A 115,343-nucleotide genomic window follows, 5' to 3' on the forward strand; every position below is an offset into this window, starting at 1 on the left:
AGGGCCGAAGCGTCAGCGGGGACCAATTCAGGGCGGCAAGCAATCGCGTGTCATTTTCCGTCACGCGATTTGCTTTCCTGTTTCGATACTATTCATCCAAGAGTAACGACTGCTTCAGCCGGCATCGGTCACAGCCACGACCGTCCCGCGTACAGTCAATGTAATTGTACCGAAACAAAAACCACACACTGTAAACATGAACAACTCATTATGTGAGATTTAGCGTTCAATTCGTCATAGATGTTATGAGACCTTCGAACTCGAAATGAGTCGTATCGATGGTAATACCCCTGTTTCGATCGAAACAACCCGATAGCCTTATTAAAATTCGACAGTAAGTACGATTGGTACTTTCCCAATGTACGACCTGACAGGATTCCAGCGTGATTTGCTCTACGTCATCGCTGGCGAGGAGGAGCCACACGGACTGGCGATCAAAGAGGAACTCGAACAGTACTACGAAAAGGAGATCCATCACGGCCGTCTCTATCCCAACCTCGATACCCTCGTCGACAAGGGACTCGTCGAGAAAGGCCGTCGGGACCGACGAACGAACTTCTACACGCTCACCCGTCGTGGCCGCCGTGAACTCGAGGCGCGCCGGGAATGGGAGGCACAGTACGTCGATCTGTAACGGACCGCAGCGATCAGATCCATACGGTTCCGCGACTATCGGTAGATACCTCGTCATTACTTCACTGTCACGGTTCTCTCACTCTCCGCTCTGCTCTGAAACACGATCAGTGATCGCTGCGCTTCCACTCCGGTTCGACACCACAGCAGTCGAACCGATTCTCTCGAGTGACGGCTTCCCTCTCGGCGGGTTGCTTATATGCCGTCGCGGTGAATCTGCTTGAGTGAACGAGGTTGTGCTGCAGGTCTCTGATGCGCCGCTCGATGAGACGGTCGTCCGTATGGCCCTGGCCGGCGCGCTGGGCATGTTCCTCGGACTCGAGCGCGAGTGGTCACAGAAGTCCGCCGGTATCCGGACGTTCTCGCTGATCAGCCTCCTCGCGTCCGTCTTCACCGTGTTGGTCACCGAATCTGAGACCGCGATCGGGGAGAGTCTGCTCGTGCTGGGCGGCGTCCTCGTAATCGTCCAGGGCGTGTTGCTCGCAGTGCAGGGACTGCTGAGCGAGGACGACACCGGCCTCTCGCTGACGACGTCCGTTTCGATGCTCGTCGCGTACGGCGTCGGTATTCTGGTCACCGTCGGCTTCATCCTCGAGGGGGTAACCGTCGCCGTCCTCTCGTCGCTGTTGCTCGTCCTGAAACGTGAACTCCACGAGTTCGCGTGGGGACTCACCCACAAGGAGATGCGATCGACGACGGAATTCGCCATCCTGGCGTTCGTGGTCTATCCGCTGTTGCCGGCCGAAACGACGGTCGAGTTCGCCGGGCTGGCGATCCCGCTCGAGCCGAAGGTGATCTGGCTGATGGTCGTCGCCGTCGCGGGAATTGGTATCGCGAACTACGCGATCGTTACGACGTACGGCGGTCGCGGTATCGCGATCACCGGCTTCTTCGGCGGGCTCGCCTCCTCGACGGCGGTCGTCGGGACGATGCTCGATCACGTGGACCAGCGGCCGGATGCGGCGTCCTACGCCGTTGCCGCCATCTTGCTTGCGAACGCCGCTATGGCCGCCCGGAACCTCGCGATCGCGGTCGGCTTCACCGCCGGCAGTAGCTCCGCCGTCCTCGTCGAGGCAATCATCCCGCTCGGTGCCGTCATCGTCATCGCGTTCGTCGTCGCCGCGCTCACGGCCGACTGGACCGAGTCCGGCCCGATGGAACTCGAGAGCCCGTTCTCGCTGACAAACGCCCTCGCGTTCGGAGCGGTCTTCCTCGTCGTCCTGGTCTTCGGGTCGCTGGCTGAAACGTGGTTCGGGACGCTCGGCTTCTACGCGACGGCGGTCGCCAGCGGCTTCGTCTCGAGTGCAGGTGCGACGACTTCGGCCGTCGTCCTCTATCGGGGCGGTCAACTCGGTCCGGCCGAGGCGACGATTGCCATCCTCCTCGCGACGGTTTCGAGCATCGTGGTGAAAGCCCTCCTCGCGGCGACGTCGACGGACGATGGCTTCAGGAATCGGGTCGCGGCGTACAGCACGATCCTCCTGGTTGGAGGCGCGCTGGCATCGTCGATCGTCGTCGTATAACAGACAGTAACTTTACCTGAGGCGATAGAAGTCCCCGTATGGACCGTGCTACGGCAGTTCCTAGTGTGGACTCGCTTCCGGGTGATCGCGCAGCCGAGTGGGCCGACTACCACCATCGGTTCGCCGCTCCGAGTACGTACGTATACGAATTCGTCTGGGACGCGACCGGCGAGGCGGTCGGCCCGTTCTGTACCGACGTCGACGGCAACGTGTTACTGGATTTCACGAGCCACGTCGCCGCTGCACCGCTTGGATACAACAACTCGGCCATCCTCGAGCGACTCCGCGCGTTCGGTGCCATCGATCCGCTAAAAATTGCGGGGCAGGACTTCTACGTCAGCGGGGGCGGGCCGCCCGCCGATTCCGAGTTCCCGGGTCCGACGCAACTGATGGAGCGTCTGGTCGCGATGACGGACCACTACGACATGGATCGGGTTTTCCTTTCGAATTCCGGCGCCGAAGCGATCGAAAACGCCATCAAAATCTGTTATGCGGCGGGCGGTCACCGCGCGTTCACCTTCGACGGCGCGTTCCACGGCCGGACGCTGGGCGCGCTCTCGCTCAATCGCTCCAAAACCGTCCATCGAAGCGGATTTCCTGAGATTCCGGGCGTCGTCAGTGTGCCGTACCCCACTACTGACCGGGAATACGAAACCCGTTGGCGAACCGACGGCCCCGGCGGCAACGTCGTCGCCGATGCGCTCGATCCCGACCGCGGCGTGATCGACCCCGAAGAAGTCGCATACCTGATCCTCGAGCCAATTCAGGGTGAAGGCGGCTATCGCGCCGCCCACCCTGAATTCGCTCGGGATATCGAGGCGCTGCGCGAGCGGTACGATCTCGCCGTCATCGCCGACGAGATCCAGTCGGGCCTCGGCCGTACGGGCGAACTGTGGGCCGTCGACCACCTCGATCTCACGCCGGATGTCATCGCGAGCGGCAAGGGCCTTCGCGTGGGCGCGACGATATCCAGATCCGACGTCTTCCCGACCGAACGTGGACGAATCTCTTCGACGTGGGGTGCCGGCGACCTCGTCGCCGCGATGCAGGGCGTGCTCACGATCGACGTCATCCACGAGGAGAATCTCCTCGCGAACGTCCGCGATCGAGGCGAACAGCTCCGAACGGGTCTCGAAGACGCCATCGCCGACGGCAACGCCCCCGGTGTGATCGACATCCGTGGACGTGGTCTCATGCTCGGTATCGAATTCGATACCAGACAGCGTCGGGATGCGGTCGTCGAGTCCGCGTTCCAGCGCGGTCTGTTGACCCTCGGCTGTGGGTACAAGACGCTTCGGTTGCTGCCGCCGCTCGACGTGACCGTCCGTGAGATCGATCTCGGGCTGGGGCTGTTGCTCGAGACGATCGACGACGTCGCGGCCGAAATCGCGTAACGTCCGCCCCACATTCGACGTCGACGGACGTCGGACCGCCGTCCTCATATCGCACTGAGTACCGCGACCGGACACGGCGCGTTCCGGACGACGTACTCGACCCGATGGCCGAGGAAGGCCCGCTGCGAGACCGACCGAACGTCGGACCCCATAATGATCACGTCGGCGCCGGTCCGCGCGGCCCGTTCGACGATTTCAACCTCGGGCGCGTTCGACGCGGTCACGGACGTCAAGACCCTGGATCCGAGCTGTCTGCCGAGCGTCGCTTCTCGGTCGACGATCTGTCCGCCGATCCCTCTCTGTCGCGAGAGATCCGGCTCGCCGGCGAACTTCTCGGCGGACTGTGGCTCGTCGATCACGTGAACGATTTCGACGAGCGCGTTTTCGCTGGCAGCGATCACAAACGCGAGTTCGGCCGCGTACCGACTCGACACCGTCCCGACGGTCGGAAGCAGTATCCGCTCGAGGGACTTGTCGGTCGCCTCGTCCGCGGCGGACTGCGTGCTGACGATCATCGCGGGACACGGAGCTTCCTGAATGACACGATCGACGGTTTCGCTAAACAGGGGTTCGTCGGGTTCACGTCCAATGCCGGTCTCTCCGAGGACGACCAGATCGTACCCGATCGAGACCTCGTCGAGGATCGTCCGGGAGACGCTCTCGTCGAATTCTCGTGTGAGGCGCCTCGGCGGTCGCGCCTGATCGCCCAGATTGCGCTCGACGGCGGCGAAGATCCGATCGACCGCGTCGGTCCCGACGGCGGTGTTCGACTCCCGGACGGTCGGCCGCAACCAGGCGGTCAGACCAGTGCGTATCCGCGTCGCCAACTCGGCGATCGCTCCACCGTCCTCCGTGGTGGGCTCACTGACGCAAAGGACGTCGAGTTCGATCTCCCGATTCCGGATCAGTGGGCCGAGCAGCCGCGCTGCGTACCGAGTATCGGCCCCGCCGCGGGTAGGGAGCAAGACTCGCGTGATATTCTCGACGAAACTCTCTCGAAGGTACGCCTCTCGTTCGATTCGCTCACGCTCCTCGTCGCTCATCCGGATCTTCGGAATCGACCACCGCATGATCGCCGGTGCCATCAGCGACGTGACGATGGCGATTGCGACGATGATGCTGTACATCTCGACCGTGAGGATGCCGGCCCCGAGTCCGATCGTCGCGACGATGATCTCCATCGCCCCGCGAGCGTTCATTCCGCCGCCGATCGTGACACCTTCCCACCGCGAGAGGCCAGCGAAGGGCGACACACCGAGGATTCCGGCGAACTTCCCGAAACAGGCGACGCCGAGTACAACGAGCCCGACGCCGAAGACGGTCGGATCGGCCAGCGAAGCGACGTCCATCCGGAGGCCCGCAATCGCGAAGAAGACCGGTGCGAAGATCGAGAGCGTGATCGCTTCGAACGCGCGCCGAAGGTCGTAATCGAACCGTTTCACCTGGCCGACGAGAACGCCGACGACGAACGCTCCAAGGATCGCCTCGAGACCCACGTACTGCGTGATCGCCCCCGCCGCGAGCGCGAGGATCATGAGGGTCGAAAGCAAGGCGACGTCGCTTCCCAGGGTGTTGTCGACCCAGCGAACGAGTTCGACGGTGAACCGACGGCCGATCGTGAACGCGACGCCGAGGAAGAGGACGACCGAGACGATCGTGGTGACGGCCGACCCGACGTCGAAGACGCCGGTTCGTGCCAATCCGGCGACGGTCGCCAGGAGGATCCACCCGATCGTGTCGTCGACCATGCCAGCCGCGAGGATCAACTGCCCGATATCGCGACGGACGACGTCGAGTTCGATGAGCACCTTCGCGATGACGGGAATCGCGGAGATGCTCATCGCAGTCGCGAGAAAGAGGCTGAAGACGACTCGCTGTCCGGGCGCGGCGATGAACGCCGTCGGGAGGACCCAGCCCAGCGCGAAGCCTGAAGCGAACGGAACGACGATCCCCCCGAGCGAGAGGACGACCGCCGTTCGACCCTTGTTGACGATGAGATCGATGTCCGTTTCGAGACCGGTGACGATCAACAGCATGAGCAGCCCGAGCCAGGAGACCACCTCGAGCAGGTGGAACTGTTCCTCCGAGACCAGGAACAACGTCTCGTACAGTCCGGGTGCGATCAGTCCGAGAACCGACGGTCCGAGCAGGACCCCCGCGAGGAGTTCGCCGACGACCGCCGGCTGGCCGATCGAGCGGAACACCTCGCCGAGCGTCCGCGCCACGAGCAGCAACACCGTCAACTGCACGATGACGAGCAACAGCTCGTGGTGACCGAGGGGATCGATTATGTCCATCGATGACATCTCCAGGCGGCGAGAACGCCGAATTCGGGTCCCCGAATCACTCTGCACCTCTCAAGTACTTCTTTCCACGGGGATGATACCTTCAGTGATGTTCATCAGATTCATCCGATGACGCAGACGGCCATTCCCGGCGCAGCGGAGACGTTATTTCGTGGCTCGCGACGTCGGGCCTGCAATCGATAGCGGATCGTCTCCCGTCCGCACTGAGGCCGTGCGTACAGATAATTTCGACAGGCCCAGTTCTCGAGCCGGTCGTCCGACAACCGCCACGGCCATACTCGGCACAGCCGGCGAGCCGACGGACGCAGGTGTCCGTCACGACGAGTCCGACGCGGGGACGGGGCGCGGCCGTCCCCAGCCGCGAAGCGACGACGGACTCCACCCGACGACCACGACGATCACAGCGAGGACCATCCCGACGTGGACGAACGGATACAGTTCGGGACTGAACCCTATCGTCTCACCCGTCAGGTTGCCGACGAAATGGAACGCGATCACGGGGAGGACGCTTCGCTGCGTATTGTTGGGGATCCACATACTGAGGATTGCAGTGAGGTGATACTCGGGAGCCACCACAGCGCCCAATCGAAGGTCGTCTCTTCGTAATGACTTCCTCCCCGGCGTGAACGCCGTGGGTTCCTCTCGCGTGATGCCAGGCGCTCCGACACCACCGGAGACACGATTCCCCCCGTACGGGTACTCCGGTTCGCACGCACGCCGTCAGGCCTCGTCTGAGGCGTGGTGTAGGTGTGTATCCGTATCCGCGTGGCCCATGCGGGCCAACGCGGTGCCATCCACCCAACTCGGACTCACGTTCGTGTCTGACTCGGGCAGGTTCGCGTTTGTGGGACCGGGTGAACGCCAACCCACACCCCCGTTTCCTGAGGTGATACCTTCCAGTACTCTCGTGGAATACCTGAATCCGAGGGATGCGGAGTGAACGTGGACGTGGACGCAATGTACGCCCGGTGAGCAAACTGACGGGTTGCGATGCCCAGCAGAACGCGTAATGAGTGACGGAAGTTATGGGCATAGACTGAGACGGGCGAGTGATGGGAGGAGACCGGCGAGGCGATCTTGTTCGTCATCTAAGTGAGCAGGAGTTGGATCGTCTGCTGGACGAAGCAGACGATCCAAAGATCATCAAGCGACTCACCTTTGTCAAACGTCTCTACAAGGGAGCAACGTACGAGGAAGCAGCCGACGACGTTGGCAAATCTGCGTCGACTGGAAGTCGCTGGGCGCGTCGATGGAACGATGGCGGACTTGGTCAGTTGACACCGAACTTCGGGGGCGGAAGGCCCCCGAAGCTCGGTGACGAGGAACAAGAGCGTCTGTTAGAACTTCTCCGGGAGGGGCAACCCTGGAAAGCACAGGAAGTTCATCAGCTCTTGGACGAAGAGTTCGGTGTAGAGTACCATCCGGATTATCTCGGTCGATTCCTCCGGAATCTCGGACTGTCCTACGCTAAACCACGTCCAAAGCGCCCCTCTCGGCCAGAAAACGCAGATGAAATCCTCGAAGAACGCGTCGCAGACGCGTTCGACGAGGAGACAGAGACGGCACATAACAAGCGTCCTGATGATGAGGACGAAGGATGGGTCCTCGACGACGATATTTGCACGGATGGGGAACTGTCGTCGGTTTTTGTGATGCTTCGCATCCACAACCATACGACAATTCGCATCGACTGTGGTACGTTGATGATCCGACACTGGAACGACCGCTGGTGAAGCTTGATGAACCAGCGGTCGGATGCTATACGCTCAACGGCGAAAGTGTCCTGACGTTCCCTGAAGATCAATCGAAAGAGAACATCTGTGCGCTATTGGAGCAAGTCCGCGAGCAGAATCCGGGAACGCGGATTCTGCTCGTCTTGGATAACTTCTCGTCTCACATCTGTGAACACACGCGCAAACGCGCACATCAACTCGGTATTGATCTCGTCTTTCTTCCGGTCGGCTCACCGCATCTCAACCCAATTGAACAGGTCTGGAAAGTCCTCAAACGCACTGCCTCGCCAATCGTGGTGGCGAGCGAGAGCGCGTTCCGAACTCTCGCTCGCCGTCTCTTCGACACCCTTACCGACCGACTCGGATTTGCCAAGTCCTGGATCGATCAATTCCTCAGTCCATATTTGCAAAAGTTATCTTGATCATTAAGCGTTCTGCGGACGCCGGACACGGGGAACTCTCTCGCTGTTACAGGGAGGACAGTTCGTGATTGTGGCCCTCAATCCCCAGACATCCGTCGCGAAACGGAAGGTGTTTCTCGATTCGATAACAGAAACGGTACTATGGTCATCGCGCTGAAAATGGGGTGGCGTCATCTCCTCTTCGAGAACTGGCCGGTCGATCCGGACGTGATCGAGGCACACCTCCCTCCAGCGCTCGAGGTCGACGAGTACGATGGTGCCGCGTGGCTCTCGGTGGTTCCGTTTACCAACGTTGCTGTTCGACCGAAGGGGACCCCCGAATGGGCCGGCGTTCCACTGCCAGAGATTAACGTCAGGACCTACGTGACCTACGATGGCGTTCCGAGCGTCTACTTCTTCAGCCTCGACGCGCAAGGAATCGCGAGCGTGATCGGCGCACGTTGTTTTCATCACTTACCGTACTATTACGCGCGTATCTCGCTCGAGGGGGTAGACGGGAAGGTGCGCTTCGACAGTCGGCGCCGTCATCCCGGTGCACGACCTGCGAGGTACGAGGCCACGTACTGGCCGACCGGCAACCCGTTTGCAGCACCCGAGGATCCGCTGGGAAAATTTCTCGTCGAGCGATACCGATTCTACACGGAGTCCCTCGACGGAGGGCTTCGATACACCGACGTCGAGCACGATCCGTGGACGCTGTATCCGGCCGCAGCCGAAATCGAGACGAATACGCTGCTACGTGCAGACGGTTTCGCACAGCCGACGGCTAACCCGGTTTACTATTACAGTCCGGGTCTCGATGTCGTCGCATTCCCGAGCCAGCGTCTCGCGGATGGGGCGTGATCGACTGCGGCTACGGCAGCGAGAACGGGCTATATAGGCCGCAAAAACGATTCGCTGGCCGCGACGAAATCGAGGGGCAGGCGGTGCGGTCGCCAGACGGTGGTGAACGCGGATGTGGAGGCGCGGTGATGATTCAGTACAGTTTTCCTTCTCGCCGAAGCCACACCAATCGGATACGGAAATGGATATCCGTAAACCCCTAATATAGGGTCCGATTTATAGTATACAAATGACCTACGAACACCTCGATACGGATCTGGTTAACGAACTGCTCCACGATGGTCGCGCCAGCCTTCGTAGCCTCGCCGAAGAACTGGACGTCTCCGTCACCACCGTTTCGAACCACCTCTCCGACCTCGAGGACGAGCACATCATCCAGGGATACACGCCGGTCGTCGACTACGATTCGCTCGGATACGACGTCACTGCCGTGATGCAACTCAAAGCCGAGGGCCACGCGCTTCCCGAGATTACCGAGACGCTGAAAGATCACCGCCAAATGATCTCGGTATACGAGGTTACAGGTGACTACGACGTGATCGCTATCGGCAAGTTCAAAGATACAGACGACATGAACGAGGAGATCAAGGCGATCATCACCGATCCCGATATCAATCAATCGAACACCAGCATCGTCCTCAACACCGTGGCCGAAAACGAACAGTTCGAACTCGATACCGACGGCGGCGATACCTGACGACGGCAATTCGAAACGCCGGTCGGATCGTCTCACGCCGCCGACTCGGGATTTGCCTTCGCAGTACCGCATCGAAACGCCGACTCGTCGCCACGCTCGAGTCTTGGATCGTTTCTCCCGGTATCAGGATACGCCAGAACAGACGACGAGCGATGTGTGAGATACCCATCGGGGAACGACGGAATCCGGAGGGCGGTCCGCCAGGGACGGGATACAGAACCCGCCGTCGCAACCACGTTATAGAGATGCGAGGAGAATATCCGCGCCTTTAGGCGCGGGATGAATTCGGCAACTCGGACGAAATCCACACTTCGATGACCAGTCCGAGATTTCTTTTCCATACGTTGAAGTGGGAAGTAACCCTCTGAGAGCGGAGGAATCCGGCAGGGAATAGAGTGATTCCCGCCAGTCCGACGATGGCGGCCTGCCCGCCCCAGGCAATCAGACAATAATCGGAACCAGTCGATGACCGCCCACCCCTCACAGGGGTGACGCGGAGTCGACTGCTGGAAGCACCACGGAACGTAACTCCGAGTCTGTCGAAGCCCACTCGAGCCTCGCCGGGCACAACCAACCACGAGGGTCGACCACGGTCGAGGATAGGAGTACCAGGGGCTTGGCACTCCCAGCAGTCCCACCCGCCACAGTCCGTGACCTCCGCACGGATTCCCACCGTGTCGGGGGTCGGTGGAACTGCACACCTGAAATCTCCACCGCTCAGGATTCCTCCGCGTGAACGCGGAGGAGGATGTCAACCTTGTCCAACCATTCCGTCTTCGTCTTCCCACTCCGTTTCACGGAGTTCGTACTTCTGGACCTTCCCCGTCGCCGTCTTCGGGAGGGTTTTGACGAATTCGACGCGGTGGACGATCTTGTACCCGGCAAGTCGCTCACGCGTGAAGTTCGTCAATTCTTCCTGGGAAACCGGCGGGTTTTTCGGATCGTCGTTCGTCGGTACGACGAACGCTTTCGGCGTTTCGCCCCATTTCTCGCTCGGCGACGGGATCACCGCCACATCCGAGACGGCCGGATGATCGAACAGGGTATCCTCGAGTTCGATGCTGGAAATGTTCTCACCTCCGGAGATGATGATATCCTTCTCGCGGTCCTGGATTGCGATCATGCCGTCCTCGTTGACGACTGCGAGGTCGCCGGTGTGGAACCAACCGTCGCGCTTCCCGTTGAATGCCTCCTCGGTCTCTTCGGGTTTCTCCCAGTAGCCCTCCATGACCTGATTGCCGCGAACGAGGATTTCGCCGATCGTCTTGTCGTCCCACGGGACTTCGATACCGTTCTCGTCGACGACTTCGACCTCGGTGGCGAGGGGTGCGATCCCCTGGCGTTTTTTCAGCGCGAATCGTCCATCGCTGTCCTCGTCGATCAACCGTCGGGTGGCGGAGGTGCCGATCAGCGGACCCGTCTCGGTCGCCCCGTAGAGCTGGCGGAAGTGCCAGCCGAATTCCTCTTCGACCAACTCGACGACGCTCTCGGGCGGCGCGGCCCCGGCTGCGGTGACGCGCATCGGGGCGTCGCCTTCCGTCGGAACGTCGTTCTCCTCCCGATATTCGCCGAGCATGCTGAGAACCGTCGGCGCACAACAGAGAAACGACACGTCCTCGTCAGTAATGGTCTGGAAAATTTCCCCTGCATCGACACCGCGCGTACAGACGTGCTTTGCACCCATCCCCGTGATGGCGTAGATGTGGCCCCAGCCATTGACGTGGAACATCGGCAGCGTCCACAGATAGACGTCGTCGTCTCGGATTTCGTGGTGGATCGTCACCAGTTGCGCGTGTAGCGATTCGGTACGGTGCGTCCGCATGACCCCTTTCGGATCGCCGGTCGTCCCGGAGGTGTAATTGATCGTGATGACCTCGTCCTCGCTCATCTCCGGGCGTTCGTACGTCAGTTTCGCGCCGTCGATGAGCGCTTCGAAGTCCTCCCAGTCCCCGTCTACGGCTGCCGCATCGTTCGTGATGAACGTCTCCACGGGGACCTCGTCTCGGATCGCCTCGATTTGCTCGGCGTATTGGTAGTCGGCGACAACCGCTTTCACGCCGGCGTCGTTGAGCATGTACTCGTAGTCGTCGGGCGTCAATCGGTAGTTGAGCGGCGTATGAATCGCCCCGAGTTGCATGATCCCGTAGGCCGACTCGAGGTGGTAGTGAGTGTTCGGATCGAGCACAGCCACGCGGTCTCCCTTTTCGATGCCACGTGCCTGAAGGACTGCGGACAGTCGATCGACTCGATCGCCAAATTCGTCGTACGTAAACCGGTCGCCCGTCGCGGCCACGATCGCCTCTTCGTCGCCGTAGTACTTGCGCGCCCGGTCGAGGAAATCAGTCACGAGAAGCGGGACTTCCATGTACGCAAGCCTTGCCGACTGTATATCATATTTGTTCCGGAATAATCGATCCGCTGGGAATTCATACGACAAATGATACTATCGTGTAACGAAAGCGACGTGCAGCGATCCCACTGGATCGTCGATGTCCGGTTCACGGTATTCGACCGACACGCGATTGCCATCTTCGGTGCCGTCTGTCACGACCGACTGCCACTCCGTTGCCATATTCAGGAGCCTATACGTGGCTGATTCGTGCGGTCAAATTAGTTGCGCGTGGCCGCCAATTTACGGAAAGGTTGGTCGGGTGCTGGTACACCCGACCCGTGTCCTCCACGTCTGAATGGTAATGTATATTCACCCACGCAGTTACGGAATTGTTTCGATAGCACCAGCTGAACGAACGACTGTCGCCTCCGGCCATCCAGCAGTCGGCACTGGAACTCGTTTTCGCGACAATCAGCCGCTCGAGACGCCGACCCTACCGGCGGACGATGCGTCTTCCAGTGACGTATCCACGGGGCTCAGTCGCACATGAACCCACGCGACGACTGTATCCGCGTGATCGCACTGCTCCTGTTCTCGCTTTAGATCATCGCGACCGGGGGCTAATTGTACTACGACGGTGTGCGGAACGGCCCCTCTCTCACTGCGCTGATCCGGAGAGTCACGGGAAACGGTCACCGTTGACCCACGAATCGGTTCCGGTGACGACAACCGTTTTGCTCCGACTCGAGACGTGCCCGAACAGGACTCGAGAGACGGGGGACGTGTTATACGGTCTGCTGTACCGATGTACCGGTGCAACCGCGACCGTCCTGCGGGTGCACCGGCAATGACGTACAGTAGTCCGTATTAGTCCGCGACGTGTGCGTGATCGCCGTGGCCGCCTTGTTCCTCGCGTGAACTCGATCGATGGAGCCAGTAGAGGAACAGGAACACGGCGGTTGCGAGCACGTTGAGGACTAGCTTGTAGTTCATCTCGATACCCACCTCGGCGATCTGAGCCGTCGACGGGTCCGGAATGAAGCCCAGTCCGAGGAACAGGAAATGAATGACGACCCCCGTGAGAACCGCCGAGATGAAGATCATCCCCGAGAGAATCGCCGCGAATTTCGAGCCGTAGTATTCGCGGTACGCGTCCATGATCGGTGGGACGATGAGGTCCGCGTAAATGTAAGAGAGCACCGACCCGAACGGGAGACCGTTCGTCCAGAGGACGGCTCCGAACGGGACGTTTCCCACCGAACAGACGAACGTGGCGACACCGATTATCGCACCGAGTGCTGCGGTCCAGGCGATGTACACGGGGAGTCCGAACGTGGGCTCGGAAAACACGGATGTCCAGACGGTTCGCGGGATGAATCCGGCGATGAGGCCCGCGAATATGAACCCGATCGCGATCTCGTCCCAGAGCATCCCCCACTCCTTCCACTGTTTGTCGGCCAGCCCTTTCCAGCCGGCGAGCGACGTCGCTTGTTCGCGAACAGTGGTCGGTGCCTCCTCCGGGTCGAAGCTGTCCTTACACGACTGCGAGCAGAAGTAGTAGGTCCGCCCGTCGTGTTCGATCGAGTAGTCGGCCGTTTCGGGATCGACCTCCATTCCGCAAACGGGATCTTGAACGGTTTGTGTGCCTTCCTCGCGAACGTTCTCTCGAGCCTGCTCGACGACGTCGTCCGGGACGAGATAGACGAAGCCAACCGCCATCAGCCCGATGAGGATGAACCCGCCGACGACGTCCGCCAGGAGGAACTGCCAGCCGAGCAGGATCCAGATGACGGCACCGATCTCGATGACGAGGTTCGTCGAGGCGAACATGAACGCGCCGAGAGTGGCTGCGGCGGACCCGCCTTTTTTGAACAGGTTCTTCGCCGTTGCGATGGCGCTGTACGAACACGACGAGGAGACGAACCCAAACAGCGAACCGTATCCGATTTCACGGGGTCCGTGTCCTTCTAGGAGATCCGAGACGGCCTCGTTCGATGTCCACGCCTCGACACCGCCTGCGATGGCGAATCCGAGGACCAGCGCCCACCACGTGATCCACGCCATCGCTGCAGTGGTCGTGACGAACTGTCGCGTGCTCTCGACGAAGAACACGCTCAGCGGTTTCGACGTCGTGAATACGCCGATTCCGACCGTCGCGAGCGCGATGATCGAGAGGATCGCGTATTCGGTTCTGTCCACAACCGTCATTCGGGAGCCGACCTTTTCGGGATTGTGCCTTGGACATCACGGACGTACCGGCCGCTCACGTTTTGAGCCGAAATTCCGCTGGTCCCGTTCGATTGCATCCGAAAGCAAACGACAGCAGTCGGGGTCCCTCGTTCGAGTCCTCCCGCGGTCGCTTCGAGATTCGGACCCGCCTTCTGCGAGTGTTCGGCGTCAGCCGGTCGGAAAACGAGCGTTCACGTTCCAAACTACCATTTGGTTGCCGACGATGAGTGCGATTTTCGCCGTAGAACAGTCACGACCACGCCGAGAAGGTCGGGGTCTCTGCTGTCTGCTTCAATCGTCACCCTCGAACGACTCGAAGGCCTCGATCGTAATCGCGATCGCATCAGCGCTTGGAACGTCGCGGACGGTGTAGGTGGTCGGATAGGTCCCCGCGCGGGCATATGTCTCGGGTTGCGCGATCGGTCGTCGGTCGATCCCAGTATGCGCTCGAAGGAACGCGCGAGTGATCATCGGTTCGACGAACGTGAGTTCGGCCGTTCCGCTTCCGTCGGGATCGTATGCCCCCCAGATGAGCGTGTTCGTAAACGTTCCGCCGTTCATCTCGGGAACGGTCGGATCGACCATGTGTTCGCCCATGTCCGTGATGACCCGTTCGTCGACGGCCGGACTGCGTGCAAAGCCGGCAGGAACGTATTCCCCCGATAATTCGTACCTTGGTGCCGCCGGTCCAGTGATCGTATCGACGGTCGCCATCGGAAGGGTGTGAAAGTGGATATCGAAATGCGGCGCCAACCAGACCGGCGGATGCCCGCTCGGATTCCAGTTCAACCCGACGAAAGTATACGGCGTGGCCGCTGTCTCCGGAAACGGAACGAAAAATTCCTGGGACCACCGGTGATGGATAGGGAGTGCCAGACCGTCGGGGCCGTACTTGTCGGAATAGCACGACCCGCTTGCGGCCTCGAGTTCCGCCGCCGACGGAAGGTCCACCAGGGCCGCCCGGTCTATGTACAGGCCGTGGCACTTCGGTCGTCCGGACGGGGTGACGGCGGTAAATGTCCGTGCGGTACCGTTTCCGAGCTGGACGGGCGGCCCCCACTCCGTACTACCGGCGGGCGGAAATCCGTTCCCGCGATCTGTATCGCCACGGGCACTACCGAGGTTGGTCGCTCCGAGACCCGTCCCGGCCACTGCAACTGCCTGGAGGAACCGCCGGCGAGTCGGCCGCTCGTCTGTTCCCTCGAGTGAAGGTGTGGTGTCGTGACGGTCAGACTGTTTCCCGCACGAATACTGTCGCCTGTTACTCATAAACAATAATTAATCTAACAAATTATAACAGTACCCATTTGTAACTCTACTGGAACCACTCGTCCCCCTCGTGAAGAGGATTGACTACGAAACGGGTCGTGCGGAACGGCAGCGTGGTCGATCGTGCGATATCGTGACCGTCGACGCGCAGTCGCGTTCGTCCAGTCGCTCCGGCGGTGTCGTGAGTTACCTACTCTCGACTCGCCGTCTCGACTGCTGTCCCCGAGAGATTGACCCACAGCATCCCTTCTGCCATCTCCTCGTAGTCGAACGAGGCGCCGATGACTGCGTCCGCGCCGAGGTCCCGGGCCTCCGCTCGAATGTCGGTGATCGCTTCCCTGCGGCCGGCCTCGATTTTCTTCTCGTACGACCCGCTGCGCCCCCCGACGACGTCTCGGATACCCGCAGCGATGTCGCTCACGACGTTTGCACCGATAACCGCCTCTCCCGAGACGATGCCACAGTACTTCGTTACCTCCTGACCGTCGAGACTGTCCGTCGTCGTGATAGTAAGTTCCGTCATACGAGTCTCCGTTCGACCGGGCGGACCATGAATTATCGGGAGCGATCGACAGGGTGTGGATTCTCCGAGTTGGACCACCGGGAACCCCGACGCGGACAGGTCCATCAGTCTAGGAACTCGAGCGGACCGTTGCCGCGCTCACGGCTGCTGGTCTCGTCTCGTTCGTTCCTCTGACCTGTGCGGCATTCGTCATCTGGACTACGCGAAAAGTGACCGCCGTGTTTACGGATCGAATCGCGCCAAACCGGCTCGGTCCGTTCGGGCTTCTCATCTCGGGGCCGACGTGGTCCAACTGTTCAGGAAGGAACTCATCGTTCTCGACGGGGTCGACCGACCCGCGTGCGACGTCGGTCCAATCCTCGTTCCGTTTTCGACTCTGGTCGAGTTCGCGGTTATTCTGATGGAATCGATCGCCGGCGTGACGCTACAGTTGGCTGACCCCGAGACGGGGCTCGCGTACGTCTTCGCGGCGGTGTCTCTCGCCACGATCGGCCTCTCGACGTGTGGCTACGCGTCGAACGAGAAATACTCGCTACTAGGCGGATTGCGTTGCGGTCACATAATCACTCGCCTCCGAGATACTGTTGATCGTGACCGCCGCCACCGCGGTCATCTTCACGGACCCCTCCGGATGATCGAATTCGGCGAGGCCGACCGAGGCCGAGAAACGTCCGAACGGGTTGTCAAACCGACCTGACGTCGATTCCGTGCGTTTCGGTTACCCGCTTAGGCCCGCGAAGACGAGCCACGGAACGATGAACAGGGCGAGTGTCAGCACTGCGAGGATCAGTAGGTACCCGATTCCCGTCCCCGCCGCGGTGAGCCACGACGGATGCTCGAATTCACCGAGATTGACTGCCATGTGCCACCAATCCCGTGACGAATGCATAAACGTACCGGAACGCCACTTCTCGACCGACCGCCGGCTCGGACCCGTCCTCGGATGCGAGCGCGGAAGACCGGTCTAGCGATAGACGTCCCCGTGCCGTTTACCGTACTCCCGGAGGGCGAGTCGGGCCCTGCGCCGCGAGGCGAAGCCAAATCCGACGGCGTCACACGCGTTGGCGTCGCACTTCCATCTGAACGTTCCGGAGTCGGCGTCTCTCGAGACCGAGGCGTCCGTCCCGCACAGCGGACAGGTCCACCCCCACTGCATATCACCAGCGTCGATATTGGGGCGATCCACGACAGGTCTTATCCGGGGATTAGCGCGATCACAGATATGGCCGTCCCTCCATCAGTTTGGTCTTTATCGGCGCAGTCGAGATTGGGTTCCGGACCGCTTTTACCGGGTGACCCGCTACGATTAGCCAATGACGAAGATCGTCGTGGTGGACAACCACGGACAGTTCACCCACCTGGAACGCCGGGCACTTCGCGACCTCGGCGTCGAGACGGAGTTGATCGATAACGACACACCCCCTGAAGCGGTCGATACCGACGGCGTCGTTCTCTCGGGCGGCCCCGACATGGATCGGATCGGCCGCTCCGCGGAATACCTCGAGGCGGACCTCCCGGTTCTCGGCATCTGTCTGGGAATGCAACTGATTGCGGAGGAACTCGGCGGCCGCGTCGGTGGCGGCGAGTACGGCGGCTACGCGGACGTGACCGTCGATATTGTCGACGATGACGATCCGCTGACTGGGTCGCTGTATCCGGAAACGCGCGTCTGGGCGAGCCACGCGGACGAGGTAAAGGAGCTGCCCGACGGGTTCGAACGTACGGGCAAAAGCGACGTCTGTGACATCGAAGCGATGAGTGACACCGATCGTAACCTCTACGGCGTCCAGTGGCACCCCGAAGTCGCCCACACCGAAGAGGGTGACGAGATATTCGAGAACTTTCTCGACATCTGTGAGTCGCGGTGACCTCTCCCAGCCTCCTCGCTCGCCTTCGCTGGGAGAAGAGGGAATGACGTCCTCCGCGCCGTAAACGGCGCGGTTTCCTCCGTGAGAGTCTCAGCCGGTCTCCGACTCGCCGGAGACGACAGTCCCGTCACGGTGGATGGTACTCGGGTTTGTACGCTGGTCGGTGGGACGGGGAGAACGTGGTGACTCCGATTAGTCGTGGTCGTCTCACTCGAACCGTGCTCGAAAACGCGACGCGTTTTCGCCATTCCGGAAATCGGTAATTTCCGAGGACACGGGCCGTGCCATCGGCCTGACTGCCTGTTCTGTCTGCCGCTATAAGAACGTCACTGAGGCCGTGAGGTCGGCGTGGTCCTCGCGCACGGACAGGTGAGCGTCTTCATCGAGAGAACACCGCCGTGTGCCCGCGCGTATCGATCAGTTCTGCGTTGATGCGGTCTGCGAGGTCGGCTGCCTTCTCGTCAGTCGAACTGCCCGCACGGGCAGCACGGAGGAACTTCACTTTTACAAGGGGACGACTCGAAAGCTGATCGTCGAGTTCGTCGACGACCGAGTCGATGCCACTCTTTCCGACCCAGACGGTTACATCGAGGTCGTGTGCCTTTCGCTTGCGCTCCTGTTTGTCCATGGCGTTCGGTAGCGACCCAAGGCGTTTCAATCTTCTCGAATCGATACCGACGGTAGCCACTGCCGGATCCAGGCGACGGCCATCACTGACGGCGATCACTCCTCGTACGGATATCTGGCGTGGGATCCACAGGCGCAGGTGATCACGATGTGCCCGTCCTGTACCCTGACACGAGCGTTTTTCCCCGGCCTGAGATAGGCGTCGCAGCGATCGCAGGTGAACCGACGAAACGCCCGCGGAAGAGAGAGCCTGTTTCGCTCCGCAATTCGACGTGCCAGACGAACGTACTCTCGAGCACGGTCGTCTTCACCCTCCGCCGCCGCCGCTCGAGCGAGGTCGTGAAGGCGCTCGATCCGCTCGGCGGCGATGTCCATACGGTATTTATCCTCGGCTTCGCTATTGATGTTACGTTCCGTCCACGTCCGGGGTCTCCGTCAAACCGGGACCGTTACGTGCGACTCATAGCCAAACATTAATATGTGCGTAATGTACCACTGATTGAAAAGATTCTTTACCCCACCCAGCATCCAGCTATAGTACACAATATTGTTATATATCAAACGCAAACAGGTATGACAATCCCCTATGAATTGGAACCCCACTCTATCAGAGGACAGCGTCAGTAGACGCTCGTTCCTCGCCGCCGGCGCAGCAGGCGCCGCTATCACGACGAGCGGTTGTATCGACAGCGTTCGAAATGCCGTCAATGATAACAGCACGAGGAGCCAGCTATCGCTCTCCATAGCCACGGTTCCTGCGGATGCTGATAGACAGAACGTCCAGATTGCGCGCCGTCTCGAGAAACACCTCGAGAAGGTCGGAATAGACGTCGCGCTCGACATGCGGTCACGGTCTGAACTACTGAAGTTGGTGCTGATCGAACACGATTTCGACCTCTATGTCGGCTTGCACCCGGCGGACTACGATCCAGATTTCCTCTACGAGGCCCTCCACTCTACGTATGCTAGCGAGAGAGGCTGGCAGAACCCGTTCGGGTTCACTAACATGGCGTTCGACACCCGTCTCGAAGAGCAGCGCCAAACGGACGGCGAAGAGCGAAAGGAAAACATCAAAAAGGTCCTGACGGGCCTTTCCCAGGAGAAACCGTTCGAACCAATCTGTTTTCCCGACGAGTATCGCGTCGCCAGAGCGGATCGGTTCGACGGCTGGGAGAACGGTCATCTCGCGACGCGACGTGGCTATCTCGGGCTCGAACCGGCCGACGGTGTTACCCAGCTTCACGCCCTCGTTACAAACGGCCGGATGACGCTGAATCTCAACCCCCTCTCGGCGCCGTTTCGGAAACGAGGGATGATAATCAACCTGCTCTACGACTCGCTGGGAACCGTATACGAGGGAGACGTCACCCCGTGGCTGGCCGAATCGTGGGATCTGCCCCCGGAGTCGACGGACGACGACGAATCGACGCACACGGCCACGGTAACGCTCCGAACTGGCTGTCAGTTCCACGACGGCGAACTGGTGACAGCCGACGACGTCGCGTTCACCTATCGGTTCCTCCAGGACACATCGATGGGACTGGCACCCGCGAAGTCGCCAGCACCGCGCTATAGGGGTCGCGTCGACGTGATCGACGAAATCACGACCGAAAGCGATTCCAAGCTCACATTCACTGTGACGGGCGGCCGAGAAACCTGTAAGCGAGCACTTACCGTGCCCATCTTGCCGGCGCACATCTGGCGCAATCGGATCAATCGACGCGCAGACGGTGACGAATTTACCGCACCACAGGGACGGTGGAGTGTCGTCACCGCTAACAACGTGCCACCTATCGGTAGCGGCCCGTTCCAGTTCGCCACTCGAACCGAAGACGAGTCGCTTCGGCTGCGACGCTACGACGATCACTTCACGTTGCGAGTGGGTGTCGAGTTGCCCGAGCCGACGCTCGAGGTACTGCGGTTCAGCGTCGACCCCGGGAGCGCCTCGTCGATCGGACGGGTCGAAGACGGTAGTGCGGACGTGACGGCCTCGATGCTCGGAGCGTACTCGCTGGGCGCGATCCCGGATTCCTCGACGATTACACAGATCAAATCCCCGTCTCGAATGTTCTACCACGTCGGATTCAACGTTCGAAATTCGCCGTTCAGCAACTCCCACTTTCGCCGAGCGATTGCGCAGTTGCTGGACAAGCAAGCAATCGTCGAAGACGTGTTCTATGGAAACGCGACAGCCACAGCAACGCCGATTTCCGGTGACTGGGTTCCATCCGACCTCGAGTGGGATGACGAGGACCCGGTAACGCCGTTCGTCGGCACGAACGGAACGCTCAACGTCGAAGCAGCCAAAAAGGCGTTCGAGCGGGCAGGCTTCCGTTACGATGATAACGGACGACTGCTTGGGGGCTACTAGAAGCGATGCTAGCCGAGGTGTTGACACAACTCGTCATCGTTATCATGATCTTGCTGCCGGTCTCGATTGCCGTCTTCGTCGGTCGTGAACGGCTCGCACAGACTCGAGCCGAGTGGCGAAGCAGACTCAGGATCGCTGGTCCGGTGATCGTCGTGTTGCTCATCGTATTGCTGATCAATCGGGTCGCCAGGCAGACGGCGCCAAAACTGTCGCGAGAGATCGGTATCCACCTGACAGCGATGTTCTACAATGTCGAAGGGGAGTTCATTCTGATCTTTCGGTCGATCCAGACGGCCGAGACGACGGCGTATTTCACGGCCATCTACGTCTACGGCTACACGTTCCTGTTGATATTCCCCGTTATCGCGTACTTTACCCTCTCCGATACGCGGATATTCCGCCGACTGCTGACCGCATACGCGCTCAACTACGCTATCGGGCTCGTGTTGTACATTTTCATTATCGCGTACGGCCCTCGGAACCTGATGCCCGCCGAACTGATGGAGCGAATGCTGTACGATACTAGCCCACAATATCAGTACCTCACCCGCGAGGTGAACAGCAACACAAACGTTTTTCCGTCGTTGCACACGTCGCTGTCGGCCACCGTCGCGACGTTCGCCTGGATGACGCGCTCGGCGTTTCCGAAGTGGTTCCCCGTTGCGACCGTCCTTGCGGCCAGCGTCGCGATTTCCACGATGTATCTCGGGATTCACTGGGGATTAGATGTTACTGCCGGCCTGTTACTCGCTGCTCTCTGTGTCACCCTTTCGGATCGACTCGTCGATCGCTGGTCACTGGCGGAGTTATCCGAGCAATTCGGTGACCGAATCCCCTGGGGACAGGACCACGATTAGTCACGCTGGTGGCGGATTCCCGACCGGTCAAGGCCGGTCCGTCGTTCGGTTTCGTCCGAGGGGGACGAACGGTCGCCTCACAAACACGCTGAACCGTCGACGGACTGGATCGCCGGAGAGCAAAATACTGTTATATCGCGGTTGGCTACTACGACTAGCGCACACGATGAACGGGCGAGGGGCTGGCCGGGAACGGAGCAATCGCACCGCTGACGGCAGTACCGTCAGTCGTCGGGCCATGTTAGCTGCGGCGACCGGCTTGACCGTTTCGACCGGTGGCTGCATTCAACGGCTCGGAGATATCGTGACCCGGAACAATATCAAACAACTTTCGCTGACTATTACGACGCTTCCCGCCGACAGCGACAGAGAGTGTATTCGAATCGCAAACGAGCTGGAACGGATATTTACGACGGTCGGGATCGACGTTTCTTTCGACGTGCGTTCTGATATCGATTTCCTCCAGACAGTGCTCTACGACCACGATTTCGACGTTTGTATCGGTCGCCATCCAGGCGGGACCGACCCGGATTTCCTGTACCAGGCCCTGCACTCGCTGTACGCCGACGAATCGGGGTGGCAAAACCCGTTCGGGTTCACTAACCTGACCGTCGACGCCTTTCTCGAGAAGCAACGCCAGATGAAGGGAGAAGACCGCCGCGAAGCAGTCACGGACGTACTCGAGTCGATTGCGACAGTCCAGCCGTTCGTTCCGATCTGCATTCCGGAAGAATACCGGGCCGTCAGGACCGACCGGTTCGAGGGGTGGGGGAACGGCCACCTCGCGACGCGACGTGGCTATCTCGGCCTCGACCCGGCCGCAGGCGTCACAACGCTTCGTGCAACCCATACGGATACGAGACCGACTGAAAACCTGAATCCGCTCGCGGTCGACTACCGCGGTCGCGGAACGTTCACGCAATTACTGTACGACTCGCTGGCGACCGACGATCCCAACGGGGACATTCAGCCGTGGCTTGCCGAGTCGTGGGAGTGGGACGGACGAACGGCGTCTGTCCGCCTCCGAGATGGGTGCGAGTTTCACGACGGGAGGCCGCTAACTGCTGCCGACGTCGGGTTCACCTACCGGTTCCTTCAGGACATGTCACTCGGGAAACGCGAAGTTCCCACACCGGCTCCCCGGTATCGGGGACAGGTCGAGTCGGTCGAGTCGGTCGCGATTCGGAGTCCTACTCGCCTGGAGATAACGGTCGAAACCAGTCCATCGGTCGGCGAACGGGCTTTTCTCGTCCCGATACTCCCACCCCACATCTGGCGCGAATGGGATGCGGACGCGAACGGACCGGGCGGTACCAGCCTCGCCCAGGGAACCACGAAAGCGATCGTCACGAACAACATTCCACCGATCGGAAGCGGCCCCTATCAGTTCACAGGACGGACGGAAGGCGATCAACTCACGCTCGAACGCTTTGGCACTCACTTCACGCTCAGATCCGACGTCGATCTTCCAGAACCGACCGTCGGTGCGTTCACCATCGGGATCTCCCCGAGCAGCAAAACGGCGATCGATGCTGTCGAAAATGATATGGGCGACGTCACGAGTTCGTCCCTGGAGTCGAACGTCGTCGACACGGCCTACATATCCGACACCAGCCGGTTGCTCGAATCGCCGTCGTGGACGTTTTACTTCCTCGGGTTCAACGCGCGCAAAGCACCGTTTAGCAACCCGCGGTTCCGACGAGTCATCGCACGCTTACTCGACAAGGAGTGGCTGGTCGAAAAGGTGTTCCACGGAAACGCACGGCCAGTTGCGACACCGGTCACCAAGCAATGGGTCCCCGAGAGCCTCGAGTGGAATGACGGCGACCCCGAAACACCGTTTCTAGGGACGGACGGCGAAGTCGACGTGGATGCCGCACGGTCGGCGTTCGAAAAGGCCGGGTTCCGATACGACGAGAAGGGACGGCTTCGGGTCAGACAGTGACCTCACCAGATAGACGCCCGGACAGCGACACCACCACAGGCAGGTAGATACTCGTCGCGGTGGCGCGAACTGTGGGTAATTGGGCCAGGCTATCGGGTTCAACTCGGAGTTGACGGGAAAACGGCTGTTGTGCCGCCTTCCGCGAGTGGCCAGCGGCGAAACGGATCGTGTTGATCGGTACTGGCCTGCTAGTCTTCGAGCGCGTCTGCGATTCGCTTGAGAGCGCGAGTCTGATCCCGCATTTCGTCGCGGAGTTGGCGGACTTCGCGGATCAATTCTTCGTTGCTCTCTTCCTGCCCGCCCGCGGCCGGCCCACCGGGACCGCCCGGGCCAGCACCGGGGCCGCCTCCCATCATGCCGCCCATCATCTGGGCGAACGGATTTCCGCCCATTCCACCAGGACCGCCGGGACCGCCGGGACCGCCACCGAACGGGCTTTCGGGAGCCTCACCCTCACCCTCGCCTTCGCCCTCTTCGGCACGCTTCTCTCGAATCTCCTCCACCCGTTCGCGGAAGGATTTCTCCTCGCTGTCCTCTCCCGTATCTTCTCCGTCAGGTGATTCGTTTTCATCCGACATACCATCGGATTCTGTAGCGCGGGGGAAAAGGGTTGCCATGTCTCGGAGAGACATCGTGTTACCATCGGGTCCGACCCGGCGGCTGCGAGGCCGTAAGTGAGATCCGCGTCCCTGGATCTCGAAGCGGTATCCCGGACGGATCGAAACGGGATCCGGCCCACTCGAGGGGAAACGGCGACGCTACGCACGAATCGGAGTACGATCGAGTCGGTCCATCGTTGTATCGACTCGTCGATCAGTAAAGTTGCGGCCAAAAGCGACGGACGGCTGTCGACCTCCGTATGAGGTGCTCAGGCGAACGTTTTCGAGACGTCTTCGGTCTCGTCGGATTCCGCCTGGACTTTCTCCCAGGCACTCTGGAAGTCTTGCATCCGGATCTCGGTTCGATCGTCACGGATGGCAAACATCCCGGCTTCGGTACAGACGGCTTTGATATCCGCACCGGAGGCGTTGTCGGCCTCGGCCGCCAGTTCTCCGAATTCGACGTCGTCGGAGACGTTCATCCCCCGAGTGTGAATTTCGAAGATGATTTCGCGGCCCTCCTGGTTCGGTTTCGGCACTTCGATGAGGCGGTCGAATCGGCCAGGGCGGAGAATCGCGCGGTCGAGCATGTCGAAGCGATTGGTCGCCGCGATGATGCGGATCTCACCGCGCTCTTCGAAGCCGTCCATCTCGGAGAGCAGTTGCATCATCGTCCGCTGGACCTCCGCGTCACCGGAGGTTTTCGACTCCGTCCGCTTGGCGGCGATGGCGTCTATCTCGTCGATGAAGATGACGGCAGGTTCGTGCTCGCGGGCGACGTTGAATAGGTCTCGAACGAGTTTTGCCCCCTCGCCGATGAACTTGTGAACCAGCTCCGAGCCGGCCATCTTAATAAAGGTGGCGTCGGTCTGGTTGGCGACTGCTTTCGCGAGCATCGTTTTGCCAGTCCCCGGTGGCCCGTACAGCAAGACGCCGCTCGGCGGATCGATCCCGACATTGTCGAACATGTCGGGTTTCTCGAGGGGCATCTCGACAGTTTCGCGGACCTCCTGCATCTGCTCTTCGAGACCGCCGATGTCCTCGTAGCTGACGTCGGGGCTCTCGGTGACCTCCATTACGCGAGCCCGGACGTCGGTTTCGTTCGAGAGGGGCTTGACGATGGAGAGTGAGTTGTTGACCGCCACGCGCGCATCAGGATCGAGATCGTTGCGCATCTCGTCGGTGACTTCGGTCAACGCCTCCTGATTGTTCCCGTGTTGTTTGATGATGACGCCTTCGTCCGTTATTTCCTGGACCGTGGCGACGAACAGCGGTGACTGCTTGAGTTTCTTGTTTTCATGTGTGAGACGCTCGAGTTTCTGCTGGTACTTGTTGTTCTCGGCGTTTGCGTCGAGAAGCTTGTCGCGCATATCCTCGTTCTGCGCCTCGAGGATCTCCAGCCGGTCCTCGAGCGCCTGGATTTTCTCCTGTTGGGACGCCTCGTCCTCGTCGTATGGGAGGTCGACGTCGTCCACAGTGTCGCTCATCACCCAGTCTTTGGGGGCTGGTTCATAAGAGGCTTCGGGTAGGTACACTCGCTCGCAATGTATTACCCATAAGCATCAAACGGAATAGAAAATATTATCACCTTGTATTCGGAATGGGGAGATACGATGAGCGCCTCAGAGTCGCTTCGACAGGAGACTAGCCAGTCGGGGTCGTGGGACGACGTCCACGATCTTCCACCGAGTGCGAAACTCGTCGCGAAAGTCCTCGAGTACAACGATACGATGACCCAGCAACAACTCGCCGACGAGACGCTGCTTCCGTCCCGGACGGTCCGGTACGCTCTGAACCGCCTCGACGAAGCGAACGTTATCGACTCTCGGTTCTCGTTCTCCGACGCCCGCAAGCGCCTCTACAGCCTCGATATCGAGGCCTAATCGCCCCCTCCTCCGACGTCTGTCGATTCGTCTTCGTCGCGATAACACGCACGCGGCTACCCCCTCGATCGAGTCGTTCAGACGTACCGCGAAGCCTGTGATACCCGGACGTGCTCGTTTGGGTGAGAACCCACAGTGCTATTCTCAGCGGACGAAGCCCCAACGTCGACGTGATTGTATACGTCTGCGGTCCAGCTGATCAGTTGTCCATCTGCGAGTTGCGTCTGCACTCGTATTACCGACCGCCGTGGACTGCGGTAGCGGCATTTTGGATCAGTCTCAGTAGCCTGGACGGTCGGCCCAACGGCACTTTCACTCCGGTCACGGAACCCCTTTAGGGTCGGCTCGCCAACGACTGGTCAATGACGCGGGTAATCCACACGGGCGATACCCACATCGGGTACCAGCAGTACAACTCGCCCGAGCGACGACGGGACTTCCTCGAGGCATTTCGCAACGTCGCCGAGGACGCAGTCTCGGACGGCGTCGACGCGGTGGTCCACGCCGGCGACCTCTTTCACGACCGCCGACCGAGTCTCGTCGACCTCCAGGGAACTGTCGACATCCTTCGAACGCTTGCCGACGCCGATATTCCCTTTCTCGCCGTCGTCGGCAATCACGAGTCGAAACGCGACGCCCAGTGGCTCGATCTCTTTGCGGATCTCGGGCTGGCGAGACGACTCGGCGCCGATCCAGTCGTCATCGGCGACGTGGCGTTCTACGGACTCGACTTCGTGCCACGCTCACGACGTGACGACCTCGAGTACGAGTTTACGTCGATGCCCGACGAGGCCGACTGCGCCACGCTCGTCAGCCACGGCCTCTTCGAACCCTTCGCGCACGCGGACTGGGAGACGGAAACCGTCCTCCGGGAGTCGACGGTCGATTTCGACGCCGTCCTGCTGGGCGATAACCACGCGCCCGACACCGCCGAAGTCCTCGATACGTGGGTCACCTACTGCGGTTCGACCGAGCGCGCGAGCGCCAGCGAACGCGAGAATCGAGGCTACAATCTCGTGGACGTCGAGGACGACGGGACGGTCGCGATCCGACGTCGCGGGCTCACCGCGACCCGGGAGTTCGTCTTCGTCGACGTCGAGTTAGCAGCGGGCGAAGGGATCGACCGCGTTCAGGAACGCGTTCGTCAACACGACCTCGCGGACGCAGTCGTCATCGTCACCGTCGAAGGGGACGGGCGACCGATCCCTCCTGCTGCGATCGAGGAACTCGCGATCGACCGCGGTGCACTCGTCGCTCGAGTCAACGACCGACGGGAACTCCCCGACGAGGACGAGGCCGTTTCGGTCAGTTTCGCCAACCCGGACGACGCGGTCCGCAAACGCGTCCGCGAACTCGGGCTCAGCGACGCCGCACTCGAGATAGACGAAACGGTCCGAAACGACGACCTCGCGGACGCGAACGTCCGTGAATCGGTCGAGCGTCGAGTTCGCGAGTTGCTCGAGGAGGATCGTTCGGCCTTCGATCCCGCCCCCGCCCCCGATCGCGAGCCGAGCGAGGAAGACGTAACGACGGTCGCCGATCACATAGCCGACGGAGCCGAGTCTGCGGTCGACTCAGTCGAGTTGTCGGATGCGACGATCGACGAGGACGTGAGTGGCGATATCGAAACTGACGCCGAAACCACTGCCGACACCGAAGCCGCCGACGATTCGTCCGACAGCGAGACCGCGTCGCTGGGTGATTTCGCGTGAGAGTCGATCGTGTACGGCTTCTGAATTTCAAGTGCTATGGCGACGCCGATCTCTCGCTCGAGCGCGGTGTCACGGTCGTCCACGGCGTCAACGGCAGCGGGAAGTCGACGCTGCTCGAAGCGGTTTTCTTCGCGCTCTACGGTTCGAAGGCACTTTCTGAACGCACCCTCGACGACGTCATCACGACCGGCGAGGAAGCAGCCGAGGTCGAACTCTGGTTCACTCACGACGGTGTCGCGTATCGTGTCGAACGGCGTCTGAAACTGCGCGGCGACCGTGCCACCACGACGAAATGTGTCCTCGAAACGCCGACTGGAACGATCGAGGGGGCCCGCGACGTCCGTCGCGAGGTGACCCAACTCCTGCGGATGGACGCCGAAGCCTTCGTCAACTGTGCGTACGTTCGTCAGGGAGAGGTAAACAAGCTGATTCACGCCTCGCCGAGCGATCGGCAAGACATGATCGACGACCTCCTTCAACTCGGCGCACTCGAGGAGTATCGCGAGCGAGGCAGCGAGGCTCGACTCGGCGTCAAGACGGTCCTCGACGGTCAGCGTGAGGTTCTCGAGGACGTTCGCAAACAGGTCGAACAGAAGGAGAAAAAAGACCTCCACGAGCGCCTGAACGGGCTCGAATCTCGGCGGGCCGATCTTACGGACGAGATCGAACATTACGAAAAACAGCGCGAGCAGGCCCGGCAGACGCTCGACACCGCAAAAGCGGTCCTCGAGCGCCACGAGGAAACCCGCGAGGAGATCACGTCGCTCGCCGAAGAGATCGACGACCTCCGGTCGAAGATCAGCGAAACCGAACGCAAACGCGAGGAAGCGACCGACGACATCCGCGAAATCCGGGAGCGCCGCGACGAACTCGCGGCCGAACGCGCCGACCTCCTCGAGGATGTCGACCTCGAGATGGGCGATCCGGATCGAGAATCGGTCGAACGGCGTATCGACGATCTTGAGGCACGCGACGAGGATCTCCGGGACGAGCTCGAAGACGTTCGAGTGACGATTACCGAGGGGACCAACGAAATCGAACGGCTCCGGGAGGAAGCAGAGGACCTCGAGTCAGAGACGACGGTGGCTCGCGAAGAGGCCGACGGCCTCGACGACCGAATAGCGGCCGACGAGGAGACGATCGCGGAACGCGAGGAGCGTCTCGACGACCTCGAGACGCAAATCGAGACTGCGCAGGCGAGGGTCGACGATTCGCCGATCGACTTCGGGGAGGCCGAATCCACGCTCGAAGCACTCGAGGCCGAACGGGAAAACCTGGTCTCCAAGAGCAACGACCTCACCGCCGACATCAGGGCCGCAGAAAAGGCGATCGAGGAGGGCGAACGGCTACTCGAGGAAGGCAAATGCCCAGAGTGCGGGCAACCGGTCCAGGACTCGCCCCACGTGAACGTCATAGACGACCGACGAGAGGAACTCGCCGACCTCGAGGACCGACGCGATGACGTCGAGGCCGACCGCGACGCTCTCACCGAACGGATCGAACGGGTCGAGAAATTACGGGAAGCTGAGCGGCGGGTCGACCGGCTCGAGGAGAACCGCCACAACATCGAGCAGTTGCTCGCGGAGAAACGCGAAACGTTGACCGATCGCCGTGATCAACGAGAACAACTCCGAAACGACGCCGCGGAGTACGAGGCCGAAGCCGAGGCGAAGCGATCCGAAGCGGACGACCGCGAGGAAGACGTGACCGAGGCGAGAGCCGCGCTCGGCGAAATCAACACTGAGCGCGGGGAGATCAAGGAAACGCTCGCATCACTCCGTCGCGTGTCGGAAATCGCCGACGAGCGCTCGACGCTCGAGAGCGAAATCGAAACCTTGCGCGAACGACAGCAGGACTGGGAGACGATGAACGACGAACGCCGGGAACAGCTCTCGGCAAAGCGCGCCAGAAAGGGGGACCTCGAATCGGAGTTCGACGAAGAACGGGTCGAAACCGCTCGCACGGACAAGAATAACGCCGAGAACTACATCGAACAGGTCGACGAGAAACTCGACGACCTCGTGGAGAAGCGGACCGAGGTCCAGAACGCGATCGGCGCCGTCGAACGCGAAATCGAGGAACTGGAGGAACACCGCGAGCGTCTCGAAGCCGTCGAGGAGCGGTGCGACCGACTCGAGACGCTGTACGACGAGGCCGAGACGCTGCAGACGACCTACGGCGAACTGCGGACGGAACTACGCCAGCGGAACGTCGAGACGCTGGAGCGACTGCTCAACGAAACGTTCGAACTGGTCTACCAGAACGACTCCTACGCGTCGATCGATCTCGACGGCGACTACCGGCTGACCGTCTATCAGAAAGACGGCGAAGCGCTCGAGCCCGAACAGTTGTCGGGCGGCGAACGTGCGTTGTTCAATCTCAGCCTGCGGTGTGCGATCTATCGACTACTCGCAGAGGGCGTCGAGGGGACCGCGCCGATGCCGCCGCTGATCCTCGACGAACCGACGGTGTTTCTCGACTCCGGTCACGTGACGCAACTCGTATCGCTCGTCGAATCGATGCGCGATCTGGGCGTCGAACAGATCGTCGTCGTCAGCCACGACGAGGAACTCGTCGGCGCGGCCGACTCGCTCGTCCGCGTCGAGAAGGACGCGACGTCGAATCGCTCTCGACTCGAGCGCGGTCAGCCGCCCGAAGTGGAACTGTTGGCGTCGAACTAGGGCTGTTTCGGGTCGTGATGCAGACTATGCGAGGGGGGAACGGCTCGATACGGTCGATATTTCACAGCCCGTCCGGGAGACGAGAACTGTCTCACATCGTCCCTCGTAGTTCGTCCTTCACTCGCTTTGTTCGTGAGTGGAGCCGTTTCGGATCGCCTCGAGTGCGGTGGCACACTCCTCTGTGATCCGATAGCCGCGGTGGCCGGCGATATCGGTCTCCTCGATCAAACCGGCCGTCGAGAGAGCAGTGAGTCGGCCGTGCAGGTCGCTCTCACAGAGATCGTACGCGTCGAGCAGCGTGCGGACGTCGAGGGGGCCCCGTTCCGCGAGCTCGATCAGGAGGCCGAGCGTTTGCTCGTCGTGAACGTTCGTCAGGAGGGTCACGACCGGTTCGTCGACGCTTCGAGCGGCCGTCTCGAGGGCCGATTCCTCGTCGACCGCTTCGAGGCGGTCGTTCTGGATGTAACATTCGTTTCCAGTTGTGGGGTCGCGGACGAGACTCGCGTCCGTGGAGTGTTTGAGAAGGAGATAGCGCTTACCGGTGTCATCCTGGACGGATTTCATAGTTTCCTTGAATCGTCGGTCGATGTCGTGTTGATGCCGTCGGTTGCACTTGTATTCAACGTTTCGTCCGGTTCGTTCCGGTCGTCCGTCGAGTCCGTCGAGCCCGTCGAATCGGCCGAGTCCGTCGCTGTCGTCGACCCGGATACAGTATGCTGGTACTGCTTGTATCGGCGAGCGGAAAATCCCGTGAGAACGAGGCCGATAGCAAGCAGCCAGCCACCTCTGGTCACGTCTCCGTCGAAGAGCAGAAAGAGGGCACCGAGCGAGAGGGCCAGAATCGCCCCGTTGAGAACGACTACGAGGACCCAGAACGACTCGAGGAGTTCCTCCGAGGCGTCGGTTTCGGGGGTCGTTACAGCGGGTATCGTGATCGAATCGGTCGCGGTATCGGTTTCGGACTCATCGACCCCTATCTGGGGAATCGTCAGCGAATCGTGGTCGGGATCCATGAACTTCTCTTCGGGGTTTCGGTATCGCTCACCCGGGTCCCTGACCGCCTCCTCCGGATCCGGATCTCGGTCTGCGGACTCGTCATCGATCGAGTCGAATACCACGTGTGAGCGAAGGGTGAACGGCAGGAAAAGTGTTCGCGTTTGGGCTGCCTCTTAGGCGAGTTCCTCGAGCGTGAGGGTTCGGGACGTCTCCATCCACGCGAGCGGGTTCTGGGCATCGTAGAAGACGACGCCGTTCTCAGTCTCGTAGGACTCGATCGTTGCGGTACCCTCGGGTTCGCTACTCGGTTCGCGCCGATCCGTCACGTCATCGTTCACATGGGTGGACACATCGATCACCTACATCAATGTTATGTGTTACCAAGTTAAAGGTCTTCTTGTCTCTGTACCCCTCCGGACGCACCCTCAATAAACGGCTCGTCGTGTGCAGCGACCCACGAGGAGCAGGTATGACTGACGGAAGACGAAGTCGCACCCGAAATCTGTGCCGAAACCGAACGCGACATCTTGAAACCGGTCTATGGGACGCGAATCGGTCGCTAAAGACGCCTGTTTCACCACCTTCCATAGGTCAGACTCGCCACACGCTCACAGGCCGTCGCGAAATATCGTAGCCTGGCATCCGTCTCGTGCATCTCCGGTCCACCATCGGTCGCCCTCCGTCTCATCCGGGCCACCCGTTTCAGCGGGATAGCCCTCAAGACGGCCCAGACGGTGACGATCACGGAGTGGGATTGCAGGGGTTTTTAACCGCCGACTGCTAATCCGGGTATCATGACTGAGGCGGGCCAGACCGGACTGACGGAGTTCGGTGGTGACTCCGACGCGACCGACGACCGTCCGGCAGAAGAGGCGGTTGCCGTCGCCGGCAACGGCGGGTCCACCGCCGTGGAGGTGATCGACGTCGTCGAAGAGACGCTCCCCGAACCCGACGGGGAACTCGAACTTGCCGTGATGCAGGTCGACTACACGATCGCCGGCTACGGCGACGAGGAGCGACCGATCATGCACGTCTTCGGGCGGACGCCCAAACAGGATCTAGAGCACATCCAGGTCGTCGGCTTTCGACCCTACTTCTACGCGCCGACGGACTCGCTCGAACGGCCGCCAGAGGAGCAATACGACCGGCTTACCGGGAGTCGGGAGGTCGGTCACGACGGCCAACCCTACGAGAGCATCCGGGGTGAGAAACTCACCAAAATTTTCGGGCAGACGCCCCGAGACGTCGGGCAGGTGCGCGACGATTTCGACCACTACGAGGCAGACATCCTGTTTCCGAATCGGTTCCTGATCGACAAGGACATCCGCAGCGGAATTCGGATTCCGGAGCGTCGGGCCGGCGACGGTTCGTTGATCGTCCCTCACGACGAGGTCGAAGCGGCAGACGTCGACGCTCGACCGCGCGTCTGTACGTTCGACATCGAAGTCGACGACCGTTCTGGCTTTCCCGAGGATGGCGAGGAACCGATCGTTTGTCTCACCAGCCACGACTCCTACCGAGACGAGTACGTCATGTGGCTGTACGAGGCGCCGGTCGGTGACGGAGTGGCCCCGACCGAGATAACGGCGTACGAGCCGATCGAAGGCGAAATAGAGCACGAAGTGCGCAGCTTCGAGGACGAAGCGGCGATGCTCGAGGCCTTCATCGACTATATCGACGAGACCGATCCGGATCTGCTTACCGGTTGGAACTTCGAGGACTTCGACGCGCCGTACTTCCTCGATCGCCTCGAGGAACTCGATGGCCCACATCACGAGTACGACCTGACCGTCGACCGCCTCTCTCGGGTCGACGAGGTCTGGCGGAGTAACTGGGGCGGCCCGGACATAAAGGGCCGCATCGTCTTCGACCTACTCTATGCCTACCAACGGACGGTCTTCTCGGAACTCGACTCCTACCGCCTCGACGCGGTCGGCGAGGAGGAACTCGGCGTCGGCAAGGAACGCTACGCCGGTGATATCGGCGACCTCTGGGAGGACGATCCAACGCAACTGCTCGAATACAACCTCCGGGACGTCGAACTCTGCGTCGAACTCGACCGCCAACAGGAAATCATCGCGTTCTGGGACGAGGTGCGATCGTTCGTCGGCTGTAAACTCGAGGATGCACCGACCCCCGGCGACGCGGTCGACATGTACGTCCTCCACGAAGCGCACGGACGGTTTTCCCTCCCGTCGAAGGGGCAACAGGAGGCCGGCGAGGAGTACGAAGGCGGTGCAGTGTTCGAGCCGATCACGGGCGTCAAAGAGAACGTCACCGTACTCGACCTGAAGTCGCTGTATCCGATGTGCATGGTGACGGTCAACGCGTCACCCGAAACGAGAGTCGATCCAGACGAGTACGACGGCGAGACGTTCGTCGCACCGACACGACCGGAGCCGACCCACTTCCGAAAGGAACCCGACGGGGTCATGCGGGAGATGATCAACGAATTGCTTGCCGAACGCGAGGAGAAGAAGTCCCAGCGAAACCAGCACGAGCCCGGCAGCAGGGAGTACGAACAGTACGACCGTCAGCAGGGAGCGGTAAAGGTTATTATGAACTGCTTCACGCCGGATACGGAGGTACTGACACCCAGCGGTGTTCGCAGTATCACCGACCTCAAGGTCGGCGACGAGGTGTATTCGCTCGATCCGGAAACAAATACTCTCGAGGTGAAACCCGTCGTCGAAACCCACACGTATCCCGATTACGACGGCGACCTGATCGACATCGAGACCAGCAAGATCGATTTCCGCGTCACGCCGAACCACCGAATGCTCGTTCGAAAGAACGAGACGAACGGTATCACTGAGGACGAATACCGATTCATCGAGGCCGGAAATCTCGATTCGGCGACAAATTACGAACTCCCGCACGACTGGGAGGGTCCCGACGGAGACGAACTCGGAGAAATCGATCTCACCGAGTTGATCGACGGCGACTACGAAGTTTGGGTTCGACCGTCCGTTCCCGGCCGAACGTTCACCGCAGAGCTAGGCTGGACACCGCGTCGTGTGCCGAAAGCCGACGTCGGGAAAACGGGCTACGTTTTCACCGCCGAGGAGTTCGATGAACACCGCGACTATATCGAAGACGTCTGCGACCTAAGCTTCATCCACCGCGAATCCGGCCGGACGTGGATTCCGCGGACATACAAAGGAGACCATTTCCTTGACCTGCTTGCGTGGTTCATAACCGAAGGAAACGTCTACACGTCCGAAGACGAACAGTTCGGCGAAAACTTCCGCGGAACTGTGACGTCGATTCAATTGGCTCAGAACAAACTACCGATCGCTGACGGCGGCGTCGACCACCACGCGACGATCGGCGAACTGTTCGAAGACATTGGACTCGACTACTACGTCGACGACCACTGTTATTCGATCACGTCGAAACTTCTTGGAAACTTTTTGGCATCAATCTGTGGCGAAAACAGCTTCCAAAAACGAATCCCCGATTTCGTCTTCGACTGTAGCCGCAGGCAGAAACGACGCTTCCTCGAAGTGCTCATCGATGGTGACGGCGACCGCCAGGTCAATTCGTGGCGATACTCCACCTCGAGCGAGCGGCTTCGCGATGACGTCCTTCGGCTCTGTACACACCTAGGTCTGACGGCAAACTACAGTCGAGACAGCGGAACATGGCGGATCTACGTGACCGAAGAGTCGAAAAACACGCTACGGATGCATCGGAGTTCCGCCCGAAGTACTGCCCAAAACGGTGTCTATTGTGTCACCGTCGAAGACAACCACACGTTGCTCGCGGGGCGAAACGGAAAGTTCCAGTTCGTCGGTCAATCCCTGTACGGTGTCTCAGGCTGGGAACAGTTCCGCCTCTACGACAAGGAAGCAGCATCGGCGATTACTGCAACTGGTCGAGAAGTTATCGAGTTCACTGAAACCGCTGCCAACGAAGAGGGATACAATGTTACGTACGGCGACACTGACAGCGTGATGCTCGAACTCGGTCCTGACGTATCGAAAGAAGAGGCAATCGAGCAGTCGTTCGAACTCGAAGACCACATCAACGGTCGCTACGATGACTTTGCGCAAGACGAATTGAACGCCGACTTCCACCGGTTCCAAATCGAATTCGAGAAACTCTACCGGCGGTTCTTCCAGGCCGGAACGAAAAAACGGTACGCGGGCCACATCATCTGGAAGGAGGGCAAGGACGTCGACGACGTCGACATCGTCGGCTTCGAGTACCAGCGCTCGGACATCGCACCCATCACGAAGGAGGTCCAGCACAGGGTCATCGATATGATCGTCAGGGACGGCGACGTCGAAGGCGCAAAAGAGTACGTCAACGGGATCATCGAAGACGTGCTGGCGGACAACATCTCGCTCGAGGACATCGCGATCCCCGGCGGGATCGGCAAGCGACTGGACAATTACGACACCGATACGGCGCAGGTCCGCGGCGCGAAGTACGCCAACCTGATGCTCGGCACCAACTTCCAGCGCGGGAGCAAACCCAAGCGACTCTACCTCGAGCGCGTCGATCCGACGTTCTTCGAGCGCCTCGAGAACGAAGCGGGGTTCGACGCCCGCACCGATCCGCTCTACGGCGCGTTCAAACGCGACCCCGACGTCATCTGCTTCGAGTACGAAGATCAGGTTCCCGCGGAATTCGAGGTCGACTCCGAGAAGATGCTGGAGAAAACGTTGAAGGGCCCGATCGAGCGCATTCTCGAGGCGCTCGACGTCTCCTGGGAAGAGGTGAAAAGCGGCCAGGAACAAACCGGTCTCGATCGATACTGGTGAGCGGCGGTCCAGTATCGAACCGGGGATTTCGAACCAGGGAACCCGACGTGGAGTGGACGTTCGCTTCTCGTTTTGGAAAATTATTTTTGCAGAGCGGAATCGTATCCAATTGGATACGAAACCGTTATCAGTCATACGACCCACCCTTCAAGTGACAGAGTACTATGGCACGTCTCGAACTACGCAACCTGCATGCCGAAGTAGCGGAGGGCGACGAGAAGATCCTCGAGGGCGTCGACCTCGAGGTCGAATCGGGCGAGATCCACGCTCTGATGGGGCCGAACGGCTCCGGGAAGTCCACGACTGCGAAGGTTATCGCCGGCCATCCCGCGTACGAGGTTACCGACGGCGAGGTCCTGCTCCACCTGGAGGAAGGCGAGTTCGGCGACGAAATCGAAATCGACGAGGACCACCGAACCTGGGAGCTGCTCGACCTCGAGCCGAACGAGCGTGCTGCACTCGGCGTCTTCCTCGGCTTCCAGTATCCGGCCGAAATCGAAGGCGTTACGATGACGAACTTCCTCCGAACGGCGCTGAACGCCAAGATCGAGGAGCGTGAGGAACTCTTCGATGAGGGCGAGGGTGAGGACGAAGACGAAGACGACGGCTTCGAAACCTCTCCGATGGAAGGACCCGCGGACGAGGGCGAAATCGGTGTCGCCGAGTTTCAGGAGATCCTCCAGGAGAAGATGGAACAGCTGGATATAGACGAGAAGTTCGCTCAGCGCTACCTCAACGCCGGCTTCTCCGGCGGTGAAAAGAAACAGAACGAAGTCCTGCAAGCCGCGATCCTCGAGCCGTCAATCGCCGTATTGGACGAGATCGACTCCGGACTCGACATCGACCGACTGCAGGACGTCTCCGCCGGTATTAACGCGCTTCGCGACGAACAGGGGACTGGCATTCTGCAGATCACCCACTATCAGCGCATCCTCGAGTACGTCGAACCGGATCACGTCCACGTGATGCTCGACGGCCAGATCGCGAAAAGCGGCGGTCCCGAACTCGCCGAAGAACTCGAGGACAAGGGGTACGACTGGGTCCGCGAAGAGGTCTACGGCACCCCGTAACCGAATTCAGCTAGAACAACCGTAATAACGTTGCAGCCGTAACCACAACTACGATCAACCAATGAGTTCCGAACAAGACCACCTAAAAGAGACAGACACCGAGGCCCGGTTCGAGTTCAAGAAAGAACAGAACGCTGCGGTCAAATCCGACAAGGGCCTGACAGAGGAGGTCATTCGCATGATCTCCGAGGACAAGGACGAGCCAGACTGGATGCTCGAGCGCCGTCTCCGTGCGCTCCGGCAGTACCAGAACATGCCGATGCCGTCGGGCTGGCCCGGAATGCCGGACCTCTCCGAACTCGACGTCGGAGAGATTGTCCCGTACATTCGCCCGGACGTCGACAAGCGCGAAGGCGTCGACGACTGGACGGAACTGCCCGACGAGATCAAGGACACGTTCGACAAACTGGGTATCCCGGAGGCCGAGAAGAACGCCCTGTCCGGCGTCGGTGCCCAGTACGAGTCCGAAGTCGTCTACCAGAACATGCAGGAACAGTGGGAGGAGAAGGGTGTCATCTTCATGAACATGGACCGCGCGGTTCAGGAGCACCCGGACCTCGTCAAGGAACACTTCATGACGACGTGCGTCCCACCGAGCGACAACAAGTTCGCCGCGCTGCACGGTGCCGTCTGGTCCGGCGGGTCGTTCGTCTACGTTCCCGAGGGAGTCACCGTACAGATGCCCGTTCAGGCGTACTTCCGGATGAACTCCGAAGGGATGGGACAGTTCGAGCACACGCTCATCATCGCCGAGGAAGGGTCCGAAGTTCACTATATCGAGGGCTGTTCAGCACCGAAGTACGGCACCCACAACCTGCACTCGGGCGGCGTCGAGGTGTTCGTCGGCGAGGACGCACACGTTCAGTACTCGACGGTCCAGAACTGGTCGAAGAACACGTTCAACCTGAACACCAAACGCGCCATCGTCGAATCCAACGGCACGATGGAGTGGGTTTCGGGTAGCATGGGCTCGAAAGCGACCATGCTCTACCCGTGTTCGATCCTCAAGGGTCGCGGAGCGACCGACACCCACATCACGATCGCATTCGCCGGCGAGGGCCAGGACATCGACACCGGTGCGAAGGTCTACCACAACGCGCCGAACACGAGTTCCACCATCGAGTCCAAGTCGATCTCGAAAGACGGCGGCCGCACTAACTACCGCGGTCTCGTTCACATCGCTGACGGCGCCGAGAACTCCTCGACCGCCGTCGAGTGTGACGCCCTGATGTTCGACAACGAGTCCACCTCCGACACCATGCCGTACATGGAAATCGAGGAATCGAAAGTCGACGTCGCACACGAAGCGACCGTCGGTAAGATCGGCGACGAGGACATTTTCTACCTCCAGAGCCGCGGTCTGGACGACGACGACGCCAAGAAGATGATCGTCGCCGGCTTCATCGAGCCGATCACGGAGGAACTGCCGATCGAGTACGCGGTCGAACTCAACCGTCTCATCGAACTCGAGATGGAAGGAAGCCTCGGATAATATGAGCGCAGGAACACAGGTACACGCCAATCTGACGGAAGAACAGGTACGCGATATCAGCGAGGGGCTCGACGAGCCCGACTGGCTCACGGAGATCCGCCTCGAAGCACTCGAGTCACTCGAGGACCTCGACATGCCGGACGTTATCCGGACGCCGGGTCGCGACTGGACGAACCTTCACGACCTGGACTTCGAGTCCCTCGTTGACCCCCTGAATACGGCCGAAAACAAGGACCAACTCGGTCCGGACGAGGTCGACGTCCTCCCGTGGGCCGAGGCGGTTCAGGAACACGAGAAGCTGTTGCAAGACCACTTCGGCTCCGTCGTCGACCCCCTGGAGAACTACCTGACTGCGCTCTCGACGGCGCTGTTTAGCACCGGGACGGTCATCTACGTCCCCGAAGGCGTCGACGCCGAAGACGTGACCGTTCGCACGGAGCAGAACTCTCGCTCGTTGTTCAACTACACGCTCGTCGTCACTGAAGAATCGAGTTCGGTGACGATCCTCGAGCGGCAGTCAACGGGTACGGAAGCCGAAGAGCAGTACTACAGCGGGGTCGTTGAAATCGTTGCCGGCGAGAACAGCTACGTGCAGTACGGCAGCCTGCAAAATCTTTCGGAGGATGCATACAATTTCACCGTAAAGCGCGGTGTCGCAGACACCTACGCCACGATCGACTGGATCGAGGGCAATCTCGGCACGCAACTGACCAAAACGGAGGTCTCGACGGAACTCAGCGGCGACTCCTCGGAAACGCAGATCGTCGGGGCCTTCTACGGTCACAACGATCAGCACTTCGACCTCGACGCCAAGGTCTGGCACCGCGCCGAGCATACGACCGCCGATCTCGTCACCCGCGGCGTCACGGACGACGTCGCCCGCTCGGTCTACGAAGGCGTTCAGGACGTCGGCGCGGACGCCTGGGACACAAGCTCCTACCAGCGCGAAAACACGTTGATGCTCTCCGACGAGAGCGAGGCCGACGCGTCTCCGAAGTTGATCATCAACAACCACGACACGGAAGCCAGCCACTCCGCGACAGTCGGTCAGATCGACGAGGAGGACCTGCTGTACATGACCTCTCGAGGTGTCGACCCACGTGCTGCGCGTAACATGCTCGTCGAAGGCTTCTTCGTGCCTGTCTTGGCGGAGGTCGACGTCGACGAACTCCGAGACGACCTCGAGGAACTCATCGCCGTACGCCTTCACAAACGCGACTGATCGCGGTTCGACCGTGGCTCGACTTCGGTCGGTTGGAACGTTTTCTCCGAGGCTCGACTCGTCGTTTGCAAACGCAATGCAGAGCGAAGCGGAGGCTCACGGCATCTACCTCCACGCCGATGACCCAAGAAATCGTATTACCAACAACTGTTAGCCACGAATCGTGGTGCGAACACGCTGACCGTCGAGGCTCCAGCCGAACAGTCACGCACTGCTCGTCCGTCTCACCGAACCGTAGAAACGGATCGACTGGTCGATAAAGGCAATAGGGAAACATAAGTACCGACGGTCCTGTATGTCACCCATGAGTCTGGGACAGCGTGTCTCGAGCGACCACCAGTTGACCCGATTGCTCCAGATCGGGGTCGTCCTGGAGGAAGTCGTCGAGTCACGCGCCGCCCACCATATCGAGTCCCTGCCCCCGGAAGAGCGGGCGGAATTCGACGAAGAGGTGGAGGAGTTGCTCGCGGAGGCTGCGAGAGAGTCGGCCGAACACCGCGAGCGGCTTGAGGCGCTGATAGACGACCTCGAGGCGGAAACGGTCGGATACGAGGAAATAAACGCGTTAGTCGATGCCCAGTACGGGCCACCGGAGGATACGGACGGCGTCCTCTACGATCAACTTGCCAACGAGGAGACGGCCTACAAGTTCTACGACGACCTGATCGCCGCGATCGAAGCGTCAACAGCCGAGTTTGCTGTCGATCGGGATCGGCTGCTCGAAACGCTGTATGCGATCCGCGAGGAGGAAAAAGAGGGTGTCGAAGAAGTGACCGAGATCATGGAACACAGAGCATGATCGGAGCGACGACCGTGACGGCCGGGCCCGTCCCAACGCCGTTCGACGAGAGCATCGACGCCCGTGTTCGGCATCGTAGGGAGACTGACGCGGCGGGCAACCACACTGCGGGAGGGATATTATGAACACTGCCGACCAATACCTCAAAGCGATCTATCTGGCCCAGAGAATCGAAGACGGACCCGCCTCGACCGGCACGCTGGCGGACTTGCTCGAGGTGAGCCCGGCCAGTGTCAACGAGATGGTCGGGAAACTCGAGGACAGAGAACTCGTCGACCACGAGAAATACAAGGGGGCGAGTCTGACCGACGAGGGACTCGAACGCGCTCACAATGCTTTGCAGACGTACTGTATCATCGAGCGGTTCCTCGCAAACGTCCTCGAGGTCGAAGAGTTCCGCGACGAAGCACGCACGCTGGAGAGCGTCATCGACGAAACGGTCGCCGATCGACTCGACACGATTATCGACCGGCCCGATCAGTGCCCCGACTGTTTCGATCCCGAGGCGGACTGCTGTGAACTGCTCGAGGCCGGTAGCTGTGCGGACTGAATTCACGTCGCCGTAGCAACGCGAGGGACGCGGGGTCGATCGCTAGCTGCCGCCGGTACTGCTTAGCGCGGGTTCGAGGGTGGATCTCCGAACCGAACGTAGCGTCTTCCGACGAGGGCCGCCAGGGCGAGAGCGATGATGACCGGGACGGTGATCCCGATCGGAAATCGCCACGCGTCTCCCGACCAGTCGGCCTCGAAGACGGTCGCGTAATAGTTCGCGACCTGCTCTCCGTGCAGCGCGACGAGTACTTCGCGGTTGTTCTCGAGCGAGTTCGTATTCCAGTTTGCGCTGCCGACGACCGCCACCTCCCGGTCGATGACGATCCCCTTCGCGTGAATTTTTTCGAAACGGTCGGTATCCTCGACCAGCCGTACCTCGAGCGGAATATCGTCATCTGCCCCGAGACGCTCGAGGTCGTCGACGAGTGCCTCGTTTTCCCTGTCGTTGTACCACGCCGATCCGAGCAAAATACGAACGTCGACGCCGCGGCGGGCCGCATCGATGGTCGCTTCGAGCAGCGAGACGTCGGCGGCAATAGAGGGTTGGACGACGAGGATCTCGCTGTTGGCTGCGGCGAGCAGGTCCTGCAATCGATGGTCTGCATTGTCCGGTGCGACGAGGAGTTCGGCCGACTCGACGGGGACCGTTTTCGGTTCGTGGGTGGTCAGAAACGCCGGTCTGGCCGACGAAACGGCGTGATTCTCGCCATCGACGAACGACGTGTTCGCGCGATAGGCCGTGGCTCGAGTCGTGTCCCAGCCTTCGAAGTCAGCTCTGAACACTCGCGCGAGGTCTGCCGCGAGCGCCTCGTCCTCGAGACGAACGCCCCACCCGCGGCTACTCTGACCGCCCACGCCCGCCGGCTTCCAGTTCTCGCTGGTGACCAGGATTTGGTCGTCCGCGATCGCGTATTTCGGATGGTGATACCGATACCGGGCGCCCTCTCCCCCGATGACACGGACCTCGACGTTTCCGTTCTCCAGCGTTTCGAGTACGTCTTCGGTAGGCGCCGGCGTGCCGCCAACCGGGCTCGCCTCGAAGAGGACTACGACGTCGACGCCGCGCTCGGCCGCCGCCACGAGTTCGGCGGCGATCGCTTCGGAGGTGATGGTGTAGCCGGCGAGCAGGAGTCGTTTGTCGGCGGACTGGAGTGTCTCCCGTGGAACGTTCGGTGCATCCGGGAGGACGAACGACGTGATTTCGTCGACTTCAGCGCTGGTGACGGGAAGACAGGTCGCGTCTCGGGGCCACCACTGACCGTCGGTTCGGTCGGTTTTCGGTACCATCGTTCGGCCTCCGGTGCGCGATCGTACGTCACTGCATCGACCGTTGTCGTCCCGTTTCGGAGTCGCAGAGCGTCGCCGTCGGCGGCGAGTTCGAGGTGGCCCTCAAGCCCGAGAACGGGGAGATCGGTCAACGTCTCGGTGACGTTCGGCGCCGTACTCAACGCGACGCGGCCGGAGATCCGCGCGTTCGGTATTCCCGCCGTCGTGTGACCGTCCGTAAACGTCCAGTTCCAAAGCCTGCTTTCGGGTGGGATTTCGAGGACGACGAATTCTCCGACGTTCTCGTCGGTGGTCGGGTTCGGGTAGAGGCCCACGATCCACGGTTTCGACGGCGGATCGGTGGCGCTGCCGTTCGTCGATGCTCGAGCGGGGCAGGCCAGAGCGGTCGAGTGCGGGTCCGGGGGTGAGACGGCTCAAGTCGGTGCCGGTTCGGTCGTCGATGACTCGTCCGTGACCGTGACCACGAGGAATATCGCGGTACTGCCGACCAGCGCGCAAACGAGTGCAGCGATGAGGGCGGCCCGTCGGATGTCCATCGCTCCCTCTGGCCGCCTGTTCGTACTTAAAGTGTTGGAGGGGAGCGGGTCCGTCTGAGTCTGCCCTTTCCGTCACCGTCTATCCGTGTGTCGAACCCGGAAAGCGGTCTGAAACGTAGACCCGTCTCGGCGTTGCTCATACGGGGACTGCTGTACGTCAGTTCCGGAGCAACCGCGACCGTCCTGTGAATGTTCCGGTGTATCGTTACAGCAGACCGTCTCAGGCGACCGGCCCGAGGTCGACGCGCTCGGCCTCGGCCTGGACGAGGTAGGCCCGGTCGTCGTCGTATTCTGCGACGATTTCGAGGGCGTCTCTCGTGCCGATTCGAGTGAGCGCCCACGCCGCACTGGCACGAACGCGATCGGATTCGTCGTCCTCGAGGACGGTTGCAAGCGGTTCGATGGCGCGGGTGTCGCCGATCATGCCCAGCGCACGGGCGGCCCAGCTCCGGACGTCGGCCTCGTCCGCGATAAGCTGGTTGGCGATAGGTTGGACGGCCACCTCGCTGCCGATTTCGCCGAGCGCACGGAACGCGGGCCCCTGGAGATTCGGGTTGGAATCGACGTAATCGAGCAGCGTCTCGACGACCTCGTCGTCGGCGACGCCGATCGAACCGAGGACGCGCATCGCCGCTTGATCGCGGCGGTTGGCCTTCTGGAGCATCGGCTCGATGGCCGCTTCTGGCCCCATCCGCTGGAGGGCCTCCATGCAGTGTTCCTCCATGAAATCGGAGTCGAACGTTTCCAGCGCCAGGAGAATCATATCGACGTTGCCTCGCTTTTCGTGGACTTTGAGCGCGTGCCACTCCGGGGGGAAGTCCTTGACGTGATCGAGGACGTCGTAGTATCCCTCGCGGCGCATGCGCTCGCGGATTTCGAGGTCAGTCCACTCGGTCGCATCGTCGATGTCGCTCTCGAGGTCGTCGGTCGCCTCGAGGAGACCGGCGATCGTGTCGGCGTCGTCGTCAGCGTCGAGTTTCGCGTTCTCGACGGCCTCGACGGCGGAATCGAGCGACGCTTCGAGCTGCTCAGGAACGTCTTCGCCGTCGTTGATCAGGGTCACCGAACTGCCCAGCAGGTCGTTGAGTTCGTCGAGAAAGCTGTCGACCGCTTCGATCAGTTCGGCCGTCCCCTCCTCGGTCCAGCGGGTGCCCGTGATCGCGTTCCTTGCACTCGTGATTTCGTCTACGACGTCCTCGCCGTAGGGACCGCGTTGATCCTCGAGGTCGGACTCGAGGTCCGAGAGGTCGCTCTCGATATCGTCGTATCGATCCTGGAGTTTCTCTTCCGGCGCAGGTTCTTCGTCTTCGTCCTCTACGTCGGTCTCCGGCGGCTCAGGGATGTCCACGTCTTCGAGGTCATCACGCAGCGAATCGAGGGCCGCCTCGACGACGTCGAGGTCGTCTTCGGTATCGGCTGCCTCGAGATCGGTCTGTCGCTCCTCGAGATCCGCGGCCAGCGCGTCGAGTCGGTCGCCGATCGCCTCGAGATCGACAGATTCTGCTTCGTCTGCTTCGTCTTCGGCGGCCGCCTCGTCACCGTTCGCCTCGTCCTCGCTCATCGTACCACCCGGGGACGACGCCGACGCGTGACAGTGTACATACCAGACTGTCGTGTCAGCACGGCCCTAAGCGTTTCCATGCACGTCGACCGCGTCCGAATAGCCGTCCTCTCGCCAGTAGAACCAGGGGCTGAGTGTCGTGTACGCGAGTCCGAGCGTCAAGAGCGCGTACGGGAATGCCCGGCCGGCGAACGCCGGAACGAGAATCGCCAGCGCGTGGACGACACCCATGATTGCGGCGTCTCGAGTTAGCAAGTCGGGATACTGAATTTTCGAGACCATCAGGTAGCAGAACGTGCCGGTGATCGCGAGGACGAGCCAGGGCTGGGTCTCGCCAGTCAGGATCGCCGCGCCTAGCACGGTCGCGGCGAGCGTCGTTTGAACGCCTTCGGTGTGACTGCCAGAGACATCGTAGGCGGTGTACATCCCCAGACGGGTGACGGCCATCGCGACGAACAGCGCACAGACCGCGGTCACGATCAGGAGTTCGGCACTGAGTGCATCGAATTCGACCCCGAGGCCGTCTTTGACGACGGTGAACGAGAGGACGGCAGGGGCGACGGCGAAAGAAGACACGTCGGCCAGTGAGTCCAGGTACGGACCGGCGTCGGTACCGCCGAACCGTCGCGCGAGGATCCCGTCGAGGCCGTCCGCGATGGCCGCCAGGAGAACGACCCGTGCGGCGAGGTCGATATCGACGACCGCCGCGGCGACCGCGACGAACCCCAGCGCGGCGTTGGCGATTGTCACCGCGTCGGCGACGCCCAGCCGACCGACGAACCGGGGGAACATATGCCCGGATTCGACGGGGAGCTACCTTACGTGTTTTCGTTTCTGCGGGACCCTCGCGCGTATTTCGTTCATACTTTCAGGTCGGATTCCGCGCTCGTCCGAGCGCCGGTCCGTTTCTTCCCTATTCCCAGTTTCGAGGAGTGAACCGGGGCGGTTATACGACGACTCTCCTAACGTCTCGATATGCAACGGCGCCGCTATCTCGCCGCCGTCGGAACCGCCCTCTCGGTCAGTCTGGCGGGGTGTTCGTCCGCGCTGTCTGTTTTCGAGGACGATCCCTGCAGCGGCGAGGACTGCCACGTTGGCATGAACCGGACCGAATTCCTCCCCGACACCTACGAAATCTCCGTCGGCGACACCATCATCTGGAAGAACACGAGCGAGGCGGATCACACCGTTACGGCCTACGAAAGCCGCATTCCGGACGACGCGGCGTTCTTCGCCTCCGGCGGCTTCGCGGATCAGGAGACTGCGTACAACGCGTGGCAGGGGGAGCGCGCTGGTGGCCTCGGAACGCGCGAGACGTTCGAACACACGTTCGACGTTCCGGGGACGTACGAATACTTCTGTATTCCCCACGAACGCGCGAATATGACCGGCGAGGTCGTCGTCTCCGAGTGATGGCCGACTCGAGCACCCGGAGGCGAATCTGATCGAGGGAACAGCAAACGGCTTCAAAAACGACTCTCGCTCGCAGTACGGTATTAGTCGTCGGCGGCGACGTCTTCGTCGTCGACGTCGACCGAAGTCGCTTCCTCTTCGGCGACTTCCTCGGGGTGGGCCTCGAGGGTCGCCTTCTGGATCTCGACGCGGCGAAGCGGGTAGATCGTCTTGGCTTCGCCGTAGATCGCCGAGGAGAGTCGTCCTTCGACGACGCCGTCGATGAGCTCTTCGAACGAGCGCTCTGCGGCTGCGTCTTCGACCATCTCGACCATCGTCTCGCGGATGGCCTTCTCCTGGCTCGCGTCGGCCTTTTTGGTCGTGAAGGCGACGGGCTGGATCTGGACGCGATAGTCGTCCGTCGTGAGGACGGTAACGTAGGCTTCGATCTTCGAGGCGCCGCGACGGACCAGCGAGCGCAGGTAGTCGCGGGTCAGGGAGTGTTCTTTGAACTCCGTGTACGCGCTGTCGCTGCCTACGTCGGACACTTTGAAGGTGAGCTTCGTATTGTTCTCGCTGGCGTTGTTGGTCAGTTCGCCGAGCGTCGTTTCGATCGTTCGGCCGTAGACCTTATCCGGTTCGTCGGCGGGGGTCTCACCGAGTTCCTGACGGTCGAACTGTTCGGGTGCCAGAACGGTGTACCACCGCTTCTCTTGTTTTGTGCGTGAAACTGATCGTTCACTCATTGTGTTATCTCGTATCTGAGTCGCTTGGAGTGTCGGACACAGATCCCGTGTCCGTCGGTTGTGCGTGCTGTACTATCTGTGTGTGGGTCGCGACGTCAATCGCGACCGACAGGTTGACCACGTAGTCGTCGACCGTCGACCGGAGGCCGCTCGTCGTTTCGCGGTCGATCCGCGTGACGAGGGTGCCGCCGGTACCCTCGCCGGATTCGCCGACAGGGGTGTCGTCGCCGGAATCGGTCCCCCCGGCGGCTCGATCGACGGACGTCGACATTTCGTCGGTATTGTCGGGGCGAATTGCCCGTGCGAGGAGTGCCGGATCGTCGTGATCCGTCCGGATCGTCGCTCGTCGGCTCATAGCAACTCCCTCACTGTCGTGATGATCGTCGATTCGTCCATCTCAGGGTCGTATCGCAGGTAGCCGCGTCGATGGCCGACATCGTACGCGACGCCGGAACCCGAGTCCGAGTCGGAACCGGTCGTTTCCGTCTCCGAGACCGCGCCTTCGAATTCACGAGCGATGCCTTCGATGGTCGTTCCCAGAGGAGCGGTGCTGTGAGTCGCGATCGCGGCTTCGCCGGTTCCAACCGCGAGAACGGCCGGTTCTGGGGACCGGTAGGCCGCCGCGATCCGGGCGACTGCTTCGACGGGCCCGTCGTCGATGCTGAGGACGAACAGTCCGTCGTACCGGCCAGTCGTCGCCTCCCCGAGGGTAGCGTGAGCGCGACGCCCACGGTCGCGCCAGGCGGCCAGCGCCGAATCGGTCACCTCGTGGCCCATCGCGAGCGCGGCTCCCGTTCCGGGCTCCGTTCTCGCCGTCGCCTCGAGGACGTCGGCGAACCCGCCGAGCGTCGCGAAGGGGTGGTCGGGCGTCGCGTACGGCCGTAACACTCCTCCGATCGATTCCGCGGCGACGTCAGCCGACGCTTCGGCACCGACGGCGTCGAGTGCGACCAGCGAGCCGATCGCTCGATGGTCATCGACGGCGAGGTTGGTCGGGTCGCTCCCGGCGACATCGGAAAGCGCCTCGCGAGTCGCGTCGGGATCGCCGGACCACGGTGTACGCACTCGCGTCGTGTAGACGAGGCCATCGACCGGATTAGCGGTCGGAACCGCAACGCCCGGTCGCTGCTCGAGGAGCCCGCGTTCACGTGCGGTCTCGAGAAGCCATTCGGTCTCGCCTGCACCTGGCTCACCACCGCTCGCGACGACGCCTGCGAGCGCGAGTATCGGATCCGGCGACGCACCGAATTCCCGGACGTGATCAACCGCCTCGAGCGTTGCCGGTCTGTCCGTCGCTGCGAGTCTGACGACGGTTTCGTCGTCGGGTCCGTTGGCGGTCCCGAAAACGACCGTGACGTCGTCGTCCGACGGCGCGCGGACGCGTTCCGATCGCTCCGTGACTGTCCGGCCGACGGACACCTGGAACGGCGTTTCGTCGGCCGCGAGAGCCCTCGCGAGGAGTCCGCTCGCCGCGAGTGCGTCGCCGTCTGCCCGGACGACCAGGCGGACGAAGCCGGCGCTCTCGAGTGCGCGCACGGCGGACGACGCGGCGGATCGACCCTCGGTGGACATGATCTAGTGCTGTTATTGGGTGTCTTCGAGCAGGTCGGCCGCGACCTCGTAGGAGTACGTGAAGTCGGGCTCGAGTTCGTCGCCGCGGTAATAGTCTACCAGACGGCGCACTTTCGACTCGGTATTCTGCAAGGAGCGCTTGTTCTGGTAGTCCTGCGGGTTCTCTCGGACGTGTTCGCGCAGACGAACTGCGCGCTCCATCAGGTTCCGAAGGTCTTCGGGAATGTCCGCTCGAGCGTCGTTTTCTTCGAGTATCTCGGAGATTTTCTTCCCGGTCGCCAGTTTGACGTCCGGGACGGGCGTCCCCGTAACGCCTTCGTCTCGTAGCTTCATCCCGATCTGACTGGGATCGTAGCCCTGCTCTGCCATTTCGACGACTCGGTCTTCGATATCGCCCGAGTCGACGTCGCTCCACTCCGGTGGTTCGTCTGCCGCCGGCTTGTCCGACCCGGACGAGCCGCGGCGGCGGGTGTGCATTCGTGCCATTGGTGAGGATAGGAACCGCACTGACCGCTCGAATATACCGTCGAAAACCGGGACAACCGGTTCTCGTCGTACACTTCCGCAATCCCGAGTCACTCGAGAGAGTGAGTGACGCTGTCAGATTTGCGGCCGTGCGTTTCCCAGTGGGGATTCTTTCGTCGGCGACTAAAGGGTTTCTACATGACCGTCGCGTGGGACGAGCGGTCGGATCGCGACGGTCGAACACTGATCGCAGCGGCGGACTCACGGGAGACTGAAGCGGGGTGGCACGGGGATCGATTCAGCGGACGACCGCGAGCCCCAGCGGGAGAACGGTAACGGGCGTCATCGGTCTACTGTGATCTGACGGCTACATCGAACGAGTTTCGTGACACGTCCGGACGCTACGGTGATGAAGGAGACGGCTGATTGGCCGACTCGAGTTCGGGGTCGACGATGACGTTCGATCGACAAACCATCCTCTCCATTGAGATGTCGTGCGTTACGTTCATACCACGGGAGTACGAAGCAACGGGTACGGAATGAGGCGCGAGCACTTCACATTAGACGTAATCAATATCGACTGGGTCGAAACCGACGACGCACCTGAAAAACCCTCGGTGTCGATCGACTTCACCGGCCCGGCGACGATGCTTCGCGAGCGCCTGACTGGCCCCGACGGCGACGTTCTCGAGGCGAGCGAAACGGACGCGGCCCTTCGATTGCAGGGACCGATCGGGACGGCCACCGCGGGAGTAGTGAGCGTGACCAATCGTATCACCGGCGAGTTCATCCTCGAACTCAACGAGGACGCGGCGGACGTGCTCCAGTTCATCCGGGCCGCACGGGGGTACGGTGAGTCGACGGGCGACGACGAGGGACGGTATACCGTCGAAATTACGCTCGACGGCGAGCCGTTCGTCACCTACGATAAACGGACGTTCCTCGTCTATGACGACGAGGGAAGTCTACTCCGCCAACACAGCCTGATTCCGAGCGGCGTCGAACTCTGACTCATCGTGGTCATTCGTGCCTCGACATCTGCCAGCAGACCGGCAGCTATAAGTGATTTAGGCGTGCCTAAAGAGATGTGCGCCGGCTTCAGCCGGGGGATCTGAACAATGTCGGACGGACAACTGCTTACGACAGCGGTCGAGGACCAAACACGAGAACATACGACGGAGGAGACGGTTCTCGAACTCGACGGAATCGCGAAACACTACGGCAGCGAGGAGGTCATCGGCAACCTCTCGCTATCCGTTCGCGAGGGGGAAATTCTGACGCTACTCGGTCCCTCCGGGTGCGGGAAGACGACCACGCTCCGACTAATCGCCGGCCTCGAGAAACCCGCTGCCGGCCGAGTTACGTTACAGGACGAAACCGTCTCGGGCGATGGACAGTTCGTCCCGCCCGAGGAACGCAACGTCGGCGTCGTCTTTCAGGACTTCGCACTGTTTCCGCACCTGAGCGCCCGCGAAAACGTCGCCTTCGGCCTGCAAGACCGGAATAAAGCCGACCGCGGGAACCGCGTCGACGACCTCCTCGACCTCGTGGGCCTCGAGGCCCACGGGGACCACTACCCGGACGAACTGTCCGGCGGTCAGCAACAGCGGATCGCACTGGCACGATCGCTGGCACCCGAACCCGAAATGCTGTTGCTCGACGAGCCGTTCTCGAGTCTGGACGTCGATCTGCGCGTCGAGATGCGCGAGGAAGTGCGACGGATCCTCAAGGAGACCGGCGTCACCGCCATTTCGGTCACTCACGATCAAGAGGAGGCGCTTTCGATCTCCGATCGCGTCGCCGTGATGAACGACGGCACGATCGAGCAGATCGATACTCCCCAGCGTGTCTTCCAGCAACCCGAGTCGAGATTCGTCGCCGGCTTCCTCGGACACGCCAGCTTTCTCCCGGGCGACGTCCACGGCGACAGCGTCGACACGGCGCTTGGCCGCGTCCTTCGGGACGACGTCCACGGACTGGCCCACCAGTACGACGGCTCCACAGTCGACCTCCTCGTTCGCCCCGACGACGTAACAGCGTATCCCGCCACGGGCGACGAATCCGACGGTCGCGTCGTGTACCGGCGCTATCTCGGCCCGACGGTTCTGTACCGCGTCGAACTCGACAGCGGCGACACGATCGAATGTATGCACAATCACTCAGACCAGATCGATCTGGACGAACGCGTTCGGGTTCGGGTCACCGCTGACCACGAACTCGCCTGGTTCCCCGCAGGTCACCGCCAGGATGCAGATCTAAAAACGGAGACGTCGGTCACCAGCACCGAGTAATCGAACGGATTCCGATCCCGTTTCCGTATTCCACTATCTCGGACGTCGACCGCGTGCACTGACCGTTGATTGCTGGTTCCGAGTACCGAATTCCGACAGTGACCGACCGTTTCTGATACCCTTCACCAATTCGAACAGACACTTTGATACGGTAGTCCGCTCAGATAGAATTACATGGTCGACAGGACGAAAATCGCGACGTACTGCGGTGTCGCCGGGCCAGCCGTATCGCTGGGGGCGATCGTCCTCGCGATGGTCCTCGCGCCGCCTGAGACGTTTACCTGGGGCGAACGGGCTCTCTCTGATATGGGCCGGTACGGCGCCCCGACGTTCCTCCTGTTCAACGGTGGCCTGATCCTCGGCGGTCTGATCAGCATCCCGTTCGTCTGGCGGCTCTGGTCTGCGAGCCGAAACACCGTAGAACGCCTCGGTATTACCCTGATCGCCGTCGCTGTGGTCGGGATGGTCGGCGTTGGGGTCTTCTTCCTCGAGCACACGGCCCTCTATCTCGAGACTAGCCTGCACGGTGTTGCCGCGTTGACCGTGTTCGGCGTCGCCCCGTTCGCAAGTTGGGTCTACGCTACCGGGGCGGCACTGGCAGAGGACGGCCCGCTCGCGATCGCCTCGTTCTGGTTCGGGAACGTCCACCCGCTGGCCTGGCTCGGCTGGTTGGTAGCGATCGGTGGGGAAACGGATACCGGATCGTGGTTCGCCGTCCCCGAGTTCGTCGCCGCTGTCGCGTTCGGCGGGTGGATCCTCGTGATTGCGGTCGTGTTACACCGCCGGGACGATACTGGGTCCTATTGACGCGATTCGTTCGTCGATGTGAAATCGTACCGACTGATGTCTGTTGACGCCCCGTGACCCGCGCGTCTGTCGACAGCAGAAGAACGATCGAACCGTTCGCTGAGCGCTCCCCCACGAATTTGCCATTGCAGGCCACACAATGCTTAAATCGAAACCGTCCATACCAGCGTGTATGCATAAAGACGAACTCCTCGAACTTCACGAAGAACTCGTCGTCATCATGGAGTACTTCTCGGAGCGCGAGGAGGTCGACGAAACGCTGTTCGATCCCTACCGTCAGCTCGACGTCGATCCCTCTCACGTGCACAAATCGAAGAGCGAACACAAACACGCCGTCTTCGTCCTCGGCAACGCGCTCGCGAGCGCGATGAGCGAAGACGAGTTCTCGAGCGCCGGACGGATCGGCAAGCGGATGAAGGAACTCGCCGAGGACGCGGAATCGAAAATCTAGAAAATCTAGACGCATTCTAGGCGAAACATATTTGGTTCGGTTCCCGCTTGTTGACAGTATGGACTCGCGCACGCAAGAGCGCGTCGAGGAGTGGGGTTCCCGTCCGTTTAGCGGCGGTTTCGATGGCCTCTCCAATCTTGCTGCTGCTAATTTCTCGGGTGCCGTCTCGGCGGCAGGCTCGTGGCTCTTTCTGCTCAACGGGAGAATCGTCGGCATCTTCGACGGTGAAATCGAGGACTTCGAGTCCGCCTCCGGAACGCAATACGAGGCCCCCCATCCATCGCTGCCGTTGCTCTGTACGATGGAAGAACACGGCGGTGAGACACGAGCGAATTACTATACGAACGAAACGCCACTCCAGGAAGTGGACGAGACCCTCCAGAACGGTTCGTTTACGGGCTACATCGAACTGAGCGAAAACGTGCTCAGTGGCGACTATTATGCCGTCTACTACGGCGGTCGTCGGATGGCCGCCGCCTACATCGGTAACGCTGAGCGCCTGCTCACCGGCGAGGAAGCGTTCGACCGTGCAGCCGACGAAGTGGGCATCTACGAGGTACTCGACGTAGAGATCGATGTCACGGACGTTCCCGGAACGGCCGGTGGTGGGACTGATTCGGAAGACGCGGCGGACCGCGACTCGAGTCGAGAGCCCGAGCGACCGACCGAAATCGGGACCGATGCGACCGAGTCCGAGATTGGAGTCGGCATCCCAACCGGTGACGATGCGGACGCCGACCCCGATCCGACCCCGTCGGACGACGCCGTCGGACCCCGGACACTGGACGGAGACGAACTCGCCGAGAATGCTGGCGACGATACGATCCGTTCGTCGTCGATCGAGACAGGGTCCGAAGGGTCCGTCGACGAACCGACTGAGACCGATGGTCCGACGGATCCAGATCTCGCAGAGATCGAAGCCGCGGCCAGAGAACTGGATCGCAACATCTCATGGGTAGAGGAGGACACCGAAGTCGACAGCGCACTCCTGGATACAGACGGTTCGTCACCGACAGCGGACGACGCGACCAAAACCGATGGAGACGATCTCGAGGAGCAGTTCGAACGCGAGGAAGAATGGCGGGAAACCCGCCGCATTCCATCGATCGATCCGGACGACAGCGAAACAAAGATGGTGACGACATCGAGTATCGGCAGTCGGAACGCGAGTACGGGCCGGTCGTCGACGGTCTCCGACGCGGACGCCGCCGAAGGCGGCGCGTCGCCGAACGCACAGTCCGACTCGCGGGGATCGACCTCGACGAGGGAATCGGCAACCGGAGGCGCTTCGTCCGGCAGTCGCGATAGCACGTCCCGATTCCAGACGGGCCAGCGGGAGGGCGCCGGTACTCGATCGTCTCAGTCCACTGACCAGCAGGAGCAGAACCGGGTCTCTGCCATCTCCGAGAAACTTGAGACGCTGCAGGAGCAACGCGATGTGGTCCTGACGGAATCGGAGGAAGTCAAAGCGGACCGTAATCAATTGCAGTCCCAAAACGAAGACCTCTCAGTCGCGGTCGAACAACTTCAATCCAGAATCCAGGAACTCGAGACAGAGCTGAAACGGGCACGAGAAAGCGGTACCGGTGCGGCTGAAGTTGGTTCGACCACCGGAACGGCGCTCTCGCCCGACCAGGCGCTCTCTGGAACGAACCTCTTCGTTCGGTATACATCGAAGAGCCAACCGACCCTCGAGACGGCTCACGACGGTGCTGCCGATCGCGTTGAGGTCGCATCGAACCTGCGGCTCGAACACCACACACAGTTCGACTCGGCCGACGTGGTCGTCGACGGTGAGCCTTACGAGGACTTTCTCACGTCGTCGATGGAGTACCGGTTCATCAAGTGGCTCACCGAGTTGGTCCTCCACGAGATCCGTGACACCGGGAACGCGAACAGAGTGGCGGATCTGTACGACGCGATTCCCCGAATCGATCGGGCCGAACTCGGCTCGACCATCTCACTCGCGGACGACGAGACGGAGGACGTCCCCGATCAGGTCACCTTCGACGTCGTCGCGTACGACAAGATGCGGAACCCGCTCGTATTGGCCACCCTCAACGATTCGCGCGAGCCGGTTTCGAGGGAGTTGCTCGAGCAATTGGAAGAGGCGTCATCCGCGGTGAAAGCGGATTACCCGTCGCTTGCGGCGTCGGTCGCCGTCACCTCGAGTTATTTCGAGCCAGGCGCACTCGAGGTGGCAGAACAGGCCACGAGCAGCGGCTTTCTCAGCCGCGGTTCGAAACTGAGTTACGTCAACTTCTCGCGGAAGAAGGGCTATCACCTCTGTCTGGTCGAATCGCGGTCCGAAGGGTTCCACATGAACGTCCCCGAGTTATGACATCCTTCGCGCCGTTCACGGCGCGGTTTCCTCCGTGGGAATCTCAGCCGGTCTCCGACTCGCCGGAGGCGATAGTCCCGTCACGGTGGACGGTATTCGGGTTTGTACGCTGGTCGATGGAACGGGGAGAACGTGGTGACTCCGACCAGTCGTGGTCGCCTCACTCGAACCGTGCTCGAAAACGCGACGCGTTTTCGCCATTCCGGAAATCGGTAATTTCCGAGGACACGGGCCGTGCCATCGGCCTGACTGCTTCGCTTGTGTGAAGTACCCCGCGCACGGTGGCGCGGGGCGTCCGCGTTTTGTCCCGCGCTGCTGACGCAACGGACTTTCATTCCCTCCGCGCTCTCGACACCCTACCGAAAGCGGCTTCCAACCGCGATGCCGGTCACGTGGGAGCAATACATATCCGACCACATTCACCACGACTTGTGCGCCCGGTGAGACTGTGTGGTATCACCGCCGACGCAGTGTGGCTTATGTGGACAACGGTATTCCACCGTGTCGCTAGCACGAGACTGGTGGCCGTAGAGGTCAGCCCCTTCACCAGGGCCCGACACAGCCCGGCGTAACCCGTGAAGTGTGTTTTGCGAGGCGGATAACGTGGCTCCCGTCCCTCGAAACTGGTCTCATACTGTCTTGAAAGTATGGATTGTGCAGCGGAGCGCACACGCTTCACCCCCACCCACAGTGGGGCGGAGAACTCGCGCTGCTTTTCGTTTAGCTGAAAGAGAGGGCGCTAAGCCCCCGTCCTCAAGGAGCGAACGGCGTTAGCCGCGAGCGAGTAGGGCGGGGATACAGCGTCCGCACGAGTGTCGAATTACTCTAGCCAGAACAGTTAACTAAACACAACCACTAGCAGAGAATAAGTCGCATGAAGTACAGTCCCCGATACCGACTCTTTCCCACGACCACCCAACGGGAGAGTTTGGACTGGACTCGTGACACCGTGCGACAACTCTACAACCACGCCCTCCACGAATTCACCAAGATACCAGAAGACGAGGGGACGCTTCGACAGCGTGTCTGGCACGTCCGCGACGAACTCCCATAACTCAAACAACAGTGGACTGACCTCAAACAGGTCTACTCAACCGTCTTGCAGAAAGCTGTCGAGCGTATCCGAACCAACATCACCAACCTCGGCACACTCAAAGCCAAGGGCTACGATGTTGGCTCGTTGAACTGGAAGTCACCGCGTGAGTATCGGAGTTTCACGTACCGGCAATCGGGCTTCGAACTCGACACGAAGAGTGGTCCGAGAGACCGAGCGATACTCCGACTCACAAAAGTACGCGGTGAAACCATCGAAATCCCGCTCCGCCTTCACCGTGACCTTCCCGACCACGATACTATCAAAGAAGTCACGGTGAAGAAAGAACCCACAGGAGCGTGGTACGCTTCGTTCTGCATCAGCACTGAGGAACCAGAGAAACCAGACCCAGCGGACATCGACGCGGAGGATACCGTAGGAATCGACCTTGGCGTTCTCACCTTCGTCCACGATTCGGACGGACGCTCCGTCGGACGTCTTGACTTCTCCGACGAGCGAAAACGCCTCGAGCGCAAGCAACGCGCTCTTTCTCGCAAACAGTACGAGTCGAACAACTGGGAGACGCAACGGCGGCGAGTCGCGACGGTCCATGCTCGCATGTCGAACAAGAAGCGAGATTATAAACACAAACTCGCACACTATTACACGACCGAGCACGATGCCGTGTTCGTCGAAGACCTGAACGTGACGTCACTGCTTGAAGGCAGTGGCAACGCGCGGAACAAGGCCGAAGTCGGCTGGCGTGACTTCATTTCGATTCTGAAACATCACGGTCGGAAGAACGAGTGTCACGTTATCGAAGTCGAACCGAGTGGCACGACAAAAGAGTGTGCATCGTGTGGCGTGGAGACGGCGAAACCGGTGTGGGTTCGGGAACATTCCTGCCCGTCGTGTGGGTTCGAATTAGACAGGGATTGGAACGCGGCGTTGAATATCCAGTCGCGTGGTCTGGAGAACCTAGGAGTGGTTCACTCCGAAGCAACGCCTGTGGAGACTGCGACCGCTGTGGATACAGTTCCCGTATCTGCAAGTCGCGTCGTCGAAGCAGGAAGCCCCGCCCTCAAGGAGTCGCCGAAGGCGACGAGTAGGGCGGGGTAGTTCACATGACGGTCTTGATCGCGCCGAGTCCGGGTTCCCCGCACGTCGTCGGAAAATGTCTCTGCGAGGCGCCCATCCGTGTTCGGTTAAGACAAGAAACCGAGAGACTGCGCTCGATTGACGAAGCTATCGTTGTAGACCGCGTGGGGAGAGAATGTGTTCAATACGCTCTCCCCGGACCTCATACGACGGCGGCTGACTTCCCTGTTTCCAGCCGAACGTATCGAAGACATCGCGCGAGAGCGCGATGTCGTCCAACGCCACCGGACAATCGACATCACGATGCTCGTCTGGACGCTCATCATGGGCTTCGCCGTCGACGGCGAAGCCCGCACGATCGCCGGATTTCAGCGGGCCTACTCCGCAGCGACTAACCAGACTGTTGCTCGCTCCAGTTTCTATGACCGGTTCACACCAGCACTTGGTGCCCTGTTGAGCGACCTCCTCGAGCACGCTCTCGAGGAGGTCGCGGTTCCCCACACGATCGCACCACAGTTCGAGTTATTTCGTGATGTGCTGATCGCCGATGCAACCGTTTTCCGGTTGCATCGGCTCCTTAGCGAGTTTCCAGCGACTCACTCGGATCAGTCCGGCGCGAAGCTTCACCTCGTCCATAACGCTACTACTCAGAGCCTCGAACAGTTCCAGCTCACCGACGAACGCACCCAAGAGAGCAGCCAGCTCCGCACAGGGAGCTGGCTGCGAGACCGGTTGTTACTGTTCGATCTCGGGTTCTACAGTTTCCGCCGGTTCGCGTTGATCGAGGAAAATGGCGGGTTCTTTTTGACGCGGCTGAAGTCAAACGCGAACCCGTTGATCGTCGGGGAGCGGCGGAAATGGCGCGGGCGCGCCATTTCCTTGCCAGGCCGTCGCCTCCAGGACGTTCTGGGCGACCTCACACGCGAGATCGTAGACGTGACTGTGGAGATCACATTCAAGCGACGGCCGTACGCAGGGAAACAGTCAACCGACACGATGGAGTTTCGCGTCGTCGGTGTCCGCAACGAGGACACCGACGACTACCATCTGTACGTTACGAACCTGCCCGATGAGTTCACTCCGAGGCAAGTTGCGGCGCTGTATGGGTTGCGGTGGGAAGTGGAATTGCTATTCCGGGAGTTAAAATCGCTGTATGGGCTGGAGAAGTTCCAGACAAGCGATCCAGCAATCGTGGAACTGCTGGTTGTGGCGGCTCTGCTGACGCTCGTGGTCAGCAGAGCCTTGCTCGGTATATTTCAGGAGCTGTTTCCTGAGACGGTGTTCCCTCGGGAACGCTGGGCGAGGACTTTCAGGTCTCTCGCCCAGCTCATCCTCGAAGAGTTGGCCCAGTCGTTCGGGCATCCACCGCCGAACCTGCCGGAGTTGCTGTTTCGTGACGCTCGTCAACCAGAGAAATCACGCCTCTTACTTAGTGAACGAGTGGCTGAAGCCTACACGAGGTGATCCAGTGTTTAACCGAACACCAATGGCGAGGCGCCAGAAACGGGCGCATTCGGATCACCCCCAGATTGGAGATGCGCGACTACGACACGGAAGCAACGTGCTATGGAGAGCCTCGAACGACGATAAAAATCGATCGCGTCGTTCCGGTTCTGTATCGCGGGGAAGGGCGGCAGCGTCCGTCTCGGACGAGAGACTACCCTTCGATCTCGGCGACGTCTTCGATTTTCATCCCATCGAGTTTATCGACGATATCGTCGATTTTGCCGTCGAGTTCGTCGACAAACTCCGCGGTGCGCTCGGTCTTGATCGCACCTTGGCTCGATGGCTCGATCAGGTTTTCCTCCTCGAGGACTCGAAGCGAGTACCGAACCTTGTGGTGGGGATAGCCGGTCTCGTTCGACATTTTAACGATCCCGATCGGTTCGTTTTCGATCACCATCTTCAAAACCTGAAGATGGCGTTCCAGCATATCGACTTCCTTCTCAAGTCGGTCTATCATGGCATTTGTTAACTTGTCTTTGGGCCTTTTAAAAGTTACTCTCGGTTGTTGAAATGACCACTCACAACTCGGTGATCGTTCCTGTCAGTAGTTAACGCTTCCGATCGCGGTTATTTCTCCGACCGCGTCGATGCAGATATGACCAGGGACGGGGTCGTCGCCGCGTGACTCCCTCGGAATGCGGGTTGATGGCGGGTTCTGATCCCATCGGCGATCGGATAGCGACCGAGGTGTCTCCCAGCGTAACCACCCGTATACCGTAATCTGTTTATCGGCCCGGCAAGAAGCCGCCGCTGTTATGACCGTCACTATCGTCGGGTCGCAACTCGGCGACGAAGGCAAGGGTGGGGTCGTCGACTTGTACGGCGACGCCGCCGACGTCGTTGCCCGCTATCAAGGCGGGGACAACGCTGGACATACCGTCGTCCACGACGGGACGAAGTACAAACTGTCCCTGGTGCCGTCGGGTGCCGTCAGAGGGAAGGTCGGCGTTCTCGGTAACGGGTGCGTCATCAACCCGAAAACGCTGTTCGACGAAATCGACACCCTTCGCGAACGGGGACTCGAGCCCGACGTCCGCGTCGCCGAACGCGCTCACGTCATCCTTCCGTATCACCGCACGCTCGACGGAATCGAAGAGGCAGAAAAAGACGACCTCGCAGCGGGGACCACCAAGCGCGGCATCGGGCCGACCTACGAGGACAAGGCCGGCCGCCGTGGCGTCCGCGTCGGTGACCTGCTCGATCCGGACGCGCTGCGCGACCGACTCGAGTACGTCGTTCCACAGAAGAAAGCCCTCGCCGAGAACGTCTTCGGCACGGAGACCGGCGAGGAGTTCGATATCGATCACCTCTACGAGACCTACCGGGAGTACGGCGAGCGCCTCGCCGACGAGGGAATGACCGTCGACTGCGGACGCTTCCTTCAGGAGCGAATCGATGCCGGCGAGAACGTCATGCTCGAGGGGGCACAGGGAACCTCGATCGACATCGATCACGGTATCTATCCTTACGTGACGTCCTCCAATCCAACCGCGGGCGGTGCGAGCGTCGGGACCGGTCTCGGCCCGACAGTCATCGGTCAGGGAGAGGTCGTTGGCATCGTCAAGGCCTACCTCTCCCGCGTCGGGACCGGACCGCTTCCGACCGAACTCGGCGGCGTCGAGGGACAAACGCCCGACTACGATGCGAACGAGGGCGCCGGCGAGGACGAAGAAGAACTCGCAACTTACATCCGCGACGAAGGTGGGGAGTACGGAACCGTCACCGGCCGTCCGCGGCGGGTCGGCTGGCTCGATATGCCGATGCTCCGTCACGCGGCCCGTGCGAACGGCTTCACCGGACTCGCGATCAACCACATCGACGTGTTGGCCGACCTCGACGAGGTCAAGGTCGGCCACAGCTACGAATTCGACGGAACGGAAATTCTGACCATGCCACCGACGACCGAAGCGTGGGGCCGGTGTGAGGCTACCTTCACGTCGTTCGACGGGTGGCCCGACGTCGACTGGACCACGGTCGCCGAGGACGGTTACGACGCGATTCCCGAGAACGCACGGACCTACCTCGAGTACGTCGCTGAGGAACTCGACGCACCCATCTACGCCGTCGGCGTCGGCCCCGGTCGCGAGGAGACCGTCGTCGTCGAAAACCCGTACGAGTAGCGCACCGGTGGCGCCCACCGTACACCACGATTCGACGGTGTGACGACGGCGAGCGTCACTGACCGAGTCGTTCGGGTACGTTTGTTTCTCGTTCTTCCGAAGACGGATTTTCCGACGACTGTGAGGTTGCGCGCACGGATGGCCTCGAGGTCCCGCTCCCGGTAGACGCCAGCGGATGGCGAAGACGCTATCCCGGCGGTTTCCCGAAACCTTTTGCTTCAGGCGACGATCCTACGTAGTATGAAAGAATCGTTGCTGGACATTCTCTGCTGTCCGCTCGATAAAAACGATCTGGAACTCGAGGACCCCGCGTACGACGACGGTGAGGTCATCGGCGGGGACCTCGTCTGCACGGAGTGCGGCGAACGGTATCCAATCGAGGACGGCATTCCGAACCTGCTTCCCCCAGATATGCGCGAGGAAACGCCGGCCTGATCGGCCCGATTTACCGTGCCCGACACCGAGGTCAGCGTTCACGTCAATCGCGGGAACGACAATGCGCTCGAGCCGGCGGCAGACGTCCTCGAGACCGACGAGTCCTTCGACCTCCGATTACACGGCCACGAGTCGCCAGCGCACGTCCACTGCCGTCTCGACGGCGGCATAGAACGGATCGCATCGCTCGATCAGTCGAACTACTATGTCGAACCTGGCGCGGTAACGATCGTTCCGATCACCGTCGATGCTGCAACCATCGATCGCTCGATCGAGGGCCAACTCGAGGTGCTGACCGGATACGGGTCGGAATCGGTCACCGTCGCCGTCACCGTCGTCCCAGGGGCGTCGGACGTCGACATCGACGAGTCGCTCGCGGAACCCGCCCAACGAGAACCCGACCAGACGGCATTCGAACGAACGATCGGTCGAGTCGTCCCCGGAACCGGGCTCGAACCAGCGACGCTCGCGGTTCTCGCGCTGGGACTCGCCGCGGTCGTGATCGCGGCGGTAACTGCGGCGACGATCGCCAGTCCGGTTGTGACCGTCGGCCTCGGAATCGTCATCGTCGGCGTCGTCGCCGCGCTCTTGTTGTTGGTCTGGTAGTCGCCCGACGAAATCGCAGCCGGCGTGCCTGGATAGACTCAGTCGTCGATCCTCGTCACCTCGAGCGCCCCGTTCTCGTCGAATCGTTTGGCCCGGAGGTATCGCGCCCGATAGCGGTTCGCGCCGTCTGTGACGTCCGCCTCACGGATGTCACCGGTGCGCCCCTGCGCGACCGCATCGATCAACTCCTCGAGTTGGTTCAGTTCGCTCGTCGTGAGATCGAGTCGGTACGTGTGTTCGTCCTCGGACTCGAGGATCGCCCACGTCCGAGCGGCGGCGATCACGAGTGAGCACGGCTCGCGACAGGGAAACGGGCCGTCACCGCCGTCGACGTCGATGTCGTCCTCGTCGTCGTACTCCCACTCGCGCCGGCGGAGACACTGCGAGTCGACGCAACAGGCCTCGGCCATCCACGCGACAGCCTCGCGAGGGAGTTCGTCGACCACGTCGTAGATCCCCGTCTGTCGCTCCGCCGTCTCGAGCCAGTGGTCGACGTCCAGATTTCCGCACTGTTCTCGGTGCCAGTTGGCGATCGTCGCCGGGTAGAAGAACCCGATCGTTTCGACGAGCTCGTCGCCCGTGAGGCCGGTGAAGGCCCAGCCGGAGACAAGGGTGGGCGCGGTCTTCAACGGCCGATAGCGGCCGTCCGGGTCGTACGTCGCGATCTCGCGGGCCGCACGGGGATCGTCGTGTACCTCGAGGGTGGCGAGTGCAGTGTCAGCGTCGTCGACGTGCCAGATGTCGTAGACCCGCTCGTAGTCCCGGTCGTCGACGTCGAGGAATCGAGTCGTAATGGAGAGTTGTCCCCACCTGCGGTCGATGCCCTCGCTGAGCGCGTCGTATCGCTCCGAGACGGCGAGTGGCTCCACGTCAGCAGGTTGGTCCGAGTCACCGCTTCCGACTGGGCCGTCCGGACTCCTCTCGACACTGCCGTCCTCGAGTGGCGCACGCTCGCACCACCGGAGAAACGCTCGCCGAGCGGTTCCCTCTCCGCCGACCACCTCCTGCCAGTACCGCCAGTTCGTGACGTACTCCTCGCACGCCTCGAGTGCTCGCTCGAGATCGGCGTCTTCGAGACCCGCCCACTCGTTCTCCGGCGTCTCGAGGGTGTATCCGTCGTCCGTTTCCTCGACGCGAAACCCGTCGAACGCGATACCCGACGAGGCGTGTTCGGCCAGCGTCTCGATATCGTCGGTAGTCACCGTCACGTGTCAGTCCCCCGACCCAACGCTTGGCTCGGCGTCCGACCCCGTGGTCGACCCGACGAGTTTTCGAACCGCTTCACGAGCGTTGCCAATGTCGGCTCCGGCATCGGCCGCTCGTTCCAGGAGAACGTCGGCCATCAGGTCCTCGGTACCCACGGCGCCAGTGTACCAGATCCGGTGGCCGTCGACTTCGGTCGGCACGTCCCATCCCAGGCGGTAGTCCTCGGTGAGACCCATGTCCTCGGGGATATCCTCCTGCGTGTGATAGCCGTCCGCGACGAACAGGGGAACCACGACGACGTCCTCGCTCTCGAAATACTCCGTCACGTCGTCGACCTCCGGTTCCTCGTCCATGAACAGCGCCTTCACCTCGTCGAACCGATCGCGTTTCCGGATTCGCTCGGTGTGGTATTCGATCGCCTTCGCGGAGTTCTCGTTTCGGTCGGTGCCGTGACCGACGACCGCGAGACCGAACCCCTCGCCGACGTCCGGGTTCTCGGTCACGGTTTCGGCCCGCTGGACGATAACGTCCGTCATCGCGTCGTGAGTCCCGACCGGCCCGCAGTAGTGAATCGTCTTCCCGACGTCCGTCGCCTCGAGCGTGATCTGCGAGGCACTCGTGCCGTCCGACTCCCACTTATCGGGATCCCACTGCTCGAGGCGTAATTCCCGGGGAATCACCTGTTCGGTAAAATAGCCTTCGCTGATGAAAAGCGGGACGACGAACACCTCATCGGACTCGAGGGTCCGGATTACCTCACGGAAGTGCGGTTCCTCCTTCCAGAACGCCTCCCGCACCTCGTCGAACGCGCCCGTCTCGCGGACCGTGTCCGCGTGGGCGTAGGTCGGATCAGAGGCGTCCGGATTCAGGTGCGATCCGTGTGCCGCGACGACCAGGGCTTGCATGGATGGCGGTTAGGATGGTGACGGTATAGGGACTTCGCTGGCGGTCCACATCACCGGGACTATCAGCGGCGTGTCGACCGACCGCGAATCAACCGGTGGCGAGTCCGAGACTCCGAATACAGCACCACCGCCGGGTCGGATCGACGCCCGCGGCGTCGTCAGGCCGAGACTGAAACGTCGGTTCGGGCCTCGCAGGTCTGATTCCGGGCTCTCAATGCGGCAACCGCTACGTATTCCCCCGGCTTCGGAGCGGCCCATTCCGCCTCGTAGCTCGTCGCCGCACCAGGCTCGAGCGTCTCCGAGATGAGTACCTGGGCGAACACGCGACCGTCGGTGAACCGCCAGACCTCCTCGTCGTCATTTTCCACCACGAACTCCGCCTTGCACGCGTCCGAAAACTGGAGTTCGACCGGGTCGTCTCCCTCGTTGGTGACGGTGAATACGAACAGGACGGCGTTTCCGGTATCGTCTCCCGCCGTCTCGAGCGATCCCTCGAGCGTCATAATTCGAGGTTCGGTGGCGTCACAGATAGGTCTTATCCGTCACGAAATGAAACGGGACCGGGATTCGCGTTCCAAACCCCTTGCTCTCCCAGTGAGTTGGATTCGCACTCCGCCTACCGGGAGAGCACGACGGTATCGAGGGCGCTCGTGTCGTCGCTCTATCCGTACCCATCGCGAATGCGTCCACCTGCAGGTTCGCGAGAACGGTCCGGAACCGTTCTCCGGTCACGAACGGGTTCGCACCGTCAGATCGATCCAGTCGACCGAGAGTGGGACGTCGAATGCGGTCCGCTCGGTACCAGGAGTACTGTCCGTGCCGCGGAACTGGGAGACGAGTTTCGCTCCGCCACTCGCGAGACCCGTTTCGTCTCCGGAGCTCAGACGGAATACCGATAGCTGGTGCCGGACTCGAGATCCGTCAGTCGAACGTGACCAGTTCACTCCGTCTCGTTCGCTGCCGTGACTGGACTGATCGTACGTTATAATTTGGACAACAACGCAGCTATTTTTGTGGATTGTAGGAATACTCGCACGAATAACTGTAGTGGTGCGTGATGTTCAATAGTAACGACGATGGGTGTCCCGACTGGCGGCTCGCAAATCGGACTGCACGCTGGTCGAAACGCTACGTCTATTTGCGCGCAGTCCGAAGTCGCGAGCGTGCAACTGGTGGGCTACGAGCCGAGCGGGATCGGTTCCGCGCTGCTGGTCAGCGACGGCGACGAAGCCACGGTCGATCGCCACCCACTCGAGTCCGGCGAGACGCTGTCCTATTCGCTCGGGAATCGTCACTGCGCCGGGACGATCGACGATGGCGAGCACATCCCCTGTGATCGGCCGACCGGCCCGTACTGCGACTACCACACGAGTACGTGGGTTTGCGCCCGCTGTACCGGCACCTGCCTCAAAGACGAGATGGACTGTTACGAGCCCCACGCGGTCTACATCGCCGCCTTCGCCCCTGACACGTTCAAGGTCGGCGTCACCCGCGAGTGGCGTCTCGAAACCCGTCTGCGAGAGCAGGGGGCCGACCGCGGCGTCCACGTTCACACCGTCTCGAACGGTCGAATCGCCCGCGAACTCGAGGCCGAAATCGCCCGGCGGCTGATCGACCGCGTCAGAACCAGGCCGAAAGTCGCCGCGCTCGCCGCCGACGTCGACGAAGACGCTTGGGCGTCTCTCCGCTCAGAGTTCGACGTCATCGATCAATTCGACTTCGACTACGGGATAGACCTCGAGACGCGGCCGGTTCGCGAGACGGTCGCTTCGGGGACGATCATCGGCGTCAAAGGCAGACTTCTCGTTCTCGAAAATGCCGGAACGACGTACGCCGTCGACATGCGCGACCTGGTCGGCTACGACCTCGAGGAAGGGACGGCGGAACGCGACCTCCAGTCCACCCTGGGCTCGTTCGAGTAGCAGTCCGCAGTGGTCGAGACAGTGGCCGAAAGGCTGGTGACCGACTGGATGACGTCCTCCTCGGCGTTCACGCCGGGGGGTCCTCTCGCGTGGTGGCGGTCGCTCCGACCCCACCGGAGGCACGATTCCCCTCCCTTCGCGGGTACTCCGGGTTGATCATGCAGACGAGTGGGACGTGCCACGTCGCCCACGCGACGCCGAGAATCGGACTCGTTGCCAGCGCGCTCTAGCGGACCTGTAACCAATCGAACCAGTAGCCACAGAGCCCGATCTGCACGATCGCCGGAAATGCGAGCGTGGCGGCGACGTGCAGGACGACGACCGTCGGATCGAACAGCTGTCCGGTCCCGACTAGCTCGAGCGGCGACGATCAGATCGAATGCCGGATAGAGCACCGGAAATGTCCACGGCTCCGTGCGGCGGGCCATCCGTTGCAATCGCCGCCGCAACGTCGTTCGTGACTCGGAGGACGTATCGATCTCGCGTCTCGTGGACGTGATAACTTGGACGTCGAGTTTCAGGCGTCGGGATCCAGCAGGAGAACGCTATGTCTGGCTGTTACTCGCCGCGGAGTTCGTTCACGTGGTCGATCCGGCGCTGGACGAGGTCCGCTTTGCCGATATCGTGGCGCACGTGCAGTCCTTCCTCGCCGGCGACGGCGAGCGCGTCCTCGGCGATCGCTTCGGCTTCCGCGATCGAATCGGCGACGCCGACCAGGGCGAACGAACGCGAGGTCGTCGTATAGATGCCGTCCTCGCGTTCGTCCACACTCGCGTAGTACAGCAGTGCCTCACCCACACTGTCTCGCGGCTCATCGCCGCTCGAGCTATCGGTGGCGCGGATTGCCCGCGCCACGCTTTCCTCGTCGACCCGAACCTTCGCACCGGCTTCGGGGGCCGTCGGATACCCGTCAGGAACGGCGTACTTGCAAACCGTGGCCTGTGCGGCGAAGTCGAGTTCCGGGAACGCCTCGCCATCTCGGGCGGCGATGAGGATCTCGAGGAAATCGGTCTCGAGGACCGGCAGCGTATTCATCGCCTCGGGGTCGCCGAAGCGAGCGTTGAACTCGATCACTTTCGGTCCCTCGGCCGTCAGCATGAACTGGCCGTAGAGGATCCCACGGTAGTCCTCGAGAGCGTCGGCGGTGGCCTCGATGATCGAGACGGCGTCCTCGTAGTCCTCCTCGGTCATGAACGGGAGTTCGTTCGTCGCGTCGGAGTAGCTCCCCATCCCGCCGGTGTTGGGCCCCTCGTCGCCCTCGTAAGCGCGCTTGTGGTCCTGGACCGCCGGTGCGGTTCGGAACTCGCCGTTGGCGACGAACGCCTGGACGGTGAATTCCTCGCCGATCAGCCGCTCCTCTAGAACGATTCGGTCGTAGTCGGACTCCCGGATGTACGCTTTACCCTCCTTGGCGGTGACCTGATCGCCGATGACCTTGACGCCCTTGCCGCCGGTGAGACCGGCTGGCTTGATCGCCAGATCGCCGTCGTATTCGTCGATGAAGGTGCAGGCCGCCTCCGCGTCGTCGAACGTTTCGAAATCCGGGTTTCCAGGAATCCCGTTTTCCTGCATGAACCGGCGTTGGAAGGCCTTGTCCGTCTCGATGCGCGCCTCGTCCTCTTTCGGCCCGAAGGGATAGATACCCGCGTCCTCCAGTGCATCTGAGACGCCCGCTTCGAGCGGCGCTTCGGGACCGACGACGGCAATCGTCGCATCGACCGACTCGGCGTACTCGACGACTGCCTCGGGATCGGTCGTCTCTATGGTCTCGAAGTCGGCCGCGATACGGGCGATACCGGGGTTTTTGTTGCCGGCACAGGCGTAGAGCTCAGCCTCACTGTCCTCGAGTGCGCGGGCGATGGCGTGTTCACGGCCGCCACCACCGATCAGCAGGACGTGTTCTCGCATACTCGAAAGCGGAACGCACGAACCTGTAAACGTTGCTCTTCGTTCGGATGAAAGTACGCACGTTCGTGCAACTCGTGTGGCTATGTGGCCGCAGTTGGCCGCTGTCGACGGCGTGGCGGGTCCCGTCCGTCGACGCTCACAGATCGCCCCTTCTGAGGAAGTCGTCGTCGAAGGTGAGGCTGTCCTCGTCGACGGAATCGAACTCGGCGGCCACGAGGTTCCCAGCCGGATCGAATATTTCCGATTCCTCCCGCATCACGTACAGTTGACCAGTCTCCGTCCGTGCAGACTCCTGCGCGAACAGGAGGAACCTGCGGTACGTGCCGAGGTACGTGGCGTGGACGGTATTGTAGTCGGTGAACAGTCCGCTTTGTTTGACGTCCTGCGGGACCCAGCCCTGCGCTCCCGACGTAATTTCGAAGAGCGCCTTCGAGTAGAAGTCGTCGGGGCGGACGGCAGCCTCGCCGCCCTCGTTATCGATGATCTCGAAGTCCTCGCCTTCCTCGTATTCGAACGGCAGGCCCTCCTGTTGAATCGGCCGATACTCGACTCGTACGAGATTGTCCGCAGCCAATTCGTTTTCTGTCGGCGACGACACCATGTCGTCGAAAATGTATAGTTCTCCTTGCTCGATCTGGGCGTCCGGCGGAACGAAGAGATAGATTTCCTCGTTCGTGTTGAAGTACTCGATAATTCGGACGCCGTAGTTCTGCACGACGTCCGCATCCACCGGAGGCGCGTCCTCGAGCTGCGGCGAGGCGACCCGAAAGATCGCGCCCGAGGTGAACTCGTTGGTGGTCGTGATAGCCTCCTGAAATCGTTGTTCGCCCGCTCCGTCTCCGCCTTCGGTCGGCGTCTCCTGTGCGGTGGCGCTCCCGGTCGCACCGAGCAGCGCTCCCGTGGTTGCGCCGACCGCGTTCAGGAACCGACGCCGTGACTCGTGGCCGAATAGTTCATTCATATGGAATCGGCACCCGTCTTTCGGTACCGTTCGTTCCCAAATAGTACACCGGCTGGACTTTGCAACCGCCTCGAACGGGGCATAGCGAAGCACGGTCGCCACTCGCCCCGTCTACCTGTTCGAATCGGATCGGAGGCGGCTCCGGAAGAATCCGACGAGTTCGCCGACGGAGTCGGTTCCCCAGAGCGCGACGATCACTGCGCCGACCGCGTTGAACACGAAATCGGTGACGATGTCGTCGATTCCGTACACGGTGACCACCGTCCCGTCGAGCGCGAACTCGAGGACTTCCCAGAAGACGCCGGTCGCGAGGACGAAGACGACGATGAACACGGATCGAAACGTCGGCGGGACGTCCATCTCGTCGGAGTAGAGTTCGAAGGCCCGGAACGCGGCGTACCCCAGCCCCGCGACGACGGTGGCCGAAACGGTATGGGCGATCTCGTCGTACCACTGATACCACTGATACAGGCCGAGCGAGCCGATCGTGTGGAGGACCACGGCGACGGTGATCCAGAGGACGAGTCCGGCGTCCATCGAGTATCCGTACTCTCGACGCAGCCACGCGGGCAAGAGCGTGATTCCAAGTGCGAGACCCGTCGTTCCCGAAATTCCGAACTGTAACGTCACCACCCCGTACCCGAGAAGCGCGAGGAGCACGAGTTGTAGCCCTCGAACGATAATGCGCTCCTGGGAATCCGACAGCCCCAGTGCCTCTCCGAGAGTCATGGCGATCCCGCATCGTTAGTCGTTCGGCTGACGGCACCGGCCGGCTCGAACCGAGCGATGTACCACTGAAAGAGCACGCCGATTGCGAACCCGACGACGGTGACGACGACGAAGTCCCACTGCAGTTCGGTTTGCGAGCGAACGTACTCGGTCCCGAACCACTGATCCGAGTAGTACTGTGCGACCGTCCAGAGCGCCTGTAGCGCCATCGTCGTCAGCACCGCGAACCCGATTGCGAACCGACGACTCAGTTCGACCGACGTAAACGCTTCGAGGTCGACGACGACGATAAGCGCGAGCGTCGCAACGGCGAGATACACGACCGTCTCGAACGCGACTCCGGCCCCACCAACGATCACTGCGACTGTAGCGACCCCGAGGAGAGGCCAGGCGACCATCTCCGTCCAGTCGTGGGTCACGGACGCGGGTGTCGCCGCCACGATCACGATGAGCAACCCGAACCCGCCCCAGAGCGGGTCGCTCGTGAGAACACTCTCGAGCGAACCCAGCACGATGATCCCGGTTAGTGTCCACCCGATGATGGCGTTCATCCGCTCGTCGTGGACGAGTCCCTCGAGCGTCACTGTCTGTCAAGTAGGTCCGAGCCCACTAAAACCTGGAGCCGGATACGCAGTGCTCACGAAGGCCAGAACGGTCGACGGTCACCGAACCGCCGAGATGACATCCGGTATCTGTCGTCGGGACGCGTTCTCTCCCGGCAGTAGCTCACTCGTCGGGATGGCCGGGGGCGATTTCGAGCCGCAACGTATCGAACTGGCCGGGCTCGGCACCGGTACCCATAAATCCACACGGTCAGAACGTCACTCCCAATGCGACAGTACCTCGAGCTCGTCGACGCGGTCCTCTCGAGCGGGATCCACAAGCCGAACCGGACCGGCGTCGACACGATTTCATCGTTCAGCGAACACTACGAGGTCGACTTACAGGAGGGGTATCCGCTGCTCACGACGAAGGAGATGGACGGGTACCGCTGGAACTCGATGCTCCACGAGGTCTGCTGGTACCTCTCCGGCGAGGAACACATTCGGAATCTCCGTGAAGAGACGAAGATCTGGGACGCCTGGGCCGACGACGAGGGTCGACTGGACACGGCCTACGGCCGCTTCTGGCGGCGCTTTCCGGTCCCGGAGGGGAGCGCCAGACTCGAAGGTGAGTCCTGGCCCGACGAGAGCCACCAGTGGGTCACCGAGGAGGCCGACGGCCGCCGAACCTTCGATCAGTTGCAGTACGTGATCGACACGCTGTCCGATTCGCCGAACTCACGCCGACTCGTCGTCAACGCCTGGCACCCCGCGAACGCGGCCGATTCGACGCTGCCGCCGTGTCACTACACCTTCGTCTTCAACGTGCAGGGCGACCGGCTGAACTGCCACCTCACGCAACGATCGGGAGACACTGCACTCGGGATTCCGTTCAACATCGCTGCGTATTCGCTTTTGACCACGGTCGTCGCAAACCAGACCGGCTTCGAACCCGGCACGTTCGCTCACACCGTCGTCGACACGCACGTCTATTGCGGCCGCGGCGCGCGCAGCGACTGGTACGCGGACAATCTGGACGCTCTGCAGTCCCGCCTCGCCGACGTCGACGAGCGATCTGACTATCTCGACGTGCGCGCGTGGCTCGAGTCCGAAGCCCCGGCCGAAGCCGACGGCGACGAACGACTCGATCACGTCCCCGGACTGCTCGAACAGCTCTCGCGGGAACCGCGCTCGCGTCCGACGCTCGACGTGGCAGACGTGTCGATCGACGAGTTAGCATACGAGGACGTCGAGCTACGGGACTACGAGTCCCACGAGGGCATCGAGTTTTCGGTGGCCGAATGAACGACGACGACGCGCCCGTTTCGCCCCCCGGCCGCGAACTCGTCGGCATCGTCGCCCTCGCCGACAATGACGTCATCGGCGCCGACGGCGAGATGCCCTGGCATATCCCATCGGATCTCGAGCACTTCAAGGAGACCACGATGGATCACCCCGTCATCATGGGACGAGTGACCTACGAGGGGATTCTCGAGGGCCTCGGGACTCCGTTACCGGGACGGACGTCGGTCGTGTTGACGAGCCGCGACCTCGAGACGCCCGACGACGTCGTGGTGGCCCACGACATCGAGGACGCAATCGAGGCCGCCGAAACGGCCGCTCGGGAGCGCCACGGCGATACCGACCGCCTCTTCGTCGCGGGCGGTGCGACCGTCTACAAACAGTTCTTGCCCGCGATGGGCCGCCTGATCGTCACCGAGGTCCACGACGAACCCGAGGGCGATACGCAGTTCCCGGACTGGGATCGGGACACGTGGGCGGAGACGGCTCGAGACGAACGGAACGGATTCGCGTTCGTGGAATACGTTCGTTCGCGGTGACTCGAGCAACCCACGATCGAACGTCACGCCCAAGTATCACTTCCGACGACAATCGCGAATCGAGACGACTGACCTCTGCGTCGTATTTGCCGGACTGTTCGGAGAAATCACCTGTTTTCCGGACAGAAACGTTCAGACAATGAGCGGTCTGCGGGTGAAACCGTCCGATAAACGCGCTCGAGGCCCAATTGACCGTCTTCGGACTCGAGGAGAACATTCGGTCCGGCGGTTCAGTCGATATCCGTTATTTTCCCTCGTTGTCTCCGGCCAAATGGATCGATACCCGGTCCCGGTGCTGTCGTTTCGTGCGAGTAACGGCCGGTTCCGGTAACAGGCGGAACGACTGGTTGATATCCGCGATTTCGTCGGTCTATGGCCTGAAAGCCGTTATTTATGGCGGATAGATCACCGTAGATGGTGAAACGATCGCAGTCACTTTTACGACAATTCGGCCAACGGTCATGTGCCCCGAAGAGGGGATACCGAGTGAGAGACATGACAGACGAAAGCTACGAAAGCGGACGATCAGACGATTCGCGTCGCTCGTTCATGAAGAAGGGAGCAGCCGCTGCGAGCGCAGTCGCGCTCGGCACGGCAGCTACCGCTGGAACGGCGACTGCACAGGACAGCCAAGCACTGGTGTTCTCCTACGACTACTTCCCTGGGACCGACTTTACGATCGTCTCCCAGCTTCAGCAGAGCACGACGGTCGACGTCCTGCAGGTCGACGACGAAACGGTGTCGGAGATCTCGCAGCCCGACGATTACACCGGTTACGTGGTCCGGTACGACCAGGGAGGCGACACCGCGGGCGTGACGACGTTCCTCTTCATGAGAAACGGAGATATGAGCGTGGACGACACCGGAACGCTCGGCACGGACGCGTCGGTGTTCAGTTCCGAACTGAACCTGCTCGAGACGTCGACCGACGGCGGCAACGGCGGTAACGGCGGCGACGGCGGAATGGACGACGGCGGTAACGGCGGCGGTAACGGCGGCGGTAACGGCGGCGGTAACGGCGGCGGTAACGATACCGGCGGCGGTAACTGATCCACCGCTAGACCGCTGACTCTGCAGGCCGATCGAAACGGCTTATTCTTCCTTTTCACCTGGTCGAATAGTCCACTCCGCGGACGACGTGATGGAACAGGTCGATGCTTCGGTCTCATAGATACCGTCGAACTGGCATCTGCCATACCTGTCTCATGTAACGCAACACCGCAAAACCACGAACGCTGCAGTCCGACGCAGTCCTCTGTTACGCACTCCGTCCAAAACACGGATTACCGACGAACCTCGTTTCGTTCCTGCGGGAAGGGTTGCATAGAGAGATGGAACAATCGAGTTTGCTTATTGAAGCGGCACATCTAGGCACTATCGCCCCAGTACGGGGTTACAGTGAGAGCCATGACAGACGAAAACCACGAAAGCGAACATGAGACTACCGGTCAGTCGTTGATGAGGAAGGGAACAGTAGCGACAGCCACCGCCGGTACTGCTGCGATCGGGGCGGCCGCAACTGCCACCGCGCAGGACGATGACGATGATGACGCACTGGTGTTCGCATACGATTACTTCCCGGGCGAGAGCTTCGAGGTCATCTCCACGCTCGAGCAGAGCACGACGGTCGACGTCCTGCGAGTCGGCGACCAAACGGTGCCGGAAATCTCCCAACCCGATGAATGGTCGGGATACATAATTCGCTACGACGATGGTGACGGCGATTCCGCCGGAATCACGACGTTCCTCTTCACGAGAAGTGACGATTTGAGCGAGGACGATTCCGCGGAGATTGGCGAAGATGCCCAGATATACAGCACTCAACTGAATCTGCTCAGCGCAGACCTGGACTGATCCCTACTCGATCTTTTAGAAGTTATCCATCGGAAACGCTATCAGAATGTTGCGCGGATGGGAATCATCTATTCGATTCGACGGAAATGGTCGGGGAATCGTATCGATGGAGATGCACACTACTTTGGCGATTTCACCGTGGTGAAACGGCGTGAACTCGAACGAGCGTGATCCGCAGCCGAGCGACGACGACCGTGCTGCGTCGATGAGTGACTGCGACGAACCAGGATGTTCCTGTCGATGGAACTCTGTCATCACCCCGCCGACTCCGAATACGATCGCGATCGAATCGACGCCCGGGTACGGACTCGGATTCGGACCGCGTGAAAGACTCGAGACCGACGTACAGGAACCTGCGCCACAGGAGAATACGGAAGTCGACGAGCCCGTTTTGCTTTCCATTCGTGACTACCTCCCCGACGTTCGGTTTCAGGTCGTCGGCGACATTCCCCAGCCGCTTACCGTTCAGTCGCTCCGGTTGCCGTCTGGCAGAACAGTCTCCGTTCTCACCCGACCCGACGAATACAACGGATACGTCATCCGCTCGATAGTCGGCGGAAGAATAATCGACCCCTTCACGCTCGTTTTCACGACAGGAATGCTCGAGTCCGGCGGGCTGTATAGATTCAGCTCGGACACCGAGGTTTTTAGCACCCAACTGAGTCTCTTTCGGGTGTCGGTTCGCCGCATCAGCCGCGCCAGCGGAGTGGTATCGGAGGAAGAATAGCCGGAGTCCAGTGGTGACTGACGGCCGGAACCGACCTGTGAAGCGAACCGGATGGACACGCGACTGACACGAACAAATCGGCCGCACGTATTTGCACCGAGCGTCGACCGGGTGCCGAGCGGGTCGGAGAACAGTCGGTAGAACGTCCCGAGAGGTACTGTCCGACAAATGAAGGGTATTGATGGGGTCTATGTCCTATTCTCGACGGTTTCAAAACCCCCGGGTCCCAAGTCAAGTTATGCCAACTGACGACTACTCGGACGCGATCCGGGAGTTCGAACACGACGGCGAGACGTACAAGATGGCTGACCTCACAGTTCTCGAGGACGAAGGGCTCTGTGACCTCGACTCGCTGCCGGTGAGCATCCGGATTCTGCTCGAGTCAGTGTTGCGAAACGCCGACGGCGAGACGATCGACGCCGACGCCGTCCGCGCAGCGGCCTCGTGGGAACCCGACGTGCCGGACGCCGAGGTACCGTTTACGGTCTCGCGGGTCGTCCTGCAGGACCTGACGGGCGTGCCGGCGGTCGTCGACCTCGCGGCGCTGCGATCGGCGGCCGACCGCAAGGGCGTCGACCCGACGGTCGTCGAGCCCGAAGTCCCCTGTGACCTCGTGATCGACCACAGCGTACAGGTCGATTACTTCGGCAGCGAGGACGCCTACGAGAAGAACGTCGAGATCGAGTACGAGCGCAACGAGGAGCGCTATCGCGCGATCAAGTGGGCCCAGCAAGCGTTCGACGAGTTCAACGTCGTCCCACCGGGAACGGGTATCGTCCACCAGGTCAACTTGGAGCACCTCGGCCGCGTCGTCCACGAGCGCGACGTCGACGGCGAGCAGTGGCTGGTCCCCGACACGCTCGTCGGCACTGACAGTCACACCCCGATGATCGGCGGCATCGGTGCCGTCGGCTGGGGTGTCGGTGGCATCGAGGCCGAGGCCGCACTGCTCGGCCAGCCGATCAACATGAGTCTGCCGGAAGTCGTCGGCGTCCGCCTCTCGGGCGAGCTCCCCGACGGTGCGACCGCGACCGACCTCGTGCTCCACATCACCGAGAAGCTCCGCCAGGTCGGCGTCGTCGACAAGTTCGTCGAGTTCTTCGGCCCCGGCGTCTCGCAGCTGTCGGTCGCCGACCGCGCGACCATCTCGAACATGGCTCCCGAGCAGGGCTCGACGATCAGCATGTTCCCCGTCGACGAGAAGACCCTCGAGTACCTCGAGCTGACGGGTCGCGACCCCGACCACATCGAACTCGTCCGCGAGTACCTTGAGGCTCAGGGCCTGTTCGGCGAGCAGGACCCCGAGTTTACCGAGGTCGTCGAATTCGACCTCGACGACGTCGAACCCAGCCTCGCGGGCCACAAGAAGCCCCACGCCCGTATCCCGATGGGCGACCTGGACGAGCACTTCCCGACGCTGCTCGAGGAAGAAGGCGTCATCCCCTCGGGCGCCGCCGAGAGCGACGGCGGACTCGTCGCCGAGACCACGCCCCAGCTCGACGAGAAGGTCCCGGTCGAACTCGACGACGGCACCGAAGTCGAGATCGGCCACGGCGACATCCTCGTCAGCGCGATCACGTCCTGTACGAACACCTCGAATCCGTCGGTGATGGTCGCAGCCGGTCTGCTGGCACGCAACGCGGCCGAGCAGGGACTCGAGGTGCCCGAGTACGTCAAAACCAGCCTCGCACCTGGGAGCCGGGTCGTCACGGAGTACTTGAAGCGTGCGGACCTGCTCGACGACTTGGAGGCGCTCGGCTACCACGTCGTCGGCTACGGCTGCACGACCTGTATCGGCAACGCCGGCCCGCTCCCGGAGCCGATCGAGGAGGCCATCGACGAGTACGACCTCTGGACGACGAGTGTCCTCTCTGGCAACCGCAACTTCGAAGCCCGCATCCACCCGAAGATCAAGGCCAACTACCTCGCCAGCCCGCCGCTGGTCGTCGCCTACGGCCTCGCGGGTCGGATGGACGTCGACCTCGAGAACGATCCGATCGGCACCAACGACGACGGCGAAGCGGTCTATCTCGAGGACATCTGGCCGGCCACCGAGGAGGTCCGCGAGACGATCCACGACAGCGTCTCCCCCGAGATGTTCGAGGAGAAGTACTCGAGCATCTACGAGGGTGACGAGCGCTGGGAGGCCCTTGACGCCCCGACCGGTGAGGTCTACGACTGGGACCCGGAGTCGACGTACATCCGCGAGCCGCCGTTCTTCCAGGACTTCCCACTCGAGGAGCCAGGCGTCGACAACGTCGAGGACGCCCGCGCGCTGCTCACGCTCGGTGACACCGTCACGACAGACCACATCAGCCCCGCCGGGCCGTTCGGCGAGGACCTGCCCGCCGGCCAGTGGCTCAAAGAGCGCGGCGTCGAACCCTACGAGTTCAACACCTACGGCTCCAGGCGCGGCAACCACGAGGTCATGATGCGCGGCACCTTCGCGAACGTCCGCATCGAAAACCAACTGCTCGACGGCAAGGAGGGCGGCTACACAATCCACCACCCGACCGGCGAGGAGACGACCGTCTTCGAAGCCTCCGAGCGCTACCGCGAGGATGATACGCCGCTGATCGTCATGGCCGGCGAAGAGCTCGGAACCGGTTCGAGCCGCGACTGGGCCGCGAAGGGAACCGACCTGCTCGGCATCCGCGCGACCATCGGCAAGAGCTACGAGCGCATCTACCGCGACAACCTCATCGGCATGGGCGTCCTGCCCCTGCAGTTCGAAGACGGCGAGGGCTGGGAGGAACTCGGCCTCGAGGGCGACGAGTACTTCCAGATCGAGGGCCTCGAAGACGGCCTCGAGCCCAACGCCGAACTGACCGTGACCGCCGAAGACGACGACGGTGAAACGACCGAATTCGGCGTGACGGCACAGGTCGCCACGCCGATGGCGGTCGAGTACGTCGAGAACGGCGGCGTCTTGCACCTCGTGCTCCGACGGCTGCTCAACGAGGAAGCGTAAGCGGACGGAGACGGACTCGAGAGACGCGGTTTATTGGCCGCCATACTGCTTTCAGTTCTGTACGTCGAAACTGAGAAGTGACTATTGCCTGTATCGATATCTGAGCGCTTGGGCAACCCTAGCTCTAGTATCATGGGGATATTCTATCCAGACGAAACGCACTATACGTCCGGTACATCAGTACAGGAACCGAGACAAATGTTTTTCTCCGGACGACCCAAGACATCGTAACTACTGTGCTCAGGACGAGTGGCATCATGCGACTATCGGATGTTTCGTGAACTCACCAAACTGATAACGCAGCAGAGTTTTGCGCCTGCGGTTTCTTTCGTCGGACATGGATCCGGGTGCGACGCCGATGCAGCTTTCTCCCGACGCAGTGACCAGCAGTGCGGATTTCCTCGTCTTTCTAGTGGTCGGCATGTTCGCAGGTGGCCACTGTCTGGGCATGTGCGGCCCGCTCGTCAGCATCTACACCAACCGGGTGGCCGAGCACACCGAGAGCCGGCGTGAGGACACACTCACGTTGTTCGCTGTTCGCCAGCACCTCCTGTTCAATCTCGGACGGACCGCAGGATACGCCGTAGTCGGTGCCCTGTTCTGGTTCCTCGGCGGTGCCGTGTTCACGTCTATCGACGGTATCGTCCCAGTTAGCAACGCCGTCCGCGGTGCCACCGACATCCTAGTCGGACTATTCATCCTGACCGCTGGGCTCTCCTATGTATTCCGGAGGACACACACGTCGATTCCGGACCCTGTTGCAAGGTTCTCTGGCCTCTTCAGTTGGTTGAGTGGGCATCTTACCAGCCGGATCGATAGACTCGCCGGCTCGCCACGTATCGTCGGTCTCGAGACGGTCCACGCGCCCTGCCGTGCCCCATCACCTATCCGGCGTACCTCTTTGCCTTTGCCATCGATGACCCCATCCAGGGTGGTCTCGCACTCGGTGTACTTGGACTCGGCACCATACCGACGCTCCTCGCATACGGAACGGTGCTGGGGACAGTCTCCGCCAAGCGACGGGCTTCGCTTCATCGCGGTCTGGGTACAACGTTCCTCTTGCTGGGCCACATTTCCGTCACCCACGAGCTTATACTCCTCGGGTTCGACATACCCCACTTCGACGTCCCGTTCTATCAGCCACTCGCATGACTGACACCTGCTCACTCTGTGACCTGCCGACTCCCGACCCGCCGATCAGCGGACAGGACGTCGAGGGTACGTTCTGCTGCCGGGGTTGTCTAGAGGTCTCGACGGCCGTTGAGGCGGTGGACGACGTTGACGCCGAGGCAGTGCGAGAACGGACCCGCCAGAGAGACTCCTCGTCAGGGCCAACAGATCCGTCGTCAGACCTCGCCGAGGCATTTCTTACGTTGGATGGAATGCACTGCACAACCTGCGAATCGTTCGTCGCACTCCGGGGTGAGTCTCACGATGGCGTCGCCAGAGTTGAGGCGAGTTACGCAACCGACACGGCCCGGGTTCAGTACGATCCCAACGTGGTCGACGAGGAGGACCTCCCCGAGGCAGTCAGTGGCTACGGCTACCGGGCCAGTTTCCGAGACGTCGGTGACAGCTCGGCGCTGGACCACGACCAGGAGACGTTCACGCGGTTGCTGGTCGGTGCGGTCCTCGCGTTCCTCATCATGCCGTGGTACGTGTTCTTCCTCTACCCAAGCTACGTCGGAATCGAGACGGGTATCCTGTCTGCGGATATGACGACTGACGCCGGGCTGTACATCCCAATGGGTATCGTCGCACTGTTCAGCACCGGCGTAATCTTCTACACGGGCTGGCCGATACTCCGGGGAGCCTACGTCAGCCTCCGGACGCGCCGTCCCAACATGGACTTGCTACTCTCTATTGCCATCCTCTCAGCCTTTGCATACAGCACCGTCGCCCTCGTGAGCGGAAGTGTCCACCTCTACTACGACGTCTCCGTGGCCATCGTTCTGGTAGTCACTGCGGCCGGCTACTACGAGGGGACGTTGAAGCGCCAGGCCACGGATCGGCTGGCCGAACTGACTGAGGCCCGGGTCCGCGAGGCAACCCGGCGTCGACCCGACGGGACGACGGAGACCGTGGCCGTCGATTCCCTCGAACCCGGTGACGAAGTCATCGTCAAGCCTGGCGACCGGGTCCCGGTCGACGGTACTGTCGTGGATGGCGCCGCCACCGTCGACGAGCAGGTCCTCACCGGTGAGTCTTTCCCCAGAATCAAGCGCCCTGGCGACGACGTCGTCGGGGGTGCAATCGTCACGGACGACGCCCTCGTCGTCGCGGTCGGTGCAGACGCCGCCAGCACCCTCGACCATATCACCTCGATGCTGTGGGCCGTCCAGAGCGATCGCCCCGGCATCCAGCGACTTGCGGACCGACTCGCAACGCTGTTCGTCCCGCTCGTCCTGCTCGTCGGAACGACCGTTACAATCTGGCGCCTCCTGAGCGGCGAGCCCATCTCTGGGGCACTGTTGGCCGGACTCACCGTGCTCGTCGCGTCCTGTCCATGTGCAATGGGGCTGGCCACCCCGCTCGCAACCGCAGGGGGCCTCCGTGACGCCCTCCGGCGAGGCATGGTTGTCAGCGACGCGACTCTGTTCGAAACCGCACCCAGCATCGAGACGGTCGTCTTCGACAAGACTGGGACGCTGACGACCGGCGAGATGACTGTGCGGTCCGTCGTAGGGGACCCCACCGCCGCGGCGCTGGCTGCTGCTGTCGAGCGACAGTCTTCCCATCCCGCGGCCGACGCCATCGTTGACCACGCGGAGGCGGCGGCTGACGGGGGCCAGTCAGAGGCCCGTAGCGGTAGCACGACCGAACTCGGACCAGTGACCGCGTTCCAACGCCATCCGGGCGAAGGTGTGAGCGGTAACATCGACGGTAAACGAGTCGTCGTTGGGACCCCGAACCTCGTGGCTCGTGAGACGACCCCACTCCCGACGGACCTCGAGTCGGCGGTGGCCGAGACACGTGACGGCGGAGACCTGCCAGTGGTCGTCGGTGTAGCCGGCGTGCCAGCCGCTGTCATTGTGATAGGGGACCGGGAACGGGCGGAGTGGACCGATATCGTCGATTCATTCGCTGACCGTGAGGTCGTCGTACTCACTGGCGACGACAACTCGGCGACCGAACGGTTTCGGGACTATCCGACGATAGATAGCGTGTTCACTGGCGTTCCCCCGGACGGCAAAGTGGCTACCGTCGAGCGATTCGCCGCAGCTGGTCCGACCGCCATGGTTGGCGACGGGACCAACGACGCGCCGGCGCTAGCTGCCGCCGACGTCGGTATCGCCGTCGGCGGGACAGCACGGGCTGCCGAGGCTGCCGACGTCGCCATCGTCGACGGGTCACTGGCCGACGTTCCGGCTGCCTTCGACCTGGCGACTGCCACAAGGCGGCGGATCCGCGAGAACGTCGCCTGGGCACTCTGTTACAACACCGTCGCAATCCCTCTCGCGGCAGCGGGTATCCTCAACCCGCTATTCGCAGCGCTCGCGATGGCAGGCAGTAGTGTACTCGTCGTGACGAACTCGTGTCGGCGGCTACTCTGATACGGACTCCTGTAAGTCATTGCTGGTGCAACCGCAGGACGGTTGCGGTTGCACCAGCAAATCGTCACAGCAGACCGTATGAGTGGGTGCAGAAAACGAATCACAGCCAGTGCTGACTCAACCTGGAATCATCTCGGCGCGGCGGTTGTACCGTCGGAGCGTGTCGCCATTCTCGTCCTGGAGTTCGACGACGAACTGCTTGTCCCCCCGCTCCGCTCTCATATCACCGATGTCGACGTCGAAGTCGAACGGGGGTTCGTCGATCACTTCCAGCGTCTCCCCGCCCGAAGTCACGACGACGCGGTCGATGCCACGCGAATCCGAGATGTGACAGTGGACCGTTTCGTCGGACCGCGTACAGTCTAGATAGGGGTTCACGTCGCTCCCGCCGTTGCTTGGAAGCTGAAACTCGAAAGTCATCACGCCCAGCGGGAACGTCCCCAGGATGAGTACAATGACGATGAAGGTGGTCAGGTTCGCTTTTGAACCATGCCGCGAGACGAACCGAGCGAGGCCGCCCTTGCCCGACCGGCGCATACGGATGACGAACGGGACGACGAGCAGGTGGGTCAGCGGGCCCCACAACAGGAGCGCGAATCCGTAGGCCATGACGTAGTAGAGGAAGCCCCATCCGGGCTGGTAGGACAGGAGCAAGTTCGTCCCCGCCCACAGGAATAGTCCGAAGAACAGGAGCCCGGCGCTCTTGAGGAGCTTCCAGATAGTCGAGTTGGCGTAGTAGACGCTCTTGAGGTCTCGCCAGGCGCCGACGAGTACCTTCCGACCCCATTCCAGTGGTGGGTCTTTCTCCGGCGTCTGCTGGTGACCGTCACTCATGATATCGGACTGGGTGGACTCCCCCTCCGGTTAGCGAGGACTGCTGCGATCCGGCGTCGCTGGTCGGTCATAGGCCGACTGACCAGAGCTCCGACAGGAGGAACCAGTTCAAGACGTACGATACGACGAAGACGGTGAAGAAGACGAGACAGACGAGAAACGTCCCGCGCATCTCGTAGGCGTGAACCGGCTTTCCGTCAACCTCCAGTCCGCCGTCTGCAACCAGGTCGACGTTATCTCCGTCCCGCACACGCTCGCCGAACAGTACCGACGCGACTGCGACGAAAACGAAAATGACGCCGGCCAGGATGGCGAGCACCGCGAAGATGCCTAGCAATGCGAACAGCGGAGCCGCTGCCGACAACGAGAACTCCGTCCCGGGGATATTCTCGACGACCTCGGCCGTCCGTCGTGGGACGCCGTACAGTAGACCGGCGTACATCATCATCAGGGTGACGATGCCCATGGCACCCGCGTAGAAGTATGGCTGGAAACTAGCCAGCCGGCCGAACCGGAGGTTCCGCATGAACATCGTCCGGATCACGAAGAACACCAGCCCCATGAACGCTAACGTGGTGCCTACGGCAACTGTCCCGTGGAAGTGACCCACTGTGGCGAAGGTGTTGTGCCAGGTCATGTTGACCTGCATCTGACCCATCACCACGCCCGTAATGCCCCCGACGAAACCGAAGAGGATGATGCTGAAAATCGTCGCGGAGAACACCGGATTTGTCCAGGGAGCCGACGTGAGCCAGCCGAACAGGCCGCCGCCCTTCCCGCGCTTGCGACGGCCTGCCTCCAGCCCCGCCGGGATAGCGAAGGCGTGGATCATGCTCGCAAAGGCCGCACCGTAGAACGCATAGGAGGTGTTGAAGAGTCGCCAGCCCGACGAGACGACGGGATCGGACATCAGGTGGTGTGCTGCACCGAGGTTGATGAAGAAAAGGTAGAGGACGAATGCAGTCCGAGAGACTTTTTCGCTGACGACCTCGGCCCCGCCGACGACGTGTGTCAAAAAATACCAGACAGTGACCATCGCCGCGAGGTTGATTTGCTGGGTGCCGTGCCCGATGGTCCAGTACATCTGGCGGTACCAGGCAGGGTCCATGAATTCGATGATCTCAATCCGCCAGAGGAGTGCTACACCGAAGGTAACGAGGCCGCCGACCAGTGCCTCGGTCGCTATAATAGAGGTGACGAACGCCCCGAAGGCGATTAGTGGCAGTGACTTTCCGGGATTTTCCCGACGTTCGCGCCACATCGTCAGGAAAAATGGTAGCGCTGCGACAATAGCCCCGAGGATGAACACGACGACGCCTGCGTAAAATGCCGTCGGGGATTCGAGCGGCGCGTAGGCAGTGAGCAACGGCGCGTTCTCGTCCGGGAACCCACTGGCTGTCCAGACTGAGATGTTGACCGTGATCGCTCCCAAGAGCATCGCCAGGTAGCCGATCTTGGCGGCGACAGTGATCGGAAGCCGCCGTCCGAGAATCATCGGGCCACCCACGTAGAGGATGGCGATCTCCATAAACACCATCCAGAAGATGAGAAGATTCCAGGCGTGAAGCGATAGGTGCGTGTAGAAGTCACTTGGCGAGAGCAAGCCAATGACTTCCCAGCGGGTCATCGCGACAGTGAAGGCGAAGATACCGCCGATCAGCATCGCAACGACGGCCGTCAGTCCGAAGAGCTTCACGTGGTTCTCCGCGGTCCGGTGAATAGTTAATCCGGTCACGCCACAGGTTCGGAAGCCATCGTCGTCGTAGTCGTTTTCGAACAGGCCGAGGGCCGTCATAGCTCCTCCACCACCTCGACGCGACCGTGCATGGTCCGATGGCCGACGCCACAGAACTCGTTACAGATGAGATGGTAAGTACCGGGCTCGTCGAACTCCATCGGCAGAATCCACTCGTATTCCGGCAGAATCTGGAAGTTTATCTGCTTGCTCAGTGCTTGCTCGGGGCGCATAGAGAAGCCGTGCTGGACGTCAAGCGAACTGAGGTGGATGTTGTACTCGCGACCGGTCTCGAGGATCACCGGTGCCCCCTGCCAATACCATTGCTGGGCAGCAAAATAGACGTCGTCGCCCGATGGCACCAGCAACCCCTCTTCGGTTTCGCTTGCCTCGTCGGTGTAGTCGTTCATCTTCTCTTGATACTCCTCCGGGCTCACTTTGAGAGTCTCACCGATTGGGTTCTGGTCGCCGAATCGGGTGTACCCGCTCATCCAGCCGAAAATAAGTATCGACCAAATCCCACTCAGACCGAGCCAGATGGATTCCCGACGGTTGACTGACTGGCCCCACCAGTTGCCCTCCGGCGGTTTCATCGGAGACGTCATGCAACGATCATCCCCGGGACAGAGAAGATATCGAGGTATCCCCATAGGACATAGGTTACGAGCCAGAAGAGAAAGGCAACGACTGCCAGTAACCATATCTTGTCGTACAGCCGTTGCATCAGTGGTACTTCTCCCGAGATATCATTTGTCATACTCTGGAATGTGTTCACAATGTGCAATAAATGCTGGGCCCGGCATGTTCGGGTATCGAGAATACTCCTCGATCAGGGCCCCATTCATACGGATTACTGTAAGCCATTACCGGCGAAACTACGACCGTCCTGCGGTTGCACCGGTACATCGGTACAGCAGACCGTATCACACCTCGAGGGAAGGTTACCGCGAGGGGGGCTGATCGGCGATCTGATCGATCGAGGTCACGGCAATCTCCGGGTCGCCATCTGCTTCCGGATAGCGTTTGATCTCGCCGGAGACGTAGGCGTAGCTTCGGCGCGGTCGTCCGACGGTCCGACCGTCGTATTCGCCGGTGACGAACCGGTCGGAAAGCAACGAGATAATGCGCTGTCCCTCCGGTGTCTCGAATGCACGAGGGACGAATAGCTTGAACGGCTGGCTCTGTGACCCGATCGTGACGATGGCGTGGTCACCACCTCGAGTCCGCCGGTAGGCTCTGAGTTCGGTGAAGACGGTGACGTGCTCGCCGATCGAATCGGCGAGTTCGGTGTAGTCGAGTCGACTGTCGTAGAGGTCCTCGACGCCTGCTGCCTTCGCTCGCCGGAACGATTCGACCATCTCCGCTCGCAGGGCCCACCAGGAACACAGGGTATCGTAATTGCGCATCTCTTTCCCGTTGACGTCCAGTTGGTCCCAGACGCCAATGTGGTCGGCTTGGGCCTGGCGCTCGGCTTCGATGTAGCGGTCGTGGTACGGTTCGAAGTGGGCGTACCCGTACTTCGTGAAATATGGACTATATCCCTGTCGGATCATCCGCTCCTGGAAGTCTTCGCCGTTCTTGTGGACGTAGACGAGCGGCCTGTCGTAGTTGTCCCGGTACCGCCGCAGGCAGGTATCGACCGGTCCGTCGCCCGGAATTCGATGGTGATCGTCGAGCCCTCTGGCAAGAACGATGTGGCTTCCTCCTTTGCCGCCACCCCCCAGGGCGTGTACGGCTTCCCCGGAACTGGTCGCGACTCCTCCGTATCGAGTGCGAGAATGCGAAGGTTCTCGGGTTCGTCTTCCAGATCGACTTTCACGGTGTCGCCGTCCACGACTGCGAGCACCTCGACGGTCATGGTCGTTCCGAAGTAACTGGTTTCAGGCATGGTGTCGTTCCTCGTTTTCTTCAGAGCGGAGAACCGATCGCTGAACCCGTTGGTCCGACCTCTCGGGAGCAAAGTCCATCAGGAGAGCCTTAATACTGTTATCACACTAACAGATATGTGGAAATACACTCACAGTTTGTCCCGCTCGCACACCGGCAAGGGACTGGTGACATACCGTTTCAAACTCCGTCAATTCTACTGGGATTTGAAATCTGGTTGAGACCCGCAAGCGGTGATCAGTTGTAACCGGCCGTCGGCCTCGAGATTTCATCGGTATCGCAGTCGTCTCCGTCGAGTCGCTCGCACGCCTCGAGCGTCTCCGCTCTGTTTCGAATCGCCGGCTCGAGCGACAACGGCTAGACGAGGTGGCTGTCGGTCGTCCGAACGACGGCGAGGTGTTCCTCGAGACGAACGCGTGTGTGATAGTCTGTGTCGAGCGTCACGCCTGATCGACCTCCGTGTGGTGGCTCGAGTTGGGTGGCTGTGCGTCCGAATCCGTTTCGTGCGTTCGCTGTCGAATAGTCATTGTCCTGAACGAGGACCCAGGTTGGGTGCCCTACCACCGTCCGAAAACCGATTCGAACGGTACACCTGCGCCCCTACTACGAAGTACACATTACTATTCTTCAATGTTTACAATATTGATATAAAATACTCTCTGATAGAGTTTTTTAATAATACTGTTGATAACACACTTGGTAATGTGATGAGTATCGCTTCACAATTGGCGATGATCGAAGAGTACGAACCGACAACGAACGAGGACGATGTCCTTGAGGTTCTCGAGGAGGGGCGGGTAACGCCGAAGTATCTCAAAGAACGGACGAATCTCAACGACCAACAGATCAACTACGCACTCAACCAATTGATCGCCGCGGGATGGGTGAATAAGGTCACGACCGGTTTGTACGAACTCGAAGGCGATCCACGAAACGAGTGACCAGAGCGATTTTTCGAGGCCCCACCGCTGTTTGCATCCTTTCTGATTGAGTAACTCACAGCGTACCTGATGTGAGTCTACTATGCGTCCCGGTTGAATACGATACGACTGGACATGGTCAACGAGCGGTATTCGCCGACCGAGAAGGACGAGCAAATCCTCGAGGCGCTGAAAGACGGCCGCGATCGCGGCGATCCGTGAGGGCGTGCGAACCCTCGGTGGCTGATGGACGAAACCGGGCTTTCGAAAAGTAACGTCGAGTTCTGCCTTCGGAGCCTCCGAGACGCCGGATGGATCCACCGACCGTCGAGGGGCCTCTACGAACTCGTCAAAGATCCGAGAGAGGGTGCCTTCGATGAGTAGCGACTGACCCGATGGGATCGAGTCTCAATTTCAGGAGAGAGCCGAGTTCTGGAGGGATGCCTGATTTCGTCGATAGCCACGGTCCACCGGGTGAAATGTAATCAATTCCGATCGGATCGTCCCGATATGTCGTCTCGATTTCGATCGACTCCGGTGGAGCACGACGATTTTTCTCCCATTTTTCCACGACGTTGTGTATCAGTGGCTCGTCCGTCGTCTGTCGCGCCGGTCGCACTTCGTGGGTCTGTGTCATCACTCCACGTTTACATTCCGACTTCGTCGTTCCAATTATTCTATCACGCGGTAGATGAATCCCGGAAACGGCGAGGAAATACGTCTCGAAATCCGTTCCCCGGAACATCTCTGCGAAAACTGGATCTTCTTTCGCAATGTACTCCCAGTCGACCTGTCCCGCTGTGGCCGGCGAATCGGCGATAAGAGCGTACTGGGGTTCCCACTATCTCGTTTGATCGACTCCCCCACCAAGATCGGATCACTCGTTCGAAGTTGCCCGACCTCCCGAAATTGAAATGTGGATTTCCACTGGTACGCACCGACCAGTTCTGCTATCGCAGTAGCTCCGATGGCCGTAATCGTTTTTCTTCTCTTCAACCTCACATTCTTATTTCTCTACCCAATATATAATAAACCTCAAGCGGTCGTGAGCATCTCGGGTGACTGAAACAGGACGACATCGTCGAACCGCTGGGCCACGGCATCTACGAAATCAACGAGGGCGAAGTGCCGAATCGGCGTCTCGATGACTAGTATTCGTCTTTCCGAAATCGAGGCGACTGCCTCTGTGTCGGCCGAAAGAGAGGAATTTTTCGAACCACTCGACCTCGAGGTTGTTTACGTGAGTCATCCGGAGTCGATGGGAAAGAACAGCGCGCAACACACCCATGGTTGCGTACAGCCTATTCATACACAACGATACTATTCTATTGAAGACGCTGTTTGCATTTAGTGGCATTAGATTCATCTACCCGGGGGAATAGAGTGATTTACGTGCATGCGAACGACCGATGTCGAAGAGACGGCCCCTGGCGAACTCATCTCCTACGGGAGAGAATCGTATTACCGGCCGGATCCACTACCACCCTCGGGCACCCTTGCAGGAGATGCAGACTTTTACGGCCTGCTCGCTGACGCGACGTTCTGGCTCGGTAAACTCAGCGGTATCGGCCTCGAACTCGAGTTCCCGCCCGTTCTCTACACCTCGCTCCTCCGGAAGGAAGCGATGGAATCGGCCGAAATCGAAGGCGCTAACATCGACTACAACGCCCTCTACAGCCTCGAAACGCGCAGTCTCGACGAAATCGAGGACGGCGTTGAACCCACCTCGAGTGAAACCGGTACGAAGGACACGACGGAAGTTCTCAACTACGAACAGGCTATCGAAGACGGTATTGACGCGCTCGACAGCGGCGGAGAGATTTCCGTTGGCCTCATTCACGATCTTCACGAGGTGCTTCTCACGGACGTTCCGGACGACCGGGTCGATACCGATACAATTGGTTCCTACAAGATAGTTCCGAACCACCTCGGAGACTTTCTGCCGCCAGTGCCGGGGGAAATCGACGGGCTAATGGATGCCCTGGTGACGTACTACCGGGCCGGCGGTAGCTATCACTCGCTCATAGATATCGCCCTGTTTCACTACCAGTTTGAAACGATCCACCCGTATGGGGATGGAAACGGACGGCTCGGTCGTCTCCTCATCACGCTCCAACTGCACGATAGCGGCCTTCTCGAACGGCCGAATCTCTATCTCAGTGAGTACTTCAATCGAAATAAAGCCGCGTATGTAGACCGAATGGAGGCGGTTCGGATCCAGGGCGACTGGGAGCGATGGGTGTCGTTTTTTGTAAACGGAATTGCCAAGCAAGCCGAGGAGTCCGTCGATCGGACGCTGGCACTAGATGGGCTGCGGCGCCGCTACGAGAACGAATACGGCGGTGTCCAGTACGCGAAAAATCGATTAGCGTGCAATCTCTTCGAATATCCCTACGTGACGACTAAAACAGCCGCGGAGATGCTCGATATTGAACGGTCGACAGCGTATCGTGCGATTGACGAGCTAGAAGATGACGGTGTTCTCGAGGAAGTTACGGGGAAAGAGCGCAATAAGGAATACCGTGCGAAGGAGATTTTCGAAATTCTCGAGCGACCGCCCCAGACGTATTGAGTCTTCCCCTCCTCTCGATTTGTTTCGACGCCTGTACACCCGATCAGTACTCGTAGTGTGATCGTATTGCGAGATAATCGACCGCCGCTGTCGGCCGAACGTCGTTCGGACATCGACCTCGACCTTTTACAACGGGCGCCCGTACACACGTCCATGTCCGCCCCCACGTCACGAAATCGGCTCGAGGAGGAGCAGAGTCCCTACCTGCGCCAGCACGCCGACAATCCGGTCAACTGGCAGCCGTGGGACGAGCAGGCCCTCGAGGCAGCGAGGAAACGGGACGTGCCGATTTTCCTCTCGATCGGCTACTCGGCGTGTCACTGGTGTCACGTCATGGAGGAAGAGAGCTTCGCCGACGACGATATTGCCGAGGTGTTGAACGAAAACTTCGTGCCGATCAAGGTCGACCGCGAGGAGCGCCCGGACGTCGACAGCATCTACATGACCGTCTGCCAGCTGGTCAGGGGCCAGGGCGGGTGGCCGCTTTCGGCGTGGCTCACCCCCGAGAGCAAGCCGTTTTTCATCGGGACGTACTTCCCGAAGGAGGGCCAGCGCGGCCAGCCCGGCTTTCGCAACCTGCTCGAGCGCATCAGCAACTCCTGGACGAACGAGGACGACCGCGAGGAGATGGAGCATCGCGCCGAGCAGTGGACCGACGCGGCGAAAGATCGGCTCGAAGAAACGCCCGACGCCGCTGACGCAGGCGTTGGCGCGGAGCCACCCTCGAGCGAGGTCCTCGAGACGGCCGCGGACGCGACCGTGCGAAGCGCCGATCACGAGTTCGGCGGGTTCGGCTCCGGCGGTCCGAAGTTCCCCCAACCCTCTCGCCTTCAAGTTCTCGCGCGGGCGTACGATCGAACGGGCGACGAGGACTACCTCGAGGTATTCGAGCACGCCCTCGACGCGATGGCATCGGGCGGCCTCTACGACCACGTCGGCGGGGGCTTCCACCGCTACTGCGTCGATCGCGACTGGACGGTCCCCCACTTCGAGAAGATGCTCTACGACAACGCCGAAATTCCGCGGGCGTTCCTCGCCGGCTACCAGCTGACAGGCGAAGATCGCTACGCAGAGGTGGTTGCGGATACCCTGACGTTCGTCGATCGCGAACTGCGACACGACGATGGCGGCTTCTTCAGCACCCTCGACGCCCAGAGTGAGTCACCTCAGACCGGCGAGCGTGAGGAGGGCGCGTTCTACGTCTGGACCCCCGACGAAGTCGAAGACGTCCTCGGGGACGAGACCGACGCCGCGCTTTTCTGTAAAAGATACGACATTACTCGATCAGGTAACTTCGAGGGTCGAAACCAGCCCAACCGCGTCACCCCCGTTTCGGAACTCACCGTCGGGTTCGACCTCGAGGGAAGCGAGGTTCTGAAACGACTCGAATCGTCCCGAACGCAGCTGTTCGAGGCCCGCGAGAAGCGCCCGCGGCCGAACCGCGACGAGAAGGTGCTCGCGGGATGGAACGGGCTGATGATCACGACCTACGCCGAGGCGGCGCTGGTACTCGGCGACGACGATTACGCCGAGACGGCCGTCGACGCCCTCGAGTTCGTTCGGGATCGACTCTGGGACGAAGACGAGCGGCGCCTCTCACGACGGTACAAAGACGACGACGTCGCGATCGACGGCTATCTCGAGGACTATGCCTTTCTCGCGCGGGGTGCGCTCGATTGTTATCAGGCCACCGGCGACGTCGATCACCTCGCGTTCGCGCTCGAACTGGCCCGCGTCATCGAGGCCGAGTTCTGGGACGAAGATCGGGGCACCCTCTACTTCACTCCCGAGAGCGGCGAGTCGCTCGTCACGCGCCCCCAGGAACTCGGCGATCAGTCGACACCTTCCGCGGCCGGTGTCGCAGTCGAGACGCTGCTCGCGCTCGACGAGTTCGCGGCCAGCGAGGGATCGAAGGTTCCTCGAGCAGACGGCGAAGCCGTCGACGAGACGTTCGAAGACATAGCTGCCACCGTCCTCGAAACGCACGCAGACCGAATCGAAGCGAACGCGCTCGAACACGCGACCCTGTGTCTCGCTACCGACCGCCTCCGGTCCGGCGCGCTCGAGGTGACGGTGGCCGCAGACGCCCTCCCAACGGAATGGCGTGACCGGTTCGCGTCGCGATACTTCCCCGATCGGCTCTTCGCACTCCGGCCACCGACCGAAGACGGACTCGCGGACTGGCTCGATCGACTGGGGCTCGAGGACGCACCGCCGATCTGGGCGGGGCGGGAAGCCCGCGACGGGGAACCGACGCTGTACGTCTGTCGTGATCGAACGTGCTCGCCGCCGACCCACGACGCGGCCGAGGCACTCGAGTGGCTCGGGGAGGCGGAGGAAGACTCGGGAACTGGAACCGCGACGGACGCGCCGTTCTGAAACCGGTCGGAGTGCCGTACCGAGCGGTCGAAAGCGGTAACGACACGCCATGATGGGGTGATAAAACCCATCAGTCAGGGTCGCCACAAAGATCCAACAGTTCTCGAGAAGGCGGTTCGCGAACGCTGAATCGCGGACGGGTTCGTGTACGTTGGTAGCGATGGGGACATGATTCACACAAAATGTTACCGCTTCTCGGTATTTCTTGTACATCGTTGACTAAGTCCGTGAGAGACTATGTCCCCCATGCTCGACGATCGGCCGATCGAGGACGTCACGATCGATAGTATGATCCGTGACCGAGCGGATCTGATTCCCGAATCGACGGCGCTGATCTATGGACCGGACGACCACCACGTTACGTACGGCAAACTCGACGACGCGGCGAACCGCATCGCGAACGGGCTTTGCGACCTCGGCGTCGAACGCGGATCGAACGTTTCGCTGATGGCCGCACATCCGCTCCAGACGCTGTTCGGTATGTTCGGGATCAACAAAGCCGGCGGCGTGTACTCTCCGATCAACTTCGAATACACCGGCAAGACGCTCTCATACCAATTGAACGATACCGATCCCGACGTGTTCATCCTCGAGGACCGCTATCTGGATCGGGTCGCCGCCGTCCGCGACGATCTCGAGACGGACCCCGAACTCGTCGTGATGGATACCGATGCCGAACGGCCGAAGACGCCGCTCGAGACGACACCCTTCGACGAACTCCGCGAGGCGTCCGCGGGCGATCCCGATGTCGACGTCTCGTGGGACGACACCGCGAGCATCGTCTACACCTCGGGGACGACGGGAATGCCGAAAGGAGTGGTCCTGCCCCATCGCTGGATCTTCGCCAACTACATCGCGCCGAAGCGCGCGCTGTTGAACGACGACGACGTCGTTCACACGTCGCTTCCGCTGTATCACATCGGCGGCGTCTACGCGGACGTCGTCGCCGGGTTGCAAGCCGGCGGGACCGTCGCGCTGTGGGATCGATTCTCGCCACAGGCGTTCTGGGACCGCGTCGACGAGTACGAGGCGACCGCGGCGACGCTCATTTCGGTGATGATGCCATGGCTGGTGAACGCGCGCGAGTCCGATTCGGATCGCGAGAATACCCTCAGTAAAGTCCACATGCAACCGCTCCCGGAAGAGTACGAAGCGATCGCAGAGCGGTTCGGGTTCGATGTTGTGACGGTCGCGTTCGCCCAGACGGAGACCGGCTCTCCAATCGTCGGGGTCGTCCGAACGAACGACCTCGGCGGCACCCCCGAAGCGTTCCGACGTGGCCTGGGTCCCAAAGCGGTGGCGGAGCGCGCCCGTGAGTTGAATCTTCCCGTCGTCGACTCGGTCGACGAGGAACGGTACATGGGGCGCGTCCGGGAGGACATCGTCGAAGCCGCAGTGCTCGACGAACGCGGGAGAGAACTCGAGTCCGGCGAGGTCGGCGAGCTCTGTATCAGACCGAACCGGCCCGGGATTCTCCTGGATCGCTACCACGCCAAACCCGTCCGGACGCTCGAGGCGGCCGAAAACCTCTGGTTCCACACCGGCGACGCCGCCTACCGCGACGAGGACGGAAACTTCTATTACGTCGACCGGCTGGGCGACGTGATCCGCCGGCGCGGCGAGAACATTTCCTCGATGCAGATTCAGGACGCGGTCTCGAGCCACGAGGGCGTCGATGCCGCGGCCGCGTTTCCGATTCCCGCGCCCGAGGGCGGCGAAGATCACATCGGTCTCGCCGTCGAACCGCGACAGGACGCCGACGTGTCGCGGGCGGCGATCGAGGACCACCTCGACGGGCGACTCCCCGAGTTCATGCGGCCCGACGAGACGTACGTCGTAGACGTGATTCCGACGACGGAGACGAACAAGATGCGAAAATTCGAACTGCGGGAGGAGCTCCTCGAATGACGGACGACCCATTCGAGGACGTCGCCGAGGCGAAGCGAGCGGTCGCCGACGACGCGCGCGGAGAGGCCGTCGCGCGCCAGCACGAACTCGGCAAGCTGACTGCCCGCGAGCGTATCGACTACCTGCTCGACGACGGCACGTTCGAGGAGATCGGCCGCCTCGCATCGCCGATGCCGACGACGCCCGAGACGACCGACTGGGAGCGCGCGGACGCTCCCGCGGATGGTGTCGTCACGGGCTACGGGGAGGTAAACGACTGCCCGGTCGCGCTTTTTGCGACCGATTTCACGGTCAAGGGTGGCTCGATCGGCCACGCCGGCGGCCGGAAGATGGCGCGGGTCGCCGACCGCGCTCTCGACCGGGGATTGCCGCTGATCATGCTTCACGACGGCGGCGGGCACCGCATCCAGGAGGGCCTCGACGCGGCGCCGTTCGCCCGCGGCGACAACGGGTTCTCGAAGCTTCAGACCGCTCTCTCCGGCTGGGTCCCCGTCGTCTCCGCGATGATGGGACCGGCCTTCGCCGCGCCGACGAACTTTGCGGCGCTGTCGGACTTCGTGCCGATCGTCGAGGGCACGGGAACGATGGGCGTCGCCGGCCCGTCGCTCGTCGAGGCCGCCCTCGGCGTCGACGGGACCAAGGAGGAACTCGGCAGCGCGCGGTTCCAGACGACCGAGACCGGCATGGCCGATCTCGCGTGCGAGGACGACGAGGCGTGTCTCAACGCGATCCAGCGGTTCCTCTCGTACCTGCCGCGAAACGCCAGACGGGAGCTGCCGACGACCGACTCGCGTCCCCCGGCCGTCGACGGCGAACGGCTGCGTAAGACCGTCCCCTCGAGCCCGCGGAAGGGATACGACATCGACGCGATCATCGAGGGGATCGTCGACCGGGACTCGGTGTTCGAACTCAAACCCACCTACGCCCGGAACATCGTCACCGCGTTCGCTCGACTCGAGGGCGAGCCCATCGGTGTCATCGCAAACAACCCCCGGATCAAAGCAGGGACGATCGACACGGGCGCGTCGGAGAAGGCCGCTCACTTCGCGGCGATCTGTGACGCGTACGGACTCCCAATCGTGACGTTGGCCGACGTTCCCGGGATCCTGCCCGGCCCAGATTCGGAGCGCGAGGGCATCGCCCGACACTCCGCGAAACTCCCCTACGAGCTCGCGCGCGCGACAGTTCCGATCGCCAGCGTCGTTATCCGACGCGGCTACGGCTTCGGCTATGTGGCGATGGGCGGCGGTCGATCGATCGACTCGGAGCTGACGGTGCTGTGGCCGACGGCCGAGGTCGCGGCCATGGGCATCGAAGGCGCCGTCGACATCGCGTACCGCCGAGAGATCGAGTCCGCGGACGACCCCGATGCCCGGCGCTCGGAGCTAATCGAGAAGTTCAAAGATAGAACCGACGCCGTCCGCGCGTCCTCGCGCGTCGGGATCGACGGCGTCGTCCAGCCCGAAGATACCCGCGAGCGGATCGTTCGCGCGTTCGCTCGAGCGGACGAGCCACGCGAGGACGACTGGCCACCCAAGAAACGACCGATCGATCCGATCTGAGCGCAGGCAGGGTCGTCCGTCTAGGTGTCGGACGGGTCGTTCGTTCCTGTCGCCCGGACGTTCGGAGGAGAGTTACGCCGTCTCGAGTGCGGCGTCGATCTGATCGGCCAACCAGACCGCCGGCGGAACGGGTTCCTGCTCGACGAATCGGGTGATTTCCTCGCCGTCATCGGTTTCCACGACCACGGTCGGGATGTACTCGACGTCGTACTCCTCGGTGCCGGGACCCTGCTTGTCCTCGTCTACGGCGTACTCCTCGATTCGCTCGCTCGGAATCTCGGCCGCCTCGAGCGCGGCGCCGAGATCGGGAAGCAGCGCGCGGCAATCCTTGCACCAGTCGCCGCCCCAGACCTTGTACACCAGTTCATCGTTGTGCGCTTCGAGCGTGTCGACCGCGTCCTCGTAGGAGGCCGCGTCCCACGTCGGATTCGGCCGCATGGTTTCGAGGCTCATACGCACGGCTTGCGCCTCCGCAGTCTTAACCGCGGTGTTTCTTCTGGCGGCGTAGTTGCTCGAGCAATCTGGCGGCGTTTCTCGCACTCGGCTGGCCACCCGCCGCCGTGTGGCTGTTTGCGGTGCGATTCTCGCCGCTCTGTTCGGGTTGGTGAACGCCGAGTAGCCGGCACGTCCTGCCTCTGTCCAGCATGCGTTTACGTCTGGGCTTCCAACGCAGGGGCAATGAAAGGGAGTATCCTGGATACCATCGGCTCGCCGCTCGTCCAGGTCGATTCGCCGGATGGCGTGACGGTCGCTGCGAAGATCGAATCGTTCAACCCCGGCGGCTCGGCCAAGGACCGGCCGGCTCGCGAGATGATCCGGGCCGCCGAGCGTGACGGGCTGATCGAGCCCGGCGACTGGCTCGTCGAACCGACCAGCGGAAACACCGGTATCGGGCTTGCGCTGGTCGCGGCCGCACGCGGCTACGACCTGACGATCGTCATGCCGGCGTCGAAATCCAAGGAGCGCCGGCAGATCATGGCCGCATACGGGGCCGACCTCGAGCTGGTCGAGGGGGAGATGGAAGACGCCCGAGACCGTGCCGACGAACTCGAGACGGAGGGTGCGATCCAGCTGGGGCAGTTCGAAAACCCCGCGAATCCAGAGGCCCACTACAAGACGACGGGCGAGGAAATCGTCGAACAGGTCGACGACCGCGAAGTCGACGTGTTCGTGGCCGGCGTCGGGACCGGGGGAACGCTCTCGGGAACCGGGCGCCGACTCCGCGAGGAGTTCCCCGAAATGGACATCGTCGCCGTCGAGCCGGCCAGAAATCCGGTCCTCTCGACCGGTGAGGCGGGTCACGACGAGTTCCAGGGGATGGGTCCGGGATTCGTCAGCGACAACCTCGACGTTGACCTGATCGATCGCGTCGAAACCGTGAAACTCGAGGACGCCGAGGCGGAGTGTCGCCGGCTCGCACGCGAGGAAGGGGTCCTCGTCGGCCAGTCGAGCGGTGCGACGAGTCTGGCCTCTCAACGGGTCGCCCGTGAGGTCGCCGATCCCGACGTCGTCTGTCCGGACGTGCCGACCGCCTTCGACGACGTGGGACAGCCGGCCTCGCAGGAAACCGATGGCGGACGAACGGCCGACGACTGCCCACTCGTCGTCACGGTCTTCTGGGATAGCGGCGAGCGGTACCTCTCGACCGGGCTGTTCGACTGACTATCGACCTGCCTCCGACTGGTCATCGATTGCACGCCCACGCCGTTCGTCGACCGAATCGCCGGACGGGGACCAGCCGCCTCGGGAAACGAGGTGGTGAAAAGAGATTTTTCACCCAGGCGAACCCCCTTTACCCGGACCTTCGTACGTCCAGGTGTGATGATACATCCCTCCAGACGCGGTCTGTTGTGTGGTACCGCATCTATTATGGCACTCTCTGCCGGATGCATCGCGGACGATTTCGGGACCACATCGAACGGATACGGTGGCGGCGATGGTAACAGAAACAGCGATGGCGATGGTGGAAACGAGACGGATGGAACCGACGAGTCCCCGGAAAACGGGGCGGGCGACGATCTGTCCGACTGGGAAACACAGCCGTTCCAGTACCCACAACAGTCGGAGTTTCGTAACGCAGCGCTGTTTTTGGATCGAAGCGATGCGGACCACTGGCTCGCCGAACGGGAACCACAACCGGAGGCAGTCACCGAATTTACCGATGAGACCGACTTCGAAACGTCGGTCATCGTCGCCCTCGAGGCCGACGTACCCGATTCGTGCCACGAGTTGGTAGTCGACGAGATCGATATCGACGAGGGCGATGCGAACACCGAAGACGACGACGCGCTCTCCATTGATGCGGCGGTCCGCGACACGTCCGACGAGATGGGGGCGTGCATCGAACAGCTCGTGACCGTCGGGCGACTCGTCCGAGCGACCTTCGAGCCTGAGCCGCTGACGCGAGTCTCTGCGACGATCGTCGATCAGAACGGACGGGAACACGGAATCGGCATCGCGAGCCAAAGCGCGTCGGCGAGCGACGGCAGCGGGTCGTCCGGTAGCGGAAGCGACAGTCGGTCCGGCGATCCCTAACGGGAACTCCCTCTCTGTGTTCGAACCGACGGCAGCACCTGCAGGCGAATCGATGCCGATGGGACGAAATTACACGAGGCCACTTCGAGGTGTTCACACGAAGCGCTGTCACGGGGTGTACTCGGTTTCCGTCAGTCGGACGACGAGGGTCTTCTCGACGTCCCGAAGATCGTATTCGGGTAGGTCGCCGCCAGTTCGGCGGACGAACAGCGGTTCGACGAGTCGGTGCGTCGGTTCGGCCGTCTCGGACTGGTCCGTTTCGCTCGAGTCGAGTTCGGCGTCGATCCGCTCGAGGCCGTAGATCTTGCAGAACTCGGCCGTTGCCTCGGGCTCGACCGTTCCGTTTCGGAGCTCTTGGGCCAGGGGCCGCGAGAGCCACTCGTCCGTGCTAACGCTTGGTTCCTGGACGAGCGCGTCGTCGACGAACCGGGTGAGATACCAGTTGAGGTCGTTCAGAAGCGAGACGGCAGCGCCCACGCTGACCGTCTGGACCGCGAGCGAGTTCTCGAACGGCCGCTCCAAGTCGTACGTCGAAAGCGCATCTCGCGCCGTTTCTCGGGAGAGCAACTCGTACTGAAGGGAGCTCTCGTCCTCGCCGATGAGACAGACGCGGGTCACTACACTGTGGTGGGTTCGGTTGCGTAATGTCGGTTTCGGCTTCGTCGTGGCGTAGTATCGACACCCGGCTGCGAGTCAGCTTCTCCCGCCGTCTGCAAGCAGGCGCTGGAGGAGGGAACCCGGTTCAGGGCTCGATCAGGACAGCGTTCTTCGCTGCTTCCTCAGCGCGCTCGAGCAGGTCGTCCGGTTCGGCCGCAAGCAACGGCTCGAGGCGGGCGTTGGTTTCGACGCGGTCGGGGGTGACGCGGTTGCAGCCGGCGTCGATCGTCGAATCGGTGAACGTGCCGATCTCACGCGCCGTCGCGACGATGTCCTGCTTGTCGCTGGTCAACAGCGGGCGATGGATCGGAAGGCGAGTCGCGCGGCTGGTGACGCCGAGGTTACGAACGGTCTGGCTGGACTTTTGCCCCGCGGCCTCGCCGGTGACGATTCCGTTCGCGTCGATGCGCTCGGCCAGCGTCTCGGCCGCGCGATAGAAGAATCGCCGCAGGGAGAGCATTCGACCCTGTTCCATCTCTCGAACCAGCAGGTCAACCGTCTCGCCGCCCGGAATTCTGTACACTGGCATGTCGAAGTTCGGTGCGTATTCCGAGAGAATTCGGACGGTTTCCATCGCGCGCGCCTCGTGATCGATGCCGCCGTAGTCGCCCAGATCGACGTAGGCCGGGACGACCGGGACTCCCCGTCTCATCATCTCGTAGGCGGCGACCGGCGAGTCGATTCCACCGCTGACGAGCGCGATCACCGACTCCTGGGCCCCGAGCGGCAACCCGCCCGGTCCGGGAACTGTCTCGAGGTAGACGAACGCCAGATCTTCGCGCACTTCGACGCCGAATGTGAGGTCGGGATCGTCGAGGTTGACTTCGGGTTCGAACTCCCCTTCGACGGCTTCCCAGATCGCGGCGCCGCCCTCGCGGGCCAGGTCTTCGCTCTCGTACGGAAGGGTCTTGTCCGCACGGCGCGCGTCGACCGCGAACGCTCCGCCGTCGTAGCAGGTCCGGGCGGTCTCGGCCAGCACCTCGAGAATCCGGTCTTTTTCCGTGCCGACGGTCAGCGCGGGACTGGCCGAAACGACGCCGAACGTGTCGGTCGCGGCCGCAGTCGCGTCTCTCACTGCGTCCTCGCTCGTGTGGATGAGCGGTCGATTCCACCGCTGTTCGACCGCACCTGGAATCGACCGGTCCTCGAGGAGGGCTTCGAGATTTTCCACGAGGAGCCCCTCCATGTACCGCTTGACGGTGTTGCTCTTCGTGTTGACGTCCCCGTGACGAACGAGGACGGTATCCGCTCCTGGAGGGTGCATGGCAGGTGATACTCGGCCGGAACTATAAGGGGATTGCGAGGCAGTGCTCGGACTCGAGCGTCCGAGGGCGTATCGAAGCCGGCCGCGTTGGCGAAGGGCAGCGAAATAAGCGGGCCGAGCGCGCCGCCGATATCGCCGAAGACGGTATTGGTGGCCATCGCCCGGTCCATGCGCTCTTCGGACGTTAGATCCGCGAACAAGGCGGTCAGCGGGCGGGTTCGGAGGAACCGTCCGTGCTAGAACGTCGTCAGTTCGCCGTCGATCACGCGGCGGGTGATTTCGGTGACGTCGGCGAGTTCTCGATCGACGATCGGTTCGACGTCGCCCTGGACGTCAGAAACCGCAACCCCGTCGTTAGTGACGAGTTCAACGTCGGCGACGTGGGGCTGGTCGATGGGGCGTCCGATTTGAGAGAGCAGGCGAACTCGCAGGTCACGGATGCCGTCGACCTCGGCGACGACTTCCTCGGCGATTTCCGTCGAGAGCAGGTTGTAGATCTTTCCGATGTGGTTGACCGGGTTCTTTCCGCTCGTGGCTTCCATCGACATCGAGCGGTTGGGCGTGATGAGCCCGTTCGCGCGGTTCCCGCGACCGACGGAACCGTCGTCGCCTTGTTCGGCCGAGGTGCCGGTGACGGTCAGGTAGATCGACCCCTGTTCGTAGTCGTCGGCCGTGTTGACGTGGACGGCCACCTCGCGATCGGTATGGTCCTGTGCGACGCCGTCCACGAACTCCCTGACGGACTCGACCGCATCGACGTACGCGTCGAGGTCCGCGACATGCTCGTCGACCATCGCCGCCGCGACGGTGACGTCGATTTTGTCGCCCTCTCGTTTGCCCATGATCTTCACGTCCGGCCCCAGTTCGGGATTCGCCGCCGCGTAGTCGCCGTTCAGCTGCCGCTCGGCCTCGAGGACGATCCGTTCCGTTTCGGTAAGCGGTGCGTATCCGACGCCGAAACTGGTGTCGTTAGCCATCGGGACGCCGACCGGGCCCGTTTCTTCCCCCTCCTCGCTGAAGACCTCCTGGAGGTCGCCGCTGCCCTCGCCGAGTTTGACGTCGACGACTATGTCCTCGTCGACGTTCAGTTGGGGGATTTCGGATTCGAGATACTCGCGCGCGGCCCGAAGCGCGATGGGTTCGGCGGGAATGGTCTGGCCTTCGTAGTGTTTGGTCGCGCGGCCGACGATCAAGAGGTAGATAGGATCGACGACTTCACCGCCACCGAATGCGGGTACGGCCTCGCCCGCGACGAGTTGTGTCTCGTCGGTGTTGAAGTGGAGCACTTCGCCGACGCGCTCGACGTACTCCCGCGCGAGTGCCCCGGCGACGCTCTCGGCGATTCCGTCGCAGATGGAGTCGGGGTGGCCGATCCCCTTTCGCTCGACGATTTCGACGTCCTGGTCCTCGACCGCCTGACGGTCGATCGATTCGATTCGAATGTTCCGCTCGCTCATTGGCGGCTATAAACAGAGCGTGGTCGTATAACTTGCGGATATGATTGAAGAGCTGTATCATAACTGCTGTGAGTTATCTCGCCATCTGCTGGCATCCGTTCGCCGAACCGGGTGTAGCAGAAACGGTCACGATTCTAATAGTAGTTCGAGGTACGACGTCCGCTCCTGCTCGTCTGGATCGAGACCCAGTCGCTCGAGGACGTCGTAGGCACCGTCCCGGGCTGACGCCAGTTCGGTTTCGCGCTCGATTTCCGTTTCGACTTCGACGTACTCGCCGACGCCGTCGACCGCGTCGAGCGTGATCGTGTACCCTTCGTACTCGAATCGGTCCCGCTCCTTTCGGACGGTCGCTGCAGGTTCGAACTCGAGGTTCGTCAGGATCGCGTCTAGCTTCCCGCCATCCAGAACGGCAGTCTCGATTTCCGTTCGGGTCTTCGACTCGTCGTCGACGAGCGGCCCCTTGTAGGTGAGTTTGGCCTCGTCGGATCCATCAGTGGGCGCTTCCTCGCGGATCCGAAGCGCCTCGTCGGTGTCGGGAAACGAGCGGTGGGGCGCGTCGTAGTAGGTGTCGACCTGGACGACCGCCCCGCGGGACGTCGCACCGAGCGCCACGAGGCGGTCGCGGACGACCTCGAGATCGGCTGGAACCTTCACTTCGACCTCGTACATACCCCACGAAACGGAGGGCGGTCCTAAGTATCGGTCGCTCTCGGCGCAAAGCGTCGTCCTTAAATGTAGACGGCGGGACGTACAACGTATGACCGAGGATCAGGAGGCCGATCTCGAAGAGCAGGCCGATGACGTCGACGAAGAAGTAGCCGACGAGACCGCCGAGGAAGCCGACGGACTGCAGGAAGGCGACTTCGTCGAGATCGAGTACACCGCGTACACCGTCGAAGATGAGCAGCTAGTCGACACGACCGACCCCGAGGTCGCCGAAGAAGAAGGCGTCGCCGATCAGGGTCAGGAGTTCAAACCCCGTACGATCGCCCTGGGCGAGGGTCACATCTTCGAGGACGTCGAAGATGCCATCGTCGGCTCCGAGTCCGGCGACTCCGGCACCGTGACGATTTCCGCCGCGGACGCCTTCGGCGAGTACGATCCGGACGCCGTCGAGACCGTAAGTGCGGAGAAAATCGACGAAGACGACCGATATCCCGGCGCGAACGTTCAGGTCGACGGCCGACAGGGCTACATCAGCACGATCATCGGTGGTCGCGCCCGCGTCGATTTCAACCACCCGCTGGCAGGCGACGACGTTGAATACGAATATACGGTCCTCGAGGAGGTAACTGACCGCGAGCAGCAGGCGGCCGGTCTGTTCGAGATGTACCTCGGGATGGAGCCCGATCTCTGGATCGAGACCGACGAAGTCGAAGAAGAGGTTCCCGTCGAACCCGACGAGGAGGAAGAGGCGGAAGACGAAGAACCCGCCGAACCCGAATTCGAGACGGAAATCGTCGAGAAGGAAACGCTCTACCTCGAGGCCACGCCCCAGATGACGATGAACCAGCAGTGGATGATGGGCAAACAGCAGATCGGTCAGGACATCATCGACAAGGTCGGTGTCGACCGCGTCATCGTCCAGGAAGTCATCGAAGGCATGGGTGGCATGGGAATGGGCGGCATGATGGGCGGCATGGGCGACATGGGCGGCGGCGACATCGAGGAAGCCCTCGAGGACGCCGACGTCGATGCCGACGAAATCGTCGAAGAACTCGAAGGCGCGGAAGAGTAAGCACGGCACGGCGAGAGCCGATTCATCGAGTGTTTCTTCTTCGCGAGAGCGTGCGTATCCGTGATCCGGAGCGGTGGCGCGCAGCCGTGACCGACCACGCGATCACCCACGAATGTGCGCGGATTGGATTTTTCGCCGGTGTGGCCGTACGGTCACCAGAGACGATGCTCGACTCGACGAGCGGGACCGTCAGGCCGGGCGTTCCCTTCGGAAACTCGTTCAGCACGGTATTTTCCCGGTGGTCGTGACGGTCGGACTCTTCCCGCTCTCGGTGTTCTTTTCTTACGTCCTGCGGATCGTGACGGTCAAGCGGACCGCTGCGATCACTCCGTTTACGACACCGGAGCAGAGGAGTGACCGTCCTCACGTGAACCCGCCACCACGATTAGGCGATATCGCGGCTCGTGTCGATCGCCACTTCCTCGGTTAGTTCGAGTTTGATCGCATCGGTGGGCTGGCCGCCGTCGCGGAACTTCGGAATCGTCAGATAGTTCTCGAGTTGGGTGCCGGCGATTTCGGTTCGGAGATCGAAGACGGCATCGGCGACGTGGAGGGTTCGGGTGCGGTTCGCCGGTTCGTTCCTGTTCAGACAGTGTAACACGGCGATGCTCCCGGTTTCGAGCAGCTGCGATTTGAGGCCGTTGAGAAAGCGAACGTACTCGTTCGAATCACATCGTTCGAGGGCGTCCATCGTGTCGATGACGAGGTTGGCACCGTTTGGGAGCGCCCCGATGAACCGCGTTGCCTCTGCGAGCGGGGTGTCGCTGGCGACGTCTCGGACCGTGGGACTGCCGACGGCGGACGGCGACGACTCGATGGCGTGGCGGACGGCGTCGTCGGAGCGTTCGGTCGAGAGATAGAGGGTCCCTCGAGCGGCCGTCAGTTCGTAGAGGAGGAGTTCGGACTGATTGGCTGGCTCGGCGGCGAACGCGACGATACATCCCGGTGGAAGCCCGCCCTCGAGCTTTCGATCGAGCACGTCGATTCCGGTATTTAGCCGACGGGACATACAAGTAAGATATATTTTGAATAAACTGTATAATTCTTTGGTTTAAAGACAAGGTTGTCGACATGACGAGCCAGAGTGATATCTGATCGGGTGACCGTCGCGGCGACGACCCCACCATCGAAGGGAGAGATTCAAGAGGCCTGCACAAGCCTACACGAACGAATGCGTCACGATCACCTCATCACGAGCAAACAACTCTCGCGGGCGGACATCGAGACCGTCCTCGATTACGCGTCCGAAATCGCCGCCGATCCATCGGCGGTCGCCGACAAACACGCCGGTCGGTTGCTCGGACTGCTCTTTTTCGAGCCGAGTACACGGACGAAAATGAGCTTCGAAACCGCTATGAAACGCCTCGGTGGCGACGTCGTCGACATGGGATCGGTCGAGTCATCGAGTGTGAAGAAAGGAGAGACCCTGGCCGACACCGTCCGCGTCATCGAGGGCTATGCCGATGCGATCGTCCTCCGTCATCCGAAGCAAGGATCGGCGACCATGGCGAGCGAGTTCGTCGACGTCCCACTTTTGAACGCGGGCGACGGGGCTGGTCATCACCCGACACAGACGCTGCTGGATCTCTACACGATCCGCGAAAACGCGGGCCTCGACGACCTGACGATCGGAATCATGGGCGACCTGAAGTACGGTCGGACCGTCCACTCGCTCGCGTACGCGCTGACGAACTTCGACACTCGCCAGCACTTCATTAGCCCGGAGAGCCTCCGACTGCCACGCGAGGTCGTTTACGACCTTCACCAACAACAGGACAGGGCGGGAATTCGCGAACACGAGTCCTTAGAGGAGATTCTCTCCTCGCTGGACGTTCTCTACGTGACGCGCATTCAACGCGAACGGTTTCCCGACGAAAACGAGTACCAGGCGGTCGCCGGCGAGTACCAGATCGACGCCGAGACGCTCGAGGACGCGCGCGAAGACCTGACGGTGATGCATCCGCTGCCGCGGGTCGACGAGATTGCCCCCGAGATCGACAGAACCGATCACGCGGCCTACTTCGAGCAAGCACACAACGGCGTCCCGGTCCGGATGGCGCTGCTGGATCTCCTGTTGAGCAACCACGGAACCGACGGAGTCGGCGAACTGGGCGAAGGTGGTCACGATGAGTAACGGTCACAACTCCCACGAGAACGACGAGCACGAACTGCGAGTCAGCAAGATCCGCGACGGGACCGTCATCGATCACGTTCGCGGCGGACAGGCGTTGAACGTCCTCGCGATTCTGGGAATCGACGGGACCAGAGGCGAGGAACTCTCGATCGGGATGAACGTCCCATCGGATCGGCTTGCGCGCAAGGACATCGTCAAGGTTGAGGGTCGCGAACTGAGCCAGGACGAAGTCGACGTTCTCTCGCTGATCGCGCCGGATGCGACGATCAACATCGTGCGGGACTACGACGTCGTAGAGAAACATCGCGTGGAACGTCCCGACATTGTCGAGGGGGTCCTGTCGTGTCCGAACGCCAGTTGTATCACGACCGGTACCGAGCCAGTGACGTCCCGATTTTCGGTTTTCGAGGACGGCGTCCGCTGTTCGTACTGCGAGACGATCGTCCGCGAGGATATCGCGTCGCTGATCGATACCTGACCGTCGCGTCGCGGATGGCCGCTCTCGTAGTCGTAGGCGCATCTTATTCTCTCTGAGAGAACTATCCAGAATACCTAAGTGATTCCCAGCCGACCCTCTAGACGCACATGTCACGTACCGTCAAGATCGTACTCGCCCTGTTCATCGTCGCCGTCCTCTGGAAGGTCGCCTACAGCGGCTCGTCGGACGTCAAAGTCGACTACGAACCACCCGAAGCATAATACGCGAATCCGAACGGCTTACGAGGCTGGCGCCGTACCCTGAATTATGTACGGCGTCGTCACCCGGAACGCCGAAGAAGTACGGTGGCCGGAGTTCGATCACGGATTCTACGAAGTCAAAGATGTGACCGGCAGGTCCGCCGACCCGATCGCAGATGGGGTGAACATGGTTTCCTGTTTCGGCGACAACGCCGCCGCCGACGCCGACCCATCGCTGGTACCCGTCGACGACATGGGTCGGCCGGCCGACCGGAGGCGACCGTACTTCGACTGGGCGTACATCTGTCCCTCCCGCAACGACTATCGGGAGGGCCTGTTCGAGATCATCGACGATTGCGTCGCCGAAAACGAAGACGTCCGCCTGGACGACATCGGCTTCCCCCGCGCGGAGTACTGTCGATGTGGCGTCTGTGAGACGGCATTCGAGCAGAGCGAATACGACGACAGAATGGCCTGGCGAGCCTCCGTCATCGCGGCGTTCGTCGAAGCGGCCGCCGACCGCATTCCAGGCACGGTCTACATGACGCTCTATCCCGACCCTTACCCTGGTCATCTCTACGAGCGTGCGGGCATCGACCTTGAGGCCGTCGAGGAACACGTCGACGAGTTCGTCGTCCCCCTGTACGATACGGCCTACGGGACGACCTACTGGCTCGAGACGATCGCGAAAGGATTCGAGAGCGCGCTCGAGACGCCGTTTAATATCGAATTGTACGCCGTAAACGTCGACGTCGACGACCTCATCCACGCCACGGAGGTGGCCGAAGCGTACGCCAACGACGTCTATTTCGGCTACGAGGCGAGCAACGCGCGCGCCGCGCTGCGGCGGATGCGGGCCGACGACCGGGAGGGGGTGACCCACGGCGCACCGGGCTCCGATCCCGAGTCCTGAGCGGACGACGGCGTTCCGATTCGAGCGTTTCGTCCGGCTATTTCCGTATTCAAGAGCGGATTACGTCGATGTACGATACGATTATCGCACCGTAACTGCGGATCAGCGCGCCCGCTTGTCGCACTCGATGCGCTCTCGGCAGCGGTCGTTTACGAGCGGTTGGGATCGTGCTTCCGGGCGGAACTGACGCTGCCCTTTATTTGCGTCTCGGTTGCGCGCAATTGTGAACCGGGGATCGACTGACAGCGATAGGATATCCCCAGGTGAATTCCATGAGTCGAAATCAATCTCAGCAATCGACAGACCCAGAGCAGATGGCGGAGTCGACAATGAATCAGGGCCAGCAGGCGATAGAACAGCTGATCGATCTCCAGCGCAGTATGGCTCAAATGACGCTGAGCGCGCTCAAATGGCAGCAGATCGCCCAGGAACAGGGCTTCGAAATGACGAAGTCGATGCTCGAGAACGCGATGGGCCAGCAGTTGACGGAGTCGATGATGCAGAGCTACCTGCAGGGCGTCGAGGCCATGATGCCCGAAATGGAGCAGATGATGGAGCAAGGCTTCGAGGCCGCCACCCAGCCGCAGATGAATCAGATGGAACAGATGGAGCGGATGGGCGGTCAGCTCGCAGAGAGCGGACGACAGATGCAGCAGAGGGAGCCGTCGGGCCAGCGAGAGTTCGCCCCGGCACGGCAAGAGACTACCCCGCAGAGCCGGCGAGAGGCCACCCAGGGGATGACGAGCGAGCGACAGGAGATCCGGTCCCAGGAACGGCGCCGGGGGTCAACCCGAGGCCCACCCTCGGAGTATTCGCCGACCGGGCGGGAAGGGACCACGCAAGGACTCGGTCAGCAAACGGGGACGTCGGCGGGGCAACGACGGGAAACCCAGACCGACGATCGGCCACGGTCCCAGCAGTACCAGGAGACGGGCGAGTGGGTCACGCCCGAGCGGGTTTCGCCCGAGCGATACTCCCAGCGCGTCGAGTCCGATCGTGTGACAGGTGGGCGACAGGACCAGCAGGTCTCACAGAGCCAGCAGGGACAGGGCACACAGTCGTCCATGCGCCGCGCTGGAACTGAACGAACCGAAGCGATCGAGGACCGCGACCGGAATCGCGGACGGACCCATCGAACCGACGAGATGGCGGCGATGGAAGAGATGGATCTCACATCCGATCGATCGAGTCGACGGCCTACTGAGCGCCGCACCGACGAGGAGCGGCGATCGGAACAACAGTAGGGAGAGACGGCGTTCTCGAGATGCTCCGGTCCGATCGGCTAGTGAAAAGCATCGAGCCTCGGCCTATCGAATCGGTGGGAAGCAGCGGAGCTCGAGGACACAGCGTCCGTCACCCGCGACACTGTCGCGTCGATCGAAAATGGAAGTGCCGACCCGTTCGTTACCGCCGTCGGTCGTCGTTGTCGTCGCCGAGGAGTCCCTCCTCGTCGTCGGTTCCGCTGATGTCGTTTTCGTCCCGATCGATACCGCGATCGCGGTTCGTTCCGGTCGTCCCAGTGGTATCGGTACTCGTCGTTCCACCGGTCATGCCAGCGTCGGACAGATCGCTCTCGAGGCGGACCTCGTCGTCCGTTACTCGAGCGACTGCCTCGTCTTGAAGCGGATAGGTGTCCTCATCTGTTCCGCCCCAGCCGAGTTTCGCCTTGATCGTGTCCGTGATACCGGGATCCGGCTCGACGTGGGCCGTCCCGTGTTCGACGTCAGCGACGATCCCGATCTGGTCGCCGGCGGCGTTGATGACGCGCTTGCCAGTGTCGTCGTCGGAAAATTGTGGAGACATTACGGTTTCAACAACACCGGGTTCACGAAAGGACGTGGTGCTTGCTGGCGCATGCGGTGCGGACGGGGATTCGAGCGCCGCCGTACGCCGCTACTCGAATTCCGGCTCCCGATCCTCGAGGAAGGCGGTGACCCCTTCCGCGTGGGCGGCCGACGTTCGGGCCTGGGCCTGTAGCAGGTTTTCGTAGTCGAGTGCTTCGTCCCACGGACGACTCATGTTCTCGTGGATCGCCCGTTTCATCATCCCGATGGTAGCCGTGGGGCCGTTCGCGATCCGCTCGACAGTCTCGGCGACCTGGTCGTCGAGTTCGTCGGCGGGAACCGTCTCGTTGACCAGTTCGAGGTCGGCCGCACGGTCGGCATCGAAGAACTCGCCGGTGAAGGCGAGACGCTTCGCTGCCCGTAGACCGACGATGTGCGGGAGCATGACCGTGCCGCCGGTGTCGGGAATGAGTCCGACTCTAACGAAGGCACAGGAGAACGTCGCATCGGCCGTCGCGAACGCGAGGTCCGAAAGCGCGACGATCGAGAGGCCGGCCCCGATCGCGTCACCGTTTACCTTCGCGACGATCGGAACGGGGCACTCGAGCATTGCTTCGACGACGCGACCGAAGGTCTCGGTGACTCGTTCGTAGGCCGCTCGCGACGATTCGGGCGTTTCCGCCATCGACTCGATGTCGCCACCGGCGCTGAAGGCGTCGCCCGCCCCGGTGATCACGATTGCGTCGTACTCGTCGGTGGTGGCGCCTTCGATCGCGTCTGCCAGTTCGTTTGCTGTCTCCATCGTGAGTGCGTTGAGCGCGTCCGGTCGATCGAACGTCAGCCGTAACACGCCGTCGTCGCTGTCGATATCCATGTGCCGAGCGTCGGGTGCCGGGCTCTTAACAGTGGGCGGTTGTCGATCGATATCGTTCTCATGACACCGGTCGGTCAGAGCGGTTGCACTCGAGAGAGGAGACGGCGTCGAGAGTCGTCACTACGGAGAACGATCGGACAGTGAAAAGCATCGAGCCGGGCTGTCGGACGGGACACCGGAGGTCGGTCGTATTGAGCGAGCCGTCGTCAATTCGATGGAACGGCCGGTGCTGCGGTCTCCTCGTCCGTCACGTTGAGTTCGGACGTGACGAGTGCGCGGTAGGCCCGGCGGAGTCGCTCGGAGAGCGCCTGGTGGGAGATACCGAGTTCCTCGGAGAGTTCCTGCATCGAGACCTCGCGAGGAATCTCGAAGTAGCCGTGATCTATCGCCGCGACCAGGGTTTCGTACTGACGGGTCGTGAGCCCGCACTGGGAGTTCGTTTCCTCGGCCAGGTCGAACAGTCGGACGATCGTTGGCGTGACATCGGTCTCGTCGAGGCGGTCGTACAGCGTGCTTACGCTCTCGCGGTCCACGACGCGGATGCTGAGCAGCCACGTCCCGTTCGAGGCCGACGCGCTGAGCACCGTGCCACCCTCCTCGAGGACGATTTCGAAGGGGTCGACCGCCGCCGGTTCGAACTCGATGTCGTACAACCAGCGGTCTTCGTCGCTACTGATCTGGGAATACGTGCCGATCGCCGAGGCTTCGTCGAGGGCCGCTTCGATCTCGGATTGCGATGGCCCCGATAGCCAGAGCCCGTGCCCGCTCGAGGCGATCACCTGCTCCATCTCACAGGAGAGCGACGGGACGGCCTCGAACAGTTCGCCGGTTCCGGTTCCGTCAGCCGAAATCTCGATGTCTGCAATGGATGTCATGAATCTCGTTTACTGATTGTACGAGCACGTGCATAACACCACTTCCAAACCACTTAGACGAGGTCTGAGAGAATGTCAGGGGTTCGTATCAGTTCGCGTTGGGACGGACTGTAGGACCGCACTGGCGCTCGAGTACCCCGGCGCGGCGTTTCGATCGGCTCCTGCACCGATGACGACGCCCCCCACTGCGATGGTGTTTCGGGCACAGGCACCAGATCAGTCGCATCGACTGCGAGCGACCGTCTCCTTCCGTTCGGGCTGGGTCCTCGAGGCGAGGATCGACGTCGTCGACACCCGAAGAATCTCTTGGCGTGGCCGTGGTGACTGTCCATCCGCCCGATCGGGGTTCACGTGACGGGCGATTCGTCGCGGCTCTGTTGCCGAGGGAAGGTAACTAGAACCGGTGACGTCTCGCCGACGTGAGCCGATACTCTCGATCCTATCCAGCGTCTCCCGCTTCGATCCGCTGAGACTGACGGATCGGCGGACTCAGAACAGTTCGACTCGGATCCCGTCGGCCTCGAGATCGTCGGCGAACGCCGCTTCGTCCGTCTCGATCGGCTCGAACGTGTCGTAATGTTCCGGCAGTACGAGTTCTGGATCGACGCTTCGGGCGAAGTCAGCGGCCTCGTGACGATCCATCGTGAAGTGGCCGCCGATCGGAGGGACGAACACATCCGCGGACATCGACTCGTGGTGCGGGAGAAAGTCCGTATCTGACGGGAAGAAAATCGTCGTCCCCTCGACGGTCAACACGAGTCCGATCACTTCGCCGTCGGCGTGATACGGGTTGCCGTCCTCGTCGACGTGGTCTCCCTCGGGGTCGTTGGAGGCGGGAACCGTCCGAACGTCGATTCCGTCGACGGACGCCTCGCCTTCGTGGGGCAGGTCGACGACGTCGAAGCCCAGCCCGCTAGTATCGACCGCCTCGTAAACGGCGATCGTCGCGTCCGAGTCGGCGACTGCCTCGATTGCGTCCGGGTCGTAGTGATCGTAGTCGTCGTGCGTGACGAACACGATATCACCGTCTCCCGGTTCGCCCGCGAGGACCTCCCCCCAAGGATCGACGTAGACGACGGTTCCATCCTGGGTCTCTATGCGAACGCTCGCGTGCCCGAGTCGCTCGAACGTTATCCCCTCGTAATCGACTGACATGGTCGCTCGAGCATATGTCGACGCTCGCTTTATAGATCGGGGTATCGGCTCCTCGAGAAAACCCGTGCCGGCGTATCCACCCACCACCGTTTTCCGTCGGACGGCCGCAGCACGCTGCGTAGCAAGGTGTTCGCTATCCGTCAGAACAAGCGTGTTGCATACAGCGGATGGATTCGGCAGGCCGACACTGATCGATGGGGCCGGTTTTGTCAGACAGATTGATCGATTACCCGTGTCGAGCGACGCACGGACGCTCACTGATCGGGCGACCCGGACCCGCGCTTATTCGTTCCACGCACCGCCAGTCATGTCGATGGCGTCGTTGACTGAGGCGACTAGCACGGTCACTGCGAGGTCGCCCAAGACGTTAACCATCGTGCGGAGCCGGTCTAAAATCGGGTCCACACCCGCGACAAAACCGACGACTTCCAGGGGCAACCCGAGCTGGGTCAATACCAGCGTGATCATGACGAGTCCGGCACTGGGGATCCCAGGTGTGCCAATGCTCGCGAGAACCGCGAGGAACACGACGATGATCTGTTCGCCGACCGAGAGCTGAACCCCTGCCAGGTTCGCGGCGAAGATGGCGACGATACCCTGGTACATTACTGTTCCGTCCATATTGATCGTCGCCCCAATGGGCAGCGAGAAGCCGTAGACGCTCTTGTCCACGCACAGACGCTCCTGGGCGTTGCGCACCGTCACCGGCAGCGTCGCGCTACTCGACGAGCTACTGAGCGCGGTTACCAGCGCCGTCCGGCTTCCGTTGAGAAAGGCCAGCGGCGAGCAGTGGACGAACACCATCATGATACCAAGGAGGTACACGTCGGTGACGTGGAGGACCACGGCCGCTGTGAGCGTCACCATCAGGAGGGCAAATGGGAGAATCGCATCGGCACCTACCCGAGCGAACACCGAGGCCATAAGCGCGAAGACTCCGACGACGCCGTACTCGAGGACTCCCCAGACGATCACGAACATCGCCTCGGCCCCGGCCTCGCTGCTATTGCGAATGGCCGTGACGCCGTCGCGGACGGCTGCAGACTCTGTCCGCTCCGCGACCAGCAACAGCGCGAGGCCGAACACGACAACGAAGAAGATGATAGCGACGATGTCGGCGTCCGCAATCGCGCCGAACGGGTTCGTCGGCACGACGCCGAGGAGGACCTCCGTCAACGTCGGCGGTTCGACGGGCGTCGCCGCAGCGGGCGTCGCCGCAGCTTCCTCGAGTTCGAACCCCGCGCCCGGGTCGACAAGGTTTGCGACGCCGAGTCCAATTACGACTGCGATCGTAGACGTCACTGCGTAGATTGCCACGACCTGGCCGCCGATGCGTCCGAGCGTCTCCGGACGTAGCTGTTGCAGGCCCGACAAGAGAGTGAACACGATGGTCGGAACCACCAGCATACTGAGCAGGCGGACGAAGAGATCACCCAGCGGCGTGAGCGCTGTCGCGGGCTCGCCGACTGTGAGGCCGACGGCCGAGCCGAGAACGAACGCGGCACCGATCCGATAGACGAGCGCTACGGCGTGATATCGTTTCCAGAGGGACCGTATCATCGCGATCACGATCATCACGTATGCGCGCACGGTCCCTACCGCGCCGGACGAGAAAAATATGAAGCCATGCTGAGCGGTAACGGACGGGGTGACGCAGACAGCACATTACGGTCCGACGAGACGGAGGGATTCAGTACAGCCACTCCTTGGAAAACGCTCGTAGAGTCACGTAGACGGGGATGTATTTGTACTCCAACCGGAGCCGCCGGCTGAATGTAAGGTACAGTCGAGAACGGGAGAGGCACTGTTCAATCGAGAGAAAACCGGAAGAGGCAGTAGGGGATGTCGCTCTGACCAATTCGTATTGAGCATCCTGAAGAATCGATCACAGAGCTGAAAATAGGCGCGTAAACGAAAACACAACAGCATATACTTGATATACTGTGCACGGATATCGATCTGATCACTCCCTCTAACCCGTTGTCGTCTCGCGATTCTTACTGGATTTAACAGTGCCTTCTGCTACATCGGGACATTCCACAGGGAGTGTTTCAACGAGTTTGAATCCGACCTCAACGACTGGTGCCGACGGACCCTGCGGGGGTAGGGACCTTCTCGTCGTCGATTTCGAGATTTCCCAGCATCAGATTGACACACCGCGAACACCGTTTCTCGGTGGTTCGGCCACAGAATCAGTACCTCACAAAGCGTCCCTGCTCACTCAGACTGAAGCCGCAGTTTTGTCCTGATCGGTAGTGACTGACGATAGTTCTGACCGAAGATTGAACAGAGTCGTCGCTGTCGGCGGCGGTCAGCCGCCGACGCGACGGCGTTGCCACTCGCAGAGAGGCTGGCTCGGTCGAGCGTTAGCGGTGGAACCGATCGTCCGGTGGCCGATTTGCAGGGACGGCCCGACGCATCGCGAGGGCCGTCCATGCTGCCCGGCACACCATCTTAATGAACTCCTTGAAAGACCAGGACCAGAGGCGACGCCCGCCACGGCGGGGCGTCGCCACATATTCCCAGTGCAAGTACCGCCAAACGTTCTGTAACACCTATGGAAATTCTGCTGATTAAACAAGCCACGTTTGCTAAGATAATTCTTCGGGCGATCAGGACTTGCTGCAGTCTTCGAGCATAGAATCGACAACCGGCGAACCGATGGCTACTGTAACAGCCATCAGGCGGGAGACTTCTTGGTTGCGAGAGTTATCACTCACGCTGCCACCGACCGGCCAATGAGCGCCGCCCCGGCGGCGCTCAGGCACTCACCCCTGGTGGATCGTACACCTCCTCACGGTCCAGCATATGATACATTGAAACCAGCAGTTTCCGGGCGGTTGCTACAATCGCTGTTTTCGAGTTCTTCTTTCGAGCTAACCGGTTGAAAAACCGGCCGAGGTACTCGTCTTCGCATGTATGAACTGCCGTGTACGACGCTTGGACGAGCAGCCACCGGACTCGTCCTGATCCTCGCTTCGAGATGCTTCCCTCAAACCGCGAGTCGCCAGACTCGCGGATTATCGGGTTCAACCCGACGTAACTTACGACCTCCTTGGCCCGGTCAAACCGGGCGACCTCTCCCAACTCCGCGTAAATCGTCAACGCTGTAAAGTAACTCACACCAGGAATCGTCATCAGGAGCTGGGTCTCCTTCAGAGACCCAGCCCGCTCCTCGATCTCTGCTTCCAACGACTCAATCTGCTCAGTGAGTGTCTGAATAAGCTCTAGATACGATTCCAGCAACGCATCCCATGGTGCCGGGAGCGAGAGTTCCGCGAGGAACTCTCGTCCCTCCACACTCAGCGGTTTTACCTCCTGAGCGATCCCGTGGTCACTCAACAAGCCATGGATCTTGTTCGCGTACTCGGTCCGGTTCTCGACAAGCTTCTGGCGCCCGCGCACAAGTGCGCGGGCTTGCCGAACCTCGTCGGTAGGAACATAGCTTTCAGGAATCGAGCCTAACCTAACCATCCGAGCGAGTTGTTTTGCGTCGACGCGATCAGTTTTCTTGTCCGAGTCGGAGATTAACTTTAGTTTGCCTGGATTAGCAACGATCACATCCAGATACTCTGAAAGAGTATCATAGATGTGGTAGTAATTGCTAGTCGCTTCAAGCGCGGCTTTTGACCCAGCGTACTGCTGGGCAAAGTCGTCGAGGTTCGCGTTTTCGACGCGAACCTCTTCGACAATCTCACCGTTTTCGTCCAATACTGCGATTTGTGAGTACCGTTTGTGTACGTCGATTCCGATGAACATTGGGTTCACCTCGGGACGGCGGTGCGTGAAACAGAGATTCACCTATACGGGCTTTCCCGACTGCCGCCAGGAGCGGCAGTCGGGCTGTGACGCCCATGACTCGGCTTCCTACGCACTCGGACCAGTCAGCAGCACGTGCTCTCGGGCACGGAATACAGCTCGGTCTCTTGCGTCCCATACTTGTGTCACGCTCTTATGGGATAGCAGAATTTCCATCGAGTCAGCAGACTCACCACGACGTACAACAGCCGAACCACCGGATTTTGCGTTGTCGTCGTTGCAATGCTTTGCTCGGAGAGCCGGTACGTCGCCTCGATACCGAAGCGTTTCGCGTAGTGGTATCGGGCGTCGCGTGGTGAGTCGATAAACGGCGCGTCAGCGGCGTAGCCGTGACGCGCCACCCCATGTTCGTCGTACCGCCCGTTTTGGTAGGAACAGTCGATGTAGACGGGAAAATCGACGGTCCAGCTGTGACCGTCGAGTTTCGCCGTCAGATCATGCTGGATGACGCGGCTCCAACCTTCCGAGAGTTCCTGCTTGATCGTCTGTCCCCAACGGATGATCGGTATCACGTAGGCGTGGTTGTGCGCCTGAAGCAGCGTGAGACACTTGCTATCGTAAAATTCACGGTCAAGATAGACGGCCTTGACGCTGAGGTCAAGGCCGTCGAGAATCCCGAGAAACTCAGCAAGGACGCTGCTGGCGGTGTCGCCGTCGGTGAGACGGCGCACCGCCAGCGTATAGCGCTTGTTCTGTACACGCGCGTAGAGAGTGGCATAGGCATGGAACGCGGTGGTTCCACGTTTCGCTTCCGAGTGATAGAGACCGTCTGTGTTGTTTTCATCACCATAGTAGGGCCGCAGGTGGAGGTCGGCGACGACCTCCACCTGCTCAGGAAGGACCTCAAGCACGTTCTTCTGAAGGAGCGCGTTCCCGGCTCGTTCAACCGATTCGAGCTCGAATTTCTCGCGGAGGTGGTACAGAACCGTGTTTTCGTGGGGCGAGTCTG

Annotated in this window: 100 protein-coding genes and 8 pseudogenes (1 of these 108 only partly in view); 55 read left to right on the forward strand and 53 right to left on the reverse strand. The window is 61.3% G+C overall.

Annotation, left to right across the window (positions count from 1 at the left end; translation table 11 throughout):
• Positions 1 to 358: 358 nt before the first annotated feature.
• The 3 genes from NJU76_RS13640 to NJU76_RS13650 all read left to right on the forward strand — a co-directional run bounded on the left by NJU76_RS13640 (position 359) and on the right by NJU76_RS13650 (position 3,550).
• Positions 359 to 634, forward strand: coding sequence for a PadR family transcriptional regulator (locus NJU76_RS13640; protein ID WP_008164003.1), 276 nt, complete (start codon positions 359 to 361; stop codon positions 632 to 634).
• 223 nt (positions 635 to 857) lie between these two features.
• Positions 858 to 2,156, forward strand: coding sequence for an MgtC/SapB family protein (locus NJU76_RS13645; RefSeq protein WP_254529589.1), 1,299 nt, complete (start codon positions 858 to 860; stop codon positions 2,154 to 2,156).
• Positions 2,157 to 2,194: 38 nt separating this feature from the next.
• A complete protein-coding gene (locus NJU76_RS13650; protein ID WP_254529591.1) occupies positions 2,195 to 3,550 on the forward strand; it encodes an aminotransferase class III-fold pyridoxal phosphate-dependent enzyme in 1,356 nt (451 codons plus the stop codon).
• A gap of 44 nt (positions 3,551 to 3,594) precedes the next feature.
• Here NJU76_RS13650 and NJU76_RS13655 read toward each other — a convergent pair whose 3' ends face one another.
• Together NJU76_RS13655 and NJU76_RS13660 are read right to left on the reverse strand one after the other, a co-directional pair.
• Positions 3,595 to 5,847 carry a cation:proton antiporter domain-containing protein gene (locus NJU76_RS13655; protein ID WP_254529593.1) on the reverse strand — a complete coding sequence of 751 codons (2,253 nt, stop codon included), beginning with the start codon at positions 5,845 to 5,847 and terminating at the stop codon, positions 3,595 to 3,597.
• 324 nt (positions 5,848 to 6,171) lie between these two features.
• Positions 6,172 to 6,432, reverse strand: a complete 261-nt coding sequence (locus tag NJU76_RS13660) for a hypothetical protein (RefSeq protein ID WP_254529595.1) — start codon at positions 6,430 to 6,432, stop codon at positions 6,172 to 6,174.
• 476 nt (positions 6,433 to 6,908) lie between these two features.
• Between NJU76_RS13660 and NJU76_RS13665 the strand changes: the two are divergent.
• The 3 genes and pseudogenes from NJU76_RS13665 to lrp all read left to right on the forward strand — a co-directional run bounded on the left by NJU76_RS13665 (position 6,909) and on the right by lrp (position 9,551).
• Positions 6,909 to 8,011: pseudogene (locus NJU76_RS13665) on the forward strand (IS630 family transposase).
• A 141-nt stretch (positions 8,012 to 8,152) separates the two neighbouring features.
• Positions 8,153 to 8,854 carry a YqjF family protein gene (locus NJU76_RS13670; RefSeq protein WP_254529597.1) on the forward strand — a complete coding sequence of 234 codons (702 nt, stop codon included), beginning with the start codon at positions 8,153 to 8,155 and terminating at the stop codon, positions 8,852 to 8,854.
• Between the two features lie 229 nt (positions 8,855 to 9,083).
• The gene (lrp, locus tag NJU76_RS13675) at positions 9,084 to 9,551 is read left to right on the forward strand and encodes an HTH-type transcriptional regulator Lrp (RefSeq protein ID WP_254529599.1); all 468 of its coding nucleotides are present in this window, start codon (positions 9,084 to 9,086) and stop codon (positions 9,549 to 9,551) included.
• A 751-nt stretch (positions 9,552 to 10,302) separates the two neighbouring features.
• Here lrp and NJU76_RS13680 read toward each other — a convergent pair.
• The 4 genes from NJU76_RS13680 to NJU76_RS13695 form a co-directional block, all read right to left on the reverse strand.
• Positions 10,303 to 11,916 carry a long-chain-fatty-acid--CoA ligase gene (locus tag NJU76_RS13680; protein WP_254529601.1) on the reverse strand — a complete coding sequence of 538 codons (1,614 nt, stop codon included), beginning with the start codon at positions 11,914 to 11,916 and terminating at the stop codon, positions 10,303 to 10,305.
• An 834-nt stretch (positions 11,917 to 12,750) separates the two neighbouring features.
• A complete protein-coding gene (locus tag NJU76_RS13685; RefSeq protein ID WP_345781951.1) occupies positions 12,751 to 14,082 on the reverse strand; it encodes a permease in 1,332 nt (443 codons plus the stop codon).
• Between the two features lie 321 nt (positions 14,083 to 14,403).
• Positions 14,404 to 15,381 (reverse strand): twin-arginine translocation signal domain-containing protein, encoded by a 978-nt coding sequence (locus NJU76_RS13690; RefSeq protein ID WP_254529605.1) that lies wholly within the window; start codon positions 15,379 to 15,381, stop codon positions 14,404 to 14,406.
• 190 nt (positions 15,382 to 15,571) lie between these two features.
• The gene (locus NJU76_RS13695) at positions 15,572 to 15,904 is read right to left on the reverse strand and encodes a YbjQ family protein (RefSeq protein ID WP_254529607.1); all 333 of its coding nucleotides are present in this window, start codon (positions 15,902 to 15,904) and stop codon (positions 15,572 to 15,574) included.
• Positions 15,905 to 16,068: 164 nt separating this feature from the next.
• Between NJU76_RS13695 and NJU76_RS26920 the strand changes: the two are divergent.
• A pseudogene (locus NJU76_RS26920) lies at positions 16,069 to 16,305 on the forward strand (NADH-quinone oxidoreductase subunit H); the annotation flags it as partial.
• Complete coding sequence (locus NJU76_RS13700) at positions 16,197 to 16,601, forward strand: NADH-quinone oxidoreductase subunit H (protein WP_345781952.1); 405 nt, start codon at positions 16,197 to 16,199, stop codon at positions 16,599 to 16,601. The pseudogene NJU76_RS26920 and the gene NJU76_RS13700, both read left to right, overlap by 109 nt.
• A gap of 21 nt (positions 16,602 to 16,622) precedes the next feature.
• On the opposite strand, the gene NJU76_RS13705 is transcribed toward NJU76_RS13700, so the two are convergent.
• Both NJU76_RS13705 and NJU76_RS13710 read right to left on the reverse strand, forming a co-directional pair.
• Complete coding sequence (locus tag NJU76_RS13705) at positions 16,623 to 16,766, reverse strand: hypothetical protein (RefSeq protein ID WP_254529609.1); 144 nt, start codon at positions 16,764 to 16,766, stop codon at positions 16,623 to 16,625.
• 102 nt (positions 16,767 to 16,868) lie between these two features.
• Entirely contained in the window at positions 16,869 to 17,090 is a 222-nt protein-coding gene (locus NJU76_RS13710) for a hypothetical protein (RefSeq protein WP_254529611.1), read from the reverse strand.
• A 127-nt stretch (positions 17,091 to 17,217) separates the two neighbouring features.
• On the opposite strand from NJU76_RS13710, the gene NJU76_RS13715 reads away from it, so the two are divergent.
• A complete protein-coding gene (locus tag NJU76_RS13715; RefSeq protein WP_254529613.1) occupies positions 17,218 to 17,772 on the forward strand; it encodes a GMP synthase subunit A in 555 nt (184 codons plus the stop codon).
• Positions 17,773 to 18,151: 379 nt separating this feature from the next.
• On the opposite strand, the gene NJU76_RS13720 is transcribed toward NJU76_RS13715, so the two are convergent.
• The gene (locus tag NJU76_RS13720; protein WP_254529615.1) at positions 18,152 to 18,400 is read right to left on the reverse strand and encodes a YhbY family RNA-binding protein; all 249 of its coding nucleotides are present in this window, start codon (positions 18,398 to 18,400) and stop codon (positions 18,152 to 18,154) included.
• A 95-nt stretch (positions 18,401 to 18,495) separates the two neighbouring features.
• Positions 18,496 to 18,774 (reverse strand): ribonuclease P protein component 4, encoded by a 279-nt coding sequence (locus NJU76_RS13725; RefSeq protein ID WP_254529617.1) that lies wholly within the window; start codon positions 18,772 to 18,774, stop codon positions 18,496 to 18,498.
• A gap of 211 nt (positions 18,775 to 18,985) precedes the next feature.
• On the opposite strand from NJU76_RS13725, the gene NJU76_RS13730 reads away from it, so the two are divergent.
• From NJU76_RS13730 to NJU76_RS13740, 3 genes are all read left to right on the forward strand, one after another.
• Positions 18,986 to 20,770: an ABC transporter substrate-binding protein gene (locus tag NJU76_RS13730; protein ID WP_254529619.1), complete on the forward strand. Its 1,785-nt coding sequence runs from the start codon at positions 18,986 to 18,988 to the stop codon at positions 20,768 to 20,770.
• Between the two features lie 5 nt (positions 20,771 to 20,775).
• Positions 20,776 to 21,627, forward strand: coding sequence for a phosphatase PAP2 family protein (locus NJU76_RS13735; RefSeq protein ID WP_254529620.1), 852 nt, complete (start codon positions 20,776 to 20,778; stop codon positions 21,625 to 21,627).
• A 238-nt stretch (positions 21,628 to 21,865) separates the two neighbouring features.
• Positions 21,866 to 23,572: an ABC transporter substrate-binding protein gene (locus NJU76_RS13740; RefSeq protein WP_254529622.1), complete on the forward strand. Its 1,707-nt coding sequence runs from the start codon at positions 21,866 to 21,868 to the stop codon at positions 23,570 to 23,572.
• A 188-nt stretch (positions 23,573 to 23,760) separates the two neighbouring features.
• On the opposite strand, the gene NJU76_RS13745 is transcribed toward NJU76_RS13740, so the two are convergent.
• Both NJU76_RS13745 and pan1 read right to left on the reverse strand, forming a co-directional pair.
• Positions 23,761 to 24,150 (reverse strand): hypothetical protein, encoded by a 390-nt coding sequence (locus NJU76_RS13745; protein WP_254529624.1) that lies wholly within the window; start codon positions 24,148 to 24,150, stop codon positions 23,761 to 23,763.
• 290 nt (positions 24,151 to 24,440) lie between these two features.
• Complete coding sequence (pan1, locus tag NJU76_RS13750) at positions 24,441 to 25,658, reverse strand: proteasome-activating nucleotidase Pan1 (RefSeq protein ID WP_254529626.1); 1,218 nt, start codon at positions 25,656 to 25,658, stop codon at positions 24,441 to 24,443.
• Between the two features lie 126 nt (positions 25,659 to 25,784).
• Between pan1 and NJU76_RS13755 the strand changes: the two genes are divergently transcribed.
• From NJU76_RS13755 to rad50, 3 genes are all read left to right on the forward strand, one after another.
• Positions 25,785 to 26,054, forward strand: coding sequence for a MarR family transcriptional regulator (locus NJU76_RS13755; protein WP_254529628.1), 270 nt, complete (start codon positions 25,785 to 25,787; stop codon positions 26,052 to 26,054).
• A gap of 362 nt (positions 26,055 to 26,416) precedes the next feature.
• Entirely contained in the window at positions 26,417 to 27,766 is a 1,350-nt protein-coding gene (gene mre11, locus NJU76_RS13760) for a DNA double-strand break repair protein Mre11 (protein WP_254529630.1), read from the forward strand.
• Positions 27,763 to 30,447 (forward strand): DNA double-strand break repair ATPase Rad50, encoded by a 2,685-nt coding sequence (rad50, locus tag NJU76_RS13765; RefSeq protein WP_254529632.1) that lies wholly within the window; start codon positions 27,763 to 27,765, stop codon positions 30,445 to 30,447. The genes mre11 and rad50 overlap by 4 nt, the downstream gene beginning before the upstream one ends.
• Positions 30,448 to 30,564: 117 nt before the next feature.
• Here the strand turns inward: rad50 and NJU76_RS13770 are convergent, their stop codons facing one another.
• From NJU76_RS13770 to NJU76_RS13780, 3 genes are read right to left on the reverse strand one after another with little or no spacing between them, the layout of a single operon-like run.
• Positions 30,565 to 31,011, reverse strand: coding sequence for a DUF7346 family protein (locus NJU76_RS13770; protein ID WP_254529635.1), 447 nt, complete (start codon positions 31,009 to 31,011; stop codon positions 30,565 to 30,567).
• Complete coding sequence (locus NJU76_RS13775) at positions 31,008 to 31,565, reverse strand: DUF7322 domain-containing protein (protein ID WP_254529637.1); 558 nt, start codon at positions 31,563 to 31,565, stop codon at positions 31,008 to 31,010. Before NJU76_RS13775 ends, NJU76_RS13770 begins: the two co-directional genes overlap by 4 nt.
• Before the next feature lie 51 nt (positions 31,566 to 31,616).
• Entirely contained in the window at positions 31,617 to 31,802 is a 186-nt protein-coding gene (locus NJU76_RS13780; protein WP_254529639.1) for a DUF7331 family protein, read from the reverse strand.
• Positions 31,803 to 32,237: 435 nt separating this feature from the next.
• Between NJU76_RS13780 and NJU76_RS13785 the strand changes: the two genes are divergently transcribed.
• The 6 genes from NJU76_RS13785 (at position 32,238) to NJU76_RS13810 (ending at position 41,345) form a co-directional block, all read left to right on the forward strand.
• A complete protein-coding gene (locus NJU76_RS13785) occupies positions 32,238 to 36,212 on the forward strand; it encodes a DNA polymerase domain-containing protein (protein ID WP_254529641.1) in 3,975 nt (1,324 codons plus the stop codon).
• A gap of 164 nt (positions 36,213 to 36,376) precedes the next feature.
• Complete coding sequence (locus tag NJU76_RS13790) at positions 36,377 to 37,282, forward strand: ABC transporter ATP-binding protein (RefSeq protein WP_254529643.1); 906 nt, start codon at positions 36,377 to 36,379, stop codon at positions 37,280 to 37,282.
• 61 nt (positions 37,283 to 37,343) lie between these two features.
• Positions 37,344 to 38,774: a Fe-S cluster assembly protein SufB gene (gene sufB, locus NJU76_RS13795; RefSeq protein WP_254529645.1), complete on the forward strand. Its 1,431-nt coding sequence runs from the start codon at positions 37,344 to 37,346 to the stop codon at positions 38,772 to 38,774.
• 1 nt (position 38,775) lies between these two features.
• On the forward strand, positions 38,776 to 39,996 hold the full coding sequence (sufD, locus tag NJU76_RS13800) for a Fe-S cluster assembly protein SufD (RefSeq protein ID WP_254529647.1): 1,221 nt from the start codon (positions 38,776 to 38,778) through the stop codon (positions 39,994 to 39,996).
• Positions 39,997 to 40,300: 304 nt separating this feature from the next.
• On the forward strand, positions 40,301 to 40,795 hold the full coding sequence (locus NJU76_RS13805; RefSeq protein ID WP_254523446.1) for a ferritin-like domain-containing protein: 495 nt from the start codon (positions 40,301 to 40,303) through the stop codon (positions 40,793 to 40,795).
• Between the two features lie 121 nt (positions 40,796 to 40,916).
• Positions 40,917 to 41,345 (forward strand): metal-dependent transcriptional regulator, encoded by a 429-nt coding sequence (locus NJU76_RS13810; RefSeq protein WP_254529649.1) that lies wholly within the window; start codon positions 40,917 to 40,919, stop codon positions 41,343 to 41,345.
• A gap of 62 nt (positions 41,346 to 41,407) precedes the next feature.
• On the opposite strand, the pseudogene NJU76_RS13815 reads toward NJU76_RS13810, so the two are convergent.
• The 4 genes and pseudogenes from NJU76_RS13815 to NJU76_RS13825 form a co-directional block, all read right to left on the reverse strand.
• Positions 41,408 to 43,026: pseudogene (locus tag NJU76_RS13815) on the reverse strand (phospholipase D-like domain-containing protein); the annotation flags it as partial.
• Between the two features lie 21 nt (positions 43,027 to 43,047).
• Positions 43,048 to 43,170, reverse strand: a complete 123-nt coding sequence (locus NJU76_RS27060; RefSeq protein ID WP_425604279.1) for a hypothetical protein — start codon at positions 43,168 to 43,170, stop codon at positions 43,048 to 43,050.
• Positions 43,171 to 43,390: 220 nt separating this feature from the next.
• Positions 43,391 to 44,731, reverse strand: coding sequence for a HEAT repeat domain-containing protein (locus tag NJU76_RS13820; protein ID WP_254529651.1), 1,341 nt, complete (start codon positions 44,729 to 44,731; stop codon positions 43,391 to 43,393).
• A gap of 66 nt (positions 44,732 to 44,797) precedes the next feature.
• Positions 44,798 to 45,523, reverse strand: a complete 726-nt coding sequence (locus tag NJU76_RS13825; protein ID WP_254529653.1) for a protein sorting system archaetidylserine synthase — start codon at positions 45,521 to 45,523, stop codon at positions 44,798 to 44,800.
• A gap of 183 nt (positions 45,524 to 45,706) precedes the next feature.
• Here NJU76_RS13825 and NJU76_RS13830 point away from each other — a divergent pair, with 183 nt between their 5' ends.
• Positions 45,707 to 46,144, forward strand: coding sequence for a cupredoxin domain-containing protein (locus NJU76_RS13830; RefSeq protein WP_254529655.1), 438 nt, complete (start codon positions 45,707 to 45,709; stop codon positions 46,142 to 46,144).
• A gap of 83 nt (positions 46,145 to 46,227) precedes the next feature.
• Here NJU76_RS13830 and NJU76_RS13835 read toward each other — a convergent pair whose 3' ends face one another.
• The 4 genes from NJU76_RS13835 to NJU76_RS13850 are packed head-to-tail and all read right to left on the reverse strand — an operon-like array spanning position 46,228 to position 48,927.
• Positions 46,228 to 46,869 carry a 30S ribosomal protein S3ae gene (locus tag NJU76_RS13835; protein ID WP_254529657.1) on the reverse strand — a complete coding sequence of 214 codons (642 nt, stop codon included), beginning with the start codon at positions 46,867 to 46,869 and terminating at the stop codon, positions 46,228 to 46,230.
• 4 nt (positions 46,870 to 46,873) lie between these two features.
• Entirely contained in the window at positions 46,874 to 47,224 is a 351-nt protein-coding gene (locus tag NJU76_RS13840; RefSeq protein WP_254529659.1) for a KEOPS complex subunit Pcc1, read from the reverse strand.
• Positions 47,221 to 48,441 (reverse strand): exonuclease, encoded by a 1,221-nt coding sequence (locus NJU76_RS13845; RefSeq protein WP_254529661.1) that lies wholly within the window; start codon positions 48,439 to 48,441, stop codon positions 47,221 to 47,223. Before NJU76_RS13845 ends, NJU76_RS13840 begins: the two co-directional genes overlap by 4 nt.
• Positions 48,442 to 48,453: 12 nt before the next feature.
• Complete coding sequence (locus tag NJU76_RS13850) at positions 48,454 to 48,927, reverse strand: 30S ribosomal protein S15 (protein WP_254529663.1); 474 nt, start codon at positions 48,925 to 48,927, stop codon at positions 48,454 to 48,456.
• Positions 48,928 to 49,445: 518 nt separating this feature from the next.
• On the opposite strand from NJU76_RS13850, the gene NJU76_RS13855 reads away from it, so the two are divergent.
• From NJU76_RS13855 to NJU76_RS13885, 7 genes and pseudogenes are all read left to right on the forward strand, one after another.
• Positions 49,446 to 49,916 carry a DUF5793 family protein gene (locus tag NJU76_RS13855; protein ID WP_254529665.1) on the forward strand — a complete coding sequence of 157 codons (471 nt, stop codon included), beginning with the start codon at positions 49,446 to 49,448 and terminating at the stop codon, positions 49,914 to 49,916.
• A gap of 108 nt (positions 49,917 to 50,024) precedes the next feature.
• On the forward strand, positions 50,025 to 51,197 hold the full coding sequence (locus NJU76_RS13860; RefSeq protein ID WP_254529667.1) for an ABC transporter ATP-binding protein: 1,173 nt from the start codon (positions 50,025 to 50,027) through the stop codon (positions 51,195 to 51,197).
• Between the two features lie 174 nt (positions 51,198 to 51,371).
• Positions 51,372 to 52,004, forward strand: coding sequence for a DUF998 domain-containing protein (locus NJU76_RS13865; protein WP_254529669.1), 633 nt, complete (start codon positions 51,372 to 51,374; stop codon positions 52,002 to 52,004).
• A gap of 172 nt (positions 52,005 to 52,176) precedes the next feature.
• A complete protein-coding gene (locus NJU76_RS13870; protein ID WP_006181940.1) occupies positions 52,177 to 52,455 on the forward strand; it encodes a UPF0058 family protein in 279 nt (92 codons plus the stop codon).
• A 58-nt stretch (positions 52,456 to 52,513) separates the two neighbouring features.
• Complete coding sequence (locus NJU76_RS13875; RefSeq protein WP_254529670.1) at positions 52,514 to 54,796, forward strand: DUF7527 domain-containing protein; 2,283 nt, start codon at positions 52,514 to 52,516, stop codon at positions 54,794 to 54,796.
• An 874-nt stretch (positions 54,797 to 55,670) separates the two neighbouring features.
• Positions 55,671 to 56,948 (forward strand): annotated as a pseudogene (locus tag NJU76_RS13880) (RNA-guided endonuclease InsQ/TnpB family protein).
• A gap of 156 nt (positions 56,949 to 57,104) precedes the next feature.
• Positions 57,105 to 58,391, forward strand: a complete 1,287-nt coding sequence (locus NJU76_RS13885) for an IS4 family transposase (RefSeq protein ID WP_254529671.1) — start codon at positions 57,105 to 57,107, stop codon at positions 58,389 to 58,391.
• A 193-nt stretch (positions 58,392 to 58,584) separates the two neighbouring features.
• On the opposite strand, the gene NJU76_RS13890 is transcribed toward NJU76_RS13885, so the two are convergent.
• Positions 58,585 to 58,890 carry a hypothetical protein gene (locus tag NJU76_RS13890; RefSeq protein ID WP_006429686.1) on the reverse strand — a complete coding sequence of 102 codons (306 nt, stop codon included), beginning with the start codon at positions 58,888 to 58,890 and terminating at the stop codon, positions 58,585 to 58,587.
• Between the two features lie 298 nt (positions 58,891 to 59,188).
• On the opposite strand from NJU76_RS13890, the gene NJU76_RS13895 reads away from it, so the two are divergent.
• The 3 genes from NJU76_RS13895 to NJU76_RS13905 all read left to right on the forward strand — a co-directional run bounded on the left by NJU76_RS13895 (position 59,189) and on the right by NJU76_RS13905 (position 61,594).
• Positions 59,189 to 60,553, forward strand: coding sequence for an adenylosuccinate synthase (locus NJU76_RS13895; RefSeq protein WP_254529672.1), 1,365 nt, complete (start codon positions 59,189 to 59,191; stop codon positions 60,551 to 60,553).
• Positions 60,554 to 60,793: 240 nt separating this feature from the next.
• Positions 60,794 to 60,988 carry a methytransferase partner Trm112 gene (locus tag NJU76_RS13900; protein ID WP_254529674.1) on the forward strand — a complete coding sequence of 65 codons (195 nt, stop codon included), beginning with the start codon at positions 60,794 to 60,796 and terminating at the stop codon, positions 60,986 to 60,988.
• A gap of 15 nt (positions 60,989 to 61,003) precedes the next feature.
• Positions 61,004 to 61,594: a DUF7524 family protein gene (locus NJU76_RS13905; protein ID WP_254529676.1), complete on the forward strand. Its 591-nt coding sequence runs from the start codon at positions 61,004 to 61,006 to the stop codon at positions 61,592 to 61,594.
• Between the two features lie 38 nt (positions 61,595 to 61,632).
• On the opposite strand, the gene NJU76_RS13910 is transcribed toward NJU76_RS13905, so the two are convergent.
• The 3 genes from NJU76_RS13910 to NJU76_RS13920 form a co-directional block, all read right to left on the reverse strand.
• A complete protein-coding gene (locus NJU76_RS13910; protein WP_254529678.1) occupies positions 61,633 to 62,802 on the reverse strand; it encodes a DR2241 family protein in 1,170 nt (389 codons plus the stop codon).
• A gap of 3 nt (positions 62,803 to 62,805) precedes the next feature.
• The gene (locus tag NJU76_RS13915) at positions 62,806 to 63,705 is read right to left on the reverse strand and encodes a CbiX/SirB N-terminal domain-containing protein (RefSeq protein WP_254529680.1); all 900 of its coding nucleotides are present in this window, start codon (positions 63,703 to 63,705) and stop codon (positions 62,806 to 62,808) included.
• A gap of 158 nt (positions 63,706 to 63,863) precedes the next feature.
• Complete coding sequence (locus NJU76_RS13920) at positions 63,864 to 64,208, reverse strand: BsuPI-related putative proteinase inhibitor (protein WP_254529682.1); 345 nt, start codon at positions 64,206 to 64,208, stop codon at positions 63,864 to 63,866.
• Between the two features lie 660 nt (positions 64,209 to 64,868).
• Between NJU76_RS13920 and NJU76_RS13925 the strand changes: the two genes are divergently transcribed.
• Positions 64,869 to 65,627 (forward strand): DUF2797 domain-containing protein, encoded by a 759-nt coding sequence (locus NJU76_RS13925; protein WP_254529684.1) that lies wholly within the window; start codon positions 64,869 to 64,871, stop codon positions 65,625 to 65,627.
• Positions 65,628 to 66,185: 558 nt separating this feature from the next.
• Here the strand turns inward: NJU76_RS13925 and purD are convergent.
• The 4 genes from purD to NJU76_RS13945 all read right to left on the reverse strand — a co-directional run bounded on the left by purD (position 66,186) and on the right by NJU76_RS13945 (position 69,809).
• The gene (gene purD, locus NJU76_RS13930) at positions 66,186 to 67,535 is read right to left on the reverse strand and encodes a phosphoribosylamine--glycine ligase (protein ID WP_254529686.1); all 1,350 of its coding nucleotides are present in this window, start codon (positions 67,533 to 67,535) and stop codon (positions 66,186 to 66,188) included.
• A gap of 136 nt (positions 67,536 to 67,671) precedes the next feature.
• The gene (locus NJU76_RS13935) at positions 67,672 to 68,496 is read right to left on the reverse strand and encodes a hypothetical protein (RefSeq protein WP_254529688.1); all 825 of its coding nucleotides are present in this window, start codon (positions 68,494 to 68,496) and stop codon (positions 67,672 to 67,674) included.
• Positions 68,497 to 68,607: 111 nt separating this feature from the next.
• Positions 68,608 to 69,225: a DUF2238 domain-containing protein gene (locus NJU76_RS13940; RefSeq protein ID WP_254529690.1), complete on the reverse strand. Its 618-nt coding sequence runs from the start codon at positions 69,223 to 69,225 to the stop codon at positions 68,608 to 68,610.
• Positions 69,222 to 69,809, reverse strand: coding sequence for a hypothetical protein (locus NJU76_RS13945; RefSeq protein ID WP_254529692.1), 588 nt, complete (start codon positions 69,807 to 69,809; stop codon positions 69,222 to 69,224). The genes NJU76_RS13940 and NJU76_RS13945 overlap by 4 nt, the downstream gene beginning before the upstream one ends.
• 246 nt (positions 69,810 to 70,055) lie before the next feature.
• Between NJU76_RS13945 and thyA the strand changes: the two genes are divergently transcribed.
• The 9 genes and pseudogenes from thyA to NJU76_RS13990 all read left to right on the forward strand — a co-directional run bounded on the left by thyA (position 70,056) and on the right by NJU76_RS13990 (position 80,714).
• Positions 70,056 to 71,072: a thymidylate synthase gene (thyA, locus tag NJU76_RS13950; RefSeq protein ID WP_254529694.1), complete on the forward strand. Its 1,017-nt coding sequence runs from the start codon at positions 70,056 to 70,058 to the stop codon at positions 71,070 to 71,072.
• Positions 71,069 to 71,608, forward strand: a complete 540-nt coding sequence (locus tag NJU76_RS13955; protein ID WP_254529696.1) for a dihydrofolate reductase — start codon at positions 71,069 to 71,071, stop codon at positions 71,606 to 71,608. Before thyA ends, NJU76_RS13955 begins: the two co-directional genes overlap by 4 nt.
• A 495-nt stretch (positions 71,609 to 72,103) precedes the next feature.
• Positions 72,104 to 72,658, forward strand: coding sequence for an SH3 domain-containing protein (locus tag NJU76_RS13960; protein WP_254529698.1), 555 nt, complete (start codon positions 72,104 to 72,106; stop codon positions 72,656 to 72,658).
• 357 nt (positions 72,659 to 73,015) lie between these two features.
• Positions 73,016 to 73,462 (forward strand): calcium-binding protein, encoded by a 447-nt coding sequence (locus tag NJU76_RS13965; RefSeq protein ID WP_254529700.1) that lies wholly within the window; start codon positions 73,016 to 73,018, stop codon positions 73,460 to 73,462.
• A 151-nt stretch (positions 73,463 to 73,613) separates the two neighbouring features.
• Positions 73,614 to 74,189 carry a hypothetical protein gene (locus NJU76_RS13970; protein ID WP_254529702.1) on the forward strand — a complete coding sequence of 192 codons (576 nt, stop codon included), beginning with the start codon at positions 73,614 to 73,616 and terminating at the stop codon, positions 74,187 to 74,189.
• Positions 74,190 to 74,427: 238 nt separating this feature from the next.
• Complete coding sequence (acnA, locus tag NJU76_RS13975; RefSeq protein ID WP_254529704.1) at positions 74,428 to 77,160, forward strand: aconitate hydratase AcnA; 2,733 nt, start codon at positions 74,428 to 74,430, stop codon at positions 77,158 to 77,160.
• Positions 77,161 to 77,608: 448 nt separating this feature from the next.
• Positions 77,609 to 77,962, forward strand: a pseudogene (locus NJU76_RS13980) (sulfite exporter TauE/SafE family protein); the annotation flags it as partial.
• 122 nt (positions 77,963 to 78,084) lie between these two features.
• Positions 78,085 to 78,312 carry an urease accessory protein UreH domain-containing protein gene (locus NJU76_RS13985; protein ID WP_254532474.1) on the forward strand — a complete coding sequence of 76 codons (228 nt, stop codon included), beginning with the start codon at positions 78,085 to 78,087 and terminating at the stop codon, positions 78,310 to 78,312.
• Entirely contained in the window at positions 78,309 to 80,714 is a 2,406-nt protein-coding gene (locus NJU76_RS13990) for a heavy metal translocating P-type ATPase (RefSeq protein WP_254529706.1), read from the forward strand. The genes NJU76_RS13985 and NJU76_RS13990 overlap by 4 nt, the downstream gene beginning before the upstream one ends.
• A gap of 117 nt (positions 80,715 to 80,831) precedes the next feature.
• On the opposite strand, the gene NJU76_RS13995 is transcribed toward NJU76_RS13990, so the two are convergent.
• From NJU76_RS13995 to NJU76_RS14025, 7 genes are all read right to left on the reverse strand, one after another.
• Positions 80,832 to 81,548: a hypothetical protein gene (locus NJU76_RS13995; RefSeq protein WP_254529708.1), complete on the reverse strand. Its 717-nt coding sequence runs from the start codon at positions 81,546 to 81,548 to the stop codon at positions 80,832 to 80,834.
• Between the two features lie 67 nt (positions 81,549 to 81,615).
• On the reverse strand, positions 81,616 to 83,343 hold the full coding sequence (locus NJU76_RS14000; protein ID WP_254529710.1) for a cytochrome c oxidase subunit I: 1,728 nt from the start codon (positions 83,341 to 83,343) through the stop codon (positions 81,616 to 81,618).
• The gene (locus NJU76_RS14005) at positions 83,340 to 83,774 is read right to left on the reverse strand and encodes a cupredoxin domain-containing protein (protein ID WP_254529712.1); all 435 of its coding nucleotides are present in this window, start codon (positions 83,772 to 83,774) and stop codon (positions 83,340 to 83,342) included. Before NJU76_RS14005 ends, NJU76_RS14000 begins: the two co-directional genes overlap by 4 nt.
• Positions 83,775 to 83,884: 110 nt before the next feature.
• Positions 83,885 to 84,040, reverse strand: a complete 156-nt coding sequence (locus tag NJU76_RS14010; RefSeq protein ID WP_254529714.1) for a hypothetical protein — start codon at positions 84,038 to 84,040, stop codon at positions 83,885 to 83,887.
• A 184-nt stretch (positions 84,041 to 84,224) separates the two neighbouring features.
• Positions 84,225 to 84,941, reverse strand: a complete 717-nt coding sequence (locus NJU76_RS14015; RefSeq protein WP_340681235.1) for a thermonuclease family protein — start codon at positions 84,939 to 84,941, stop codon at positions 84,225 to 84,227.
• The gene (locus NJU76_RS14020; protein ID WP_254529716.1) at positions 84,833 to 85,171 is read right to left on the reverse strand and encodes a thermonuclease family protein; all 339 of its coding nucleotides are present in this window, start codon (positions 85,169 to 85,171) and stop codon (positions 84,833 to 84,835) included. Before NJU76_RS14020 ends, NJU76_RS14015 begins: the two co-directional genes overlap by 109 nt.
• 356 nt (positions 85,172 to 85,527) lie before the next feature.
• On the reverse strand, positions 85,528 to 85,734 hold the full coding sequence (locus tag NJU76_RS14025) for a hypothetical protein (RefSeq protein WP_254529718.1): 207 nt from the start codon (positions 85,732 to 85,734) through the stop codon (positions 85,528 to 85,530).
• Between the two features lie 143 nt (positions 85,735 to 85,877).
• Between NJU76_RS14025 and NJU76_RS14030 the strand changes: the two genes are divergently transcribed.
• The 5 genes from NJU76_RS14030 to NJU76_RS14055 all read left to right on the forward strand — a co-directional run bounded on the left by NJU76_RS14030 (position 85,878) and on the right by NJU76_RS14055 (position 94,511).
• Positions 85,878 to 86,111, forward strand: coding sequence for a MarR family transcriptional regulator (locus tag NJU76_RS14030; RefSeq protein WP_254529720.1), 234 nt, complete (start codon positions 85,878 to 85,880; stop codon positions 86,109 to 86,111).
• Positions 86,112 to 87,486: 1,375 nt separating this feature from the next.
• Positions 87,487 to 88,662, forward strand: a complete 1,176-nt coding sequence (locus NJU76_RS14040) for a Fic family protein (RefSeq protein WP_254529723.1) — start codon at positions 87,487 to 87,489, stop codon at positions 88,660 to 88,662.
• 153 nt (positions 88,663 to 88,815) lie between these two features.
• A complete protein-coding gene (locus NJU76_RS14045; RefSeq protein ID WP_254529725.1) occupies positions 88,816 to 91,041 on the forward strand; it encodes a thioredoxin domain-containing protein in 2,226 nt (741 codons plus the stop codon).
• A gap of 246 nt (positions 91,042 to 91,287) precedes the next feature.
• A complete protein-coding gene (locus NJU76_RS14050; RefSeq protein ID WP_254529727.1) occupies positions 91,288 to 92,949 on the forward strand; it encodes a class I adenylate-forming enzyme family protein in 1,662 nt (553 codons plus the stop codon).
• Entirely contained in the window at positions 92,946 to 94,511 is a 1,566-nt protein-coding gene (locus NJU76_RS14055) for an acyl-CoA carboxylase subunit beta (RefSeq protein WP_254529729.1), read from the forward strand. The genes NJU76_RS14050 and NJU76_RS14055 overlap by 4 nt, the downstream gene beginning before the upstream one ends.
• A gap of 72 nt (positions 94,512 to 94,583) precedes the next feature.
• On the opposite strand, the gene NJU76_RS14060 is transcribed toward NJU76_RS14055, so the two are convergent.
• Positions 94,584 to 94,964, reverse strand: a complete 381-nt coding sequence (locus tag NJU76_RS14060; protein ID WP_254529731.1) for a TlpA family protein disulfide reductase — start codon at positions 94,962 to 94,964, stop codon at positions 94,584 to 94,586.
• A gap of 225 nt (positions 94,965 to 95,189) precedes the next feature.
• On the opposite strand from NJU76_RS14060, the gene NJU76_RS14065 reads away from it, so the two are divergent.
• Both NJU76_RS14065 and NJU76_RS14070 read left to right on the forward strand, forming a co-directional pair.
• Positions 95,190 to 96,173 (forward strand): PLP-dependent cysteine synthase family protein, encoded by a 984-nt coding sequence (locus tag NJU76_RS14065; protein WP_254529733.1) that lies wholly within the window; start codon positions 95,190 to 95,192, stop codon positions 96,171 to 96,173.
• 207 nt (positions 96,174 to 96,380) lie between these two features.
• A complete protein-coding gene (locus tag NJU76_RS14070) occupies positions 96,381 to 97,046 on the forward strand; it encodes a hypothetical protein (protein ID WP_254529735.1) in 666 nt (221 codons plus the stop codon).
• A gap of 108 nt (positions 97,047 to 97,154) precedes the next feature.
• Here NJU76_RS14070 and NJU76_RS14075 read toward each other — a convergent pair whose 3' ends face one another.
• The 5 genes and pseudogenes from NJU76_RS14075 to cyaB form a co-directional block, all read right to left on the reverse strand.
• Positions 97,155 to 97,664 (reverse strand): DUF5804 family protein, encoded by a 510-nt coding sequence (locus NJU76_RS14075; RefSeq protein ID WP_254529737.1) that lies wholly within the window; start codon positions 97,662 to 97,664, stop codon positions 97,155 to 97,157.
• Between the two features lie 124 nt (positions 97,665 to 97,788).
• Positions 97,789 to 98,967: a tRNA sulfurtransferase gene (locus NJU76_RS14080; RefSeq protein ID WP_254529739.1), complete on the reverse strand. Its 1,179-nt coding sequence runs from the start codon at positions 98,965 to 98,967 to the stop codon at positions 97,789 to 97,791.
• 71 nt (positions 98,968 to 99,038) lie between these two features.
• Positions 99,039 to 99,179 (reverse strand): annotated as a pseudogene (locus tag NJU76_RS14085) (MFS transporter); the annotation flags it as partial.
• A 24-nt stretch (positions 99,180 to 99,203) separates the two neighbouring features.
• Positions 99,204 to 100,424, reverse strand: coding sequence for a methionine adenosyltransferase (locus NJU76_RS14090; RefSeq protein WP_254529741.1), 1,221 nt, complete (start codon positions 100,422 to 100,424; stop codon positions 99,204 to 99,206).
• A 126-nt stretch (positions 100,425 to 100,550) separates the two neighbouring features.
• Positions 100,551 to 101,093 carry a class IV adenylate cyclase gene (gene cyaB / locus NJU76_RS14095; RefSeq protein WP_254529743.1) on the reverse strand — a complete coding sequence of 181 codons (543 nt, stop codon included), beginning with the start codon at positions 101,091 to 101,093 and terminating at the stop codon, positions 100,551 to 100,553.
• An 88-nt stretch (positions 101,094 to 101,181) separates the two neighbouring features.
• Between cyaB and NJU76_RS14100 the strand changes: the two genes are divergently transcribed.
• Positions 101,182 to 102,162: an FKBP-type peptidyl-prolyl cis-trans isomerase gene (locus NJU76_RS14100; protein ID WP_254529745.1), complete on the forward strand. Its 981-nt coding sequence runs from the start codon at positions 101,182 to 101,184 to the stop codon at positions 102,160 to 102,162.
• Positions 102,163 to 102,274: 112 nt separating this feature from the next.
• Entirely contained in the window at positions 102,275 to 102,592 is a 318-nt protein-coding gene (locus NJU76_RS27340; protein WP_486642015.1) for a DUF7972 family membrane protein, read from the forward strand.
• Here NJU76_RS27340 and NJU76_RS14105 read toward each other — a convergent pair.
• Entirely contained in the window at positions 102,548 to 103,171 is a 624-nt protein-coding gene (locus tag NJU76_RS14105; RefSeq protein ID WP_254529747.1) for an RAD55 family ATPase, read from the reverse strand. The two genes, NJU76_RS27340 and NJU76_RS14105, sit on opposite strands and share 45 nt — an antisense overlap.
• A gap of 162 nt (positions 103,172 to 103,333) precedes the next feature.
• Here NJU76_RS14105 and pyrB point away from each other — a divergent pair, with 162 nt between their 5' ends.
• The 4 genes from pyrB (at position 103,334) to NJU76_RS14125 (ending at position 107,131) form a co-directional block, all read left to right on the forward strand.
• Positions 103,334 to 104,296: an aspartate carbamoyltransferase gene (gene pyrB / locus NJU76_RS14110; RefSeq protein WP_254529748.1), complete on the forward strand. Its 963-nt coding sequence runs from the start codon at positions 103,334 to 103,336 to the stop codon at positions 104,294 to 104,296.
• Positions 104,289 to 104,774 (forward strand): aspartate carbamoyltransferase regulatory subunit, encoded by a 486-nt coding sequence (pyrI, locus tag NJU76_RS14115; RefSeq protein WP_254529750.1) that lies wholly within the window; start codon positions 104,289 to 104,291, stop codon positions 104,772 to 104,774. Before pyrB ends, pyrI begins: the two co-directional genes overlap by 8 nt.
• A gap of 267 nt (positions 104,775 to 105,041) precedes the next feature.
• Complete coding sequence (locus NJU76_RS14120) at positions 105,042 to 105,887, forward strand: hypothetical protein (protein ID WP_254529752.1); 846 nt, start codon at positions 105,042 to 105,044, stop codon at positions 105,885 to 105,887.
• Between the two features lie 272 nt (positions 105,888 to 106,159).
• Positions 106,160 to 107,131: a hypothetical protein gene (locus NJU76_RS14125; protein ID WP_254529754.1), complete on the forward strand. Its 972-nt coding sequence runs from the start codon at positions 106,160 to 106,162 to the stop codon at positions 107,129 to 107,131.
• Positions 107,132 to 107,291: 160 nt separating this feature from the next.
• Here the strand turns inward: NJU76_RS14125 and NJU76_RS14130 are convergent, their stop codons facing one another.
• The 8 genes and pseudogenes from NJU76_RS14130 to NJU76_RS14165 form a co-directional block, all read right to left on the reverse strand.
• Positions 107,292 to 107,690, reverse strand: a complete 399-nt coding sequence (locus NJU76_RS14130; protein WP_254529756.1) for a hypothetical protein — start codon at positions 107,688 to 107,690, stop codon at positions 107,292 to 107,294.
• A 90-nt stretch (positions 107,691 to 107,780) separates the two neighbouring features.
• On the reverse strand, positions 107,781 to 108,545 hold the full coding sequence (locus NJU76_RS14135; protein WP_254529758.1) for an enoyl-CoA hydratase/isomerase family protein: 765 nt from the start codon (positions 108,543 to 108,545) through the stop codon (positions 107,781 to 107,783).
• Positions 108,546 to 108,751: 206 nt separating this feature from the next.
• The gene (locus NJU76_RS14140) at positions 108,752 to 109,420 is read right to left on the reverse strand and encodes a helix-turn-helix domain-containing protein (protein WP_254529760.1); all 669 of its coding nucleotides are present in this window, start codon (positions 109,418 to 109,420) and stop codon (positions 108,752 to 108,754) included.
• Between the two features lie 489 nt (positions 109,421 to 109,909).
• Entirely contained in the window at positions 109,910 to 110,575 is a 666-nt protein-coding gene (locus NJU76_RS14145) for an MBL fold metallo-hydrolase (RefSeq protein ID WP_254529762.1), read from the reverse strand.
• Positions 110,576 to 110,857: 282 nt separating this feature from the next.
• Entirely contained in the window at positions 110,858 to 112,135 is a 1,278-nt protein-coding gene (locus NJU76_RS14150; protein WP_254529764.1) for a dicarboxylate/amino acid:cation symporter, read from the reverse strand.
• Positions 112,136 to 112,941: 806 nt separating this feature from the next.
• Positions 112,942 to 113,130: pseudogene (locus tag NJU76_RS14155) on the reverse strand (ISH3 family transposase); the annotation flags it as partial.
• Between the two features lie 205 nt (positions 113,131 to 113,335).
• On the reverse strand, positions 113,336 to 114,334 hold the full coding sequence (locus NJU76_RS14160; RefSeq protein ID WP_254529042.1) for an IS110 family RNA-guided transposase: 999 nt from the start codon (positions 114,332 to 114,334) through the stop codon (positions 113,336 to 113,338).
• Between the two features lie 200 nt (positions 114,335 to 114,534).
• A pseudogene (locus tag NJU76_RS14165) lies at positions 114,535 to 115,343 on the reverse strand (ISH3 family transposase); its annotated part runs 196 nt beyond the window's last position; the annotation flags it as partial.

The sequence above is a fragment of the Natrinema gelatinilyticum genome (assembly GCF_024266705.1).
GTDB lineage: Archaea > Halobacteriota > Halobacteria > Halobacteriales > Natrialbaceae > Natrinema > Natrinema gelatinilyticum.

Bases quoted from the DNA above. Each gene is read 5' to 3' on its own strand.
- NJU76_RS14030 (WP_254529720.1), top strand. From the start codon at position 85,878: ATGAGTATCGCTTCACAATTGGCGATGATCGAAGAGTACGAACCGACA.
- acnA (WP_254529704.1), top strand. From the start codon at position 74,428: ATGCCAACTGACGACTACTCGGACGCGATCCGGGAGTTCGAACACGAC.
- NJU76_RS13785 (WP_254529641.1), top strand. From the start codon at position 32,238: ATGACTGAGGCGGGCCAGACCGGACTGACGGAGTTCGGTGGTGACTCC.
- NJU76_RS14065 (WP_254529733.1), top strand. From the start codon at position 95,190: ATGAAAGGGAGTATCCTGGATACCATCGGCTCGCCGCTCGTCCAGGTC.
- NJU76_RS13755 (WP_254529628.1), top strand. From the start codon at position 25,785: ATGAGCGCCTCAGAGTCGCTTCGACAGGAGACTAGCCAGTCGGGGTCG.
- NJU76_RS14000 (WP_254529710.1), bottom strand. From the start codon at position 83,343: ATGACGGCCCTCGGCCTGTTCGAAAACGACTACGACGACGATGGCTTC.
- NJU76_RS14105 (WP_254529747.1), bottom strand. From the start codon at position 103,171: ATGTCCCGTCGGCTAAATACCGGAATCGACGTGCTCGATCGAAAGCTC.
- NJU76_RS14020 (WP_254529716.1), bottom strand. From the start codon at position 85,171: ATGCCTGAAACCAGTTACTTCGGAACGACCATGACCGTCGAGGTGCTC.
- NJU76_RS14005 (WP_254529712.1), bottom strand. From the start codon at position 83,774: ATGAGCGGGTACACCCGATTCGGCGACCAGAACCCAATCGGTGAGACT.
- NJU76_RS13705 (WP_254529609.1), bottom strand. From the start codon at position 16,766: ATGGCAGTCAATCTCGGTGAATTCGAGCATCCGTCGTGGCTCACCGCG.
- NJU76_RS13740 (WP_254529622.1), top strand. From the start codon at position 21,866: ATGTTAGCTGCGGCGACCGGCTTGACCGTTTCGACCGGTGGCTGCATT.
- NJU76_RS14125 (WP_254529754.1), top strand. From the start codon at position 106,160: ATGAGTCGAAATCAATCTCAGCAATCGACAGACCCAGAGCAGATGGCG.
- NJU76_RS14055 (WP_254529729.1), top strand. From the start codon at position 92,946: ATGACGGACGACCCATTCGAGGACGTCGCCGAGGCGAAGCGAGCGGTC.
- NJU76_RS13935 (WP_254529688.1), bottom strand. From the start codon at position 68,496: ATGAATGAACTATTCGGCCACGAGTCACGGCGTCGGTTCCTGAACGCG.
- NJU76_RS14150 (WP_254529764.1), bottom strand. From the start codon at position 112,135: ATGATACGGTCCCTCTGGAAACGATATCACGCCGTAGCGCTCGTCTAT.
- NJU76_RS13860 (WP_254529667.1), top strand. From the start codon at position 50,025: ATGTCGGACGGACAACTGCTTACGACAGCGGTCGAGGACCAAACACGA.
- NJU76_RS13960 (WP_254529698.1), top strand. From the start codon at position 72,104: ATGACAGACGAAAGCTACGAAAGCGGACGATCAGACGATTCGCGTCGC.
- NJU76_RS14060 (WP_254529731.1), bottom strand. From the start codon at position 94,964: ATGAGCCTCGAAACCATGCGGCCGAATCCGACGTGGGACGCGGCCTCC.
- purD (WP_254529686.1), bottom strand. From the start codon at position 67,535: ATGCGAGAACACGTCCTGCTGATCGGTGGTGGCGGCCGTGAACACGCC.
- NJU76_RS13830 (WP_254529655.1), top strand. From the start codon at position 45,707: ATGCAACGGCGCCGCTATCTCGCCGCCGTCGGAACCGCCCTCTCGGTC.
- NJU76_RS13825 (WP_254529653.1), bottom strand. From the start codon at position 45,523: ATGTTCCCCCGGTTCGTCGGTCGGCTGGGCGTCGCCGACGCGGTGACA.
- pyrB (WP_254529748.1), top strand. From the start codon at position 103,334: ATGCGTCACGATCACCTCATCACGAGCAAACAACTCTCGCGGGCGGAC.
- NJU76_RS13670 (WP_254529597.1), top strand. From the start codon at position 8,153: ATGGTCATCGCGCTGAAAATGGGGTGGCGTCATCTCCTCTTCGAGAAC.
- NJU76_RS13810 (WP_254529649.1), top strand. From the start codon at position 40,917: ATGAACACTGCCGACCAATACCTCAAAGCGATCTATCTGGCCCAGAGA.
- NJU76_RS13655 (WP_254529593.1), bottom strand. From the start codon at position 5,847: ATGGACATAATCGATCCCCTCGGTCACCACGAGCTGTTGCTCGTCATC.
- NJU76_RS13695 (WP_254529607.1), bottom strand. From the start codon at position 15,904: ATGACGGAACTTACTATCACGACGACGGACAGTCTCGACGGTCAGGAG.
- NJU76_RS13770 (WP_254529635.1), bottom strand. From the start codon at position 31,011: ATGAAATCCGTCCAGGATGACACCGGTAAGCGCTATCTCCTTCTCAAA.
- NJU76_RS14080 (WP_254529739.1), bottom strand. From the start codon at position 98,967: ATGCACCCTCCAGGAGCGGATACCGTCCTCGTTCGTCACGGGGACGTC.
- NJU76_RS13850 (WP_254529663.1), bottom strand. From the start codon at position 48,927: ATGGCACGAATGCACACCCGCCGCCGCGGCTCGTCCGGGTCGGACAAG.
- NJU76_RS13890 (WP_006429686.1), bottom strand. From the start codon at position 58,890: ATGATAGACCGACTTGAGAAGGAAGTCGATATGCTGGAACGCCATCTT.
- NJU76_RS13875 (WP_254529670.1), top strand. From the start codon at position 52,514: ATGGACTCGCGCACGCAAGAGCGCGTCGAGGAGTGGGGTTCCCGTCCG.
- NJU76_RS14140 (WP_254529760.1), bottom strand. From the start codon at position 109,420: ATGACATCCATTGCAGACATCGAGATTTCGGCTGACGGAACCGGAACC.
- NJU76_RS14045 (WP_254529725.1), top strand. From the start codon at position 88,816: ATGTCCGCCCCCACGTCACGAAATCGGCTCGAGGAGGAGCAGAGTCCC.
- NJU76_RS13955 (WP_254529696.1), top strand. From the start codon at position 71,069: ATGAACGACGACGACGCGCCCGTTTCGCCCCCCGGCCGCGAACTCGTC.
- NJU76_RS13650 (WP_254529591.1), top strand. From the start codon at position 2,195: ATGGACCGTGCTACGGCAGTTCCTAGTGTGGACTCGCTTCCGGGTGAT.
- NJU76_RS13790 (WP_254529643.1), top strand. From the start codon at position 36,377: ATGGCACGTCTCGAACTACGCAACCTGCATGCCGAAGTAGCGGAGGGC.
- NJU76_RS14145 (WP_254529762.1), bottom strand. From the start codon at position 110,575: ATGTCAGTCGATTACGAGGGGATAACGTTCGAGCGACTCGGGCACGCG.
- NJU76_RS13915 (WP_254529680.1), bottom strand. From the start codon at position 63,705: ATGCAAGCCCTGGTCGTCGCGGCACACGGATCGCACCTGAATCCGGAC.
- NJU76_RS13940 (WP_254529690.1), bottom strand. From the start codon at position 69,225: ATGACTCTCGGAGAGGCACTGGGGCTGTCGGATTCCCAGGAGCGCATT.
- NJU76_RS13995 (WP_254529708.1), bottom strand. From the start codon at position 81,548: ATGAGTGACGGTCACCAGCAGACGCCGGAGAAAGACCCACCACTGGAA.
- NJU76_RS13870 (WP_006181940.1), top strand. From the start codon at position 52,177: ATGCATAAAGACGAACTCCTCGAACTTCACGAAGAACTCGTCGTCATC.
- NJU76_RS14050 (WP_254529727.1), top strand. From the start codon at position 91,288: ATGCTCGACGATCGGCCGATCGAGGACGTCACGATCGATAGTATGATC.
- NJU76_RS13690 (WP_254529605.1), bottom strand. From the start codon at position 15,381: ATGAGTAACAGGCGACAGTATTCGTGCGGGAAACAGTCTGACCGTCAC.
- NJU76_RS13640 (WP_008164003.1), top strand. From the start codon at position 359: ATGTACGACCTGACAGGATTCCAGCGTGATTTGCTCTACGTCATCGCT.
- NJU76_RS14010 (WP_254529714.1), bottom strand. From the start codon at position 84,040: ATGACAAATGATATCTCGGGAGAAGTACCACTGATGCAACGGCTGTAC.
- NJU76_RS14135 (WP_254529758.1), bottom strand. From the start codon at position 108,545: ATGGATATCGACAGCGACGACGGCGTGTTACGGCTGACGTTCGATCGA.
- NJU76_RS14090 (WP_254529741.1), bottom strand. From the start codon at position 100,424: ATGAGCGAGCGGAACATTCGAATCGAATCGATCGACCGTCAGGCGGTC.
- thyA (WP_254529694.1), top strand. From the start codon at position 70,056: ATGCGACAGTACCTCGAGCTCGTCGACGCGGTCCTCTCGAGCGGGATC.
- NJU76_RS13805 (WP_254523446.1), top strand. From the start codon at position 40,301: ATGAGTCTGGGACAGCGTGTCTCGAGCGACCACCAGTTGACCCGATTG.
- NJU76_RS13820 (WP_254529651.1), bottom strand. From the start codon at position 44,731: ATGAGCGAGGACGAGGCGAACGGTGACGAGGCGGCCGCCGAAGACGAA.
- NJU76_RS13900 (WP_254529674.1), top strand. From the start codon at position 60,794: ATGAAAGAATCGTTGCTGGACATTCTCTGCTGTCCGCTCGATAAAAAC.
- NJU76_RS13845 (WP_254529661.1), bottom strand. From the start codon at position 48,441: ATGTCCACCGAGGGTCGATCCGCCGCGTCGTCCGCCGTGCGCGCACTC.
- NJU76_RS13745 (WP_254529624.1), bottom strand. From the start codon at position 24,150: ATGTCGGATGAAAACGAATCACCTGACGGAGAAGATACGGGAGAGGAC.
- cyaB (WP_254529743.1), bottom strand. From the start codon at position 101,093: ATGTACGAGGTCGAAGTGAAGGTTCCAGCCGATCTCGAGGTCGTCCGC.
- NJU76_RS13730 (WP_254529619.1), top strand. From the start codon at position 18,986: ATGAATTGGAACCCCACTCTATCAGAGGACAGCGTCAGTAGACGCTCG.
- NJU76_RS14160 (WP_254529042.1), bottom strand. From the start codon at position 114,334: ATGTTCATCGGAATCGACGTACACAAACGGTACTCACAAATCGCAGTA.
- NJU76_RS13990 (WP_254529706.1), top strand. From the start codon at position 78,309: ATGACTGACACCTGCTCACTCTGTGACCTGCCGACTCCCGACCCGCCG.
- NJU76_RS14040 (WP_254529723.1), top strand. From the start codon at position 87,487: ATGCGAACGACCGATGTCGAAGAGACGGCCCCTGGCGAACTCATCTCC.
- NJU76_RS13840 (WP_254529659.1), bottom strand. From the start codon at position 47,224: ATGAGCCGACGAGCGACGATCCGGACGGATCACGACGATCCGGCACTC.
- mre11 (WP_254529630.1), top strand. From the start codon at position 26,417: ATGACGCGGGTAATCCACACGGGCGATACCCACATCGGGTACCAGCAG.
- NJU76_RS13920 (WP_254529682.1), bottom strand. From the start codon at position 64,208: ATGACGCTCGAGGGATCGCTCGAGACGGCGGGAGACGATACCGGAAAC.
- NJU76_RS13865 (WP_254529669.1), top strand. From the start codon at position 51,372: ATGGTCGACAGGACGAAAATCGCGACGTACTGCGGTGTCGCCGGGCCA.
- NJU76_RS14130 (WP_254529756.1), bottom strand. From the start codon at position 107,690: ATGTCTCCACAATTTTCCGACGACGACACTGGCAAGCGCGTCATCAAC.
- NJU76_RS13835 (WP_254529657.1), bottom strand. From the start codon at position 46,869: ATGAGTGAACGATCAGTTTCACGCACAAAACAAGAGAAGCGGTGGTAC.
- NJU76_RS13855 (WP_254529665.1), top strand. From the start codon at position 49,446: ATGAGGCGCGAGCACTTCACATTAGACGTAATCAATATCGACTGGGTC.
- NJU76_RS27340 (WP_486642015.1), top strand. From the start codon at position 102,275: ATGTGCGCGGATTGGATTTTTCGCCGGTGTGGCCGTACGGTCACCAGA.
- NJU76_RS14070 (WP_254529735.1), top strand. From the start codon at position 96,381: ATGGCACTCTCTGCCGGATGCATCGCGGACGATTTCGGGACCACATCG.
- NJU76_RS14100 (WP_254529745.1), top strand. From the start codon at position 101,182: ATGACCGAGGATCAGGAGGCCGATCTCGAAGAGCAGGCCGATGACGTC.
- lrp (WP_254529599.1), top strand. From the start codon at position 9,084: ATGACCTACGAACACCTCGATACGGATCTGGTTAACGAACTGCTCCAC.
- NJU76_RS13680 (WP_254529601.1), bottom strand. From the start codon at position 11,916: ATGGAAGTCCCGCTTCTCGTGACTGATTTCCTCGACCGGGCGCGCAAG.
- pan1 (WP_254529626.1), bottom strand. From the start codon at position 25,658: ATGAGCGACACTGTGGACGACGTCGACCTCCCATACGACGAGGACGAG.
- NJU76_RS13895 (WP_254529672.1), top strand. From the start codon at position 59,189: ATGACCGTCACTATCGTCGGGTCGCAACTCGGCGACGAAGGCAAGGGT.
- NJU76_RS13715 (WP_254529613.1), top strand. From the start codon at position 17,218: ATGACGAAGATCGTCGTGGTGGACAACCACGGACAGTTCACCCACCTG.
- sufD (WP_254529647.1), top strand. From the start codon at position 38,776: ATGAGCGCAGGAACACAGGTACACGCCAATCTGACGGAAGAACAGGTA.
- pyrI (WP_254529750.1), top strand. From the start codon at position 104,289: ATGAGTAACGGTCACAACTCCCACGAGAACGACGAGCACGAACTGCGA.
- NJU76_RS13735 (WP_254529620.1), top strand. From the start codon at position 20,776: ATGCTAGCCGAGGTGTTGACACAACTCGTCATCGTTATCATGATCTTG.
- NJU76_RS14120 (WP_254529752.1), top strand. From the start codon at position 105,042: ATGTACGGCGTCGTCACCCGGAACGCCGAAGAAGTACGGTGGCCGGAG.
- NJU76_RS27060 (WP_425604279.1), bottom strand. From the start codon at position 43,170: ATGGACATCCGACGGGCCGCCCTCATCGCTGCACTCGTTTGCGCGCTG.
- NJU76_RS13720 (WP_254529615.1), bottom strand. From the start codon at position 18,400: ATGGACAAACAGGAGCGCAAGCGAAAGGCACACGACCTCGATGTAACC.
- sufB (WP_254529645.1), top strand. From the start codon at position 37,344: ATGAGTTCCGAACAAGACCACCTAAAAGAGACAGACACCGAGGCCCGG.
- NJU76_RS13965 (WP_254529700.1), top strand. From the start codon at position 73,016: ATGACAGACGAAAACCACGAAAGCGAACATGAGACTACCGGTCAGTCG.
- NJU76_RS13725 (WP_254529617.1), bottom strand. From the start codon at position 18,774: ATGGACATCGCCGCCGAGCGGATCGAGCGCCTTCACGACCTCGCTCGA.